We start from the raw sequence: 115343 nt of genomic DNA, 5'->3' as shown, positions 1-115343 counted from the left end.
AGTCGCGTGCGGATCCATCCATGTAGCAGCTGTAGCCAGCAACGTGGCGCAGCGCCTCCTCGCGACGGATGTTTTCGCCGCCTTTGCCGATAATCACCGCCAGTTCGCCTTCGTAGTCAAATTCGCGGGAATGGCGCGGTTTCAACACCGGCGCGTTGTGCGCCGTCTGAGAATCGGCAAAGCGGACAAACAGCGTCGGCGCCGGATTGTGCTGATCGAACTCTTTGCGCTTTTCGGCATAGTTCATACCCACGCAGAGGATCTTTTCCGGCTGTTCAATCACCGGCAAAAAGGTCACGCCCGCCATGGGCACATCCACCGCGTCGTCGAGATAGCGGCTGGCTTCAGCCAGGCCGTTACCCTGCAGCAGCGCCTTGAGGTCGCCGTAGCGATCGCCAAGACGACGACCTAAATCAATCATCCCTTCGGCTTTGACGATGCCGAAGCTGCGAATGTCCTGATAGATAAAGCTTGCGAGTTTCATTGTTGTTTCCTGAAAACTTAAACAAGGAAGTTGCCGAGAATCAGCAGCGAGACCGAGACATTAATTGCGCCGCCGATACGAGTGGCAATCTGGGCGAATGGCATCAGGCTCATACGATTGCCGGCGGTCAGAATCGCCACATCACCGGTGCCGCCCTGTCCGCTCTGGCAGCAGGAGACGATGGCGACATCAATCGGATGCATGCCAATCTTTTTGCCGACGAAGAAACCGGTCGCCACCAGCGCAGAGACGGTGCTGATAATCACCAGCAGGTTGCTGACGGTGAAAGCAGCGACCAGTTCGTGCCACGGGGTGATCGCGACGCCAACGGCAAACAGGATGGGATAGGTCACAGAAGTCTGGAAGAATTTGTAGACCACCTGAGAACCTTCAAGGATGCGCGGGGAGACGCCGTTAAACAGTTTCACCAGCACCGCCATGAACAGCATGCCGACCGGTGCAGGCAGACCAATCAGCTTGTGGCCCAGCATCCCCAGCATATACAGCAGTACCGCCAGCAGCGCGCCGGAAGCGATGGTAGTAACGTCGACTTTTCCAGAGAAGGCCGGCTGGGGGGCCGTTTCATCGGTATTCGCGCGGTTTGGCATCAGCTGGCCTTCACCGGTCAGGTGCGGATAGCGTTTGCCGAGTTGGTTCAGACAGCCGGAGATGATAATGGCGGTGAGGCCGCCCAGCATCACCATCGGCAGGACGCGTCCCAGCGCCACGCCCTGATCCATATGCAGCAACGTCGCATAGCCGATCGACAGCGGGATCGCCCCTTCGCCCACGCCGCCCGCCATGATCGGCAGTATGATAAAGAAGAAGATCTGGAACGGTTCAAGACCGAGCGCCAGGCCCACGCTCATACCGACGATCATGCCGACAATTTCACCGCACAGCATCGGGAAGAAGATGCGCAGGAAGCCCTGGATCAGCACGGTGCGGTTCATACTCATGATACTGCCGACAATAATGCAGCAGATGTAGAGATAGAGAATATTGGTGGATTTGTAGAATTTGGTGGTGGACTCCACCACCACATCCGGCAGCAGGCCGTAGTAGACTAGCGCCGAAGGGATGAACGTCGCGCAAATCGCCGCCGCGCCGAGCTTGCCGACGATCGGCAGACGTTTGCCGAATTCGCCGCAGGCAAAACCAAAAAACGCCAGCGTGGCAACCATCACCACGATATCACTCGGTAACTTCCCCCCCAGACAATCGACGGCAATCAGCAGTCCGGCAAGAACAAACAGCGGTAAAGGAATAATCCCTACTTTCCAGCTATCCATAATATGCCACCAGCGCTCTTTGAGCGAAGGTTTGTGAATATCAATTGGGTCCTGGGTAACAGAGAAAGAATCGTCAGTTGTGCTCATTATTAAGCCCCTTGGTTATTTTGTGCAGGCAGCTTAATGTGCCCAAAGCAGACTTAATGTGAGGATCAGCATATTAAAACCGAAACTTTAATGGATGCTATGGTTTTAATGGTTTCTTTTATTTAATGTGATTCATAGTTTATTTATTGGCGTGGTTTTTATGGTTTATTTTCTAAAACGAACAAACAAATAACATTTATTAACGTAAATTTAAGATCTGCTGCGGCAGCAATATTTTCCTTATGCAGAGCGCTTGTGCAAAGGATCACAAGTTTCCGGCAAAGCAGATGCCAGCCGGAAAAAAGATGATATATTAGCCACTTCCATTGATACCCAGCGTGATAGCGATGAAAGTGTCATTTCAAATAAAGCTGTTCATTTCACTGACGGCCTTTTTCTCAGTACTCTTCGTGCTGTTGGGAGGCTATTATTATATTGATGTCGAAAAACAGCTGTATATGGAAATGAGCACGCGGGCAAAAATACAAGCAGAAGAGATCGCCATCATCCCTGTATTACGGGAAAATGTCGCCAGAAAGGATATTAGCGCAATCACTCATTTCATGCATAAAATAGCGGCACGCAGTGACGCTAGTTTTATTGTCGTCGGCGATAATCAGGGTCGTCATTTGTTTCATTCGGCGTTCGCCGACCGGGTCGGCACTCTGCTCGTGGGTGGTGATAACGAGGAGGTGCTGAAGGGCAAAACCACCACCACCATTCGCCAGGGAGGTCTGGGAATTTCGCTGCGCAGCAAAGCCCCGATATTCAGCGAGGACGGCCAGGTGGTGGGTATTGTCTCCGTGGGCTATCTCACCAGCTATCTCGACACCATTACCGTCAGTAAAGCCGTCAATATTCTGCTCGCTGCCGTTTTGCTGCTCGTGGCCCTGTTCGTGTTTTCATGGTTTTTTACCCGCAGCATTAAGAAGCAGATTTTCTCGCTTGAGCCGCGTGAAATCGGTCTGCTGGTGCGCCAGCAAAAGGCGATGATGGAGTCGATCTACGAAGGGGTGATCGCTATCGATGACCATCTGCGGATCGAGGTGATCAACCAGGCGGCGCGGAAGCTGCTGGGCCTGAATCAGCCCGCCCGACAGCTGCGCGGACAGCCGATCGGCCAGGTGATCGCCCCCGTCCCCTTCTTCTCACCGCAAACAATGCTGCAACGGGACACGCATGATGAGATCTGTCGGTTCAACGATCTGACGGTGATCGCCAGCCGCGTACGGATCATGCTGGAGGACTCGCTGCAGGGCTGGGTGATAACTTTCCGCGATCGCAATGAGATAGACACCCTCAGCGCTCAGCTCAGCCAGGTGAAACGCTACGTCGACAATCTGCGCATCATGCGCCATGAGCAGCTCAACCGCATGACCACGCTCTCCGGCCTGCTGCATATGGGGCGCTATGAGGAAGCCATTCACTATATTCAGGCCCAGTCAGAACACGCCCAGGAGCTGCTGGACTTTATCTCGTCGCGCTTTCATTCGCCAACGCTGTGCGGTCTGCTGTTAGGCAAGGCCTCCCGCGCCCGCGAAAAAGGGGTGCAACTGAGCTTCGATCCGGCCTGCCGGATGGCGAGCCCCTTCGCACCGCTTGCCGAAGCAGAGCTGATTTCGATTATCGGCAACCTGCTGGATAACGCCATTGAAGCGACGCAGCGCGCGCCGTTGCCGCACGAGCCGGTAGAGGTGCTGATCAAGCTGAATGCGCAAGAGCTGATCGTCGAAGTGGCCGATCGGGGGGTTGGCATTACGCCGGCCTTGCGCGAGCGGATATTTGAGCGCGGCATCACCACCAAAACCTGCGGCGACCACGGCATCGGACTGTACCTGATCGACAGCTATGTCAGCCAGGCTGGCGGGACGATCGAGGTCGCCGACAATATACCCCGCGGCGCGATTTTTTCACTGTTTATTCCCGCCACGGGAAGCGCCTGGCGCCCGGAACAGGAACTGGAACTGGAAGAGACCGACTATGCAACATGAACTTATCGATGTACTGATCGTGGAAGACGAGCACGCGTTGGCGCTGCTGCATGCGGAGCTGATTGGCAAACATCCGGGCCTGCGGCTGGTGGGCATTGCGTCATCTCTGGCTGACGCGCAGACGCAAATTGAGAGTAAGCGACCGCAGCTGGTGCTGCTGGATAATTACCTGCCGGACGGGAAAGGGATTACGCTTATCGGCAATGCGATGCTGGCAGGTACCCACTGTTCGGTCATCTTTATCACCGCCGCCAGCGATATGGATACCTGTAGCCTGGCGATCCGCAACGGCGCGTTCGACTACATTCTCAAGCCGGTATCGTGGAAGCGTCTTAACCAGTCACTTGAGCGCTTTATGCAGTTCGCTGAACAACAGCGGGTGTGGAAGATTGTCGATCAGCAAAACGTGGACTCCCTGTATCAACTGCAGGCGAAAAATTACCGTCAGGATAACGGCAGCAAAGGCATAGAGGGGAATACGCTGGCGCGGGTACAAAATCTCTTTAGCCACCATACGCTGCACTGCTTTTCGGTGGACGAAGTCGCGAGCGCGACGGGACTGAGTAAAACCACCGCCCGCCGCTATCTGGAACACTGCGTGGAGAGCGGTTTTCTCAGCGTGGAGATGCAATACGGTAAAATTGGCCATCCGCGCAGAATGTACAGACATAGCGCGGGCTGAGCCACCGCATTCCCTCTCCCGACACACTGCGGGAGAGGGTCCGGTATTAAGAAAGGCGCATAGCCGCCTGGTTCAGGACATAGCCGTACAGCCGCTTGATGCCGTCAGAATCCGTCTCGCTATATACTCCCTGCAGCTCGGGTGAAAAACCGGGCAGCATGTTGACGCCCTCTTCCAGCGCCAGGAAATAGCGCAGCACCGCCCCGCCCCAGACTTCTCCCGGGACCACGCACAGCACGCCCGGCGGATACGGCAGCGCCCCTTCAGCGGCGACCCGGCCTTCGGCCTCGCTTAACCGCACCAGCTCAACGTTGCCGCGAATAAACTCGCGGTTGGCATCCTGGGGGTTCATCACCACGCGCGGGAAGCTGTGCTTACGGAACATCTCTTTTTGCAGATCCTTCACGTCAAAGCTGACATACAGGTCATGCATCTCCTGGCACAGCTCGCGGAGGGTGTAATCGCGATAGCGAACCGGATATTTGTTATAGATAGTCGGCAGTACGTCGGCCAGCGGCGTGTCGGCTTCGATATGCTGTTCAAACTGCGCCAGCATCGCCACCAGGCGGGCCATTTTTTCCGCACTCTCGGCCGGGGTGAGCAGGAACAGGATCGAATTCAGGTCGCATTTCTCCGGCACAATGCCGTTCTCACGCAGGTAGTGCGCCAGAATGGTCGCCGGAATACCAAACCCGGTATATTCGCCGCTTTCGGCATCAATGCCCGGGGTAGTCAGCAGCAATTTACACGGGTCGACAAAGTACTGCTCGCTGGCATAACCGTCAAAACCGTGCCAGCGGGCGCCCGGTTCAAAACTGAAGAAACGCCGCTCGCGGGCAATCGTCTCGGTAGGATAATCCTGCCACCGGCGACCCGCCACAACCGGCGGAATAAACGGCTGAATCATTTTGCAACTGGCGATAATCGCCTTGCGCGCTTCAATCCCCTGCACCACGCACTCCGCCCACAGCCGGCGGCCGCTCTCTCCTTCGTGGATTTTGGCGTTCACGTCCAGCGCCGCAAATAGCGGGTAAAACGGGCTGGTGGAAGCGTGTAGCATAAAGGCATTATTCAGCCGCTTATGCGGGCAGAATCGCGCCTGCCCGCGCAGGTGGTTATCTTTTTTGTGGATCTGCGACGTTTGCGAGAACCCCGCCTGCTGCTTATGCACCGACTGGGTAACAAAAATGCCCGGATCGTTTTCATTCAGATCCAGCAGCAGCGGCGAGCAGTCGGCCATCATCGGAATAAACTGTTCATAGCCGACCCACGCGGAATCAAACAGAATGTAGTCGCACAGGCCGCCAATTTTATCCACCACCTGACGGGCGTTGTAGACCGTCCCGTCGTAGGTGCCCAGCTGAATGACCGCCAGGCGGAACGGCCGTGGCGCATCGGCTTTTTCCGGCGCCACTTCCCGAATCAGATTACGCAGGTAGTGTTCATCAAAGCAGTGGTCATCGATGCCGCCGATAAAGCCAAACGGATTTCGCGATGCTTCGAGATAGACCGGCGTGGCCCCCGCCTGAATCAGCGCGCCGTGGTGGTTGGATTTATGGTTGTTGCGGTCGAACAACACCAGGTCGCCGCGCGTCAGCAGCGCGTTGCTGACCACTTTATTCGCCGCCGAGGTGCCGTTGAGGACAAAATAGGTTTTGTCGGCATTGAAAACCTTCGCCGCGAACTTCTGCGCATGTTTCGCCGAGCCTTCGTGGATCAGCAGGTCCCCAAGCTTCACATCGGCATTGCACATATCGGCGCGGAAAACGTTCTCGCCAAAGAAGTCAAAAAACTGGCGGCCCGCCGGGTGTTTTTTAAAGAAAGCACCGTGCTGATGCCCCGGACAGGCAAAGGTGCTGTTGTCCATCTCGACGTACTGCGTCAGGGTATTGAAGAACGGCGGGAGCAGGTTCTCTTCATAGCTGCAGGCAGCGGCTTCCAGTTCGAGCCACTCCTGCTCCTTCCCGCCGATGATCGCCGTCACGCCGTCTGGCTTTGCCATGTCGCTATCGGTCAGCAGATAGACCGGCAGGTTAAAGCCGCTGCGTTTAAGCAGAGAGAGGATGCCGCTGCGGCTGTCCGCTGCGGTAATGACGACTGCCGCCACATCGGTAAAATCAGTACTGTCCAGCGCCACCACGCGACGGTGGGTAGAGAGATGAGAGACCAGCGCGTGGCTGGCGGCAATGTGCATTGATTTCATTAGCGCGAATACCCGTTTCCGGAGAGTAAAAGGCTTCAGGCAAGGCGCTGATGCCTTGCCCAACGAAATGTCAGGGTCCGACTGGATTCCAGCTCCGACCGCCAGACATCAGTAAAAGCAGACCGGGTCCGATCTTACTGTTGTCCTGCAGTGAGCATGCGCTGCCTTCACCGCATGGGGGGCAGGGAATCAGAATGCAGAGTAGCAAGATGAGACGGCTTACGCATCTGCGCGCAGCGGCAATGCTGATGTACGGATGGGGTGATCATCGGCGGCCTCATCGTTGAAGAGAAGAAAATTCGCGCAATAATGTCACCTTTGACATAGCTGCGCAAGATGAAATCGGTATGCAAACAGGCGACGGATTTGCAGGCCTTTACCCTGCTTTCGGGTCATAATGATGCCGTTGTCAGGGATAATGAACAGGAGCACTGCTAATGGTGACAGGACCTTTTATTAATGCCGGCGCGGTCCTTTTAGGCGGCGTACTGGGCGCGCTGTTAAGCCAACGATTGCCGGAGCGGATTCGGACATCGATGACCTCTATTTTTGGTCTGGCCTCATTGGGGATTGGTATCCTGCTGGTCGTGAAATGCGCCAACCTGCCGGTGATGGTACTCTCCACGCTGGTCGGCACGCTGCTTGGCGAAGCCTGCAATATGGAAAAAGGCACCAATACTCTGGTCAGTAAGCTTCAGCAGTGGCTCACGCCAGCGGGCAAAAAAAAGGCGCAGTTGAATACGTCGTTTATTCAGAGCTATGTCGCCATTATTGTTCTGTTCTGCGCCAGCGGCACCGGGATTTTCGGCGCCATGCGTGAAGGGATGACCGGCGATGCCAGCATACTGATCGCCAAAGCCTTTCTCGACTTTTTCACCGCCACGATTTTCGCCTGCACGCTGGGATTTGCCGTTTCAGCTATCTGCGTACCGATGCTGCTGATCCAGCTCACGCTGGCGGCCTGCGCATCGCTGATCATGCCGCTCACCACGCCGATGATGATGGCCGACTTCAGCGCCGTCGGCGGCATGCTGCTGCTGGCGACCGGGCTGCGCATCTGCGGAATTAAGATGTTTGCGGTGGTTAACATGCTACCAGCCCTGCTTCTGGCGATGCCGATTTCAGCGGCCTGGACGTTTTTTTTCACCTGAAAACGGGTGCTTTTAATTCAAACTGGTGATAGATTGTGCAGTCTGTATCGATTTAAATAAATTTCGTTGACGAAGCGAGGCGAATCGGTTTTAATGCGCCCCGTTGCCCGGATAGCTCAGTCGGTAGAGCAGGGGATTGAAAATCCCCGTGTCCTTGGTTCGATTCCGAGTCCGGGCACCACTTATTTAAAGAAACCAGCCTGAGGGCTGGTTTTTTGCTTTCTGCAATACGGACTCTCCATCGAACTTCGTTCGATTATTCGCGGCACGCCGCTCACCCCTTCGGGGCCAGCGCGACAAGCGCGCTGTTCAACGCCTGCGGCGTTAGTCCGAGTCCGGGCACCACTTATTTAAAGAAACCAGCCTGAGGGCTGGTTTTTTGCTTTCTGCAATACGGACTCTCCATCGAACTTCGTTCGATTATTCGCGGCACGCCGCTCACCCCTTCGGGGCCAGCGCGACAAGCGCGCTGTTCAACGCCTGCGGCGTTAGTCCGGGTCCGGGCACCATTTATTTAAAGAAACCAGCCTGAGGGCTGGTTTTTTGCTTTCTGCAATACGGACTCTCCATCGAACTCCGTTCGATTATTCGCGGCACGCCGCTCACCCCTTCGGGGCCAGCGCCGAATGGAGATATAACTAACATCGCGGTGTATTCATCAACGGAGAGCAAGTCAGGGGGATAGTCAGGCCATACCATACAAACCATCCCCCTCTGCCGGGAAAAGTCCGACAGGGCTGGTGATAGTCACCAACTGTCGGTTATCAGTACAAGTGACCAATATTGACGATTGTACTTACCGTGTCGCCAAAGAAAGTCATTCTGCTCAGTATCATGCCAACAAACAGCAGCACAAACACCGTTTTTGCCGGCCCTTCTCCACGCCAGCTCACCAACAGAGCCACGACAAGGCACAGCAAACCCACAAGATATGCTGGTGATGTCAGCCATGCGTGCGCAGTCATCTGCATCACGGTTCCTCCACTCAGCCAAATCAATGGTGCGGCAATCAACACAGCCAGACAAACCAGAATACCCTGGCGCAACGCAGCCAACGCAGTGCCAGCGGTCAACAAAGGCAGCACCGCGCAGCCCATCACCCAGACGGTAATAAAGAACAGCAGCATGGTTACACCACTGGCGGTCGCGACCATTGCTGGCGCGGCATAAGTCATCCCCTGCACCGCCACCAGTACCACGCCCAGCAGAGATGTGATAACAGCAGAAACCTTATTCCCTTTAGTCAGGAAAGTAACGCCCGTCGCAGCGCCATACAGCGTCGCGCCAAGAATTTCCCGGCTCAGCCACGCATGTTTCAGATTGCGCAATGCGTCATACGCACGATCGGGATGCGCCAGATGTAAGACTGCCGCAATGGACGCCACGGCCAGCACCAACCCTGTCACCAGCCAGTGCATGCGTGTTGTAATCAGCGTACCGCGCAGCGTTCCCCAGGTCAGCAGTAACGCCATACCCACCGACATCTGACTGAGCACCGTAAAAATGACCAACGGGAGTTCATAATGTTCCATTATTTGACCTCCGGCTGCTGAGGCTGACGGGCCAGAATAAAGCGCGTGCCCGGATTGAGTTTCGGCATATGTGGATACCCCGGCGGATACTGAACGGCGTTTTTTGGCAACGGATCGGTATCCAGATCGATAAGCGTCAATGCCCCTACAGGGCAGGCATTGACGCAGGCTGGCTGCATACCGATATCCAGACGTTCGTAACACATACTGCATTTTTCCGCTTTTTGCGTCTCTTCGTTGAAGCGAGGCGCACCGTACGGACAGTTGCGAATACAGTTTTTACAGCCAATGCAGTGCTCGGGATTGTGTACCACAATACCATCTTCACGACGCGTATAGGCCTCTACCGGGCATGCAGTGACGCAAGCCGGATGCTCACAGTGGTTACATGCCAGTGAGTAAAAAGCGCGTTCTTCATGTGGATAAATTTCTCTATCTAACGGATAGACATAGCGCCAGAAACGTTCAGGCTCCAGCTGGTTGAAGCTTTTGCAGGCCATCGCGCAGCCACGGCAGCCGATACACTTATCGCTGTTGACTAAAAATGCACGCCTCATGCTGCTACTCCTTTGTCTGTCGCATGGGAAATATCCACAAACTGGCTATGAATAGCGGCACCTGGCGCGCCGGTTGCCATTTTCCCCATGTCCGCAGGGGTATCCATCACCACGTTTTGTACGTTGTAACTCAGCTTGTTAAACCAGGATTCGTACATCACCAGGAAGTCTTCAGGGACATTGGTGGTAATTTTTGCTCTCAGCTCAACGTCGCCTGCGGCATTAAACACTCTTACTTTGTCACCTTCCGCAATCCCTTTCTTGCTCGCCGCCAGCGGATGCATATAGACAAACGGCTCTGGCCAGAAGGTTTGCATCCAGTCGAGATTAACAAATTGCGAATGCAGGCCGTATTGCAGATGGGGGGTAAACAGATGAAATGGCAACTCGCTTTTCGCGGGTTCTTTATACTCCGGCAGTGCCGCATGACCATTGGCAACACAGCGTTCTGACTTGAACTCATATTTGCCGGACGGGGTTTTGAATTTGCGATCGTACCAGGCTGCCGTGCTCGGCATTTTTGCTTTATGCGGCCCTGCGAGCAGATCTTCCCAGTTACGGATACCAAACTGTGTGGCCAGCTCATCGTTGAACTCTTCGTCCAGCCATTTCTTCGGGTTAAATTCCTGCGGGAAGGTGCAGGAGCCGGATTCGATTTTATTGATGGCGGCAGAGAGTAACGCCGCAATTTCCGGGTCGCTTTTACACTCGTAGAGCGGCTTAATGGCCGGTTCGTTGACCGACAACCAGTAGTGCCAGTACGACGAACAGACATCCCACTGCTCAAAGGTGGTCGTCACGGGTAACACGATATCCGCATGCTGGACGGTTTCATTGAAGAACTGATCCACTACCACCACCATCTCCAGCTTAGCGAACGCTTTTTCCATCTTGTTGCGGTCGAAATCCTGCGCGAATGGGTTCTTTGACGCCACCCACAGCAGGCGAACGGGTGGTTCGGAGGCATCAAGAATGCCCTGCGCCGTCTGGTTGATGTTCAGCGCGCGATCGGAATATTCACTCTCCTCTGCGCTATCGCTGACAAACTCGCCGACCGGGCCGCCAGCACCTTTTATGCCGATAGATCCGGCAGGTGGTTTGTGCGACATCAGCGCATAGTTGAATCCCCAGGTTTGCAGATGACCGTAACGTACGCCGCCTCCTTCCAGACCGATGTTGCCGGTCATCGCCACAAAGGCGTCAATTGCGCGGACATTTACGCCTCCATTCACATGCCGCTGCATCCCGTAGCCAATCCACACTGTCGAAGGCTTAGCCCTTGTAAACTCTTCCGCCAGAGTACGAATCACGTCCGCGGATAGCCCACAAATTTCCGCTGCCCACTCAACGGTCACCTGCTGACGCAGGTACGCTTCAAATTCGGTATAGCCGTGTGAATAGTTATTAACGAAATCCCGATCTACCAGCCCGTTATCAAGCAGATAGCGGCACATGCCGAGCGCCAACGCACCATCTGAGCCAGGGCGTATACGCAGATATAAATCGGCTTTTGCCGCAGTTTGGGTTAACAGTGGGTCGATGACGACCACTTTCGCCCCCTTCTCCCGTGCCTGATAGATGTACTTCATGCTGTGCATAGCGCACCAGGCGGGGTTTGCTCCCCAGATGATGATGTACTTTGCCTTCACAAAATCTTCCGGATCGTTGCACCACATATCGCCCATGTCATAGTTCTGCGCATCAATTCCGGCAGGCCAGCAGGGGGTGCCGGCGAATCGCGTAGTGTATCCAAGTGATGACATCATTCCTTCCACGGCATAGCCCATCACTCCAAGGTTGCCGGAATACTTCGACAGCGCAAGCCCAAGCATTGAGCCGTCTTTCTTTTTGATTTCCAACATTTTGTGAGCGATTTTTTGCATCGCTTCATCCCAGGAAATACGTCGCCAGTTGCCGCTACCACGGCCATCCTGAATCATCGGATATTTGATGCGATCGGGGCTGTATACGCGACGTGGATAGGTCAGTCCTTTCACGCAGGGCGCACCGCTGGTGTAGGTGGATTCCGTCGCGCCGTCCACGAAAGTGATCACCTCGTCCTTGACCCACGTTTTCAGGCTGCAGGTGTCGTAACAGTTGCGCGGGCAGGCATTGCGATAAACATAATACGTTTTCGGATTAAAGGGGATCGGAGGCTGAGCAAACGCGCAGCGTGAAGAGAGAAGCCCTCCTGGTAGAACGGTGAGGGTTCCGGCTGCAATTAATCCTTTAATAAAGGAACGTCGATTTAGATTATTTGGCTCATTGCTCATAGCATACTCTCGTTTTTAATTCGTCAAACCAATGTGATAATTCCAACGCAGACTTACGCATCAGCGCTGTACTGGCGTTATTTGTTATTTTCTCGATAAATACAGGCACCCACAGCGTTAAGTGCTGTGAGAAAAACCGCTGCAGGAAAGGTAAAAATCCAGCATTTCTCCTTACATTCATTAACAGCAGAACAACTAATTCCAGTTCATAAGAAATATGATCGTCAGGAGTATTTTCATCACGATTTACCTTTACTCCCAAAGTCTGCATCAATTCACGAACATCCAGCGTAGTAGCCCTCAGAACCAATGGCTCATCGCCAAGATAAACGGAGGCATATGGAGGAGCCAGAAGGGCCGAAGGGCCGACAAACAAACGGTTGAAATCATACTCAACCTCAAGCCATTGTTTTGCATTCAGCTCCGTTGGCGAAAAAGAGAGTTCAGACCAATTCTGTTTAAGATAGTGACTCTCGCCATAAGCAAAAAAGTTGCGGAACAGCAAACCCGTCTTTTCAAAAGGCATCAGTGATTCATGCATATCAACCATAAAAACCCGCCATTACATTCATTTGAAAAATATAACTACAAAGAGTTAAATTCTAAGAGTTCGAGAATAGTTATTTCTTTGACTCAGAAACGAAAGCCAGAAGATAAAATTCTGATTTTCCTTATTCTGTAATCTGTGTAACAAAATGACGCGAACGTCTGTAACATGCATAATGCAAATGAGATTCAGTTTAATAAGAGTCAGCCTCGCAGACTTTCTGCGCAGAAAGATTAAGCCGGAGCATCGATATCGAATATCAGTTGCAAAACCGGTCATCCCCAGTCCCATACCACTCCCCTGGTCGGCCTGCGCTCCAAAAGTAGCCAGACCCGACGCCAGTACCAGAGCAGAAAAAACGTTATTCAGTTTCATAAAACAATCCTTTTAATTGAACGAAAGACTTAATTGCTATTAATAAATCGCCAGAAACCTCTCACTTCATTCACATTCAATTGTCATAAAATATTCCCTGTCAGTATTTCAGACATACGGCTCCCTGCCCGCAAAATATGCATGCAAATAAATACCCGAAAGATTCGAACAAACCAAAAACCACTGACTCCGATTTACTAATAATACACTACATCTAAAATCACAGCACCAGTCGAGAATCTGGCCCTGGGTTAAAATACAAACCCAGGCTCTCACTTCGCTGACAATTGAAATTATCGTTCAATCTTATGATCCTGGAAGACTAAAAAACCTCCTGTTCAGACACTAAACCCGCTCTATTACGGTATCAGTTCGCTTCTTTTTTCAGCATCAGATGATGGGCTCATCGGTAAAACAAACAGGGACAGGCCAGCCATATTCAGAAACAGTGGCGAGCACAGGAATAAATGGGTTAACGACAGGTTTCTCTCCGTTTATCAATGATGCTGCCCGGTTGTTATCGTCTGACAGAACATCAAGTCGGGATCAGGTCAGAGAAAACAATATCGACACGGCGATACCTGAAATATGCGGAGAAGACAATGAAAGGGCAGAGAGGGTTGACAAACAACAAATACCTGATAATTCGTGCTGACATAACATAGCGGGTGATATGCAGTGACGGTGAATTTCGCAATCGGTTTAAATACCCGGAGCAGTCTAACACCGACGTCTGGTTATTTTAAAATTGGCGCATAAAGATGCCCTGCGCCAGACTGACGCAGGCCTTTTTGTTCTTATTTTTTCTTAAGTCGCTTCTTAAGTAGATTCAGATCGTACAAAAAACAGCCACACTGGTCAGTCAGTCCACGCCTTCAGGTCCGCACATCGCAAATGCCCGTCAGGACAATATAAAACAAATTAAATCAATAAATTGATTTCATACTCTTTTCAATACCGCCCGGTGAAAACCGTCATAAGTGCCGATGTCAGCGGGCGTCCGGCATCAGAAACCAGACTTTCGGACTGCCGCAGACTAACTTTACTCCAGCCCAACACCGTTCAACGTCACACGTTCCGCAGCACAGTATCATTGTCGTGACAGCTAAAAAGTGAGACGGACGCGTTCCATAGAGCACATTGATAGATCAAGACTCATTCATAATTAAAATAAATTAAGATTAATTCAGATTACCTTACTTTCCCTCCGGGTATAGTGACAGTTAAACGAAATCATAAAGCCACGACGAAGGTGATATCAGCCATACCGATACAACGGCACCTCATGATGATCAGTTAAGGAACAACATGGCGAATAAACTTGAATTAAAAAGCAATTATAACATTGCCTTAATAGGAGGTGACCGCTTTGCCCGTTGTGGCATCGTCACATTATTACAAGGTATTACTCCTGATATTCGGATAGAAACGTCCGATAGTGATTATTCGCTACTTGATAACCTCTTAACAACGACCTCGATAGATATTCTCTTTGTCTCCGGCGCTGAAAAATATCATGCCGGATTTGATTGCCTGAGCTACATCAAAAAAATCAAGGCGAATTATCCGGAGGTATTTGTCTGTATGTATTCTACCCCGGCGAACTCTTTGTTGTGGGTACATGGTGAAATTGACGCCTATATCTCGCTACAGGATCCGATTTATCACTGGCGAGCCAACTTATTAAAAATGGTGGATAGCCGCTATCGACCGAAAACCAAACCCGTGGCGTTATCACTGACACCAGGCGAATGGCGAGTATTAAAAAAAATTCGCAATGGCCTGGATATACGTTACATCGCCGAACTCGAGAAGCTTTCATATCGCCGTGTCAGCGCCTTAAAAAACTCAGCGATAAGAAAACTAGGTCTCAGAAATAAGACGGACCTGCTGGTCTTTTTAACCAGCTAACCCCGTCATTTCAGATACCGTCCCTTAATAGCAAACTATGGAATCAAGATAATGAAGACTCGTGTAAATAATAAAATGTTGCTGACATTAGGCGTTGCAGCTTTGCTGCCATTCGGCTCAGCGCTGGCAGCAGGCACCAGCGGGGGCACCGTCAACTTCAACGGCAGCGTCGTCACTTCTGCCTGCGCCATCAGCGCCAACAGTGCCAATATTGACGTCAATCTGGGGGAAGTCCGTACCGCTACGCTCGCCGCTGCCGGTAGCGAAGCCAGCACGGCAAAAGCCTTCTCCATCGTTCTTGAGGATTGCGAAATCGCCGATACCTCCGCCTCAACGGAAGAGAACCCTATCCCGGCCACCACCGTTGCAGTGACCTTTACCGGCACGCCGGACAACGCCGATGCCGATAGCCTGGCCGTCGGTTCTAACGGCAGCAGCGCATCCGCGCAAAATGTCGCCATTCGTCTGTATGACGAACAGGGGAACGTCGTGAGACTGGGTGAAGCCGCAGCGCCTGTCGTCTTGCGTAGTGGCTCAAACACCCTGAACTTCAGCGCGAAATACTATTCGCCGCAGGGTAATGCCACTGCGGGCGATGCCAGCGCCGTTGCGACCTATACCGTGACCTATTCGTAATCTTCTGGCCTGGTCAGAAGGCCAGGCCCGACTCACTATCAGGAGAGGCACTATGCGCTCATTAACATGGATTTGTCTGGCCGCCGCGCTGTGTTCATCGGCAGCGCATGCAGGCGGAGTGGGGTTGGGCGCAACGCGAATGGTTTACTCAGGCGCCACCACCCAGTCGATGCTGCAAATCAGGAATACCCACCCCGATTCGTCCTTCCTTATCCAGTCGTGGATCGAGAATGAACAAGGGAGCCGCTCGAATGATTTTATCATCACACCTCCGCTGTATGTTTTAAAACCCGCGTCCGAAAGCGCGGTGAAAATGATGTTTAACGGCAAATCGCTGCCGCAGGACCGGGAAACGCTGTACTGGATGACGGTCAAAGCGATTCCGCAGCAGAGTCACAATACGTCCGGCAACTCTCTGCAATTTGCTTCGGCAAACCGCATAAAAGTCTTTTACCGCCCGGCAGGCCTCATCGGCGATGTTAACGAGGCGTGGAAAAAAATAACCGCCCACTATCGCGCCGGAAAAGTCACGCTCAATAACACAACGCCGTATTACCTCACCACCATCAATTTAAAAATCGACGGCAAGCCTGTTCAACCGGTAATGGTGCCGCCAAAGGCAAGCGTAACCCTGGCGGAGTCGTTCGCTCGGGCAAGTACAGCAAGCTACCAGACCATCAATGATTATGGCGCCTGGACGCCCATCAACAGCGTGTCGCTAACTCAAAAATAAAGGTATGACCGTGTGAAAGCAAAAACCGTTTGCGCCATGGCCATGGTCCATGCCGTGGTCATACAGCATGTCGCCGCCGCAGAGAGCGATTTGCAGTTTAATCCTGCTTTCCTCAGCGGTGAGAACGAGAACATCGCCGATCTCTCATGGGTCAATGCGCGGAATGCGTTACCGCCCGGCGAGTACAATATTAATGTTTATATTAATAACAATTACGCTTTCACCGGCAACGTGAAGTTCAGCATCGACCGGAGCAAGGGGCAAGACGAAGCCCTGCCCTGCGTCACGCCAGCGCAAATAGCTGCGCTGGGTATCGATAGCCGTCAGGCCAAAGACGAAGCGCTGCCGCTGGCCCGGCCATGCTATTTTTTAGACGCGCTCTTCCCGGGCGCCCGCTTTGATTTCGACCAGAAAACGCTCGCCCTCAGTTTCAGCCTGCCGCAGAGCGTTATGCGTAATCTGCCAAGGGGCTATGTCAGCCAGGAAAGCTGGGAGTACGGTATCCACGCCGCGTGGATGAACTATATCGTCAACGGTTCCAGGAATGAGTTTCGCGGCGACACGCGGATCCGCGATCGCCAGCTCTTCGCCAGCCTGAACAGCGGCGTGAACCTCGGGGCGTGGCGGCTGCGCGATTACACCACGTGGACTAAACAGAGCAATAAGCTTACCCACGTGCAAACCTGGCTCCAACGGGATATCCCCGCTCTGAGCGCTCAGGCCTACGTCGGAGAGACCTACACTTCCGCACAACTTTTTGATGCCGTAGGCCTGCGCGGCGTAACGCTGAAAACAGATGACAATATGCTGCCCGCCAGCCTGAGTGGGTACGCGCCGGAAGTTCGCGGTATCGCACGGAGTAATGCCACCGTAACCGTACGGCAGAACGGTAACATTATTTATCAGACAAACGTCCCCGCCGGGGCCTTCATCCTGAAAGATCTCTACCCCACTTCATCGGGCGGCGATTTATCCGTGACCATTCAGGAGAGCGACGGCAGCAAAACCCAGTACACCGTTCCGTTTGCCAGCGTACCGAACCTGGTACGTTCCGGACAGCTGAAGTATGCCTTCAATGCCGGGAAGTTTCGTCCCGTCGGCAATCAGGACTCCCCGTCGTTCGCCCAAAGCGAACTATTTTACGGCTGGCAGCACGGCCTCACTTTTTACGGCGGCGCGCAGCTGTCTGCAAACTATCGCGGGCTGGCGCTCGGCGTAGGGCAAAATCTCGGGCGCTTTGGCGCCTACTCGCTGGATGTCACTCACGCGAACAGCAGGCTGGCGAACGAGCGTCGCTACAGCGGAGATTCCCTGCGCCTGCGATACGGCAAACGGCTCAACGACTTTGGCACGCGCTTTAATTTCTATTCGCTGCGCTATTCTACTCAGGGGTTCTATACCCTCAGCGATACGGCCTACAAAGGGATGAAGGGCGGTGTAGCAAAACAGGTAGTCGAGGCTGACGGTAGCGTCACTACCCGTTATGAGAATCTTTATAACCTGCATCTGTTGCGCAAAGCGAAAAACCAGCTGCTGCTGTCGCAGCCGATGGGCAGATTCGGCTCGCTCTCGCTGTCATGGGATCAGCAAACCTACTGGCATACCTCTGACAAGACGCAAAGCATACAGTTGGCGTGGAATGCCATGTTCCGTCATGTCGCCGTTGGCGTCAGTTTTCAACGCAGCGGTAACCTGTTCGCTAACCAGAATGAAAATATCTTCGCCCTGTCGCTCTCCGTCCCTTTTGGCACGCCACAGCTGGCGACCCGCGCACGCTTCACCACCACGCATGCCGGCTCAACGGGAGCGAGCAATAGCGCTGGCCTCAGCGGCTACCTGCCCGGTATGGAGAATGTGTTCTATAGCGTCAATCAGCGTTACAGCGCGCAGCAACAGTACGGCGCCGATACCGCCTTACAGTACGCAGGTCCATGGGGAGACTACAACATAGGCTATAGCTACTCCCGCGACTCGCGCAACCTGAGCTACGGCATGAGCGGCGGCGCGGTTCTTCATGAAGATGGTCTGACGCTGAGCCAGCCGCTGGGAAACACCAATATTCTGATCAAAGCGCCAGGGGCCGGCAACGTGTCGGTGCTCAACCATAAAGGCATCAAAACCGATAGCCGAGGCTATGCGGTGATCCCCTATGCCACGCCGTATCGCGTCAATCAGGTGGCGCTGGATGTCACTACCGCCGGAAATGACGTTGAGCTGGAGAACGCCATCGTCAGCAAAACGCCGACCGATGGCGCGCTGGTGCGGGCCACTATGGTCACGCGCCAGGGGGCTAAAGCCCTGTTCGTCATTCGTCGCCACCATGAGGTGCTACCGTTTGGCGCCGTGGTATCGCTTGCCGATGAGCAAACCAGCAGTATCGTTGGCGATGCCGGCAGCCTGTATCTGCCGGGCTTGCCTCTTGAAGGCACGCTGCACGCCGTCTGGGGACAGGAAAGCGGCAAAAGCTGCAGCGTTAAATATCGTCTGCGTCAGCAGGACTATAACCCCCGCACCGGCCTCTATTCACAGGAGGTGATATGCCAGTAACAACCCGCCTGCCCGCTATCGCGCTGTTTGTTGTCCTGACTGTCCCCGCTTACGGCTATGACGTTCTGGTCTCGGTGAGCGGTCATTTAATCGGCAATACCTGCATCGTCTCCGCGGATTCCAAAGAACAGAGCGTTCCGCTGGGCACCATCGGTATTAAGCAGTTTCGCGAAGCGGGTGCGGTGAGCAATATCAAAAGCGCCTTCACATTAAAACTGGAAGAGTGCGGCCCCACCTTTACCGGAGCGAAGATCCGCTTTAGCGGCACGCCGGACGAACTCAACCCGCAGCTGATTAAGGTCGCAGACGGCGGCGCAACCGGAGTCGCGGTACAAATCCTCGATAAAGACGGCATTCAGGTGCCGCTAGAAAGCCAAACCACGGCCTACGGTATCTCGGGAGATGAAAGCGTACAGATGACCTTTTATGCGCGACTGGTGGCCACGGGGGCCGCCGTCAATACCGGAGAAGTGTCAGCCTTCGCCACCTGGACTACGGAGTATCAATGATGCGTTTTTTACTGCTTATCGGCTGGCTGTGCGCCAGTACACACGTTTTTGCCCTGAACTGGAAATCCGATATTACGCTCTCTCCGCAGCCGATGACCTATACCGGCCCTGCCGATTCCGTCGTCCCTGGCAACATCATCGGCTCGACGTGGATCGCCACGGTCAGCGTGCAACAGGTGTTCTGGTGCGGATATATTTTTACCTGTAGCAAAGGCACGCTCGAACCGAGCAGCAGCGCGGTTCTCGCCGGACTCTCGGTCAACGTTGATGGCGCAAACTACACCGTTTTTGCAACCGGGGTTCCCGGAATCGGCTATATTCTTGGCCTGAAAGATTTCAACGGCTCGACCTACATACCGTTACAGAACGGGGTGACCCAAAGTTATCCCGCCGAGGGCACCAGCGGCATGGCGTTTGATTTAGGCTGGTCGGCGAAGCTGACCTACATCAAAACCGATAGTGCGCTGAAAACGGGCGTCTACGCCATCCCGACCATTAATGCCGCCATCCTGACGGCGTATAACAACGAAACCAAAACCGCTCAGGTGATCATTGACCCGACCACCGTGACGGTGACGGCCAGCGGCTGTACGGTCGGCACAGACAGCGCCAGTGTCGAACTGGGTACCCTTGATGTACGTACGCTACCCGACGTGGGCGATACCTCGCCGTCAGGCGCATTTAATGTCAGCCTCACCTGCGACGAACAGGTGGCGCTCTATGCGGTAATGACGGATCAGACGACGCCATCAAACACCTCCTCCACCGTGACCCTGACCGGCGACTCCACCGCCTCCGGGGTGGGGGTTCAGTTCTTTTACAACGGCAGCGGTCCGCTGATGATGGGGCCAGACAGCTCAGCGTCGGGCACCACCAATCAGTTCTTTATCGAGACCACCACGGCAGTGCAGGCGCTCTCTTTGCCCTTTCAGGCGCGCTACGTTCGTACCGGTCCTCTGGTACCAGGCTCCGCCAATGCCCTGGCGAGTATTACCTTTTCCTACCAGTGAGCGGTCCGCCCACTATGCGTGGTGAGTAAAACGATAAGCGTGAACGCAAAGGTCCGGGACATCGCCCGGGCCCGTTTTTGCTCACCTCAGCGCACCTGACAACCGGCACGCTCCCTGCCCTACGCTACCAGCGGTAATAGATATGCTCCGCATGCTCACGGGCCGCCGCCTCATCGCCCTGCAGACGCGCCGCCACCGTCAGGGAAAAATCAAACACCTTCCCGAGCCCCCGGCCGCTAATCAGATTGCCGTCCTCCACCACATCCGCGTCAACATAGACGCCGTCGGTCACCTGCCGCCAGAGCTCGCCGGAACAGACATAGCGGCGGCCTTTCAGCAGGCCGTTGCCCCCCAGCACGCGCGCCGCGGCGGAACAAATCGGGCAGAGATATTTGCCCAGTTCATCGTGGCGGCGCACAAAGGCGATAACCTGCTCGTTTTGGGCCAGAGAGACGCTCCCTTCTGGCCCGCCCGGCAGGATCACCGCGTCAAAAGTCTGGTCTGTGCTTTCCGCCAGCGTACTGTCCGCTATCATCGGAATAGCGTGGTAGCTGACGACCTCCCGCGTCTGCGCGCAGGCGATCGTCTGTACGTGGATATTCAAGCGCCGTAAAACATCGATTGCGACAATCGCTTCCCCTTCTTCGAAGCCCGGGGCCAACAAAACGGCTACCGTTTTCATGTTCTCTCTCTCCATTCCGCCCTTACCACCACGAGTACCAGGTCTGGCGCAGGCGTACCAGTGCTTCAAGATAGAAGTAGTCACCCCAGCTGCAGCACTGATCCACCCCTTTTCCACTGCCCATATGATAAACCGAGTGCTTGAGCAGCCCTTCGGTCGGGTCATCGTCGGTCGCCAGATAGTTATCGGTCAGCGACTGGACGATACGCAACGCCATCTCCTCGTAATGCGCGCGATGCCCATCGAGCGCCGGCAGCGCGTTGACCAGCTCCAGCAGGCCACAGGCGGTAATTGCCGCCGCCGAGCTGTCGCGTACCGCGTCGGTACCGAGCAAGGCCAGATCCCAGTGGCACACATCATCTTCCGGCAGGCGGTTCAGGAAGTAGTGGGCCAGACTGCGCGACAGCTCCACCATATTTTTATCACCGGTATAGCGATAGCTGAGCAGGAAGCCGTAGATGCCCCATGCCTGGCCGCGGGACCAGCAGGAGGTGTCGCTATAGCCCTGATGGGTGTTGCCAAAACGCGGCTCGCCGGTGTTCACGTCAATGTAGTAGGTGTGGTAGGTCGAGGCGTCTTCACGCACGATATAGCGCGCCGCCTGTTGCGCATGAGCCGTGGCCGCCTGCGCATAGCGCGGGTCCCCGGTCTGCTCGCTGGCCCAGTAGAGCAGCGGTAAATTCATATTGCAGTCGATGATCATCCGCCCCTGCTGTTCGGGGTCGTTCAGATCCCCCCAGGCCTGAATGATTCTGGCCGTCGGGTTATAGCGCTCCATCAGCGTTTCCGCGGCCAGCAGCGCGCTCTGGCGGGCGGCTTCGTTGCCGGTGAGTCGCCATGCGCTGACGCAGGAGAGGGTATAGAGAAACCCCAGATCGTGCGTCGCCGTATCGATACGCTCCTCGATGCGCCGGGCAAAAGAGGGCAAGTAGCGCTCGGCAGCCTCGCGATAGGCGGGATTACCGCTCATTTCCCACGCCAGCCACAGCTGGCCCGGCCAGAAGCTGGTCGTCCACTCGACGTTTTCAGAGCGTGGCCAGATCCCGTTCTCACAGGCCTCGCCCGGGAATTTATCGCCAAATGCGACAATATTTCTATCGAGCTTGCGGGTCACTCTGGCCAGCGCATCGTCGAGCTTCTGGCGCAGCGCCAGCCGGTCGACCTGATACAGTTCGACGGGACGGAGGGCTTCGGTAATCACCTTTTTGGTCATAACAACTCCTGAATTAATGTTTGGCCGGTTCAACCGGGTTGGTGTCCAGCGCCGGGGAAAAAGGTCGCGATGCGTCCCATGTAGAGCGGCAGCGCGAAAGCGTAAAAGCGGAGATAAGGGTAAACAGCAGGGCGCAGCTGCCCATCAGCAGATAGGTATGCTCAAAACCGATTTTGTCGTAGAGGTAGCCCGCCGGCGGCGCCACCACAATTGAACCCACGTAGATCATCGCCTGATAACCCAGCAGGTACATCGTGGCGTTGACTCGGCGATCAAAGTGCTCGGCAATGTATTTAAAGACCGAAATCAGCAACAGCGCGATTTCGACGCCATAAAACGGTTTAATAATCGAGATGATCAGCGGATCGCTGGTCAGGCCCGAAGCGATCAGCCTGGCCCCGACAACGCAGCCGCAGAACAGCAGCCCCCGTTTTGCGCCGTAGTGATTCACCAACAGCGGAATGAACATCATCATCACGAACTCCATCCCGGACTGCACGGTACTCAGGTAGCCATACCAGGCATTCCCCTGCTCTTTGGTGGCAAAAAAGGAGACGAAGTAGCGTGGAAACTGCTGTTCAGCAATAAACATCATCCATGCGACACCGGCGACATACAGGCTGAACATCCAGAATTTGCGGCTTTTCAGTAACTGCATCACGTCGCTAAAAACGATTTTGTTCGCTGAAATCACGCTGTTATTACGCAGCTGCTCATCGCCAATTTTCAGGCTGATTAACACCAGCAGCATCAGGAGCGATGTACTGCTGCTCAGCAGAAAGTTAGCCAGCGGCGAGAAGTTGAACAGCAGCCCGGAAACGGAGGCGGCCATCGCCCAGCCGAGCGATCCCCACATACGAATACGGCCGAACTCCAGGCCGTACAGCCGGCTAAAACGATCGGCATAGGATTCCGATGCCGCGACGCCCGCATACCAGCCAAGACTTAAATAGAGCGCGCCAAGGGTGATGCCGATCGTCGTGTGGCTTTGCAGCAGGGGTTGATAGACGAAGACAAAGAACGGCGCCATCAGGGCCGACACGGCACAGACAAAATAGAGCAGCCATTTGCTCATACCGATCTTATCCATGATGTAGCCGTAGACCGGCTTCAGGATCACCGCGAACACGCCGTTGATGGCGAATACGCTGCCGATGGTGATGCTATCGAGGCCGACTTTCTGGCTCAGCCACAGCGCGTAGAGGCCAAAGCTGGAGGACCAGGTAAAAAAGTAGAGAAAGATAAAGGCGCTCATTTTGTACTGTGCGCCACGCACAGAGGATGAAGGGGTCATAGGACGTTCTCCGGGGACAGCGTGAGATGTTTTTCTTCCTGTGCCGTCACGAAGCGTACAGCATCATCGCCAATGAAGGCCTGCGGACAACCCTGCGGTGCAAAGGTGTCGGGATTCCCCGCCCAGACCGCGCTTAACAACAGATGAGTTCCTGGTGCTAAATCACCGCGTAACACCGGAACCGCCGCGCGTTCGGCAAACAACAGATTGCTGTTGGGCGGCGTCAGTATCGCCTCGCCGCAGCGTCTTTGCGGGCTCAGGCAGAGAATGGCCGACGTGTCGGCAGGGGTGATGATCCGGCACCCGCCCTCCCCGTCCAGCACCTGAGGCAGGGGGCGGTTCGGCACGCTGAATCCCCCTTCGGCCGTATCAAGCGCGCGGGCAGTGTGGATACGATGTACGCGCAGCTGCCAGTCGCCCATCGCGATAAGCCAGGTTGCAATCACCACATCGCGCCACGGCCGCCAGCGGCTATAAATCATGCCATCGGCAGTCGTCACCGCGTCACAGTCGCGCCGCCCGCGCCAGTAATCATCTTTCTCACACAGCAGCAGCATGGAGTCAGGCGCAGCGTGACTTAACCCATAGCGCCCGCGCTCAATGGTGAATCCGTAGCGCGTGGAGTAGGCAAACTTGCAGTATTTCGCTTCGGTATTGACGAAGTTATTCAGCTCAAGCTGGCCGGAGGTCAGCATCCACAGGTGATCGGTCTGATGCACCAGCACCTGGTCGGCATGCTTAATGCTGTGCTGCGCGGCGATCGTTGGCAGCGGCAGCTCCGGCTCCAGCCAGAAGGGATCATCCTCACCCATCGCCAGAACCAGCATGGTTTTCAGGGCCCAGTAGGGAGAACCCGGCGCATTGTAATCCTCCGCCATGATCAGATTCGGGTAGCTATAGCCCACGCTCAGCACGCCATCACGATCGAACAGAGGTTGCTTCAGCCACCAGCGAAGATGGCGCAGGACGATGCCCTTGATCACTCCCGGGGAGAACGCCTCCAGCCCGGCAAAAGCCGCCGCGCTCCAGAAAGCCGCCTGAGCAAAGCGATAGGTCAGGCTGCGACCAAACGGCACGGCCGCCCCGTCGTCGGCAAAAAAATGGATAAAGTCTGCGGAAAACAGCAGCGCCCGATGACGCAGTTCAGCGCAGCGCAGCGGGTCGATATCGGCCATCAGCTTCGCGTAAATCAGCCCGTAGAAGTGAAAGCCCATCGAAATGTAATAGTCCCGCGGCCTGTCCGGGCCATCGGAATACCAGCCGTCGCCCAGGTAGTAGCCCTCCATGGCGCTAAAATGCGCTTCCCGCACCTGAGGATTAGTCGGCATCCCGGCGTGATGAAAACCGACCTGTACCAGAATGGGAAAGAAGTGCCAGTTATTGTCCGGGATCGCCTGCGTTTCACTCTGTTTTAACCAGCGCCAGAGATGGGTTTTCTCCTGCTCGTTGAAATGCGCCAGCACGCGATCGCCCGCCAGCGCTAACAGCAGACCATAGGCGGCCATCTCCACGATGCGCTGATCGTAGGGGTTCACTTCTCCCCAGTAATCGGCATGCTGCGGGTTGGTGCCGTTTTTAATGGCCTGCAGGTAGAAAGAAAACTGTGACGGCTCGCTGCCGCCGGCCAGCAGCGGCGTGACGCCCCACAGCAGACGCGAGAAGGTTTCCATACTCGCCACCTGTTGCCCGTAATGGGCGGTGAAATTCGCCAGATCGACACGGCTGGCATCATTTTTAAAATTGGGCGACACGGCATTCAGCAGCTCATTAACCAGCTGCCGGAGGTCGTTGCGGGTTCTTAAAGGGTTGGTCAGATGAATATTTTCAGGTTGCAAAAGGTCCTCCCGTCATGACACGAGAATTAGATAAGTTATTGTTATTTCGATTTTATAAAATTGTTTATACGTCAACAGGAGGAAGAATAGTCGCTTTTATTTGTGCGGCTAAGTGAGCACAATCACAAAATTAAACCGCCATTTCATTTTTGCTGGATATTTCACGCAGACGGGGGGATAAATTGCAAATGATGGCGTAAAAATTTAAATCTATTGTCCTGGAGGAAAAATGAGTGAACCGCAGCGACTGGAACGCATCACACTCGATAGCCGGGCGATCTCTTTTAACCGCTTGCGCTCAACCAGCGCGTCTTACTATCACTGGCACCAGTGCGTGGAATTCCTCTATATCTCCAGCGGCTATGGCATTGTGGTGGTAGATAACCAGCACTACACCGCTCGCCCGGGACGCATGTTTATTTTTCCACCGTTTCGCCTGCACAAAGTCCAGGTCGACCACAGCGAGAAAAATCCCTACCACCGCACCACGATGCATATTGAACAGTCGGTGGTTGAAAGCATTATGCGGGGGTTTGCGCGCCATCAGGCCCAGTTTGCCGCGCTTGCCGCCAGCAATGCGCCGGCACAAATTTACGACCTCAGCGAACACGGCCCTTTCATGGAGAGAATTCTGACGCAATTTGACGGGCTGTATCACGGCGGGCAGATCGCCACCAGCGAGGTTGCCTTTCTGGTGATGCAGATAATGGGTTTTCTCCCCGCGCTGCCCGAGCCATGTATTCCCCGGCAGCAGACGGTCGCGTCGCGGATTATGAGCTGGGTGGAGGCTCACTACGCCCACAAATTTTCGCTCGATGAACTCGCCCAGGCGCTGGGCCTGTCGCGCAGCTACACCTCGCGCATATTCCGCCAGCAAACGGGCGGCAGCATCCACGAGTATCTGCTGACGCGCCGAATAAAGCGCAGTTGCGATCTCCTGCGTAACACCACCGTCAGTATTGATGAGATTGCGGCCGAAGTCGGGTTTAGCGAAGTCACCTACTTTATTACCTGCTTCAGGAAGATGATGGGCCAGACGCCGCTGCAGTACCGCAAGGCGAGTCTGGCCAGAAACAGCGTGCTCACGTAGCCCGCGGGGCTACTTCGAGACGTCCGCGCCGAAATACTGGCTGGAAATTCGCTGGTAGCTGCCGTCGGCGCGAATATCGGCGATGGCGGCATCGATCGCCTGGCGCAGCTCCGGTTCCCCTTTGCGGATTAGCACCGCCTCCTGTTCGGCATCGGTTCTTTCCGCCACGATTTTCACCGGCGCGTCGGGCTTGTGTTTCTTGAAATCGAGGAACGAGAGGTTGCTGTTGATGGTCGCATCCGCGCGCCCCTGTGACACCAGGGCGATTGACTGATCAAAGCCATCCGTTCCCACGACCTCCGCGCCATTTTCACGGGCAATTTGCGCGTAGTTGCTGGTTAACGTATGGGCGGACTTTTTGCCCTTCAAATCTGCAAAGGTGTGAATATCCTGATTATTGTTATTCACGATGAGTACCGCTTTCGGGGTGATATAGGGGACCGAAAAATCATATTTCGCCTGACGCTCCGGGGTGATCGAGACCTGATTAATCACTGCGTCGTAGCGGTGAGCGTCCAGCCCGGCCACCAGACCGTCCCACTTGCCCTCGACAAACTCCGCTTTCACGCCAATCCGGCGGGCAATTTCACGCGCGATGTCGACATCAAACCCCACCAGCTTGCCGGAGGTATCATGATAGGTAAAAGGCGGGAAGGTCCCTTCGGTACCCACTTTAAATACCCCCGCTGATTTTATCTGCGCCAGGTTTTCCCCGGCACAGGCCGCGTGCGTCACGCTCAGCTGAATGGCGGTGGCCAGCAATGCGCTCATCAATACTTTCATCATTCACTCCTTTATCTGAATTGCCGGATTATTTTTTTAAATTTCCCAGGAATCGGGAAACGTCTCGGTCAGCGTGGAAATAAAAAGCTGCGTACGCGTTTTCTTTGCCCGGGTAAAAATGTCCCGCGAAGTCCCGCTCTCCACAATCTGGCCGGATTCGAGGAACACCACCTGGCTGGCAATATTTGCCGCCAGCCGAAGATCGTGGGTCGCCATCAGCATCGTCGTTCCCTCCTGCGCCAGCTGGCGCAAAACGGCAATCACTTCCTGGGATAGCTCAGGATCCAGCGCCGAGGTCGGTTCATCGCAAAGCAGCACTTTCGGCGAGGGGGCCATCGCCCGGGCAATGGCGACCCGCTGCTGCTGGCCGCCGGAGAGCATCGCCGGCCAGGCATGGCGTTTGTGCGCCAGCCCGACTTTGGCCAGCAGCGCTTCCGCCCGCGCCCTCGCCCGCTCACGGGGCCATTTCTGCACCACCACCAGCCCCTGCATAATATTTTCCAGCACCGACAGATGCGGAAATAACTGGAAGTTCTGAAAGACCATGCCGGTTTGCTGGCAAATACGCCGAACGTCTTTTCTTTTTGGCGCCGCGGCGGGAGAAAAAATAATCTCCTCATTACCAATCGTTAATTTCCCGGCCTGCGCGATTTCCAGTAAATTAATGCAGCGTAATAATGTACTTTTGCCGCTGCCAGATGGGCCAATCAGCGCCGTCACGCTGCCCTCAGGAATCGTTAGTGAAATATCATGCAGCACCTTCTGGCGGGAGAAACTCTTTTCAAGTCCGGACAGCGTTATCATGATGTTCTTCCTTTACCAGCGTATTTCTTTCTAAACGTAATTCCAGCCGGGACTGTAAATATGATAAGACCGAACTAATTAATAAATAGAGCAGAGCCGCTTCGCTATACAGAATAAGCGGCTGATAGGTGACGGCGGCAATACGCTGGGCGGCTAAAAACAGCTCCGGCACGGTAATTACCGAGGCCAGCGAGGTATCCTTAACTAAGGAAATAAAGGTGTTCGACAGCGGCGGCACCGCCACTCTCGCCGCCTGCGGCAGAATAATATAACGCAGCGATTGCCCCCAGCTCATGCCAATAGAATGCGCGGCCTCCCACTGCCCTTTGGCGACCGACAGCAGCGTCGCCCTGATCACCTCCGAGGTAAAGGCGCCGACGTTCAGGGTAAAGCCGATAACCGCGGCCGGAAAGGCATCAAGGGTGATCCCGACGCTGGGCAGGGCGTAAAAAATCAGAAACAGCTGCACCAGCAAAGGCGTGCCGCGGATAATCCAGACATAAAAACGCACCACGCTTTTCAACGGCGCCGGGCCATATAAACGAATCAACGCGACGATAAACCCCAGCAGCAGACCGAGGGAAAATGAAATTAACGTAATGGGGATAGTAAAAACCAGCCCAGCATAGAGCATCGGCCAAAACGAGCTTATTGCTAATGAAATAAATTCCGGCACATATCACCTTTTTGCAAACCAGCACTTTTTATTACGGCCGTTTCCGGGGAGCAGCTTATTAAAAGAGCTTATCATGCAGAACATCGCCTCAGCATGTATCAATACCGGCATTAAATAGCCGACTTTGTGCTTTGCGCGGCCCGACCGCGACTTCTTGCTGCCGCACCTGCGGCACGTCGCTGATGCTGCCGGTGAATTAGCGCAGCTGGCGAAAATAATATTAACCAGCCATAACAATGCCTGTCAGCCTATGGAATATTTTCGACAACCCTTTGCCGAAATAAAGATAAGCGCCGCCGGAAAAGCGATAATTCGGTGAAAAATACGGCAAAAAAGGCCTTATCTGGAAATCAACACGCCCAGGCGGCTAACAGGCTTTCCCTCCGGACGGCTAAAAAGCATCTTATATTCCATTTCGCTCTTAATGCCGGACAAATATTCTTTAAAATACCAATTTTGCAGACCTACCATTCAAATATCTCGATACGAATGGGCAAATAGTTATGTCAGTTTTTCACTCCATTAGCGACCTTATTGGGCACACTCCCCTGCTTCAACTGCATAAGCTGGATACCGGCCCCTGCAGCCTGTTTTTAAAGCTGGAAAACCAGAACCCCGGCGGGTCGATCAAAGACCGCGTCGCGCTGTCGATGATCAACGAGGCGGAACGGCTGGGTAAATTAAAACCCGGCGGTACCATTATTGAAGCGACGGCGGGTAACACCGGTCTGGGACTGGCGCTTATCGCCGCACAAAAAAATTACGCCCTGACGCTGGTGGTTCCCGACAAAATGAGCCGGGAGAAAATTTTCCATCTCCGCGCCCTGGGAGCCAAAGTGCTCCTCACCCGCTCGGATGTGAATAAGGGCCACCCCGCCTATTATCAGGATTATGCGCGCCGCCTGGCGGAGGAAACCCCGGGCGCGTTCTATATTGACCAGTTCAATAACGAAGCCAACCCGCTGGCGCACGCCACCACTACCGCGCCCGAAATATACGATCAGCTGGACGGCGATATCGACGCCATCGTCGTCGGCGTCGGCTCCGGGGGAACCCTCGGCGGCCTGCAGGCCTGGTTTGCCAGACATTCACCAAAAACCCAATTTATTCTTGCTGACCCGGCGGGATCGATCCTTGCCGACCAGGTTGAAACCGGGCGCTACGGTGAAACAGGCTCCTGGCTGGTCGAAGGGATTGGCGAAGATTTTATCCCGCCGTTGGCCCATCTGGATGGCGTCCGAACGGCCTATCGCATCAGCGATGGCGAAGCGTTCGCCACCGCCAGACAGCTTTTACAAACCGAGGGGGTGCTTGCCGGTTCGTCAACGGGCACCTTACTGAGCGCCGCGCTGCGCTATTGCCGGGCGCAGACCAGTGCTAAACGCGTGGTCACCTTCGCCTGCGACAGCGGCAACAAATACCTCTCCAAAATGTTTAACGACGACTGGATGCGTCAGCAGGGCCTACTGAGCCGGCCGACCCGCGGCGATTTAACCGATTTTATCGCCCTACGCCACGATGAAGGGGCTACCGTTACCGCCGCTCCGGACGACACCCTCGCCGCCATTCTCGCGCGCATGCGTCTGTATGACATTTCGCAGCTGCCGGTGCTGGAAAACGGCCGCGTCGTCGGCATCGTCGATGAGTGGGATCTGATCAGCCACGTCAAGGGCGACAGCCGACGCTTTTCACTGCCCGTTGGCGAGGCGATGACCCGCAACGTAGAAACGCTGGATAGACACGCGCCGGAAAGCGCACTGAAAGCCATTTTCGATCGCGGCCTGGTGGCCGTTATCGCTGACAACGAACGCTTTTTGGGTCTCATCACCCGCAGCGATGTGCTGACGACCTGGCGCAACCGACTTGAACACTAAGGATGAAAGATGAAAAATTTACATACATTGAGCGTACACAGCGGCGTCTTTAACGATGGGCACGGCGCCGTTATGCCGCCGATTTACGCCACCTCCACCTTTGCCCAACCCGCGCCGGGGCAGCATACCGGCTATGAGTATTCACGCAGCGGCAACCCGACCCGCCACGCGCTGGAGACGGCGATTGCCGAGCTGGAGAGCGGCAGCCGCGGCTACGCGTTTGCTTCAGGGCTGGCGGCGATTTCCACCGTCCTTGAGCTGCTGGATAAAGACAGCCATCTGGTGGCCGTCGATGATGTCTACGGCGGGACCTGGCGCCTGCTTGAGAACGTCCGCCGTCACAGCGCGGGGCTGCGGGTAAGCTGGGTCAAACCCGACGATCTGGTCGCTCTTGAAGCCGCTATCCAGCCGGATACACGCATGATCTGGGTTGAAACCCCGACCAACCCGCTGCTGAAGCTGGCGGATCTCAGCGCTATCGCGGCGATTGCCCGTCGGCACAATATTATCAGCGTCACCGATAACACCTTTGCTTCGCCGGTCATCCACCGCCCCCTCGAGCTGGGCTTCGATATCGTGGTCCATTCGGCGACCAAATACCTGAACGGCCACTCCGACGTTGTCGCCGGGCTGGCGGTCGTCGGTGACAATCGCGAACTGGCGGAGAAGCTGGGCTATCTGCAAAATGCGCTGGGCGGCGTACTTGACCCGTTCAGCAGCTTCCTGACGCTTCGCGGTATCCGGACTCTCGCGCTGCGTATGGAACGTCACAGCAGCAATGCGCTGGCCCTCGCCGAATGGCTTGAACAGCAGCCGCAGGTGGAAAAAGTCTGGTTCCCGTGGCTGGCATCGCATCCCCACCATCAGCTGGCGCGCCGGCAGATGGCGCTGCCGGGCGGGATGATTTCAGTGGTGGTGAAAGGCGATGATATCTATGCGCAGCAGGTCATCAGCAGGTTGAAGCTGTTTACTCTGGCAGAGAGTCTGGGGGGCGTGGAGAGTCTGGTCAGCCAACCGTTCAGCATGACCCATGCTTCAATTCCGCTGGAACAACGGCTGGCCAATGGCATCACGCCTCAGTTGATCCGTCTCTCCGTCGGGATTGAAGATCCGCAGGATCTGATCGCCGACTGGCAGCACGCATTGCGTGACTGAACAAGAAATCCGCCGCCGGAATCATGCTGGTCACTGCAGGCCAGCAGATTTTCATGGCGTAGTGTGGATTTGCCTGATGTATGCCGATGTCTGTCAACGGTGGTTTAGGAGAAGGAACGTTTTGTGGCGCGGGTCTACGGAATCCTGACAGGCCGCACGCGGGTGCGCCAGCGTTCGCTCGAACGACCTTAAAATAGCCGGCCCGCTAACCGTCGTTCATAAATAGCCTTTTCCCTCTTTCAGCACATGCTCTACGAAGCGGGTCAGCTTCGGCAGCGGGCGAAGATCCTGCCGCCAGAGTAAATGTACCGGGCGCGGATGGGGGGTATAGGCCTCCAGCACGCGCACCAGTTTGCCGCTGGCCAGCGCCTCGCTCAGTAAGACCTCAGGCTGGAGCAGCAGCCCGGCGCCGGCTATCGCCGCCATGCGCAGGCCGTAACCATCATTGCAGCGCAGAATCGCATCGCGCTTCCAGCGCACCGCGTCTTGCGCCCCCGGCAATGTCCACTCATTACGCGCCGTCCACACCGTATGGGACAGGCAAAGGTGATCGACCAAATCCGCCGGTACGACTGGCGTGCCGTGACGAGCCAGGTAAGCGGGCGCGGCGCAAATCACCATCCGATATGGACAGAGATATTTCGCCACCAGATCGGTGTGGTGAATATCACCAATACGGATCGCCAGATCGAAGCCCTCATCGACGAGATCGACCATCCGGTTAGTCAGATCCAGTTCGATGCGAACATCCGGCCACGCCTGTAAAAAGGAGGCGGTCAGCGGCGCAATCACGCAGGCGCCAAAAGAGGTCGGCGCGCTGATGCGCAGCGTCCCGGCCGGCGCCAGTCGCAATCGTTCGACCGAGCTTTCGGCAATCGCAACCTGTTCAAGTACCCGTTTGGCCTCTTCATAATAGACGCGCCCGGCATCGGTCAGACTCTGGCGCCGGGTGTTGCGCTCAAGCAGTCGGGTGCCCAGCTCTCGCTCCGTCAGGGCGATATATTTGCCGACCATCACCGCCGACATCTCCAGCCGCGATGCCGCGTCGGTAAAACTGCCGCACTCCACCACGGCAATAAATGTCTCCATTCCGCGTAGCTTATCCATATTACAAACCTCTGGTTAGTAATCATCTAACTTTTAGCCAGTTTATCCGATAACTGTTTCATTAAAGAATAGAGGCTCACAACCGATCAGGAGTCAGCCATGAAAATCGTCGTTATTGGTGCCAGCGGTACCGTCGGGCGCGCCGTCGCCGAAGAACTGAGCCGTCAACATCAAGTCATTCGCGTAGGTCGCACTCAGGGCGATCTTCAGGTGGATATCACCTCTCAGCCGAGCGTCGAAGCCCTGTTTGAAACTGTCGGCCGGGTCGATGCGATTGTCTCGGCCACCGGCAATCTGTTCTTTGGCCCGCTGGCGTCCATGACGGACCGGGATTTCAACCAGGGCCTGCAGGACAAACTGCTGGGGCAAATCCGCCTGGCGCTAACCGGGCAGCATTATCTCAATGAAGGCGGTTCGATTACGCTTATCAGCGGCATTGTGGCCCATGAACCGATTGCCCAGGGCGTCAACGCCACAACGGTGAATGCCGGGCTGGAGGGCTTTGTCCGCGCCGCCGCCTGCGAACTGCCGCGCGGGATCCGTATCAACCTGATAAGCCCCACCGTATTAACGGAGTCGCTCGCCGCGTATGACGGTTTCTTCCCCGGCTTCGCCAGCGTCCCTGCCGCCGCCGTTGCCCAGGCCTATCGCCGCAGCGTGGAAGGGATACAGAGCGGCCGGGTGTACACCGTCGGCTACTGACCGCGAGAGCACCGTCAGCCTCTGCCCGGGCAGAGGCCGTCATCCCCGGCTATTACACCGGGGATGACGGCCGTTTTCAGCAGCGACATTCACGACAAGATAAAGAGAAAAGAGAACACTCCGTGTTGTAAATATTGATCTACTGCACACTCCCGATAAATGCACTTCGTGGTGCAGTGCTGCGCACAATATATTCCGTTTCGCCATCCTTTCAACACCTCAATCATCGCACACCATGGTGTAACAGACTGATTTACAGGGTGTAAGTGGTATTCCCGTATAAATATCATTGCTTAATATTGGCACGATCGCTTTTCCACATATTTATCAGGCCTTTCTCATTCGACGGTACAACCAATCATTCCAGGCAATGGCCACCGCCACGGAGTTTTATCTGCCTGAAAATAGCCTTCCAGCGGGTTAATTATTAAATCCCAATTAAAGCAGCATAAATCGCTAAAAAATAGATTTGACGGTTTATTCAGCGCGTTGATTCAGGATGGCGGATGCAGGTAAAGCATTTTTTTTATATCGACGTTCGACATTTTTAATAATTTCCAAAATGATACGAGATTGTGACAATAGTAAACGAAATGTTATGATGAGTAGATTAGCTGTACTCCTCATTGGAATATCCATCTAACGCTGATTTAGCCCTACAGTGATGAGAGAGCACCATGACTAAACCTCAATCCGTTCACGTTGAAAACCTCGAAAGTAATACTATAAGACCTATTCCTCTTAATATGCGGCACGGTAAACCCGGCGATCTTTTTACCATTTGGTTCGGCTCGAATATCATGTTATTAACCGTGATCACCGGTGCCATGTCGGTGACCATTTTCCACCTTTCTTTTTTCTGGTCCGTTATTGCCCTGCTTATCGGCAGCCTGGTTGGCGGTCTTTTTATGGCATTGCATTCGGCGCAGGGCCCGAGGCTCGGCGTGCCGCAAATGGTGCAAACTAAGGGGCAGTTTGGCTCCTACGGCTCGGTACTGGTAGTATCGATCGTGGTATTAATGTATATCGGATTTACTGCCTCCAGCCTGGTATTAGGCGGGCAGTCAATGCACGCTATCTATAAGCCGATGAACTCCGACGTCGGAATTATTGTCGTCGGGGCACTCAGTTTATTCGCCACCATCTTTGGCTATAAAATCATCCACTCCTACGCCAGAATTATGTCATGGATTTCCGGTATTGTGCTGGCTGCCACATTTCTATGGATCGTGTTTGTGCACGGCCTGCCGGTCGATTTCCTCGATCGCGGCGGCTTCAACAAGGTTGGCTTCCTCGGCGCGGTATCCATTGCGGCGCTGTGGCAGCTGGCCTATGCCCCCTATGTCTCTGACTATTCACGCTATATGCCCTACAGCACCAACGATAAAAGCGTTTTTTATGCCAGCTATTTTGGCTGCATTTTAGGCTCCTACCTGCCGATGGTCCTCGGCGTGCTGGTGGCTGTCTGTATTAGTAATGATGATATTATTCAGGGCATTATCGATCTAACCGGCGGAATGGGCGCCGTAGTCATTGTGGTACTGGCGCTGGGGATCGCCGCCACAAACTCCATGATGTTGTACTGCGGAGTTCTCTGCACCTTGACCCTGGGCCAGACTTTTATTGATGGCTGGTCGCCGATGGCCCGCGCCAGAATAATCACCGCCATCCTCACGATGATTCTCGAAATATCACTGGCGATCTATGGTCAGGAAAACTTTTTATTAATCTACACAAACTTTATTACCGTGCTGTTATATGTGCTGGTGCCGTGGACGGCGATTAATCTGGTGGATTACTACCTGGTCGCCCATGGCGAATATGAGGTTGAGTCCTTCTTTAAACGCGATGGCGGAATCTACGGTTATTTTAATGCCACGGCTATTTTCTGCTATTTACTGGGAATCGCCGTGGAAGTGCCGTTTATGTCGACGGCGATCTATACCGGACCTGTTGCGCTGTCATTTGGCGGGGCAGATTTATCATGGATTATTGGTTTGCTGGTCGTTTCTCCTGTCTATTATTACCTCTCCAGAGCGAAGACGGTCAAAAAGATGGCCTTTGCGAAAGAGAAAATTTAAAGCAATATATTCCCTCAGTCATCATTTAGCTCCGGACAGGTTCCGGAGCTTTTTTATTCCGCCGCGGGCAACAGGAAAAGACCGCGGCGAAATAAAGAACGGCCGCAGAGAAAAGAGATAACGGAAAAAATGCGGGAAAAGAGGATTGCGGAAATGCGCCCGGGTCCGGGCGCAAAAGATTCAGGAGGCCGCCATCCAGTGGCGCAGGTTATCCAGCATCGCCAGACATTGATCCAGCTGGCTCAGAGCAATAAATTCATCCGGCTTGTGTCCCTGCTCCATACTTCCCGGCCCACAAATCAGCGTTGCCACGCCCGCTTCGTCAAACAGCCCACCTTCCGTGCCAAAGGCTACGGTGGAGAAGGTATCATTTCCCGCCCATTGCGCCAGCCAACCGGCAAAGGCCGACTGCGGATCGCTCAGCAGACCGGGATACTGGCTGAGCGGCTGAAAGCGGATCGTTGCCTCCGCCGCCACCGCGCGCATCGCCTGCACCAGTTCATCGTTGGCATACGCCTGCAGCCCGGTGAGCGTCTCGTCGAGCGACACATCCGGCAAATGGCGGATTTCAAAATCGAACTGGCAGCGCTCAGGCACAATATTGAGCGCCGCGCCGCCCGTAATCAGCCCCACCTGAACGGTACTGTACGGCGGGTCGAAACGCGCATCCTGCCTGAGCGCCAGCTTTTCACCCAGTACGCCTAAGCGGGTAATCAGCTTCGCCGCATACTCAATGGCATTCACGCCATCGGGGGCATAGGCCGAATGGCAGGCCTTACCGTGAATATGGCAGCGCATGGCTAGTTTACCTTTATGGCCGTAGACCGGGCGCATCTCCGTCGGCTCACCGATAATGCACAGGGCGGGCTTATCCTTTGAGGCTTTAAGATGGTTCACCAGACTGCGGACGCCGAGACATCCCACCTCCTCATCATAGGAAAAGGCCAGGTGCAGAGGCATGCTTAACGGCTGTGCGAGGAAGGCGGGAACAGAGGCCAGCACGCAGGCGATAAAGCCCTTCATGTCGGTGCTGCCGCGCCCGTAGCACAGGCCATCGCGGAGGGTGAGTGCAAAAGGAGGGACCGTCCAGCGCTGGCCGTCAACCGGAACCACATCGGTATGGCCGGAGAGCATTACGCCCCCCGGCCCCGGCGGCCCCAGGCGGGCGTAAAGATTGGCTTTTTTGCCGTCGTCATCGTAGAACAGCCGGCATTCAATGCCAAAACCGCTCAGAAAGCGGTTTATGTAATCGATCATCTCGAGATTGGATTCGCGACTGGTGGTATCAAAAGCCAGCAGCGTTGCCAGTATCGACTTCACCTCATTATTCATCGCCCGGTACTCCGTAACTGGGGGCCTCCCGCGGGTCGAGCGCGCGCGTGATATAGGCCTGCATCTGCGGCTCATAGGCCTGCCAGAGCGCGGCCAGCTCGCCAATGGGATCCTCCTCGCTCCAGTCAATACGCAAATCCACCAGCGGCCACGAATAGTCATCCACAACCTTCACCGCCGCAGAGTGAACCGGGCCGGCCTCACCGCCGCAGGCCAGACCGGCCTGTAGCGCGGCCAGCAGGCGCAGCGCCATTTCACCTTCGCTCTGCTGAAAACCCGTCACCATTGCCTCAATAACCGCCGTGCTGGCCAGCATATTTCCAGCGGCAATGCAGTTTTCTCCTTCGGCAACATGATAAATACCAAGGGTTTTATCGCCGCTGAAGGCGGCGGTTTGTCCGTTGGCGTCGATGGCGATGATCTGCCGGTAGCGGCTAAAATCGTCCTCCGCCAGCGCCCTGCGCAACGCGGTGTCCGGCGCGAATCCCTGTTCCAGTTGCGCTAACGCCAGCTGACCCAGCGCCGGTAACGTGATGTTCTGACTGGATACCGCCCCCACCCCGGCCTGTAGCCAGGGACAGCGGGCGCCGACGGCAATGCTGGAGGAGCTGAGCGCAATACCAAACTGCCCGCTTTCCGGGCAATATGCTGCGATAGAAAAGGTCATCGTCGCTCCTTACTTCACGAAATCATCGGGAATGACGGCAATCACATCGATCTCCATCAGCCATTGCGGCTGCGCCAGCGCTGAAATCACCAGCCCCGTGGAGATCGGGAACACCCCCTTCAGCCATTTACCCACCTCCTGATACACCGGCTCACGATAACGTGGGTCAATGATATAGGTCGTGGTTTTCACGATGTGCGACAGGTCGCTTCCGGCCTCTTCCAGCAGCTGTTTGACGTTTTTCATCGCCTGCTCGGCCTGAGCCTGCGGGTCGCCCAATCCGACCAGGTTACCGGCAAAATCGGTTCCCACCTGACCGCGCACGTAGACGGTATTCCCGGCGCGAACCGCCTGGCATAAATCGTTATCCAGGCTCTGATTAGGGTAAGTCTCTTTGGTATTAAACATGCGAATACGGGTATGCGTTGGCATCTTGTTTATCCTGTTTAGTGGGCGAACGTTCAGCGCCGATCGGCGGCCTGGTACTGGCTGTACTTACGCTGAGTGGCAATATGGTCAGCAATGTGTTTTGCGTCATGCCAGACGCCCCAGATGAAGGTTGACCCCCGGCGCGACAGCCACGGCAATCCGAGAAAATAGACCCCGGGTTCGCTGGAGACGCCGCGTTGATGCTGCGGACGGCGTTGCTCATTAAAAGCATTCACGTTGAGCCAGCTGTAATCCACCGCGTAGCCGGTCGCCCAGATAATGGTGGCGATCCCCGCCTCCGCGAGATTCAGGGAGAGGATCGGCGAAGTCATGCACGGCGGATCAGGTAAAAACTCGCGGGCGGCAGGTTCTTCCGGTAGATCCAGGCCATTGGCCGCGATGTAGGCATCTGCGGCATCCAGCAGCGCCAGGTAGTTCTCATCCCCGCGACGAATGTTGTCGCACAGATCCGGCTGGAAGGTCGCCATCCCGGATTCAAAGGCTTTCGTCAGCCCGACCAGGGTGATGCCGCGATGCGCCAACTCGCGGAAGTCCACGGTGTGCCCGCCATGGGCGCCGCTGACTGCGATAGTGACATGCTCTTTGCCCGGCGCGCTGGCGGGGGCGTCCCACATGCCCAGCACCCCCAGCCACCAGCAGAAGTCCCGGTTGCGATATGCGCGCGGCGGGCGGTCATGCGCGCCGACGGATAAATAGACCCGGCGGCCGGCACGCTGAAGCTCGTCGGCAATTTGCACGCCGGAAGAGCCCGCGCCAACGACCAGCACGGCGCCCTCAGGAAGCTGCTGCGGGTTGTAGTATCGGGCGGAGTGGATTTGATGAAGGCTGCTCTCTTTTGGCGCAATCGGTGGAATAACCGGTTTTTGAAACGGCCCGGTCGCGGCAACAATACGCTGGGCTTCAATAACGCCCTCCGTGGTCTCAATGGTAAACCCCGGTCGTCCGCTGTTGCGAACCGCGCTTTTAACTTCAACGCCGGTACGCACCGGCAGATTGAAGGCCCTGACGTAATCTTCAAAGTATTCCGCCACATCGTCTTTGGGAATGAAGCTATCGGGATTCCCCCCTTTAAATTCCATCCCCGGGAAACGGTCGTGCCACGCCGGACCATTCGCCACCAGCGAGTCCCAACGCCCGCTTCGCCAGGCTTCAGCGATGCGGTTTTTCTCGATAACCAGATGTGAGATCCCCAGCTTCGTCAGATGCTCACTCATGGCAATACCGGCCTGACCCCCGCCAACAATCAACGTATCAATGTTCGTTTTTTCTACGGTCATAAATGTGTCCTTCGAATGGTGTTCAATCGCCAGGAATAAACCACTGCGCAGGACCGAGGTTAATAAACCGTAACAAGCAGGTAAATTATTATAAATTTAGAACCTGAGAATAAAATAGTGATGCAGAGCGCAGCATCTTGAATCTAATGAATAAAAGTATTATTTGCGGGAGATTAACGGCAAAAGATAATCCGGCGAGCAGCCAATTATTCATAAAAAAGAAATCGCAAGCCATCAAGCCTATAAAAAATATATTCAGAGACTCGTTTTTTTATATTTAATATCACCGTCAGAGAGTGACCCGGCCCGCAATAGTACGAGCCGTCTCTTATTCTTCGCTGAATTTACGCCACCCGCGCATCAATGTCCGCCGGGCTGAGTACCGCATGGCGACAATATTCCATAAACAGTTTAGTCGGTTTGGTCGGCTCGCTACTGCGCAGGTGCGCCATCACCAGCGTGGAGTTCGCCATCTCGTCCTGAATTTCCACGCAGCGCACCTGCTGGCCATCGTAGGTTATGTCGGAAACCGGGCGGGTTACCAGCACGGAAAAACCCAGCCCCTGGCCGACCATGCAGCGCACCATCTCAATAGACGGCGAGCTGTAGGCAACCTGAGGGTTATACCCTTTATCTTTGAAAATACTGATGAAATAGTTTCGACTTGGCACCACGTCCAACAGGACCATCGGCAGGTTATTGAGCTCGGAGAGTTTCACTGTCGCTCGCTGCGCCAGCGGATGATGTGCCGGCAGCAGAGCATAAGGCTTCTGCGGTGCATTGAGGCTTTCGGTGTGAATCGCGGTATCCAGCTCAAGATCGTAGAGAAACGCCAGATCGAAACGCCCGCGGTGCAGACCGTGCGTAATTTCATGCTGCTCACCATCGCAAATTTTGAGGGTGATATCGGGATAGATCTTTTTAAATCCGGCAATCAGCGAAGGTAAATAGAGCGGCGCCGCCGTTTCAAAACAGCCTAGTGAAATAATGCCGGAGACCAGTTCATTATCCGCTTTTGAATTTTGCTCAAACTGATACGAAAGCCGCAGCAGCTCCTTCGCCTTTTCATAAAAGCGTTGCCCGCTGGGGGTCATCGACACCCCTTGCGCGTGGTGGCGAATAAAAAACTGCTGTTCAAACATATCTTCCAGGGTTTTCACCGCAATGGAAATTGACGGCTGGGCGATATGTAACTGTCTGGAGGCTTCCGCAATACTCTCTGCTTCGACAACGGCAACAAAGTATTTGAGCTGCTTCAGGGTGAAATGGGGCATGGGACACCTTATTTTTTATTCTCAGAGAGATAAGCTAAATAGCTTTAAACGATGCTCCCCGTCGCCCGCAACCCCGCCAGCGGAAAAAGATCAACAATCCGACGCGGGTCGTATTTTTACAGAAAATTAACAGACAAAGCGCAGGAAAGCTGCGAGCCAACGACAGGCCCGCGGCCTCAGATCGCAAGGAATAAGGGTCATTCATCTTTTTTTCATTACCTGTTATTAAATCAAACAATATTTAATATATTTAAAAGACAGCAGCAGCTGTGCTCAAAAAACCGAAGCATAAAAATAATATCCTTTTAAATACAAACCATTAAAAAATAACCCGCGTGATTTTTATGAATGCCGTCACAGAAATAACCGCCCCGCGCGCCCCTGAGAATTATCCCCTCCCCGGGACTAGCTACGTTTTTTATAGAGGTTACCTAGATTTTTAGTCCTTTCTCGTCGCTGCCTCCTCCTGCATCATGAATCAATAGCAACAAATCAATAACAAACAAGCAACATATCAAGGGAGAGGCGCATGTCTGGTATGTGTGATAGAAATTTCTGGCAGGACAAACTGCGGGAGCAACGCTTTATCAGCCACGCGATCGTCGATGGTCGTCCCTACCTCGCCATCAGCCGTAAAGTCTGCCCGGCCATCAACCCGGCGACCAATAGCGTGCTCGCCGCGGTGACGGCGCTGCAAGCTGACGATATTGATATTGCAGTAAAATCATCCCGCGCCAGCTTCGCCTCCGGCGTCTGGTCCGGTCTGCCGCCGCAGGAACGTAAAACCGTGCTGCTCAGGCTCTCCGCGCTGATTCTCGAACACCGTGAAGAGCTGGCGCTGCTTGAAAGTGCGAGCATGGGGAAACCGGTCAACGATGCGCTGAATATGGATATTCCCGGCGCGGCGCACGTCATGGCCTGGTACGCCGAAAGCGTCGATAAAATTTACGCCGAGGTCGCCCCCACGCGTAAAGGGTCGCTCGCCACCCTCACTCGTGAAGCGGTCGGCGTGGTGGCGGCAATCGTACCGTGGAACTTTCCGCTCGATCTCGCCTGCTGGAAACTCGGGCCGGCGCTGGCCGCCGGGAACAGCGTGATCCTCAAACCCTCAGAAAATTCGCCTTTTTCGGCGCTGCGTCTGGGTGAACTGGCGCTCGAGGCGGGTCTCCCGCCAGGCGTACTGAACGTCGTCACCGGTCTCGGCACAGAAACGGGCGCCGCGCTTGGGCTGCATAACGATATTGATGTCATCACCTTTACCGGTTCGACCGCGGTCGGCAAGGCCTTCATGACCTACTCCGCGCAGTCAAACCTGAAACAGGTCTGGCTGGAGTGCGGCGGTAAAAGCGCCAACATCGTCTTTGCTGACTGCCAGGATCTCGACCTGGCGGCGGAGAAAGCCGCTTTCGGTATCTGTTTTAACCAGGGCGAAGTGTGCTCCGCCAACTCACGGCTGCTGGTAGAACGCGCGATTTATGCCGACTTTATCACCCGGGTACAGGCCAAAATGGAAGCCTGGGCGCCGTCTCACCCCTTTGATCCGACGGCCAAAATGGGCGCGATGGTCAGCGCAGCGCATGCGCAAAAGGTCATACGCGCGATCCGTTCGGCCCAACAGGAAGGTGCACGCGTGCTGACCGGCGGCCGTGAGGTCGAGATTGAAGGGATCGCCAACTACGTTCAGCCCACGCTGCTGGATGGGGTGAACGAAGAGATGTCGCTGTGGAAAGATGAAATTTTCGGCCCGGTGCTTGCCGCTATCCCCTTTGATGATGAACAGCAGGCCATCCAGCTGGCTAATAACCATATTTATGCCCTCGCCGCGTCGATCTGGACAGACGACCTGCACCGCGCGCACCGGGTTGCCGGACGGCTTAACGCCGGCACGGTGTCGGTCAATACCGTGGATGCGCTGGACGTCACCGTGCCGTTTGGCGGCAATAAACAGTCTGGTTTTGGTCGGGATTTGTCGCTGCATGCCTTCGACAAATTCACCACCCTTAAAACGACCTGGTTCCAGTTTCGCTAGCAGGCAACGGCCTCGCCTTGCACTGATTCCGCTTACAGGAGAGATAACATGACCTACCCTATTCACCCGACGCGATCCACTACCGAGTATCAAAGCGGGGATGCCGCACACCATATCCACGCGTTTCTCGACCAGAAAGCGCTGAACGCTGAAGGACCGCGCGTCATGGTACGCGGCGAAGGCCTGTACCTCTGGGACAATGACGGCAACAAGTATCTGGACGGTATGTCAGGACTGTGGTGTACCCAGCTGGGCTACAGCCGCCAGGATCTGGCCGATGCCGCGGCAGCGCAGTTCGCGAAGCTGCCCTATTACAATATGTTCTTCCACACCACGCACCCGACGGTGATTGAGCTGTCCGAACTGCTTTTCAGCCTGCTGCCCGGGCACTACAGCCACGCCATTTACACCAACTCCGGTTCTGAATCGAATGAAGTGCTGATCCGCACCGTGCGTCGCTACTGGCAGATACTCGGTAAACCGCAGAAAAAGGTGATGATTGGCCGCTGGAACGGCTACCACGGCTCTACCCTCGCCGCCAGCGCGCTCGGGGGCATGAAAGCTATGCACGCCATGGGGGGGATGATCCCCGACGTGGCGCATATTGATGAGCCCTACTGGTATATGCACGGCGGCAACCTGACGCCGCAGGAGTTTGGCCTGCGCTGCGCCCGCCAGCTGGAAGAGAAGATCCTCGAGCTCGGCGCGGAGAACGTCGCGGGCTTTATCGCCGAACCGTTCCAGGGCGCCGGCGGGATGATCTTCCCGCCGGAGAGCTACTGGCCGGAGATTCAGCGTATTTGTCGCCAATACGACGTGCTGCTGTGCGCCGATGAGGTGATTGGCGGCTTTGGCAGAACCGGCGAATGGTTTGCGCACCAGTATTTTGGCTTTGAACCGGATACGCTCTCCATCGCTAAAGGGCTGACCTCCGGCTATGTTCCGATGGGCGGCCTGGTGCTGAGCAAACGGATGGCCGAGGTGCTGGTTGAGAAAGGCGGCGTATTTGCCCACGGTTTGACCTATTCCGGCCACCCCGTCGCTGCGGCCGTTGCCATTGCTAACCTGAAAGCGCTGCGCGATGAAAACCGGGTCACCACCGTACGTGACGACACCGGCCCGTATCTGCAAAAAACGCTGCGTGAGGTGTTTAGCCACCACCCGATGATTGGTGAAATCCAGGGCGCAGGCCTCGTGGCCGCTCTGCAGTTCGCCGAAGATAAGTCGACCCGCAAACGCTTTGCCAATGAAAACGATCTGGCCTGGCGCTGCCGGACTATCGGCTTTGAAGAGGGGGTCATTATCCGCTCAACCCTGGGGCGTATGATTATGGCTCCCGCGCTGATTGCCAGCCACAGCGAACTGGATGAACTGGTCGAGAAGACCAAACGCGCTATCGACCGGACCGCAAAAGAGGTGGGTCTGCTATAGCTCTTTTGCCGTTAGCGAATAACCGCGCTAACGGCACCTGACCCGCTCGCCCGGAGGTAAAAGTGACCTCCGGGATGACATTCCGTTTGTGCAGCAGGTACACTACGCCCCTGTTTCCTCTCCCTGACCACGCCATGCTGAAGAAATTACCTTTTGTCATTCCGCTGCTGGCGCTCATTGCGCTGCTTGTCTGGTGGTTCACGCCCCGCTACTCCGAAGAAGAGATTGCCTGGTACCGCTCGGTTTTCTGTGTCATCGACCACCGGGATAGCCAGGCGTTTCTGCGCGATATGGAAAATATTGTCGAAGGCGGCAATGCCGATTACGCGCTGCACAAAAACCACTATATCCCGGCGCTTGGCGAACGTATGCGTCAGACCTGGCTGCAGCTCAGCCAACAAGAACAAGAGAGCATTGCTCAGGATCAGCAGCGCTGCCGCCAGCTGATGAGCGAAAAACAGCGTTAACGCTTCTTTTGAATTCACCGGCCGCACGGCAATGGCGAGGCCCTGTCCCGCAATGGTATTCTGCCCGCGCTTTTCCCTTTTAAAAATAAGGAAAACAGATCTTACCGGCGGCGATAAAAAAGAGTTGATCTGATATGCACAAGCTCTTACTTTGCTAACCAGTTTTCACACGAGATAAGACGATGCCGACAATAACAGCAAGTAGTATGCAAGAAGCGAAAGAGTTAATTCACTGCGGGAAATACAGGGAAATCGTGCTGAATTTTGATATTGATGCTGATGATTTCTTCACGCTCGCCACCTCCCAGTCCGCGACTAAAGTCACGATGATCAACAGAAACAAGCACTCACCGGTCAAAGCAGAAAAATAATAAAAAACCTCTGAGGTATTCTTTATGTGGCTATTTATTGGCACACTCGGCGTTGCATTTCTCTCTTCACTGATGCTGATTTGGCTCGATGACCGCATCGCCGAAAGCGACTAAACCAGATTAACACTCCGTGCCGCCCGGCGGCGCGGAGTTATTTATATCGCTACAGCGATTTCGCCAGACGCTCCACGGCCGTCATCAGCCCCTCTTCCGAGACCGTAGAGTAGGACAGACGCAGCGTACGGGTATCCGGATTATCGTGATAGAACGCTTCGCCAGGGACAAACACCACGCCGTTTGCCAGCGTTTTCTTCATCCATTCCATGGTATCGAACGAATAGCGGAAGTGAGCCCACAGGAACATCCCGCCTTTTGGTCGGCTGAATGCAATGTGCTCCCCGAGTCGCGACTCCAGCGCATCCGCCAGCGCCACACACTTCTTACGATAATCCTCACGGATCAGCGCGATCTGGTTATCCAGGCGATTCATCGCCAGATATTCCGCCGTGATCACCTGCGACAGCATGTTGGTATGCAGATCCGCCGCCTGCTTAACGATCACCGTCTGCTGCGCCAGCCAGTCCGGCATCACAATCCAGCCGATACGCATCCCCGGCGCAAGAATTTTGGAGAAGGTGGAGGTGTAGACCACCTGATCTTCACAGCCCAGCTCAACCGCGTGCTGATACAGCGGACGGCGAACTTCATCGGTAAAGCTGATTTCGCCATAGGGGTCATCTTCGATGATGACAAAATCATGCTGTTTCGCCAGCGCCACCAGGCGGCGACGGCGATCTTCGCTCAGGGTTTTTCCGCCGGGGTTGCCGAAGGTGGGCACCAGATAAACCGCTTTGACGCGGGTCGTTTCCAGCAGGTCGGCCAGCTGTTCGACCAGCATCCCGTTATCGTCGGTATCCACGCTGAGAATATTGGCCTGCGCCAACTGGAATACCTGCAGCGCCGCCAGGTAGGTCGGGCGCTCAACCACAATCGCATCGCCCGGATCGAGCAGCGTACGGGCTACAATATCTAACGATTGCTGAGAACCGGAGGTGATATAAACATGGCTGGCCTGGCAGTCAACGCCGCGCGCCTGACACAGTTCGCTCACGGCCTGACGCAGCGGCGGGTAGCCTTCGGTCAAACCATACTGAAATGCATCGTTGAAGCGCCCGCTCATCACCTGTTGCACAGCCAGATTCAGACCTTCGGTATCAAACAGCTCCGGAGCCGGGATCCCGCCGCCCAGAGAGATAACGCCGGGCAGTTTACTGTGCTTCAGAAGTTCGCGGACGGCGGAGGGCTTGAGTTCACCCGCGCGGACGGCGAGTCGCCTGTCGTGCATATTATTTTCCTTTTCTGTCTTGTTGTTGTCTTTGTGACTTATCGTGTTTGCAGGATTTGTTGCCCGGACAGGCCGTTTACGGCGCTGCCCGGGCTGCCGGCTACCGGCCGTCGCTGTCTTTCAGCACAATTAACGGTTCGATATCACTCTCTTTTTTGACCACCAGCGAATCATCGCCGCGCAGACAAGTACCGCCGTAGTTGCCGCCGACGGTAAACGTACATACCTGAATGTATTTACCATCCACTTTCGGCAGGCACCAGAGCTGCTGGTAAATATTTTTACGATCGACAAACTGCCCGCTGGTTTTATCCAGCACTTCGTCTTTCGGACCAATCAAATCGATGTTGTTGCCGCAGCGGCCAGAGATAGGTTTCACCGCGTAACCGGTTTTCGCCAGCTCCTCGTTGACCACAAAATCGGTATCCAGCAAATAGCGGTGGTTCGGGAACAGCGACCACAGTACCGGCAGAATGGCCTTGTTACCGGGGATCACCGTCCACAGCGGTTCGAAGACCAGCACTTCCGGACGCAGCAGTACGTCGATCAGCCGCACCTCGTTTTGTGGATGTCCGGTACGGATCGGCACGGCGGCGTACTCATCGGCGCTGACTTCACGCACCTGCTCGATGGCGGTTTCCCAGGCCCAGGTTTTCCAGACGCAGTTCACCAGACGCCCGTCGCCGTCGATCAGCTGCCCGGCGGCATCCCAGTGCAATTCATCAAGGCCAAAGAGGATCTTACTTTCAAACCCCGCCTGCGTGAGCGAGCGCTGGATGAACAGCGCGTGGTAGTTCTCCTCCAGATCCTTGTCCTGCATGATATGCACGAAAGGACGGGCGCGGCTGTGTTTCCAGGCACCCGCCAGCTCATCAAGCAGATTCTCCGCCGGGTTGTGTCCGCTGCCGTAGTAGCCCTGTTTCAACCACTGTTCGAGGATCAGCCCGCCTTCGGTATGACAAGAGGCGGAGTCGGCGTTGTATTCATAGACCTTCAGCCCGCGCTCATCCATACAGAAATCCATGCGACCGGTAATCATATGATGACGGCGTCGCTGCCACGACAGGCGCAGGCGCGGCCAGAGAATTTTAGGGATATCAAACAGCGCCAGCAGATTGTCATCTTTCATCACCTTATCGGTGGCGTGCAGGTACATCAAATGCAGCTCGTTGGTCGCTTTGATCAGCTCCTGCTCGGCGCTTTCGGTAATGGTGAAGTATTGATAGGGATCTTGATTGATGAAGTGACCGTTGGCGGCCACGTAGGCTTTCTGCAGCGAATCTTTCTCGTTCAGCCAGTTACCGCGGAACTGACCTTTATTCGGCAATCTCGCGCCCTGAATCGCCATCGCTTCACCCGGCAGCACCGGCTGCGGCAGGCTGTGCTCGGTATCGGCGGTCTGAATCATCCAGCCTAATATTTCCGTATCGGCAAAGGTATCTTTGATGGTGTAGAAACCGTCTTTCACTTCCAGCGTTAATTCGCGAGTCCATTGCTGGCCCTGCGGCAGCGGAGCGTGAATCACGTTTTGCTCGGCGATGCGAACCTTATTGCCTACCAGCTGCGTAATCACCGCAACATGGCCGGTATGCTTGAACTCACCGCCTTTCTGCCATATCAGCAGCGAGCCGGCCATCGGCGGACGGCGGGCGCCGTTTGCGAAAGCCTGCAGCGGCAGAATATTGTCATTGACCACTTCACGCAGAAAACGCAGGGAGAAGATTTCATAGGCCATGCCGACATCGGTAAAGACAAAGCCGTAGGTGAGAAACAAAAAGCGGCGCGCAAATTCAACGCACTGCCATTTGTGCCCCATATACTCATTGCCGATATAACTGCGGAACGTCGCGTCATCCGGATAGTCGCGCGGATTTAAACTGCTGTAATTCGATGAATAAATTGCTACGCCCCCCGGCGCGTAGCCCAACAATGTACCAAAAGGGGCATCACTACTTGTCGATCCTTTGCTCATTAGCCTGACCTCAAATTAATGCAGCCCGGGCAGTTGGCGGAACAAAACTCCCTCTTCTTATCCTGCCACAGGCACTTACCAGACAGAGGTGAAATGATGATACCACTCATTGGATTCAGCGATCGTGCCCGGCAGGAAAATAACCCGGCGCCTTTGGGTAAAAGTGATATCGTTATTTGTAATATCTCCCCGAAATAGTTCAGGTTGCCTTGCCGTCGACAACAGCCGGGTGATTCAGGGAATCATAACGAAGAATGAGACAACGTCAGGAGTTGATTATGAGCGCACAACCGCATCTGCAGGCTCAACCGCTGGTCTGGGGCCACGGCCCACGCACTTTTGAGGTTTTCCTTGAGCCAACCTGCCCGTTTTCCGTCCGGGCGTTCAATAAGCTCGACGAGCTACTGGACGAAGTCGGCGCGGATAATGTGACCATCAAGATTCGCCTGCAGTCGCAGCCGTGGCATCTTTTCTCCGGCGTCATCGTGCGCTGCATTCTTGCCGCCTCGACGCTTCCGCACGGCAGAGAGCAGGCGCACAGGGTGTTAAAAGCCGTCGCCGACCATCGCGAAGAGTTTGAATTTACCGACCATTGCAGCGGGCCGAATATGGAGACCACGCCGCAGCAGATAATCCAGCGCATTGAGCGCTATAGCCAGGTTCTGCTCTCGACGGCCTTCGCCCGCCCTGAGCTGCAGGCTGAAATTAAATGGCATTGCAAATACGCGCGACAGAACGGTATTCATGTCTCGCCTACCTTTATGGTCAACGGTCTGGTGCAGCCGGACCTTGGCAGCAGCGACGATATCAGCGTATGGGCCGCGCGGATTATGGCCTGAGTCCTCCTCGCCCCGGTTGCGCGACGCTGGCCGGGGCCAATAAGCCTCACACTGTTAAACCTGCTTAGTATCTCCTGCTACACTCCCTCAACGGCTCACTAAAAAGGCAGGTCCTCATGTCAGAGAATAACTACCAACCACCTAAAGTGTGGGAGTGGAAGCAAAACAACGGCGGCGCGTTCGCCAACATCAACCGTCCCGTCTCCGGCGCAACCCATGAAAAAACGCTACCGGTCGGCTCACATCCGCTGCAGCTCTACTCCCTGGGCACGCCCAACGGCCAGAAGGTGACCATCCTGCTGGAAGAGCTGCTGGCGCTCGGCGTGAGCGGCGCGGAATACGATGCCTGGCTGATTCGCATTGGTGAAGGCGATCAGTTCTCCAGCGGTTTTGTTGAGGTAAACCCCAACTCAAAAATTCCCGCACTGAGCGACCACTCCACCACCCCGCCGACGCGCGTATTTGAGTCCGGCAGCATCCTGCTGTACCTCGCTGAGAAGTTTGGTTTCTTCCTGCCTAAAGATCCCGCCGGGCGGACCGAAACCCTTAACTGGCTGTTCTGGTTACAGGGCGCAGCCCCGTTCCTCGGCGGCGGTTTTGGCCACTTCTTTAACTATGCGCCGGTGAAAATCGAGTATGCGATTGACCGCTTCACGATGGAGGCCAAACGTCAGCTCGACGTGCTGGATAAACAGCTCGCCCGCAATCGCTATGTTTCCGGGGAAGAGTACACTATCGCCGATATGGCTATCTGGCCGTGGTACGGCAATGTGGTGCTGGGTGGGGTGTATAACGCCGCGGAATTCCTTGACGCCGGCAGCTATAAAAACGTCCTGCGCTGGGCGCAGGACATCGCCAATCGTCCGGCAGTCAAACGCGGGCGTATCGTCAACCGGACCAACGGCCCGCTTAACGAGCAGCTGCATGAACGCCACAGCGCCAGCGACTTCGATACCCTGACCGAAGACAAACGCCAGGCATAACGCCTCCTCTACCGGAGGCTTCGGCCTTCGGTAGTTAACTTTCCAGCCGGTATCCCGCCATAAAGTAACGCATGGCGGTACAGGAATGCCCTTCCCTGAAGAAATCCATGACCATGTTTCTGTCCAGGCCATAGCGGCGGGTGAGGATCCCGGCCTCCCAGGCGCTAAGCTGACGATCGCCGGTTTTTTCAAACATACGCTGAGAATAACCGAGGACAAACCCACGTTTATAATCCGCGCAAAAACCGGCTGCGTTGCTGGCGCTTTCAGCCTGAGAAGCCTTCAGTCCCGCCATTAAACCTTTGCCAAAATGGTTATCCATCGCTTTCCCCCCTCAATCGTTATATACAAAATTATATAGCGATTTTTTGAGCGAGTGCCAGCGCTATTTCCGCCCTTTTTAGCCGAGATATTTGGCAAACCACGCCAGCGTTCGCTGCCAGGCGAGCTCAGCGGCGGCGCGGTCATAACGCGGCGTGGAGTCGTTGTGAAAACCGTGGTTCACCTGAGGATAGATATAGGCCTCGAACACTTTATGCTGCGCCTTCAGCGCCTGTTCATAGGCGGGCCAGCCGTCCGTGATGGGCTTATCCAGCTCCGCATAGTGCAGCAGCAGCGGCGCATGGATTTTATCGACATCCGCGATCGGCGGCTGGCGGCCATAAAACGGCACTGCGCAGGCCAGTTCCGGGATCGCCACGGCGGCAGCATTACACACACCGCCGCCGTAACAAAAACCGGTTATTCCCACTTTGCCGCTCGCCTGCGGATGTTTTTCCATAAAGGCGACGGCGGCAAAAAAGTCGTTCATCAGTTTCTGCGGATCGACTTTCTGCTGAAGCTCTCTCCCTTCGTCGTCATTGCCGGGATAGCCGCCCACCGAACTCAGGCCATCCGGTGCCAGCGCGATGTAACCGGCTTTGGCCACTCGCCGGGCGACATCTTCGATATAGGGATTCAGCCCGCGATTCTCATGCACGACGATCACCGACGCCGGTTTTACGCTTGATTTCGTCGGCACCACCAGATACCCGCGCACCTCTCCGTGCCCCTCGGGAGAAGGATAGCGAATATATTCCGCATGAATATCCGGGTCGGTAAACGAGACCTGCCCGGCAAGCGCATAGTTGGGTTTCAGCAGATTAAACAGCGCCAGGGCGGTCATGCCACCGACGGCGTACTTCCCGGCCAGTTGTAAAAACTCCCTCTTGCTGATTTTGCCGTGCGCGTAATAGTCGTAGTACTCCAGCAGCTCTTGCGGAAAATCTTTCGCCGTCAGTCGCGTCATCATCTCTTCTCCGGAAATTAACCCCCTTTAAGCAAAGCATAAGCGCGCGGCGACGCCAGCAATCTTACGCATTGTGATCCAGCAAACGCTGCCGGCGTGCCATACCAGTTAAAATGGAAACGACGTTTTAATTTATAAGGAGAGAACATGTCCTGGTTAGCTGACGCCACCCGCTACGATTGCATGCAGTACCGCTACTGCGGTAAAAGCGGCCTGCAGTTGCCCCTTTTGTCGTTGGGACTGTGGCACAACTTTAGTCACGGTCACGCGCTGGATGACCAACGCGCCCTGCTACGCAAGGCCTTTGACCTGGGCATTACCCATTTCGATCTGGCGAATAACTACGGGCCGCCGCCCGGCAGCGCGGAGGAAAACTTTGGCCGCCTGCTGCGCGAGGATTTTGCCGCCTACCGCGACGAGCTGATTGTGGCGACGAAAGCAGGCTATTCCATGTGGCCAGGCCCCTATGGCAACGGTAGTTCGCGAAAATATCTGCTCGCCAGCCTCGACCAGAGCCTGCAGCGGATGGGACTGGATTACGTCGATATTTTCTATTCGCATCGCGTCGATGAAAATACGCCGATGGAAGAGACTGCCGCAGCCCTGGCGCAGGCGGTACAGAGCGGTAAAGCCTTGTATGTCGGTATCTCCTCCTATTCGCCGGAACGAACGCAGCAAATGGCCGCACTTTTGCGCGACTGGAAGATCCCGCTGCTTATTCACCAGCCGTCTTATAACCTGCTCAACCGCTGGGTCGATACCAGCGGACTGCTGGATACGCTGGAGGAGAACGGCGTCGGCTGTATCGCCTTTACGCCGCTGGCGCAGGGCCTGCTGACCGGTAAATATCTACAGCAGATCCCGGAGGGTTCGCGGATGTTCTACGAAGGGAAAAGAGCGCGCGGGCTGACGGAAAATATGCTCAGTGAGTCAAATCTGAACAGCCTGCGCTTACTGCAGGAGATGGCCCACAGCCGCGGGCAGAGTATGGCGCAAATGGCGCTGAGCTGGCTGCTGAAGGATCGTCGGGTCACGTCGGTGCTGATTGGCGCCAGCCGCCCACAGCAGCTGGAGGAGAACGTACAGGCGCTAAAAAATCTGACGTTTAGCGCAGAAGAGCTGGCGCAGATTGACCAGCACGTCGCGGATGGTCAGCTCAATTTATGGCAAACCTCGTCGGATAAATAAGTCACCTGCCCGGCGGCTCTGCGCCGGCGGGCTAGTGTATCAGTGCTTACCCTTGGTCAGACGATCGAGATAGCCCATCACAAACGCCGACAGCACAAAGGTCAGGTGGATAATGACGTACCACATCAGCTTGTTGTCCGGTACGTTTTTCGCGTCCATAAACACCCGCAGCAGATGGATAGAGGAGATTGCAACAATCGACGCCGCCACTTTATTTTTCAGGGAGGTGGCATCCATTTTGCCCAGCCAGCTGAGCTTTTCTTTACCTTCATTGATATCCAGCTGGGAGACAAAATTTTCGTAGCCGGAGAACATCACCATCACCAGCAGACCGCCTACCAGCGTCATATCGACCAGCGACAGCAGCGTCAGAATCAGCTCCGACTCACCCACGCTGAAGATGTGCGGCAGTATGTGGAAAATCTCCTGAAAAAATTTGATCGACAGCGCAATCAGCCCGAGCGAAAGACCAAAATAAACCGGCGCCAACAACCAGCGTGAGGCATACATAGCATTTTCCAGAAAGCGTTCCATAAGATCCTGTGAGTTAACAAAAAAACGTTCGGCATTATATCGCAACCCGCCGTGGCGATTGCAACCTCCCGCCGCTGAGCGTCAGGCATAAAAAAAGGCTGGCGCATGGCCAGCCTGAGAAGCGTCGTCGGGGGGGTTATTTCGCTTTTACGGTTTCTTCACCCACCAGACCAATCTTCAGATAACCCGCCTGGTGCAGGGTATCCATGACCTTCATCATCGTCTCATAATCCACGGTTTTGTCCGCGCGGAAGAAGACGGTGGTATCTTTCTTCCCTTCAGTCAGCGAATCCAGCGCGCCGATCATGCTCTCTTCGGTAATGGGATCGTTGCCGAGGAACATCGTTTTATCCGCTTTCACCGACAGATAAATCGGCTTTTCCGGACGCGGCTGCGGCTGACTTGAGGAGGCCGGAAGGTTGACCTTCACATCCACGGTCGCCAGCGGCGCCGCCACCATAAAGATGATCAACAGCACCAGCATGACGTCGATAAACGGCGTGACGTTGATGTCATGCATTTCGCCGTTATCATCGAGGTTTTCGTTAAAATGCATTGCCATAAAGCATTAACCTACTCGTAATTTTTGCGCGGTACGGACCGGTTTTACGCCGCTGGCGCTCAGATCCAGGTCACGGCTTTGCAGCAGCAGCACCTGCGCGGCAACATCGCCGAGCGACGCTTTGTAGCTACCGATCATGCGGGCAAAAATGTTATAGATAACCACGGCAGGAATCGCCGCAAACAGGCCGATAGCCGTTGCCAGCAGCGCTTCAGCGATGCCCGGTGCAACGACTGCAAGGTTGGTAGTCTGCGTCTGCGCAATGCCGATGAAGCTGTTCATGATACCCCAGACGGTACCAAACAGGCCGACGAACGGGGAAATCGCCCCGATGGTCGCCAGATAACCGTTGCCGCGGCCCATGTAACGGCCGACGAACGCCACGCGACGCTCAAGGCGGAAACCGGTACGCTCTTTAATCCCTTCGTTATCTTCGACGCCTTCAGAGAGCGCCAGCTCGTTCTGTGCTTCGTTGATAAGCTGGGTGCTTAAGCTTTTCGGGTGGAAACTGCTGGCGATATCGCTGGCCTGATCGAGAGAACGAGCCTCGCCGAGCAACTGCTGTTCGCGCTTGAGACGGCGCTTACTGGAGAGCATTTCAGCACCTTTGCCGAAAAAGATAGCCCAAGTGACTATCGACGCCAAAATCAGGCCAATCATCACGACCTTAACGACAATATCGGCATGATGATACATACCCCAAACGGACAGGTCCGCCTGCATCAAATTATTACCCACGCTGAATCTCCAGGACGTCAATCACAAAATCTGAGCACAATAATATCAAAAAAGCATCGAATTGATAGTGGTTCTCATTAGTATTTACACTGTGCAGCAAATCACGTTTAGATTCCTTGCGCTTACGCAGTAAAAAAGTGGCCGACCGCGGATTTCGCAAAATTTTTGCCCGTATCGGCCATTCCCCGGTACAGGTTGGGCCATTCATGTTAGTTTAGACGTCCAGACGTATAAAACCAGGTAAAAAAACATGGCTGATAAACATCTTGATACCGCGCTGGTCAATGCCGGGCGCAGTAAAAAATATACTCAGGGCTCGGTCAACAGCGTGATTCAGCGTGCTTCATCGCTGGTGTTCGAGACTGTCGAAGCCAAAAAGCACGCCACCCGCAACCGGGCAAAAGGCGAGCTGTTTTACGGCCGTCGCGGGACATTGACCCACTTTTCGTTACAGGAAGCCATGTGTGAACTGGAAGGTGGCGCCGGGTGCGCGCTGTTTCCCTGCGGCGCCGCAGCCGTTGCCAATACTATTCTGGCCTTCGTTGAACAGGGCGACCATGTCCTGATGACCAACACCGCGTATGAGCCCAGCCAGGACTTTTGCACTAAAATCCTCGCGAAGCTCGGCGTCACCACCAGCTGGTTCGATCCGCTGATTGGCGCCGATATCGCCCGCCAGATTCAGCCAAACACCCGGGTGGTGTTCCTCGAGTCTCCCGGCTCTATCACCATGGAAGTTCACGACGTTCCGGCAATCGTTGCCGCCGTACGCCGCGTTGCCCCACAGGCGATTATCATGATCGACAACACCTGGGCTGCCGGCGTGCTGTTTAAAGCGCTGGATTTTGGCGTCGATATCTCCATCCAGGCCGGGACGAAATACCTGATAGGCCACTCTGATGCGATGGTCGGTACCGCGGTATCCAACGCACGCTGTTGGGATCAGCTGCGGGAAAACGCCTACCTGATGGGGCAAATGGTCGATGCGGATACCGCCTATATGACCAGCCGCGGCCTGCGCACCCTTGGCGTGCGCCTGCGTCAGCATCATGAAAGCAGCCTGCGTATCGCCGAATGGCTGGCGCAACATCCGCAGGTCGCGCGCGTCAATCACCCTGCGCTACCGGGCAGCAAAGGCCACGAGTTCTGGCAGCGCGATTTTACCGGCAGCAGCGGCCTGTTCTCTTTTGTCCTCAATAAACGTCTGACCGACGCCGAGCTTGCTGCATACCTCGACAACTTCAGCTTGTTCAGCATGGCCTACTCCTGGGGCGGTTTTGAATCGCTGATTCTGGCTAACCAGCCGGAACAAATCGCCTCAATTCGTCCGGAAGCTGAAGTCGATTTCAGCGGCACGCTGATTCGCGTCCATATCGGTTTAGAAAATGTTGACGATCTGCTGGCGGATTTAGCGGCAGGCTTCTCCCGTATCGTGTAAAGTGGCAGCGAGTGGCAACAATAGCGGACGTTCTGCGTAAGGCGGCCGCTTTTGTTGCGCCCGAGATCAAGGTGTTCGGGGCTCTTCAGGAGTACACTAGTCAAAAATACGGTACCACTTAGGAAAGTCCATGGTTGTCATTCAAGAGATTGTCGCCGCCCTGTGGCAACATGATTTTGCCGCGCTGGCAAACCCCCAGGTCGTGGGCGTTGTATATCTGGTCATGTTCATGACATTGTTTCTGGAAAACGGTCTGCTGCCCGCGTCATTTTTACCCGGGGACAGCCTGCTGCTGCTCGCCGGTGCGCTCATAGCCAAAGGCGTCATGGACTTTGTGCCGACTCTTGCCATCCTTACCGCCGCTGCCAGCCTCGGCTGCTGGCTGAGCTATCTGCAGGGACGCTGGCTTGGCAATACCGAAACCGTTAAAGGCTGGCTCGCCCATCTGCCGCAGAAGTACCATCAACGTGCGACCTGTATGTTTGATAAACATGGTCTTCTGGCGCTGCTGGCCGGTCGTTTCCTCGCCTTCGTGCGCACCCTGCTGCCAACGATGGCCGGCATTTCCGGGCTCTCCAACCGCCGCTTTCAGTTCTTCAACTGGCTCAGCGCGCTGCTGTGGGTCGGCGTGGTTACCGGTCTGGGCTATGCGCTCAGCATGATCCCGTTTGTGAAGCGACATGAAGACCAGGTCATGACCTGCCTGATGATTCTGCCAATCGCGCTGCTGGTGGCCGGGCTGGTGGGTACCCTGGTAGTGGTCATTAAGAAAAAGTTCTGCAGCGCGTAATAAAGCATAAATAAGGGAGGGGCCCTCCCTTATTCTCCCCCCTCGCTAACCAGCCTGCCGTTGAGTAACACCAGCCGCCTGTCAGCCAGCGCCGCCGCTTCTTCCGGTTCGTGCGTCACCAGCACTACCGTCACCGCATGGCGTCGCAGAGAACGCACCGCTTCCCATAGCCGGACACGGGTCCCGCGATCGAGGCTTGAGAAAGGCTCGTCCAGCAGCAGCAGCCTGGGGCGGGAGATCAGCGCCCTGGAGAGCGCCGCCCGCTGCTGCTCCCCGCCGGAAATCTGCCGCGGATAGCGCTCCGCCAGGTGAGCGATGCCCATCTCTTCCAGCAGATCCATCTGCTCCTTCTTGACCCGTGGAAGGCCCGCCGCGTACTGCGCCAGCGCGAGGTTGCCGCGAACCGTCAGGTAAGGAAAAAGGTAAAGACGCTGGTTGAGATAGCGGCACGGCCTTTGCCATGGCGGCAGGTCGTCAAGGCGCTGGCCGGCAAGATAAATCGTTCCCTGATAAGGAAGCGCTCCGGCAATCGCGTTCAGCATGGTGGTCTTGCCGCTCCCGGACGGCCCGGCGATCGCCACACAGCGTCCCTCCGGCACGCGGAAGCTTATCCCCTGCAAAATCCGCGTGGTGACATTTTCAACGCGCAGCATACTCTCTCGCTTTATAGAGTCGTTGGATCCGCTGCAGAATCACCAGCAGCAGCCCTGCCAGCGCAATCAGCAGCAGCGAGCAGCCTATCGCCAGTGAAAAATCGCCGCTGGCAATATTCAGGTACACCGCCATGGGCAGGGTTTCCGTTTTAAAGCGGATCGCCCCTGCCAGCATGAGGGTCGCACCAAACTCCCCCAGTGCCCTGGCCAGCGCCAGCACGCCGCCGCTCAGCAGGGAGGGCCAGCACAGCGGGATTTCAACCAGCAGCAGCGTGCGGACTGGCGTCAGCCCAAGGTTATGCGCCGTGGCGATAAATGCCGGGTCGAGCGATGAGAATGCGGCGCTCGCCGCCCGGACCACTATCGCGCTGGCAACGTAGGTCTGGGCGATAATCACGCCCAGCGGAGAGAAGAGCAGCGCGGAGAGCTGCGGAAAGATACCGTTCAGCGGCCCGCGCTGACCCAGCAACAGCAGTAGCCCAATGCCGACGATCAGCGGCGGCGTCACCAGCGGAATATCCAGCAGCGCGTCGATAATACCTTTCCCGCGGAAGGCGGTTCTCGCCATCACCCACGCGGCGGGTATCCCGATCAGCAGCGCCAGCAGAAGCGACAGCAAGGCGGTGCCCACCGACATCGCGATGGCAAAGTGCAGCTCCGGCTCCTGCAAGACCTGCATGAGGGTGGCCAAGTCCAGTTCGAATACCAGCGACAGCAGCGAGCCGACAACCAGCATCAGCAGCAGACAGAGCGGCGCAAACATCAACCCGGCCAGAGAATTTACCTGACGATTAGCCATCTGGGTTTACTTTTCCAGCGGCAGATAGCCGAGGTCGGTAAACGTTTTTATCCCCTGCGCGGAGGTAAAAGCGTTCGCCAGCTGACGGGCCTCCTCGGGGTGCTGACTGGTCCGCAGCACCGCAAGCGTTGCCACCTCATCCGGCGTATTCGCCGGCACCGGCAGCAGAACCAGCTGCTGCCGGTTTTTTAACGCATCCGTTCGGCCGATCACCGCGGCGTCAACGTCGCCGTTCAGCAAATAGAGCACCAGCTGTTTGATCGTCGCGGTGCGAACCACCACCTTCTGACGCAGCGCTTCGCCATATCCCGTGGCCTCCAGCAGCTTCTCACCGCTTTTGCCTAACGCGATGCTTTGGGGATCGCCCATGCCAATTTTCAGCGAGCTATCGGCCAGCGCGGCATAGGAGTCGATACCCGCCGCCTTATCTTTACGCACGGCCATTACCGGGGTGTGGTGCACGAGGGGGAAGGCGGCCGCCACTTTCCCCTGCTGCCGGAGTTTTTCGACGTAATCGGCCGAACCGGGGAGGAAAAGATCGCCCTGCTGCGTAAGCTGATAACGCGTCAGGATCTGGCCGGAGCCGCCATACTCGACGATCACCGTGTTGCCGCTCTCTTTTTCATACCTGGCGACAATTTGATCGACCGGGACACGCAGTCCGGCACCCGCGTACAGATGCAGCTCAGCGGCAAAAGCGAGCGGGCTACCGAGCGCCGCCAGGGCGATAACGATCCACTTTATTATTTTCATATCCCATTTTCCCTGCGTATTGATAGCGTTAATTGAGTAACGATTGCATGGCGTTATCCGCCAAACGCTGGCGCAATACGGCGACGAAGCGCCTGCCGATGATATTCCCCGGCTGGGACGGTCGGCTGGGCAAAAATCATTCGCTATATAATCAGGTATATATCGATAAGGGAGTTGGCCAAAATCAAAAGAGAGGTTAAAAAAAGAGCGCAGGCGTTAAAAAAAGGACGAAATTTGCCTCGCCGGCGGCAGGAAACAAATAAAACCAGCCGCGGTCGGAACCGGCTTCGCGCCCGCGGCAACCAAATCAGGCCCCCTGCATGCTGCGCACTCGCGCCGCATCTTCTCCCGGCGTCATGCCAAAGTAGCGTTTAAACTCACGGCTGAACTGCGACGCGCTCTCGTAACCGACGCGCATCGCCGCGGCGCTGGCTTTCATCCCGTCATGAATCATCAGCATCCGCGCCTTATGTAAGCGATAGCTTTTGAGATACTGCAGCGGCGAGGTGCTGGTCACCGATTTGAAATTATGATGAAACGCCGAGACGCTCATATTGGCTTCCGCCGCCAGCTGATCGACGCTGAGGTTTTCGGTGTACTGGCTTTCAATGCGCTTCAGAACACGGCTAATCAGGCTGAAGTGGGTTTGTCGGCTGACCAGCGCCAGCAGCGCCCCGCCGCATGGCCCGGTAAGCACGTGATAGAGGATCTCGCGGATGATCTGTTTGCCAAGGATACGCGCATCCAGCGGCCGCTCCATCACATCCAGCAGCCTCTCCGCGGCACACAGGATCTCGTCCGATAACGCCGCCGAGTTGATGCCGCTGGAGGCCATCGAGGGCTGAAACAGCGCGTCCTCGCCAATGTCCATCAGCAGCTCCTGCAGCTGAAGAATATCCACATTCAGGCGCAATCCCGCAAGCGGCACCTCTGGCGTTGCGAAGGTCTCGCACTCAAACGGCAGGGGGACCGTCAACAGCAGGTATTCATTGGTGTCATAGCGAAAAGTCCGCTCATTGATGTAGCCAATTTTATGACCTGAAAAGAGAAAAACAATGCCTGGCTGGTACATCACCGGCGTGCGAGTCCCCGGCTGCGTGCCGTACAACAGACGAATATCTGGCAGCAGCAAGCTGAGGTTTTCTTCGTTATCTTTCAGTGCATTAACCTTTTCCGTCAACAGCTGGCATATCTCGGCGCGGTTCATTTTCGGTGCTTCTCCAGACGTTTTCTCACCTCTGCATTGTGCGCATATTTCTGCCTTTTCTCCAGCCCGGTGGAGAAATGGGCAAGACAACGGCAGGAATGTGCATTGAGAGGAACCGGCGACAGGACCACAATGACCGTCATCTGGCCGAGGCATCCTCTCAGTCGGCAGTTTTCTTTTTTTGAGGGCACGAATAATGAACAATTTCGATCTACATACCCCAACCCGCATCCTGTTTGGTAAAGGCGCCATCGCTAACCTGCGCGACCAAATCCCGGCGGATGCCCGGATTCTGGTGACCTACGGCGGCGGCAGCGTGAAAAAAACCGGCGTGCTCGATCAGGTCCTCAACGCTCTGAACGGCTTCGACGTTCTGGAGTTTGGCGGGATTGAACCAAACCCCTCTTACGAAACGCTGATGAACGCGGTGAAAATCGCCCGTGAACAAAACGTCACCTTCCTGCTCGCCGTCGGCGGTGGTTCGGTACTGGATGGCACCAAATTCATCGCCGCGGCGGCGCACTATGACGAGAACGTCGATCCGTGGGAAATTCTCGAAACCTACGGCAGCCACGTGAAAAGTGCGATCCCGATGGGCTCCGTGCTGACGCTGCCGGCAACCGGTTCCGAATCCAATAAAGGCGCCGTGGTTTCACGTAAAACGACCGGCGACAAACGCGCCTTCATGTCTTCTCATGTGCAGCCGGTGTTTGCGATCCTCGATCCGGTTTATACCTATACCCTGCCACCGCGTCAGGTGGCCAACGGCGTGGTTGACGCATTTGTCCATACCGTTGAGCAGTACGTTACCTACCCGGTTGATGGCAAAATTCAGGATCGCTTCGCCGAAGGCATTCTGCTGACCCTGATTGAAGAGGGTCCGAAAGCGCTGAAGGAGCCGGAAAATTACGACGTTCGCGCCAATATTATGTGGGCCGCGACCCAGGCGCTAAACGGCCTGATCGGCGCCGGCGTTCCCCAGGACTGGGCAACGCACATGCTGGGTCATGAGCTGACCGCGATGCATGGCCTCGATCATGCCCAGACGCTGGCCATTGTGCTGCCAGTATTGTGGAATGAAAAACGCGAGACTAAACGCGCGAAACTGCTGCAGTATGCCGCTCGCGTCTGGAATATTACCGAGGGCTCTGAAGACGAACGTATCGATGCCGCTATCGCCGCGACGCGTAACTTCTTCGAACAGCTTGGCGTACCGACCCGTCTTTCCGACTACGGTCTGGACGGTAGCTCCATCCCGGCATTACTGGCTAAACTGGAAGAACACGGCATGACGGCGCTGGGTGAAAATCAGGATATCACCCTTGAGGTCAGCCGCCGGATTTACGAGGCTGCACGCTAAGTTTTCCCTTTCTCCCCCTCCTCTCCTTCCCGTGAACTTGTGGGAAGGAGAAGAGTTTTACTACCGTTTTTAGCTATTTCGTCCAGACTTAATGCTACCCCTTAGCGGAATGTATACCGCTGAGTTTCATTAACAGGAGGAAGGCATGACACATCCAACCGTTATAAAACTGCACGACGGCAACCTGATGCCACAACTGGGTCTCGGCGTGTGGAAAGCAGGCAACGAGGAAGTCGTCTCCGCCATTCATAAGGCGCTGGAAGTCGGTTATCGCTCTTTTGACACCGCCGCCGCATACCAAAATGAGACCGGTGTCGGCAATGCGTTGCGCAGCGCAGGCGTCCCCCGCGATGAGCTGTTTATCACCACGAAACTGTGGAACGACGACCAAAAACGGCCTCGTGAAGCGCTGCAAGAGAGCCTGAGCAAGCTGCAGCTCGATTATGTCGATCTCTATCTTATGCACTGGCCGGTTCCGGCGATTGACCACTATGTTGACGCCTGGAAAGGCATGGTTGAGCTGCAAAAAGAGGGGCTGGTCAAAAGCATCGGCGTTTGTAACTTCCAGGTACACCATCTCCAGCGGCTGCTCGATGAAACCGGCATCGTGCCGGTGATAAACCAGGTAGAGCTTCACCCTTTGCTACAGCAACGTCAGCTTCATGCCTGGAACGCCACGCATAAAATTCAGACGGAATCCTGGAGCCCGCTGGCGCAGGGGGGAGAAGGCGTTTTCGATCGGAAAATTGTTCACCATCTCGCGGATAAATACGGTAAAACGCCCGCGCAGATTGTTATCCGCTGGCACCTGGACAATGGGCTGGTGGTGATTCCGAAATCCGTAACGCCGGCGCGTATTGCGGAGAACTTCAACGTCTGGGATTTCCGTCTCGATAAAGACGAGCTGGGTGAGATGGCAAAACTGGACCAGAACAAACGTCTGGGCCCGGATCCGGATCAGTTCGGCGGATAGAGCGCAAACAGGCCGGATGGCGCTGACGCCGATCCGGCCTGTGATTCACCGTTTACCGGCCCGGAAAGCGCAGCGCCACCGGGCCATACAACAGACTTAACGGCTGGCGACCTTGCCGCGTTTTACGGGCTTCTTCGCCGTCTCCCCACCGTTCGAACGCTGATGCACAATGGGCGTATGTTTGGTTAACGCCGGGCGGGTATTGCGGTTCTGACGACGCGCCTCACGCATCTCATCCAGCGTTGGTGCAGGAACCAGACAGTCGCGGCGCGATCCAATCAGATGCTTCTTGCCCATGCTCTCCAGCGCCTGACGAATCAGCGGCCAGTTCGCCGGATCGTGGTAACGCAACAGCGCTTTATGCAGACGGCGCTGTTTGTCGCCTCTCGGCACCACAACGTCTTCACTCTTATAGCCAATCTTACCCAGCGGGTTCTTGCCGGTGTAATACATGGTGGTCGAGTTGGCCAGCGGCGACGGATAGAAGTTCTGGACCTGGTCGAGACGGAAACGGTGTTTTTTCAGCCACAGGGCCAGGTTCACCATATCTTCATCACGAGTCCCCGGGTGCGCAGAGATAAAGTATGGGATCAGGTACTGCTCTTTGCCCGCCTGCTTCGAATAGGTATCGAACAGCTCTTTAAAGCGGTCATAGCTTCCCATACCCGGCTTCATCATTTTTGACAGCGGGCCTTCTTCCGTATGTTCCGGGGCAATCTTCAGATAGCCGCCAACGTGGTGAGTCGCCAGCTCTTTGATGTAGCGCGGATCCTCGACGGCGATGTCATAGCGCACGCCAGAGGCGATGAGGATTTTTTTAATCCCTTTCAGATCGCGGGCGCGACGATACAGATTGATCGTTGGCTCATGGTTGGTATCCATGTGCGGACAGATATCCGGATAGACGCAGGATAAACGGCGACAGGTTTGTTCCGCACGCGGCGACTTGCAGCGCAGCATATACATGTTGGCTGTCGGGCCGCCAAGATCGGAGATAACACCGGTAAAGCCGGGAACCGTGTCGCGAATCGCTTCGATCTCGTTGATGATCGAATCTTCGGAACGGCTCTGAATGATGCGCCCTTCATGCTCGGTGATGGAGCAGAAAGAACAGCCGCCGAAACAGCCGCGCATAATGTTTATCGAGAAACGAATCATCTCGTAAGCCGGAATACGGCTGTCGCCATATGCCGGGTGCGGGACGCGCTTATACGGCAGCGCAAACACGCTGTCCATCTCTTCCGTCGACAGCGGGATTGCCGGTGGGTTAACCCAGATATAACGCTCGCCGTGCTTTTGCATTAACGCGCGCGCGCAGCCCGGGTTGGTCTCATGATGCAGAATACGTGACGCGTGCGCGTACAGCACCTTGTCCCCTTTCACCTTCTCAAAGGAAGGCAGCAGGACGTAGGTTTTTTCCCACGGCTTCGGACGCGGCGGTTGAACGGTAACACGTTTGGCTTCTTGTTTTGGCGGCGCGACGGTTTTGTTATCCGCGCACGGCAGGTCTTCGCCATACGGGTGCGGGATCGGGTCAATTTTACCCGGCGTATCCAGACGGGTAGAGTCCACACCGCTCCAGCCCGGCAGCGCCTCTTTGACCATAATGGCGGTATTACGCACGTCGCGAATTTGGCCAATCGGCTCACCGGCAGCCAGACGATGCGCCACTTCCACCAGCGGACGCTCGCCGTTGCCGAACATCAGCATATCGGCTTTCGAGTCCACCAGCACCGAACGGCGCACGGTATCAGACCAGTAATCATAATGCGCGGTACGACGCAGGCTGGCCTCGATTCCCCCGAGGATAACCGGGACATCCTTCCACGCTTCTTTACAGCGCTGGGTATAGACCAGCGTGGCGCGGTCAGGACGTTTACCGGCAACATTGCCCGCGGTATAAGCATCATCGTGGCGCAGCTTACGGTCAGCGGTGTAGCGGTTGATCATCGAGTCCATATTGCCGGCGGTGACCCCGAAGAACAGGTTCGGTTTGCCGAGGCGCATAAAGTCATTTTTATTGTTCCAGTCAGGCTGGGAAATAATCCCGACGCGGAATCCCTGCGCTTCCAGCATGCGTCCGCAGATCGCCATTCCGAAGCTCGGATGGTCGACATACGCATCGCCGGTGACCAGGATAATGTCGCAGCTATCCCAGCCAAGTTGATCCATCTCTTCGCGTGACATTGGTAAAAATGGCGCCGGGCCAAAGCAGGCGGCCCAATACTGCGGCCAGGAAAAAAGGTCACGATCCGGTTGGATCAGGGATATTGCGCTCATATTGCTTCCGGAAAAAATGATAAAAAAATAATCAAAGGGCGGCGATTATAAGCCGGATCGATGATGGAAATGAAGGGAGATTTTCTTATACCCTGACCGCGATCCGGTCAGGGTATGAGGCATTACGGTGCGGGATTGACCAGCATCTGGCCAATGGAACCACGGTCGGCAAGCTCCAGCGTCTGGCTCAGGAACTGGAACGGGAAATGCGGCCAGGAAGGCTGCGCGTAGTACACCAGCAGCTCCACCTGCCCGTCGACCCAGACGGTATCTTTCCAGCCGCGATCCTCCGGGAACGGCGCGGACCCGTTCACGTTACGCACCTGGAACATCACCCCTTCTATATGGAACGACTGCGGCCGATCGGCGCGCACGGTCCAGCGCTCCCAGGTGCCCTGCTGGGCGGTGATATCAATGCGCTGCGGATCCCACAGATTACCGTTAATGCCCGGATCGTCGCCCAGAGAGATATCCCGTGAGCGAAGCGGCGTACCGGACAGGAACTCCGTCGGCAGCAAACGCACCGGCAGACTATCGGTAACCAGCGGCAGCAGGCCCGTCGGACGCAACGTTAATAGCAGCGTAGAAATCAGGATGCTCGACGGTTCGAAGAAGCCACGGATACGATCAACGATGCTCGCCGCTTCGCCGCAGGTAATCGACACCTCATCGCCGTTGGTCATATCCACCAGAATTTCTCGCCGTTCGCCGGGGGCCAACGACAGCTGTTTCAGTGACACCGGCGCAGGTAAAAAGCCCTGATCGCCGGAGATAACGTGTATCAGCCGGCCATCGCTCATCTGCAGCTGATAGCGGCGGGAGTTAGAGGCGTTCAGCAGACGCAGGCGCACCCAGCCGCGCGACACTTCGACATACGGACTCTGTACGCCGTTCACCAGCAGCGTATCGCCGACAAAACCGCCGCTGCCGGGTTCGCTGTATTCCGGGGTACCGAAATTATCCAGCCGCTTGTCCTGAATAATCACCGGGAAGTCATCCACGCCATAGTGATTAGGTACCGGGAGATTTTTGCTGATTTCATCTTCCACCAGCCACATGCCCGCCAGACCGTTATAGACCTGTCTGGCCATATGGTTCGGGGTATTCGCCTGATACCACAGCGTGGCGGCACTCTGGCGAATCGGCAGCACCGGCGCCCAGTCGGCGTTCGGCGACATCATTCGCGCCGCGCCGCCAATCAGCGGACCGGGAACCTGCAGGCCCCGAATGGTCATGGCGACGTTTTCCGTCAGGCGGTTGCTGTAAATGAGCTTAACATCATCGCCATTCCACACGCGGATCGTCGGCCCGAGATAGCGACCGTTCACGCCCCATACCGAGGCGCGCGTTCCCGGGGTAAATGACCAGTGCGCCCGCTGCAGAGTTAAAAACAGCGGCTGGCCGCGGCGGGATTCCAGCAGCGGTGGAACCGGCAAGGCTGGCTGCTGGCCGGCGGCATGTGCGTTCAGCGGCACGGCTCCCGCGCACAGCGCTACGCCTGAAGCCTTAATAAACTGACGCCGACTGAGTGACATATTAACTCCATGGAATACTAACTCATCAAAAAGGGAATTCGTTTCCCGCTAGCCCTGTGCTCGCATTATCGCGGCAGTTCCTGGTTTATTTCTTTGCCGCCGCTTCGCGTTCAGCAACCTCGCGATCCAGCTCTTCAATCTTCGCCGCCATCAGCTCGCGGCAGTGCGTTGCCAGCGCACGTACGCCCTCTTTACCAAACTGGCTGGTATCGACCGGCGGCAGCATTTCGACAATCACCAGACCATTGTTCAGGCGATTGAGGTTAATTTTATTCGAAGTATTGGAAACGCACACCGGAATAATCGGTACGCCAGCGGCAATCGCCGCGTGGAAAGCGCCGGTTTTAAAGGGGAGCAAACCGCGACCGCGGCTGCGCGTACCTTCCGGGAACATCCAGAAAGAGATTTTGCGTTTTTTAAACGTATTGACGACCTGCGAGATAGTGCCATGCGCTTTCGCCCGGTTATTACGGTCAATCAGCAGGTTCCCCGTCAACCAGTAGAGCAGACCAAAAAACGGGATCCACACCAGGCTCTTTTTACCCACGGTCACGGTCGGCGGCTGTACGATATTTGATGCCGTCACCATATCATAGTTGTTCTGATGGTTAGCGATGTAGATCGCATTGCCATAGCTCTCTGCATCAGCAGGCTTACGCGTTTCGACCTTCAGGCCGAACAGCGGAGAGAGCCGGCCAAACAGATGCCCGAAGGTGGCCACGTGTTTAGGATTACGCGGGCTGAACAAGCAGTAAATACAGCCAAATATGCACACAAAGAGACAATAAATAACAACAACAATTAGTCGAAAAATAAATAGCATAGCTACCTCTAAAACCCAAACCGCTTAGAATTATACCCGTTAAACTTCAGCTCGTATGCGCGCGAACGGCGATATCGCCCGGTACATCGTGACCGCACGTGCACGACACGCCTGACACGCTCGTCGTTGCATTTCAGCGCAACTCACGTGTAAAGGGTACTGACTCGCTGTTTAGCAGATTGCAGGCGTCGGGTGTCATTTGCTGGCCGCCCCGACGTATCTTGAATGATTTTGCGCCTATTGTTAATCGCAACACCTGAATAAACAACGATTTTGCGGCAAATTTTAGCCTCCCCTACCGGATAGCAGGGGAGGCTCATCTTACTCTTCGCTATCGCCCGCCGACGATGCCCGACGCGGCGAATCGATTTCCACACGATCGATTTTCTGCAGTCCGCGCATCAGCGAGCCGCGACGACCGCGTTCACCGGTGACTTTTTGCAGCTCTTCGGGACGCAGTTTAATTTTGCGTTTCCCGACGTGGATAGTCAGCGTGCTCTGCGGCGGCAGCACGAACAAGTGCGCCAGGCCATCCTGACCGGAAGCCGCTTCCGCCGACGGAATATTGATAATCTTATTCCCCTTACCTTTCGACAGCTGCGGTAAGTCGCTGACCGGGAACATCAGCATGCGTCCGGCAGCGGTGATCGCCAGCAGCATGTCTGAATCATCCTCAATCACCAGCGGCGCCATGACGCGCGCGTTATCCGGCAACGTAATCAGCGCCTTGCCTGCGCGGTTGCGCGCCACCAGATCGTTAAAGGTACAGACGAAACCGTAGCCGGCGTCGGAGGCCATCAGCAGCTTGCGATCGTCGCTTTCCATCAGCATATGTTCAATGCTGGCGCCCGGCGGTAGCGTCAGTTTGCCGGTAATCGGCTCACCCTGACCGCGTGCCGACGGCAGCGTAATGGGATCGATGGCGTAGCTACGCCCGGTGGTATCAATAAACACCACCGGCTGGTTGCTCTTGCCTTTCGACGACGCCTTCCAGCTATCGCCCGCTTTATAACTCAGGCCCTGCGCGTCAATATCGTGGCCTTTGGCGCTCCGCACCCAGCCCATTTGCGACAGCACGATGGTCACCGGTTCAGACGGCAGCATGTCATGCTCGCTCATCGCTTTTGCTTCTTCGCGCTCGCGCAGCGGTGAACGACGATCGTCGCCGAAGGTTTCGGCGTCGGCCTGCAGCTCTTTCTTCAGCAGGTTGTTCATCTTCCGTTCAGAGGCCAGAATCGCCTGCAGCTGATCGCGCTCTTTTTCCAGATCGCTCTGCTCGCCGCGGATCTTCATCTCTTCCAGTCGGGCGAGGTGACGCAGTTTCAGCTCAAGGATCGCTTCCGCCTGGGTTTCGCTGATGCCAAAACGCGACATCAGGACCGGCTTCGGTTCATCCTCGTGGCGGATAATTTCAATCACTTCATCAATGTTGAGGAACGCGACCAGCAAACCTTCGAGGATGTGCAGACGCTTAAGCACTTTCTCCAGCCGGTAGTTCAGACGACGACGCACGGTATCGCGGCGGAAGGTCAGCCATTCCGCGAGGATCTCCAGCAGGTTTTTTACCGCCGGACGATTGTCGAGGCCGATCATGTTCAGGTTGATGCGATAGCTTTTTTCAAGATCGGTGGTCGCAAACAGATGATTCATCACCTGTTCCATATCCACGCGATTCGAACGCGGGACGATCACCAGGCGCGTCGGGTTTTCGTGGTCCGACTCATCGCGCAGATCGTCAACCATCGGCAGCTTTTTGTTGCGCATCTGAGCGGCAATCTGTTCCAGCACGCGGGCGCCGGAAACCTGATGCGGCAACGCCGTAATCACTACCGCGCCGTCCTCTTTTTTCCATACCGCACGCATCCGCACCGAACCGCGACCGTTCTGGTAGATTTTGCGGATCTCCGCGCGTGGAGTAATGATTTCGGCTTCGGTCGGGTAGTCTGGCCCGTGAACGATATCCAGCAGTTCGTCGAGCGAGGTCTGCGGTTTTTCGATCAACGTAATGGCAGCCTGCGCCACTTCACGCAGGTTGTGCGGAGGAATATCGGTTGCCATACCAACGGCGATGCCGGTAGTGCCGTTCAGCAGGATATTCGGCAGACGCGCAGGCAGCATTTTCGGCTCCTGCATCGTCCCGTCGAAGTTCGGCACCCAGTCGACGGTTCCCTGCCCCAGTTCGCCCAGCAGCAGTTCCGCATACTTCGACAAACGGGATTCGGTATAACGCATCGCGGCGAAGGATTTAGGATCGTCCGGCGCCCCCCAGTTCCCCTGCCCATCCACCAGCGGGTAGCGGTAGGAGAATGGCTGCGCCATCAGCACCATAGCTTCATAGCATGCGCTATCGCCGTGCGGGTGATATTTACCCAGCACATCACCCACGGTGCGGGCGGACTTTTTGAACTTCGCGCTGGCGTTCAGCCCCAGCTCAGACATCGCGTAAACGATGCGACGCTGGACCGGCTTCAGACCATCGCCAATAAACGGCAACGCCCTGTCCATGATGACGTACATGGAATAGTTCAGGTAAGCATTTTCCGTAAATTCATGCAGCGCAAGGCGCTCTGCCATATCGCTCATTAATCGTGAATCCTCAATCTGCGTACCGACCGTGCGGGCGGCAAAACTACCCGCGATAATACCCGATCTCACGCCCTGAGTCACAGGCCGTGAGATCGGCTGAGGATTCCGCTGGCGCTAATCAGCGTAACGGCAGATAAATATCGGTCTGTAGCTCGTGTTCGCCGACTTCATGCACGAAGTTGAGGTAACGAAAAAACAGCGGAAAATCGCGTGGCGTTTCGCCCGACGTCGGTAGCCAGTCGCGGTAGAGAGACCAGATACTTTGCGCGAGCGTATCCAGCGAGCCGTGATGGCGCGCCACTGCGCATCGCCCGCCCGGAATGGTGCCATTCACCACGCCAAAGGCGTTTTCCGCGATCGGTTCGCTGACCGACCCGCAGATATCAAAACGGAAATCGTCAGCGGGGGTGGCCGCGGGATCGTCCCACGACACGCCCCAGGTCGCGCTGGTGGCGACCGGCGATAACCCGCTCGCCTTGCGCCAGGCGATAAACTGCGCCGCCGTAGCATTGACCAAATCAGGACTGCCGCGGTGGCGCAACATCGCCACCTGCGTCTCAGGGAACTGGACTATTTTAACCACCATCGGATGTTGCTCCTGTAACGTATGTTTCGGAACGCGTCGATGCCACTCCTGCCAGTCCGGCTGTTGACGGAACTGGCTGGGGCTTTGAGCGAACGCGGCACGGAAGGCACGACTGAACGATTCCGGATTCTGAAACCCGGCATCAAGGGCAATATCGATGATTTTATCCTGCGGCCTGAACGCCAGACGCCAGCAGGCGCGGCGCAGACGCAGCCACTGGATATAGCGATATAGCGGTACGCCGCTACAGGCAGTGAATTGCCGGTGAAAGTGGTACGGCGAGCTGTGCGCGATCGCGCTCAGCGTCTCCAGCGACAGGGGTTCATCCAGATGACGCTCAATGTATAAACACACGCGCTGAAAACGCCCGGCGTACGCCGGGCTGGTTCTGGTCTCGTTCATCGTCTCCTCCTCCGGACATACTCTGGCAGAGCGAGGATAGCGATTCCTGACCGATCTTGCGCGATGTCGCGCTTACGGGGTGACTTTAGTAATCTGCTTCACATCGATTTCGACCGAGTTCCAGTCTTTGTCGACCTCCCCCTGGATCTCAACGGTGTCCTGCGGTGTGACGGTCAGGCCGTTCCAGCGTTTATGGTCAATATCCACATTCACCGTCCCGGAAGCATCCTGGAATTTATACAGATCGTCGGAAATCCGCTGCACGATTTTACCGCGCAGGGTCACCCAGGTGTCATCCCGCAAGGATTTGGCGTTTTCCACCGTCGTTACGCTCCCGCTCGGGCCAATAAAACCGCCTTTTTGCGTAGACGTCTGGCTGGTTTGCGTCGCACCCGGTCCGTTAAAACCACCTTGTTCAGCAGCCAGCACCGGCATCGAAATTAAAGCGACGATCGCGGTCATTGCAGCCATTTTCTTCATAAGATGTTCTCCTTGTCTGGTTATATGACCATGATTACATCAGGCAAAACTTAACGACTTCTTAAGCAGAAAAAAGAAATTTTATTACTGTACAGCGCCTGCCGCAACGCGGTTTACTGCGCGTACTCATGACAGCCACAGGAGCGGCCAATGCGCATTTTACTGGTGGAAGACGACAAGCTCATCGGCGATGGCATTAAAGTCGGGCTGACAAAAATGGGCTTCAGCATCGACTGGTTTACCCGCGGCGAAGAGGGCAAAACCGCGCTCTATACGGCGCCCTATGACGCGGCGATCCTCGACCTGACGCTGCCCGGCATCGACGGGCTGGATATCCTGCGCGAATGGCGTAATCAGGGCCGCCACGAGCCGGTACTGATCCTCACGGCCCGCGATGCGCTCAGCCAGCGGGTTGAAGGGCTGCGCCTCGGCGCCGATGACTATCTGTGTAAACCTTTCGCGCTGATTGAAGTTGCCGCCCGTCTGGAGGCCCTGATTCGTCGCACCCACGGCCAGAGCAGCAGCGAGCTGCGCCATGGCCACGTTGCGCTCGATCCCATTGGTCTGACCGTGACGGTGAACGGCGACAACCTGGCGCTGAAGCCAAAAGAGTTCGCCTTGCTGGAGCTGCTGATGCGCAATGTCGGACGTGTGCTGCCGCGCAAGCTCATTGAAGAGAAACTCTATACCTGGGATGACGATGTCTCCAGCAATGCGGTCGAGGTGCACGTTCATCACCTGCGCCGCAAGCTCGGCAGTGAATTTATTCGTACCGTTCACGGTATCGGCTATACCCTCGGTGATGCATGAAACGACTTAGCCTGCGCGTCCGCCTGACGCTCCTGTTTTTCCTGCTGACCAGCGCGGCCTGGGGCATCGCCTGCTTTTTTGCCTGGCAACAAACCACGGAAAAACTGGATAAGCTCTTTGATACCCAACAGCTGCTGTTTGCCCGCCGACTGAGCGCCATGAATTTCGACGAGCTGCATACGCTCACGGTGCCGGTGCGGACAAAAAAGAAGATCAAGCACGGCCACCTCGATGACGACGCGCTGGCGTTCGTGATTTTCACGGCCGACGGCAAGCGCCTGCTTCACGACGGCGAGAATGGTCAGGACATCCCGTGGCAGAATCGTCGGGAAGGCTTCAGCGATGGCTATCTGAATAACGATGATGATGAATGGCGCTTCCTGCAGCTAACCACCGGCGATGGCCGCTACCGTATTGTCGTGGGTCAGGAGTGGGACTACCGGCGGGAAATGGCGCTGGATATCGTCACCTCCCAGCTGACTCCCTGGCTGGTGGCGCTGCCGCTGATGTTCCTGCTGCTGATTGTGCTATTGAGCCGGGAGCTGGCGCCGTTAAAACAGCTGGCCAGAACGCTGCGTCTGCGCGCGCCGGACTCGGCGGAATCGCTTAACGTCGACAAGGTGCCCAGTGAAGTCCGGCCGCTGGTCGATGCCCTGAATCAGCTGTTTGCTCGTACGCATGACACCATGATACGCGAGCGCCGGTTTACCTCCGATGCCGCACACGAGCTGCGCAGCCCGCTTGCAGCCCTGAAAGTGCAGACTGAAGTCGCTCAGCTATCAATGGACGACCCGCAGGGGCGGGAGAAAGCGCTGGCGCAGCTGCATGAAGGAATTGACCGCGCAACCCGGCTGGTAGACCAGCTTTTAACGTTGTCGCGCCTCGATTCTCTGGCGCAGCTTGATGATGTGCATACGATAGCCATCGATGAGCTGCTGCAATCGTCGGTCATGGAGATGTACCACTCTGCGCAGCAGGCGGGCATTGAGCTTCGCCTGCACCTGAACGCAACTCAGGTCATGCAGCCGGGCCAGCCGCTGCTGCTGAGTCTGCTGGTGCGCAATCTGCTGGATAACGCCGTACGTTACAGCCCGCGCGGCAGCCAGGTCGATATCACTCTTGATGCCCGTGAGTTTTCCGTTCGCGATAATGGCCCGGGCGTCAGCCCCGAGGCGCTGGCGCGTATCGGCGAGCGCTTCTATCGCCCTCCCGGCCAGGATGAGCCCGGTAGCGGGCTGGGATTATCTATCGTCCGCCGCATTGCCGCGCTGCACCGGATGACGGTAGACTTCAGCAACGCGCCCGAAGGCGGTTTCGCGGCGCGCGTGCGCTGGTAGCAATTATTGCAATTAACGCAAAAGACTTTGCACATTTTGCTCATTTTACCGCCCCGCCTCGCGGGGTAAAATCAGTGACAAACTCGAAACCTGAAGGGTAAAAAATGAGCAACATCCTGATTATCAACGGCGCGAAGAAATTCGCCCATTCAAACGGCCAGTTGAATGACACCCTGACCGAGGTCGCGGATGGTTATCTGCGCGACGCCGGGCATGATGTTAAAATCGTTCGTGCGGAAAGCGATTACGACGTCCGGCAAGAAGTACAGAATTTCCTCTGGGCCGACGTGGTTATCTGGCAAATGCCGGGCTGGTGGATGGGCGCGCCGTGGACCGTGAAGAAATATATTGATGACGTCTTCACCGAAGGGCATGGCTCGCTGTATGCCAGCGACGGACGCACCCGCTCCGACGCCAGCAAGAAATATGGTTCCGGCGGCTTGATTCAGGGCAAGCAATACATGCTCTCCCTGACCTGGAACGCACCGATGGATGCCTTCACCGATAAGGATCAGTTCTTCCACGGCGTGGGCGTTGACGGTGTTTATCTGCCGTTCCATAAAGCCAACCAGTTCCTCGGCATGACCCCTCTGCCGACCTTTATCGCCAACGACGTCATTAAAATGCCGGATGTTCCGCGTGACATAGCAGAATATCGCAAGCATCTGGCGCAGATTTTTGGTTAACTAAAGGTCTACATACAGAAGGAGTTGAGTTAATCATGTTGACAGTGATCGCAGAAATTCGTACACGCCCGGGCCAACATCATCGCCAGGCGGTACTTGATCAGTTTGCAAAACTTGTTCCGGTGGTTTTACAGGAAGAGGGCTGCCACGGCTATGCGCCGCTGGTGGACCACGCTGCCGGCGTGAGTTTCCAGAGCACCTCTCCGGATTCGATCGTCATGGTTGAACAGTGGGAAAGCGTTGCCCATCTTGAAGCGCATCTGCAAACTCCGCATATGAAAGCATACGCTGAAGCGGTGAAAGGCGACGTGCTGGAGACCAGTATCCGTATCCTGCAGTCCGGCATTTAAGCCTGCGCACCCTGCGCACAAAGAAAAAACCAGAAGTGAGTCAGAACTGGCGGAGCGCCAGTTCTGCTTAAACAGCAGGTCAGGCTTCCAGATCCGCCATATCCCCTTTCTCCTGCAGCCAGTTACGACGGTCTTCCGAACGTTTCTTGGCTAACAGCATATCCATCATCGCGGTAGTCTGCTGCTCATCCTCATCACTGATAATCAGCTGAACCAGGCGGCGGGTATTCGGGTCAAGCGTGGTTTCACGCAGCTGCATCGGGTTCATCTCACCCAGCCCTTTAAAGCGCTGTACGTTCGGTTTGCCCTTCTTACGTTTGAGCTGCTCCAGCACGCCGGCTTTCTCTTCTTCCGTCAGCGCGTAGTAAACCTCTTTGCCGAGATCGATACGGTACAAAGGCGGCAGCGCAACGTGGACGTGCCCGTGCTTCACCAGCGTGCGGAAGTGCTTCACAAACAGCGCACACAGCAGCGTGGCAATGTGCAGGCCATCGGAGTCCGCATCCGCGAGAATACAAATCTTGCCGTAGCGGAGCTGACTTAAGTCGTCGCTGTCCGGATCGATACCGATCGCCACCGAAATGTCGTGCACCTCTTGCGAGGCCAGCACTTCATCAGATGAGACTTCCCAGGTATTAAGGATTTTACCCTTCAGCGGCATGATCGCCTGATATTCCCGGTCGCGCGCCTGCTTGGCAGAACCGCCTGCCGAGTCCCCTTCCACCAGAAACAGCTCGGTACGGTTCAGATCCTGGGCGGTACAGTCCGCCAGCTTGCCCGGCAGCGCGGGGCCGCTGGTCAGCTTTTTACGAACCACCTTTTTGGCAGCGCGCATCCGGCGCTGAGCGCTGGAGATGGCCATCTCGGCAAGCAGCTCCGCGGCCTGAACGTTCTGGTTCAACCACAGGCTGAAGGCATCTTTCACCACCCCGGAGACAAACGCCGCGCACTGACGCGAAGAGAGGCGCTCTTTGGTCTGACCGGCAAACTGCGGATCCTGCATTTTCACCGACAGCACGTAGGCACAGCGATCCCAGATATCTTCCGCAGACAGCTTCACGCCGCGCGGCAGGATATTGCGATATTCACAGAACTCGCGCATCGCTTCGAGCAGCCCCTGGCGCAGGCCGTTAACATGGGTACCGCCCTGCATGGTCGGGATCAGGTTAACGTAGCTTTCGGTCAGCAGCTCCCCGCCTTCCGGTAGCCACAGCAGCGCCCAGTCGACCGCTTCGGTTTCGCCGGAGAAGTTGCCGACGAACGGTTTTTCCGGCAGCAGCGGCAGGCCGTTCACCGCTTCGCACAGGTAATCAGTCAGGCCGTCCTGGTAACACCAGCGCTGTTCGCTGTTGTTTACCTGGTCACGGAAGACAATCTCGACCCCGGGGCAAAGCACGGCTTTAGCTTTGAGTACATGCGTCAGACGCGAGACGGAAAAACGCGGACTGTCAAAGAAGCTCTCATCCGGCCAGAAATGCACGCTGGTTCCGGTATTGCGTTTACCGCAGGTACCGGTGACATGAAGATCTTCAACTTTATCGCCGTTCTCGAAGGCGATACTGTAGATCTGGCCATCGCGGCGGACGTTCACTTCCACACGCTTCGACAGGGCGTTGACCACCGAAATACCCACCCCGTGCAGGCCACCCGAGAACTGGTAGTTCTTGCTGGAGAATTTGCCGCCCGCATGCAGCCGGCACAGGATCAGCTCAACCGCCGGAACCCCTTCTTCCGGGTGGATATCAACCGGCATCCCGCGTCCATCGTCGATCACTTCCAGCGATTGATCGGCATGAAGAATGACCTCCACGCGTTTTGCATGGCCAGCCAGTGCTTCATCCACACTGTTATCAATAACTTCCTGGCCGAGATGGTTAGGACGTGTTGTGTCAGTGTACATCCCCGGACGGCGGCGAACCGGCTCTAGCCCGGTGAGTACCTCAATGGCATCAGCGTTATATGAAGATTGCGTCATGGTGTGTATTCGTAGGTCATCCAGGGCCGCTTAACGCAGACCCAGAAAATCGATAATCTGAGTGAAATGATCTTCAAAGCCGACAAATGCGTGATTGCCGCCCTCCTCTACCGTCTGCCGGCATGAGGCGTAGTAAGCAACGGCCTGGCGGTAATCAAGCACTTCATCGCCCGTTTGCTGCAGCAGCCAGATTAAATCAGGCGCTTCCAGCGGGTCGATTTGCATGACTTTGAGATCGTAAATATGGCGTGACTCTAGCACATATTGCTGCCCCGTGTACGGATTCTCATTGGGGCCAAGGAAATTGTTCAGCAGTTCAAACGGGCGTACCGCCGGGTTAACCACCACCGTCGGCAGCATAAAACACTGCGATAGCCAGGTGGCATAGTAGCCTCCCAGCGAAGACCCCACCACCCCCAGCGGTTCCCCGCCGCGTTCCAGCACAATGGCTTCCAGCATCTCCGCCGCTTCTGCCGGGTAGGCGGGTAGCTCAGGCACCACCATCGTAATCTCGGGAAAGGTCTGCGTCAGCCAGTCCTTCAACGCCGTCGCTTTTGCCGACCGCGGTGAACTGTTAAAACCATGCAGATAAAGGAGCGTAGCCATCAGTATCCTTCTGAAGCAATATCCGGGTGAAACTTCACGCCGTTAAGGCGGCAAACTTCCGTGGTCAAGGTACCGTCGGCGTGCAGTTCCAGCCAGCGCCAGCCGGGAGAAATGGTATCCAGGGTAAAATTGGCGCAATGCGGCTTAAACTGTACGCAGGTCGAGGGAGTGGCCATCATCCGCCGCCCGTTCCAGTTGAGGTCCAGTTCCTGGTGAATATGGCCGCAGAGTAAATGTTTTACGCGCGGGAAAGCGGCCAGCGCACGATCCAGAGCCCCGGCGTTCCGCAGGCTGTGTTGATCCAACCAGCTACAACCCGAAGGGAGCGGATGATGATGCAACAGCAGCAGCGTATAACGCTCAGGCTCTTCCGCCAGCTTCTGCTCCAGCCACTCAAGCTGAAAGTCGCTCAGCTCGCCGTGGGGAACGCCAAACACCTGGCTGTCCAACAGCAATATTTGCCAACGATCGCCCAGCAAGACCCTTTTGGCCGGGGAAATACCTGATTCCTGCAGCGTGCTGTACATCGCCGGCTGGAAGTCATGATTGCCCGGCAACCAGACGCAGGGCGCGGCAAAACTCGCGATACCTTCAGCAAAGTGCTGATAGGCCGCGGCTGAATGGTCCTGCGCCAGATCGCCTGTTGCTACTATAAGATCGCATGGACGCTGTGAGGCATGGATGGCATCCAGCACGGCCTGGTAGCTTTCCCAGGTATTGATACCTAACAGCGTTTCATGTTTTTCAGCAAACAGGTGAGTATCAGTAATTTGTAATATCCTGACTCTGGTCTCACCAGCCAGAGGCAGATTCAACAGGCTTTCCAAATGGTGTCCTTAGGTTTCACGACGCTAACAAACCGGAATCGCCATCGCTCCATGTGCTAAACAGTATCTCAGCCAGTCCGCCAGGAACTGATTAATTTGATGCTTTTCGTCGCGTTGATGCAACTTTTTATTAGGATAATCATACTTTGCTTTGAAGCGAAAGATCTGCTGAGTCGAACACACTTCAGCGACCATCGCGTCATGATACAGACGTACCGTCATTGACGGTAAACTCCAGTAACTTACCGCCGGAACCGTCTGCTCAATTGACACTAATGTAGTGTAGCGGGTCGACTCGACGATAGTTAATCGATATTGCGCATTGCCCACCTGATAGCCCGCGACATCGCCGGCTGCATCGGTTCGAGGCAACAAGCGGCGCAACTGAGCAAAATTGGTTTCACACAGGCGCATCATTTCCGGGAAGTCAGGTGTATAACGCTTCATTTTGTCCACTCATTACGTAAATTGTGATAATGCAATTGCAGCCATTGCAAGGCGATGACAGAGGCCGCGTTGTCGATTTTCCCCTCTTCAACCCACTGATAAGCCTGCTCCCGGCTTACCACATGCACCCGGATGTCTTCATTTTCATCCGCCAGACCGTGAATCCCTTTTGCCGTTGTGGCATCGACTTCACCGACCAGAATCGACAGTCTTTCGCTGGTGCCGCCTGGGCTGGCCAGGTAGCTCAAGACCGGTTTTGTCCGCCCGACGACCAGCCCGGCTTCTTCTACCGCTTCGCGGCGGGCAACGTCCTCGGGGGTCTCACCGTCTTCAATCATACCGGCGACCATTTCAAGCAGCCACGGGCTCTCGCTGGTATCATACGCGGCGATGCGGATTTGCTCGACCAGCACCACTTCATCACGTACCGGGTCAAAGGGTAGCAAGACTGCGGCATGCCCGCGCTCAAAAATTTCGCGCGTCACCTCGCCGCTCATTCCACCGTTAAACAGGCGATGGCGAAAACGGTATAAATCCAGCGAAAAAAAACCACGATAAAGCGTTTCGCGTGCAATAATTTCTACATCGTTTTTAGAGAAGGTGATTCCTTGCTGATTGGGCTTGCTCATTGTCTCTGTCCTGCGCATCCGAAAGTAAGGATTTATAAGCCGTTTGGCTATCGTTTTACAGCCTGTATGTTAGATTGGTGCAAATTACCGCCGGATGGCACGTAACGCCAACTTTTTACCGCGGCAGACTCGATACAATCAGCAAATATATTTAGAATTTGGGCAGCGCTTTATGCTTCACAACAAGGAATGCAAATGAAGAAACTTTTCCCCATCCTCATCGGTCTGGGCCTGACTGGCTTCAGCGCCATGAGCCAGGCAGAAAACCTGATGCAGGTTTATCAGCAGGCGCGCGTCAGCAACCCTGACCTGCGTAAATCAGCAGCCGATCGTGATGCTGCATTCGAGAAGATCAATGAAGCACGTAGCCCGTTACTGCCTCAGCTTGGTCTGGGCGCAGATTATACTTACACCAATGGCTATCGCGACAGCAACGGCGTGAACTCGAACGTCACCAGCGGCTCGCTGCAGTTAACGCAGACCCTGTTTGATATGTCGAAGTGGCGCGCCCTGACGCTGCAGGAAAAAGCGGCCGGTATTCAGGATGTCACCTATCAGACTGACCAGCAAACGCTGATTCTGAACACCGCGACGGCTTACTTTAACGTCCTCAGCGCGATTGATACGCTTTCCTATACCGAAGCGCAGAAGCAGGCAATTTACCGCCAGTTGGATCAGACCACACAGCGCTTTAACGTAGGCCTGGTGGCGATCACCGACGTGCAGAACGCCCGTTCACAGTACGATTCAGTACTGGCAAACGAAGTGACCGCACGCAATAACCTCGACAACGCGGTAGAAGCGCTGCGCCAGGTAACCGGCAACTACTATCCGGAGCTGGCATCGCTGAACGTTGACGGCTTTAAAACCAACAAACCGCAGACGGTAAATGCGCTGCTGAAGGAAGCGGAAAACCGCAACCTGTCGCTGCTGCAGGCGCGTCTGAACCAGGACCTCGCCCGCGAACAGATTCGCCAGGCGCAGGACGGCCATCTGCCGACCCTGGATTTAACCGCCTCGACCGGGATCTCAAACACCACCTACAACGGTTCAAAAACCAACGATCCAACGCGCTATGGCGACACTGATGCCGGGCAGAACAAAATTGGCCTGAGCTTCTCGCTGCCGCTGTATCAGGGCGGGATGGTGAACTCGCAGGTGAAACAGGCGCAGTACAACTTCGTTGGCGCCAGCGAACAGCTGGAAAGCTCACATCGCAGCGTAGTTCAGACCGTTCGTTCTTCCTTTAATAACATCAACGCCTCTATCAGCAGCATCAACGCCTACAAACAGGCGGTGGTCTCTGCGCAGAGCTCCCTTGATGCGATGGAAGCCGGCTATTCCGTGGGGACGCGTACCATCGTCGACGTCCTGGATGCCACCACCACTCTGTACAACGCGAAGCAGCAGCTCTCCAGCGCACGTTATAACTACCTGATTAACCAGCTGAACATTAAATCTGCGCTCGGTACTCTGAACGAGCAGGATCTGCTGGCGCTGAACAACACGCTGGGCAAACCGGTCTCGACATCACCAGATAGCGTCGCACCGGAAACCCCGCAGCAGGATGCTAACGCTGATGGCTACAGCAGCAATGCAGCCCCGGCGGCAACACCGGCTTCGACCCGCACCACGAAAACCAGCGGCGCGAATCCTTTCCGCCAGTAATCGTCGTTGCGTCATGGCGCTTCGCTTAACGAATTCCGCTAAGCGAAGCGCTAAACGTAAGGCAACGTAAAGATCCCCTCCTTTCCCTCCCTCTTCGCTTCATTTTCCACCACTCATCCTCTATCCTGAGCGTTAACAAACCGCAATACCACTGGGTCCTGGAAGACAAATATGAAACGGACAAAAAATATCAATCATGCCTCGTTCCGTAAAAGCTGGAGCGCGCGCCATCTGACGCCGGTCGCCCTTGCCGTTACGGCCGTATTTATGCTTGCCGGTTGTGAAAAAACCGACGAGACGGTTTCTCTGTACCAAAACGCCGATGACTGCTCTGCAGCCAACCCGGGCAAAAGCGCAGAATGCACCACCGCTTTCAACAACGCGCAGAAGGAAGCGGTGCGTACCGCGCCGAAATACGCCACGCGCGAAGATTGCGTCGCTGAATTCGGCGAAGGCCAGTGCCAGCAAACGCCGGCTCAGGCAGGCGTCGCGCCAGAAAACCAGGCGCAGGCACAAAGCAGCGGCAGCTTCTGGATGCCGTTGATGGCAGGCTACATGATGGGCCGTATGATGGGTGGCGGCATGGGCGCACAGCAGCCGCTGTTCAGCTCGAAAAACCCGGCCAGCCCAGCCTATGGTCAGTACACCGATGCCGGCGGTAAGAGCTACGGCGCCGCACAGCCGGGCCGGACGATGAATGTACCGAAAACGGCGATGGCACCAAAACCCGCCACCACCAGCACCGTCACTCGCGGCGGGTTTGGTGAGTCGGTCGCGAAGCAATCTGCTATGCAGCGCAGCGCTGCAGGCACCAGTTCGACTAAACGCTCAATGGGCGGCTAAATCACATGGAAAGAATCAGCATCACGGAACGCCCGGACTGGCGTGAGAAGGCGACCGAATACGGCTTCAACTTTCATACCATGTATGGCGAGCCGTACTGGAGCGAAGAGGCCTATTACAAACTGACGCTGGCCCAGGTTGAAAAGCTTGAAGAGGTCACCGCCGGGCTACACCAGATGTGCCTGCAGGCAGTGGAAAAAGTCGTCGCCAGCGATGAGCTGATGGCGAAGTTCCGCATTCCGAAACATACCTGGGGCTTCGTGCGCCAGTCGTGGAAAACCAACCAGCCGTCGCTCTACTCGCGTCTCGATCTGGCATGGGACGGCGTGGGCGAACCGAAGCTGCTGGAGAACAACGCCGATACCCCAACCTCGCTGTATGAAGCCGCCTTCTTCCAGTGGATTTGGCTGGAAGATCAGATCAACGCCGGCCAGCTGCCAGCAGGCAGCGACCAGTTCAACAGCCTGCAGGAAAAGCTGATCGAGCGTTTTTCCGAGCTGCGCGAACAGTTTGGCTTCCAGCTGCTGCATATGGCCTGCTGCCGCGATACCGAAGAAGATCGCGGTACCGTGCAGTATCTGCAGGACTGTGCCGCAGAAGCGGGTGTGGCGACCGAGTTTCTGTATATCGAAGATATCGGCCTGGGTGAAAAAGGTCAGTTTACCGACCTGCAGGATCAGGTGATTGGCAACCTGTTCAAGCTCTACCCGTGGGAGTATATGCTGCGCGAGATGTTCTCTACCAAACTGGAAGACGCGGGCGTACGCTGGCTCGAACCGGCGTGGAAGAGCATCATCTCGAACAAAGCTCTGCTTCCGCTGCTGTGGGAGATGTTTCCGAACCACCCTAATCTGCTGGCGGCTTACTTCAGCGAAGATGCGCATCCGGAGATGGAGAAGTACGTCATTAAGCCGATCTTCTCCCGTGAAGGGGCCAACGTGTCGATCGTGGAAAACGGCAAAGTACTGGAAGCGGTAGAGGGTCCATACGGAGAAGAAGGCACTATCGTGCAGGAGTTCTATCCGCTGCCGAAGTTTGGTGACAGCTACACGCTGATCGGCAGCTGGCTCATCAACGATATGCCCGCCGGGATTGGCGTACGCGAGGATCGGGCGCTGATCACCCAGGATCTGTCGCGTTTCTACCCGCACATTTTCGTCGAATAAGATCTGCCCCGGCCGCGCTAACGCCTGCCGGGGTTTTTCCGCTACCTTCTACGCCCCAATCAGCACCGACAGCATGCTCAGCGATCCCATCTCCATCCCTTCCACCGGAATCGTTATCGGCTCTTCGCCGTCCCAGGTACCCAGAACGTAGAGCAGCGGCAGGAAGTGATCCGCCGTCGGATTAGAAAGCGATCCGCCCTCATGCGCCAGATAGTTCACCAGCGGATGCTCTGCAACCGGTCCCTTCCAGCTCAGGTTGGTCTTGACGTAGTCATTAAATGATTCCGCCCACGGGTAAGGCGTGCTCTCGCCATGCCAGCGTGCCGTTCTCAGGTTATGCACCACGTTACCGCTCGCCACCAGCATGATACCTTCATCGCGTAGCGCCGCCAGCTTACGTCCCATTTCCATATGCCAGGCTGCCGGTTTGGTGCTGTCGATGCTCAGCTGCACCATCGGGATATCCGCATCGGGGTACATTTTTATCAGCACGCCCCATGAGCCATGATCGAAGCCCCAGGCTTCTTTATCCAGGGTCACGGGCACCGGCGCCAGCAGCTCAACCAGACGCTGCGCCAGTTCAGGAGAACCGGGAGCCGGGTAATGCGTATCGTACAGCGCCTGCGGGAAGCCGCCAAAATCGTGGATCGTCTTCGGCGTTTCCATAGCCGTGACGCCGGTACCGCGAGTAAACCAGTGCGCAGAAACTACAACGATAGCTTTTGGCCGCGGCAATGTTTCGCCCAGCTGCCGCCAGGCGCGGGTATAGACGTTATCTTCCAGCACGTTCATCGGGCTGCCGTGGCCTAAAAACAACGCTGGCATTCGGGTACGGGACATGGTGATATCCTTAAACAGAGGAATTGTGATGCCTCAACATTACGCTTTTTTGCATCAGGATAAACTCAGATAAGCATGATGATGATCGTCAGAAAATTTGAATGTAATTCGCTGTAAAGGGTCGCATCGCCCTCTCGTCGCGAGCTGATAATCTGGATATCATTAATGATAATCATTATCAAAGGAAATGAATAATGTCGTCACCCTTAATATTGACGCTGCTGGCGGGTAGCGCCACATTCATCGGGGCTATTTTTGGCGTCCTGGGTCAGAAGCCATCCAACCGGCTGCTGGGATTTTCCCTGGGCTTTGCCGCGGGTATCATGCTGCTTATCTCGCTGATGGAGATGCTGCCCGCCGCGCTGAACGCGGAGGGCATGTCGCCGCTGCTCGGTTACGGCATGTTTGTCATCGGCCTGCTGGGCTACTTTGCGCTTGACCGCATGCTGCCCCACGCGCATCCGCAGGATCTAATGTCGCCGGGTATGCCGCGTCCGCGTAACCTCCGCCGAACCGCCATGTTGTTGACTCTGGGCATCAGCCTGCACAACTTTCCGGAAGGGATCGCCACCTTTGTAACGGCCAGTAATAACCTCGAGCTGGGCATGGGCGTCGCGCTGGCGGTCGCTTTACACAATATTCCCGAGGGGCTGGCGGTGGCCGGGCCGGTTTATGCCGCCACCGGTTCACGGTATAAGGCGGTACTCTGGGCAGGGCTTTCCGGTATGGCGGAAATTCTCGGCGGCCTGCTGGCCTGGCTGATCCTCGGAAACCTGGTGTCACCGGTCATGATGGGCGCCATTATGGCCGCCGTCGCCGGGATCATGGTGGCGCTGTCGGTCGATGAGCTGATGCCACTGGCAAAAGAGATCGATCCGCAGAGCAACCCAAGCTATGGCGTACTGTGCGGCATGTCGGTGATGGGATTAAGTCTGGTTGCGCTGCAGGCAATGGGCATTGGCTGATGGCAAAAACAACAAAGCCCACGCTGAGGTGGGCTTTGTCATGAGGCGGGGCCAGAATCAGCTGGCTTTGCGCTCATGTGCGCGGCGATAGGCCACCAGATCTTCAATGGTGACCACGGCCATATTCTGCTTCTGTGCGAACGCAATGCACTCTGGCGCCCGCGCCATAGTGCCATCGTCGTTCGTCAGTTCACACAGCACGCCAGCCGGCTTAAAGCCCGCCAGCGTCACCAGATCGATGGTCGCTTCAGTATGACCACCGCGGGTCAACACGCCGCCCGGCTGCGCACGCAGCGGGAAGACATGGCCTGGACGGTTGAGATCGGAAGGTTTAGCGCCGTCGGCAATGGCCGCGCGCACGGTGGTCACGCGGTCAGCGGCGGAAACGCCGGTGGTGACGCCTGCTGCAGCTTCGATGGTCACGGTAAAACCGGTGCCGTATGCGCTGGTGTTGTTTTCCACCATCATCGGCAGGTCAAGCTGCTTACGGCGTTCATCGGTCAGGCACAGGCAGACAATGCCGCTGCCGTGGCGAATGGTCAGCGCCATCTGCTCAACGGTCATGGTTTCAGCGGCGAAAATCATGTCGCCTTCGTTTTCACGGTCTTCATCATCAAGCACCATCACACCGCGGCCTTCGCGCAGTGCATTTAAAGCGTGTTCCACACGTTCAAAAGCGGTACCAAAAGAGGAAAGGAGCGTCTGATTCATGGTAAATAAACCTCATTAAAATTATGGTTACCAGAATCAGGGCAGTCTTAGGAGCGCCGGTTTAGCGGCAAAAGTCAACGCAAGCGGATCGAAACCCGACTGAGCCGTTACTCTCTCCCATCCGGACTTTAACCGTCGGCCCCGGAATTACACCGGATCTGCTGACCTTTCTGCTGTTGCAGAAAGCGCTCGCGGGCTTTCAACGCCATGGTTGATTTACCGCCGGTGGGGAATTTCGCCCCGCCCTGAGAATAAGCGAGATCACTATAACGCTATTGATTATCATCGGCAATGCATAAGCTTCAAACATTTCTGGTTTATAGGCAGCGTCGATCGCACTACAATGAGCGATAAATCGACCAGAGCAGGAAACCACCATGATTGACCCGAAAAAAATTGAACAAATCGCCCGCCAGGTCCATGAATCGATGCCGAAAGGCCTTCGCGATCTTGGGGAAGATGTCGAGAAAAAGATCCGTCAGGTACTCCAGTCACAGCTGACCCGCCTGGATTTGGTCAGTCGCGAAGAGTTTGATGTGCAGACGCAGGTGCTGCTGCGCACCCGCGAAAAACTGGCGCTGCTGGAGCAGCGAATCAGCGATCTGGAAAGCCGCGCGGCCGCCCCGACCGTCGAAGAGAAGCAGTAAAAAATAACGGGCCCTCAGGCCCGTTGTTGTTTCAGTGTTCTAGCTCTGGTTCCGACGCTGCCTCTTCACTCACCTGACGGCAGTAGAGCTCATACCGTTGGCAAAACCATTCACGATGATCTTCATCCATATTGCCGACTATAGCCTGGAGATCAACGGAGTGTCCTTGTGCATGCATTCTGGCGAAACTCAGGGCCAGAAAATCAAAGTTCTTCATTGAATACAGTTCGTGATGATTCATCCGCATACTCCTTCAGCCGTGTGTGTTCTGATTGGTCATATGCTTTCTACTGACTTCAGTATTTATACTTACGCTAACGCTTTCTGTACGAAAAATGCGCTCGAATCGTCTGTTTATTGCGCTGAATCATCTCTGTCATCAATAAATAAAAAAAAGCCGGCGATCTGACGATCGTCGGCTATTTTTGTCGGACGTTATCCGGGTTTCTTCGGCCTCGCGATACGCAACCCGCTCCCCCAGGACGCCCGCCCGGCGCGACAAATTACTTACCGCTGTCTTTCTGGATCTTCTTAATGATGTTGGTCGTAGAGCAACCATCTTCAAAGTTCAGCACCAGAACGTCGCCGCCGTTCGCCCAGACTTCCTCGCTACCCGCGATATCTTCCGGCTTATAGTCGCCGCCTTTGACCAGCAGGTCCGGCAGAATGCCGGCAATCAGGCGCTGCGGCGTATCCTCTTCAAATGAGACGACCCAGTCGACGGCTTCCAGCGCGCCGAGCACGATCATACGCTGCTCCAGCGGGTTAACCGGACGAGACTCGCCTTTCAGACGTTTGGTCGACGCATCGCTGTTGACCGCAACGATCAGGCGATCGCCGAGCTTGCGCGCATTAGCCAGATAAGAGACGTGGCCCGCGTGCAGAATGTCAAACACGCCGTTGGTCATCACCACTTTCTCGCCGCGCTTACGCGCCGCCGCAACGGCCTGTTTCAGTTCATCTTCGTTCATCACGCCGAACCCGGTCTCCGCGCGCCCGCGCACGGCGTTTTCCAGTTCGATAGGTGAAACGGTGGATGTCCCCAGCTTGCCGACCACGACGCCGGCCGCCGCGTTGGCAAAGTAGCACGCCTCTTCCAGAGTGTTGCCGGAGGCCAGCGTCGCCGCCAGCACGCCAATGACCGTATCGCCGGCACCGGTGACGTCATACACTTCTTGCGCCTGAGTCGGCATATGCAGCGGCGGACGGCCCGGCTGCAACAGCGTCATCCCCTGCTCGGAACGAGTCACCAGCAGCGCAGAGAGTTCGAAATCCGCAATAATTTTCAGGCCGCGTTCGACAATATCCGCTTCGTCTTTGCACTTGCCCGCTACGGCTTCAAATTCGGAGAGGTTCGGCGTCAGCAGCGTGGCGCCGCGATAGCGTTCAAAATCGGTGCCTTTCGGATCGATCAGCACCGGTACGCCGGCATCGCGCGCCAGCTTAATCATGGTCTGCACGCTGGCCAGCGCGCCTTTTGCATAATCGGACAATACCAGCGCCCCGATGGTACCCAGCGCCTGCTGAATGCGGTCGTGCATGGGCTGCGGATCGACGCCGGAGAATCCCTCTTCGAAATCCAGGCGGATCAGCTGCTGGTTGCGCGACAGCACGCGCAGCTTGGTGATAGTCGGGTGAGTCGGCACGGAGACAAAATCGCACTTCACGTTGACATCCGCCAGCGCCTTACTGAGCGCACGCGCTGCGTCATCAATCCCGGTCAGGCCAACCAGGCGAGAGGTCGCACCGAGAGAGGCGATGTTCATCGCCACGTTTGCCGCACCGCCGGGACGCTCTTCGATATTTTCCACCTTGACCACCGGTACCGGGGCTTCGGGGGAAATACGGCTGGTGGGACCATACCAGTAGCGGTCCAGCATGACATCGCCAACCACCAACACTCCTGCACGTTCAAACTCCGGCAGCGTTACTTTCATGACTCTCTCCTGCGAGATACAAACTTTGCGCGCGATAATAGCACACCCGGTTTTTTAGTTAAGCCATCAACCACTTCTGCCAGCTGGCGCTCACCTGCTGACGTTCATGGGTAAAGGCGTCCGGGGCGACGTTCCCCGGCTGTTCCTGCAACGCCAGATGATGCAGCGCATCGCGCAGCGTGGTGTACGCATGGGTCAACGCCTGCGCTTCTTCATCATCCATAATGTCGTTTTGCGCCAGCAGTTCCAGAATACGCACGTTATCAGACCAGCGCGTCAGCTTCGGTTTATCGTGCGCATAGCGTAGGACCAGATACTGGGTAATAAATTCAATGTCGGTAATGCCCCCGGCATCGGCTTTAATATCAAAGCGATCCCGATGCTTATTGCCGAGATGGGCGCGCATTTTCTCCCGCATTTCCCGCACTTCGGTCTGCAGCGTCGCCCCTTCACGCGGCGTGCTGAGGATATCGCGTCGGATGGTATCAAAACGCTCCTGCAGCGCCGGATCGCCATAGACTACGCGGGCACGCACCAGGGCCTGATGTTCCCAGGTCCAGGCCTCATTCTTCTGGTAGTCGGCAAACGCATCGGCAGTGGTGACCAGCATACCCGCCGCACCAGACGGACGTAAGCGAGCATCCACTTCGTAGAGAATCCCTGAAGAGGTGCGGGTGCTGAAGAGGTGCATAATGCGCTGGGCCAGGCGCAGATAGAACTGGCGACCGTCGATTTCGCGCTCCCCGTCGGTCATCACCTCCATCGGACAATCATGCAGGAACACCAGGTCAAGGTCAGAACTGTAGCCCAGCTCCCAGCCCCCCAGTTTCCCGTAACCGACGACCGCAAAACCACGCCCCTGGCGGTCATGCAGGTGCGTCGGCTGGCCATAACGCGCCACCATCTGCATCCACGCCTGCTGGACCACCGCATCAATCATCGCTTCGGCCAGCCAGGTTAAGTGATCGCTCACTTTCATTACCGGCAGCGTACCGGCAATATCGGCGGCGGCAATATGCAGCAGCTGCGCCTGCTTAAACTGGCGCAGCGCCTCCAGCTGCTGCTCTTCGTCCTCTTCCGGCACCCGCAGCAGATACTGACGTAGCTCATCGCGATAGGCATCGGTCGCCGTCGGTTGATACAGCGTATTGGGATCCAGCAGTTCATCCAGCAGCAGCGGATGGCGCGCCAGCTGACTGGCAACCATCGGCGAAGCGGCGCAGAGGCTAATCAGATGTTTCAACGCACCGGGAAACTCGCTGAGCAATTCCAGGTAGGTGGTTCGGGTGACGATACCGGTCAACAGCGGCGTAATCCGCGCCAACGGCACCGGCGCATCGGCCCGCGAACACACTTCGCTGAGCAGATGCGGCATCAGCTGATCCAGCACCTGGCGCCCGCGCGGGCCGATAGTGCGTTTATCCAGCTCTTTACGAAAATCGGCAATCAGCGCCAGCACACTGCGACGGTCGTCATCCGCAAGATGGGCCAGCGCCGGGCTGGCGTCATCCTCTTCCAGCGCATCCTGCCACAACTCACGCCAGTACTCCTCCAGCTGCTCATCCGGTGATTGCGCTTCATCATCGCCAATTAGGTCGTTGAACACTCGCCGTACGCTGGCCATTTTCTCTTCCAGCTGCGCGGTCAGCGCTTCCCAGTCATCAACATGCATCCCCCACGCCAGGCGAGCGCGATTAAGCGCATCCTGCGGCAAAGTTTGCGTCTGCTCGTCATTGATGCTTTGCAGCAGGTTTTCCAGGCGACGTAAGAACAGGTAGGCATCACGCAACCGGGCAGCATCGCCTTCCGGCAGCAGGTGCAGCTCATCGATCGCCGCCAGCGTCGGAAGCAGCGCCCGTAGCTGGAGCGCCGGTTCGCGTCCTCCGCGGATCAGCTGGAAGACCTGTACGATAAATTCGATTTCGCGGATACCGCCCGCACCGAGCTTGATATTGTCCTTCAGCCCGCGACGACGAACTTCACGGGCAATCATCCCCTTCATATTACGCAGCGACTGGATCACGCTGAAGTCGATGTAGCGACGGAAGACGAAGGGCCGCAGCATGGCGCGCAGTTCGTTGGCATAGGTGCCTTCGTTATCGCCCATGATCCGCGCTTTGACCATCGCGTAGCGCTCCCAGTCGCGCCCTTGTTCCTGATAGTAATCTTCGAGCGCGGCAAAGCTCAGCACCAGCGGCCCGCTGTCGCCGAAGGGGCGCAGGCGCATATCAACGCGATAAACAAAGCCATCCTGCGTCGGCTGGTCGAGGACTTTAATCAGCCGCTGCCCGAGGCGGGTAAAGAACTGCCCGTTATCCAGCTCGCGGCGTCCGCCGCGGGTTGCGCCATGTTCAGGCCAGGCAAAAATCAGATCGATGTCCGACGAGAAATTGAGTTCGCCTCCGCCCAGTTTCCCCATCCCGAGGATCAGCAGCGGCTGCGCTTTACCTTCGGCACTGGTAGGGGTTCCCCATTCGTTACAGCAGGCGGTGTAAAGCCAGTCGCGGGCGGCGACAATCAGCGTCTCCGCCAGCGCGCTTAGCTGCTGCAAACTGCTCTCTTCACTGACCAGCGACAGCGCTTGTGCCCAGGCGATGCGCACCATGATCCGGCGGCGAAACAGTCGCAGCTCACGCATCAGCGTCGCTTCGTCGTTGACACCGGCCAGGGCGGCCTGTAGCCAGTCGGCATAGTGACGCCACTCCTGCGCCTCGGGGGGCGAGTTTTCAAGCTCGGTCAGCCACTGCGGCTGCGCCACCAGACTCTGCTGGACGAAATCGCTGAACGCCATCACCGACTGCGCCTGCGGACTTAACGTGGATAATGGAAAATCCGCCGGCAGTCGGTCTACAACCGTCTGCCAGTGCTGCTGTAACTGTGAAGAAAGCGGCATTATAGGGGTCTCCCTGGCCTGAAATTATCGTTTTCCACTATGCAGCCAGAATGGCTCCGCGGCCAGCGCCTGGCGGCGGAAATATTCAATGACGCTGCGATCTTTGTGCTCAATAGCGCGACGGACTTCCAGCCAGTTCTCCAGCCAGGAGGCCGCAGCATCGGCATAGGCGCCGGCGAGCAGCTGAATGCAGTCTATGTCGCGGGCCAGACGCGGCAGCTGGCCGTCGTAATCGTCCCCCAGCGTCTGCTGGAACGCATTTTTTAACTCCGCCGCCGCCCGCGAAAGCTGGATATCGGCGAAACGTTTAAAAGAGCCGGCGATCTTCTTCTGCGCGTTCTCATTTAAAAAGGCGCGCCAGCTACGGCTCACCAGCCATTCGGTCAACGCGAGCTTCGCGCTGACTGCGGCAATGCTGAACAGCGCCGCCGGATCCTTTCCAGCCTCCGTCAGGGCAGCTTCCGCTTCCCCAAGCTGTTCGCGCAGCTGCGCGGTGGCCTTACGCGGCACGATACCGCCAAACAGCACCAGCGCATGACGTATCCGGGCGATGGCGCGAAGGATTTCCCCTTTTGCCATCGGATTACCGCGGCTCCAGACCTCGTCATGATAGAGCCAGTGCGCCAGCGCGTTTTCCAGCGACGCCTCCAGCCCCTGCTCTACGCTGGCTTTGGGCGCCACCTGCAGAACGCCGAATGGCTGCACCGGGCGCGCATCGTTCCCCTGGGCAAGATGGTAGCCGCGCGCCGCTTTGCTGAGACTTCCCTGGCGCAGCACGCCGGTTTCCAGCAGACGACGGGCGAGCGCCAGCACATCCTCCGTCTTACCAGAGAGCAGTTCCAGCTCCAGCTCGCAAATCGCCTCCTGATGCTCGGGGGTTTTCACCTCCCCGCGATCGAGCGCAATTTCAATCTGGCTCTCCCCTTCGCTGACCACCCATTTTTCACGTTCAAAATCGGTACTGAACAGCGGCTGTACGTTTTGCGCCAGATCCGCGGGCAGTTCGCCCTGCGGCCAGACTTCGGCAGGCAGACGTTCCAGCGCCAGTTCCGGGCTTGCCAGCGGGATGTTGAATTCCGGACGCTGATGCAATCCGCCCACCACGCGCCCGGCGATTTTCAGGGTCATTTCATACTGACCGCGATCGCCACGGATGCGCAGTCCCATATCGTGACGGCGCAGCCAGTTATCCGCCGTTTCATAGTAAATATTGAGCAATTGACCCGCAGGCGTGTGCTGGGCATTAAGCGCGTTAAGGTGCTGGCGCAGTGTTTCCACGCCGCTGTCGGAGACGATAAATTTTAATTCGATTTCTTGAGCCATGACTGAATTCTTCCGCTTCTTTGCGCTGCCGGGAAAATACGGCGAACTATCGCCGATATTTTTTGTCAGTAGATAGTATTTTGCGGCGATTCTCCATGCAATGCGCATTTTGCCGGGCCACCTCCCGGATGTTTCCGATTGTGGCAGAAAACTTTGCGTCGCTATGGCGATGCCACTACTATCGTTCAACTTTTTATGATCAAACGATGACCTGATGCCAAAATTACGCCTTATCACTTTTACTTTGCTGGCGCTCAGCGCCGCCACGGCGGTTCATGCAGAAGAAAAACGCTATGTTTCTGATGAACTGAACACCTGGGTTCGCACGGGGCCGGGCGATAATTATCGTCTTCAGGGCACCATTAACGCCGGGGAAGAAGTTTCTCTGCTGCAGACCAATGACAGCACCGGTTATGCCCAGATCCGCGACGGCAACGGCCGTACCGCGTGGATTCCGCTGAAAGAGCTGAGCACCGAGCCCAGCCTGCGCACCCGCGTGCCGGATCTGGAAAATCAGGTGAAAACCCTGACCGACAAACTCAATAACATCGACACCACCTGGAATCAGCGCACCGCCGACATGCAGAAAAAGGTCGCCGGCAGCGATACCGTCATCAACGCGCTGAAAGATGAAAACCAAAAGCTGAAAAATGAGCTGGTTGTCGCCCAGAAGAAGGTGAATGCCGCGAATCTGCAGCTGGATGATAAGCAGCGCACTATTATCATGCAGTGGTTTATGTACGGCGGCGGCGTGCTTGGCGTCGGACTGCTGCTCGGTCTGGTGCTGCCGCATCTGGTCCCGAGCCGTAAACGTAAAGACCGGTGGATGAACTAATTCGTCTTCTCTGCCAGACTTACGTATCATCTTGAGCAAAGTGGATACGGGAGAGTCAGGCGTGAAGATTTATCTGGTCGGTGGTGCAGTTCGGGATGCGTTATTAGGCCTACCGGTCAAAGACAGAGATTGGGTCGTAGTTGGCGCCACGCCTGAGCAGTTGCTTGAGGCGGGCTACCAGCAGGTAGGCCGCGATTTCCCCGTATTTCTGCACCCGAAAAGCCGGGAAGAGTATGCTCTGGCACGTACCGAGCGTAAATCAGGCTCCGGCTACACCGGTTTTACCTGCTATGCCGCCCCGGACGTCACGCTGGAACAGGATCTGCTGCGCCGCGATCTGACGGTTAATGCGCTGGCTCAGGATGCCGATGGCCTGATTATCGATCCCTACGGCGGCCAGGCCGATTTGCGTCTGCGCCTGCTGCGCCACGTCTCACCCGCCTTCAGCGAAGACCCGCTGCGCGTTCTGCGCGTGGCGCGCTTCGCCGCCCGCTATGCCCACCTGGGCTTCCGTATTGCCGACGAAACAATGGCGCTGATGCGCGTCATGGCCGACGCCGGCGAACTGGCGCATCTGACGCCAGAACGGGTCTGGAAGGAGACGGAAAACGCCCTTGGCACCCGTAATCCCCAGGTCTTTTTCCAGACCTTACGCGACTGCCACGCGCTCGGCGTGCTGTTCCCGGAAATTGACGCGCTGTACGGCGTTCCGGCACCGGCTAAATGGCACCCGGAAATCGACACCGGTGTACATACGCTGATGACTCTGACGATGGCGGCAATGCTGTCGCCGGAGATTGACGTTCGCTTTGCAACGCTATGTCACGATCTCGGCAAAGGGCTGACGCCAAAAGCGCTCTGGCCGCGCCATCACGGCCACGGTCCGGCAGGCGTCAGGCTGGTCGAGCAGCTCTGCGCCCGTCTGCGCGTACCGAACGACATTCGCGATCTGGCGAAGCTGGTCGCCGAATTCCACGACCTGATTCATACCCTGCCAATACTGCAGCCCAAAACGCTGGTCAAACTGTTTGATAATATCGACGCCTGGCGTAAGCCGCAGCGGGTCATGCAAATCGCCTTAACCAGCGAAGCCGATGTGCGCGGACGTACCGGATTCGAAGCCCGCGATTATCCGCAGGGACGCCTGCTGCTTGAAGCCTGGGAGGTCGCCCAATCGGTCTCTACGAAAGAGGTGGTTGCTCAGGGCTTTAAAGGGCCGGAGATTCGTGAGGAGCTGACGCGGCGCCGCATACTGGCGGTCGCGAAGTGGAAGGAAGAGCGCTGCCCTCAGCCTTGCGACTGAGGGCCCGGTTTTACCGGCGCTGAAAACTCAGAAGAAGATAACGTAAACCACTGCCGCGACGACAAAACGGTAGATAGCAAACGGGATAAACGAAATACGTTTAATCAGCTGCAGGAAGGTTTTAATCGCGATCAGCGCCACGATGAACGCCATAATAAAGCCGACGGCAAACATCGGAATATCGCTGGCGTTGAGGAAACCGATGCTCTTATACACATCCAGCACGGTCGCCCCCATCATCATCGGCACCGCCAGCAGGAAGGAGAACTCTGACGCCGCATAGCGGCTTACGCCCATCAGCATCCCACCGGAAATGGTCGCACCGGAGCGAGAGAAACCGGGCCACAGCGCCAGGCACTGGAAGCAGCCGATGATAAATGCCTGGCGATAGGTCATATCATCAATACCGACGGCACGCGGCTGTTTTGGCTTCAGCACTTCCGCCGCGATCAGCAGCAGGCCACCCACGATCAGCGCATACATGACGTTGACCGGGTTGAACAACGATTTGATGGTATCGTGGAACAACAGACCCAGCACCACCGCCGGAACCATCCCTAATAAAATATGAATCAGCGATAAACGGCCGCTTCCCTGACCTTCATGTTCCGGTGGTTTACCGAAATGAATACCGATCAGACCAAACAGACGACGCCAGAACATGACGACAACGGCAAGAATAGAACCTAACTGAATGACCACCTCAAAAGTATTTGCCGTCTCGCCTTCAAAGCCCAGCAGATGGCCAACAATAATCATATGGCCAGTACTGGAAACAGGTAAAAATTCCGTTAACCCTTCAACCACACCCAATATTGCCGCCACCAGCAGCGAGTGTATATCGCTCATCCAATAAACCCTTTAAAAGTAAAATGAAAAAACCAGATACGCTGAACCATTCCATCAGGTGATATTGATGCGGCCAGTCTGGAGACGGACGGCGCAGGAAATCGGAGCGTACACGGAGTACGCGTAAATTTCGAGTGCTGTCCTGACCCTGAGCGGCAATTAAATATCCCGATAGCCGGATCCTGTGACCGGTATAAACGCAATTTGTTTAACGAGTATGACCTGAAAAGTTTTGTTTCAGATTAAGGCTACGTCCGACTGCGCTCGATAATCACGCCCACGTTTGCCGCCCGGGCAACGGCGCCCGGTTTGCTGACTTTAATCCGCACCCACGGCGAGGGGAATTTTTCCAGCAGCAGATCGGCAATCTCTTCCGCGACACGTTCCACCAGCGCAAAACGTCCGCCTTCAACGTGACCAATCACCAGCTCGCTGATATCAGCATAGCTGAGGCAATCATTGACATCATCGCTGCTCGCCGCTTTGCGGTTGTCCCACGCCATTTCGATATCGAACACCAGCTTCTGTTCAATGGTTTGTTCCCAGTCGTAAACACCGATAGTGGTGATTACCGAAAGTTGCTCTATAAATACAATATCCATCACGACCTGCCTGCTTTTTGGCTAAACCGGATACCACTTCCGGCGAATTATGCGTATTATCCACAGATGCAAAGACATCCCCTAAATAATTCGCATTGCAGGAAAGCAGCGGCGCAGCAAGCGTTCTGGCTCCATGCACGCTCCGATGACGGCACGAAAGAAGTGCGCCAGCGCATCAGCGACGCGAAGGATAGCGGGGACAAAACGACATTTTCAAAATGGAACAGCTGATGAGTGCAATCGCGCCTGGACTGGTTATCCTTGCCTACCTCTGCGGCTCAATTTCCAGCGCCATTCTGGTGTGTCGTCTCGCTGGCCTGCCCGATCCTCGCGATAGCGGTTCCGGCAATCCTGGGGCGACAAACGTACTACGAATTGGCGGCAAGGGAGCAGCCGTAACGGTTCTTATTTTTGATGTGCTCAAAGGCATGCTGCCCGTCTGGGGTGCCTGGGCGCTCGGCCTGACGCCTTTCTGGCTGGGTCTGGTCGCCATTGCGGCCTGCGTAGGCCATATCTGGCCGGTATTCTTTAACTTCCGCGGTGGTAAGGGCGTGGCGACCGCTTTCGGCGCAATCGCGCCCATCGGCTGGGATTTGACCGGCGTCATGGCGGGTACCTGGCTGCTGACCATCCTGCTCAGCGGCTATTCCTCGCTCGGGGCTATTGTCAGCGCGCTGATTGCCCCTTTCTACGTCTGGTGGTTCAAACCGCAGTATACCTTCCCGGTTTCTATGCTCTCCTGCCTGATTCTGCTGCGCCATCACGACAATATTCAGCGTCTGTGGCGGCGCCAGGAAACCAAAATCTGGGCCCGGCTGAAAAAGAACAAAAAAACGCCTGAGCAGAAATAATCTGGCGCCCGGTGGCGCGCGCCGGGCCCCCTTTATCCCGACATTCTCTCTGAATTACCCTTTTTGGCAGCCAATCCTCCTGAACTCACCGGCCAGAAAAAGATAATCATTTCACAACAATCACTTAGCTATGTCTTATAACCAAAAATAATTTATCCCTGCCTGCCGCGATGTTTACTCTGAATCCTTTATAAGACAGCACAGAACAACATCATGACAGACGTAATCAACGCGGCTCCGGTCGCAGCGGCGGGGTCGCCTGGCGGGGAAGTACAGTGGATACGCGGCGCCGCTGACGTATCGCGTTTAATCAATGAGGGCAGCAGCGGGCGTACCAATGCGCGGATTGTTATGGGTATCGCCCTCGGCGGTATCTTTCTCGATGCCTACGATCTTGGCTCCCTGGCCTTTGGCCTGAAAGACATTACCCGTGAATTCAACCTGACGCCCGCCGGCACCGGCATGGTGGCCTCAGCCATCACCTTCGGCGCCATCGTCGGCGCGCTGCTGGGCGGCTACCTGACGGATAAAATCGGCCGCTACCGCGTCTTCATGGCCGATATGCTGTTTTTTGTGGTGGCAGCGATCGCCTGCGCGCTGGCCCCCAACGAATACGTGCTGACCGGCGCCCGTTTTGTCATGGGCCTCGGCGTCGGTATCGATCTGCCGGTGGCGATGGCCTTCCTGAGTGAGTTCTCAAAGCTTAAGGGGCCGGGCAACAAAGCGGCCAGCGTCGCCATGTGGTGCCCGACGTGGTACGCCGCTATCAGTATTTCATATCTGCTGGTGCTCTTGTTCTATGCCGTACTGCCGGAAAGCCACAGCGACTGGCTGTGGCGGCTGATTCTGGGCTTCGGCGCGGTTCCTGCGCTGGTGATTATCGCCATTCGCAGCCGCTATATGAGCGAGTCGCCGGTGTGGGCCGCCAATCAGGGCAACCTGCGTGAAGCGGCCGCCATTCTGCGCAAGGCCTATAACATCAACGCCCACGTGGCGCAGGACGCGCTGGATAACCCGACGCCGGTGGTGAAAAAAGCGCAGTGGAGCAACTATTTCCGTCTGTTCCAGGGCGTCTATCTGCGGCGGACCACCCTCGCTACGCTGCTGTCGGTCGTCTCTTCCTTTGCCTATAACGCCGTCGCCTTCGGCCTGCCGGTGATTATCTCCAGCTTCTTTGTTCAGTCGATGCTGACCACGATTGTGATCTCCCTGGCGCTGAACCTGCTCTTTGCTTTCGTCGGCGGCCTGCTGGCAGTGCGGCTGGTGCCGCGCTTAGGGGCATGGAAGATGTCGCTGGCGGGCTACAGTTGCCAGCTGGCGGCGCTGCTGGGACTGGCGCTGATCGGCCGCCCGCACGGCGCGGGCGAAGGCATCGCGGCCGTGGCGATGCTGGCGCTGTTCCTGTTCGGCCAGGGGTTTGGCCCCGGCGCCCACACCATGACCTTTGCTTCGCTGAGCTATCCAACTTCGCTGCGCGGTGTCGGTGTCGGCCTGAACCAGACTCTGATGCGCAGCAGCTCAACCCTGTCGCTGTTCCTCTTCCCGCTGCTGGTTGCGGCCCTGGATACCCAGGTCTTTTGGATTATCGCCGCCGCGCCGCTGATTGGCCTGCTGTCGCTGCTCGCGATTCGCTGGGAACCGTCGGGTTATGACATTGACGCCGAAGATTATCAGGCGTAATAATCTTTTCGCTAAACGGCCGCCGCACAGGCGGCTGTTTTCTTGTTTTTAATTCATAAGCTTTTCATATGATCGAGATACTTTCGCGCCGATCAATACTCATCGCTGCTGTTTTATCTTGATTTTGCAGGGGCGTAACAACATTGCACAGCACCGTGTTACCAGAGAATAAAAAAGGCTGGCAGGCTACGCTGGACCTTCATTTTCAACATCGCGGCGGCAAAACGGTACTCACCTCCGCCCGTCATGTCGGTCCGCTCACCGTCCAGCGTCCCTTTTATCCTGAAGACGATACCTGTCATCTCTACTTACTCCACCCGCCGGGCGGGATTGTCGGTGGTGACGAGCTAACGATTCGCGCCGCTCTCGATAGCGGCTGCCACACGTTAATCACCATGCCCGGTGCCAGTAAGTTTTACCGCAGCAGCGGCGCGCAGGCTCATTTACATCAGCGCCTGACGCTGGCGGAACGCTCGACGCTGGAGTGGCTGCCGCAGGACGCGATTTTCTTTCCCGGCGCCCGCGCCCGTCTGCATACCGCCTTTCATCTTTGCCCTTCCAGCACGCTACTGGCCTGGGATCTGCTGTGCCTGGGCCGCCCGGTCATCGGTGAAAGCTTTAGCCATGGCGCCCTCAGCAATCGTCTTGAAGTATGGATGGATGATGCCCCGCTGCTCATTGAACGCCTGCATCTGGCCGACGGACGTCTGGCCAGCGTGGCGCAGTACCCGTGGGTCGGTACTCTGCTGTTCTATCCCGCCAGTGAAGCCCTGCTTGACGGCGTGCGGGAACGACTCACGACGCTGGGCAATTATGCTGGCGCCACGCTGACTGACGGCCTGCTGACGGTGCGCTTTTTAAGTGACGATAACTTACTTTGCCAGCGGGCGATGCGTGATATCTGGCAGTTTATGCGCCCGCATCTGACCGGAAAGTCCCCGGTCCTTCCCCGAATCTGGTTGACCTGAGAGAACGCTATGGAACTGACCCCCAGAGAGAAAGACAAGCTGCTGTTGTTTACCGCCGCACTGGTGGCGGAACGTCGCCTGGCCCGCGGCCTGAAGCTGAACTACCCGGAAGCCGTGGCCTTAATCAGCGCCTTTATTATGGAAGGCGCCCGCGACGGTAAAAGCGTCGCGGCGCTGATGGAAGAAGGCCGCCACGTGTTAAGCCGCGAACAGGTCATGGAGGGCGTACCCGAAATGATCCCCGACATCCAGGTCGAGGCCACCTTCCCGGATGGCTCGAAGCTGGTCACCGTCCACAACCCGATTATCTGAGGTTTCGCGATGATCCCAGGTGAATATAAGGTGCAGCCCGGACAGATAGCTCTGAACGTTGGCCGCGCCACCCGCAGCATTATCGTTGAGAATCATGGCGACCGGCCGATTCAGGTTGGATCGCATTACCATTTTGCCGAGGTCAACCCGGAGCTAAAATTTGATCGGGCGCAGGCCACCGGCTATCGCCTGAACATCGCCGCCGGCACCGCGGTCCGCTTTGAGCCAGGGCAAAAACGTGAAGTAGAGTTGGTGGCGCTCGCCGGTCGTCGCGCGGTATACGGCTTTCGCGGCGACGTGATGGGAAATCTGGAGGCAAACAATGAGTGATATTTCACGTCAGGCCTATGCCGACATGTTTGGCCCCACCACCGGCGATAAAGTGCGCCTGGCGGACACCGAACTGTGGATCGAGGTCGAAGACGATCTGACCACCTACGGCGAAGAGGTCAAGTTCGGCGGCGGGAAGGTCATCCGTGACGGTATGGGCCAGGGACAAATGCTCGCTGACGACTGTGTCGATCTGGTGCTGACCAATGCGCTGATCGTCGATCACTGGGGGATCGTCAAAGCCGACATTGGTGTCAAAGAGGGGCGTATTGTCGCAATCGGCAAAGCGGGTAATCCCGATATCCAGCCTGACGTCACTATCCCCATTGGCGCGGCGACGGAGGTTATTGCCGCCGAAGGTAAGATAGTCACCGCCGGCGGCGTCGATACCCACATCCACTGGATCTGCCCGCAGCAGGCGGAAGAGGCGCTGGTCTCCGGCGTCACCACCATGGTCGGCGGCGGAACGGGCCCCGCCGCGGGGACACACGCCACCACCTGTACACCGGGGCCGTGGTACATCTCGCGGATGCTACAGGCCGCGGACAGTCTGCCGGTGAATATTGGTCTGCTGGGCAAAGGCAACGGCTCAAACCCGGACGCGCTACGCGAACAGGTTGCGGCAGGCGTTATCGGCCTGAAAATTCATGAAGACTGGGGCGCCACGCCGGCCGCCATCAACTGCGCGCTGACGGTCGCCGACGAAATGGATATTCAGGTGGCGCTGCACAGCGACACCCTGAATGAATCGGGTTTTGTTGAAGATACGCTGGCGGCGATTGCCGGACGGACGATCCACACTTTCCATACCGAAGGTGCCGGCGGCGGCCATGCGCCAGATATTATTACCGCCTGCGCACACCCCAATATTTTGCCCTCCTCCACCAACCCGACGCTGCCCTACACCGTCAATACCATTGACGAACATCTCGATATGCTGATGGTCTGCCACCATCTCGATCCGGATATTGCGGAAGACGTGGCGTTTGCCGAATCCCGCATCCGCCGGGAAACCATTGCGGCAGAAGATGTTCTGCACGATCTCGGCGCCTTCTCTCTGACCTCTTCCGATTCGCAGGCGATGGGGCGCGTGGGCGAAGTCGTTCTGCGTACCTGGCAGGTGGCGCATCGGATGAAGGTGCAGCGCGGGCCGCTGGCGGAAGAACGCGGCGATAACGACAACTTCCGCGTGAAGCGCTATATCGCCAAGTACACCATTAACCCGGCGCTGACCCACGGTATCGCCCATGAAGTCGGCTCGATTGAAGTGGGCAAACTGGCGGATCTCGTGCTGTGGTCCCCGGCGTTTTTCGGCGTTAAGCCGGCCACGGTGATCAAGGGCGGTATGATCGCCATTGCCCCGATGGGCGACATCAACGCCTCGATTCCGACGCCACAGCCGGTGCACTACCGCCCGATGTTCGGCGCGCTGGGCAGCGCTCGCCATCACTGTCGCCTCACCTTCCTGCCGCAGGCGGCGGTCGACAGTGGCGTGGCGCAGCGTCTGAATCTGCAGAGCGCCACGGCGGTGGTGAAAGGCTGCCGGACGGTACAAAAGACCGACATGATCCATAACGGCCTGCAGCCCAATATCACCGTCGACGCGCAAACCTATGAAGTGCGCATCGATGGCGAACTGATCACCAGCGAACCGGCAGATGTCCTGCCGATGGCGCAACGTTATTTTCTGTTTTAAGGAGTCCGGATGCTCTATCTGACCCAACGAGTGGATTCACCTGGCAAACTGACCGCCAGCCTTACGCTGCCGATCGATGTGCGGGTGAAAAGTCGTATCAAAGTCACCCTCAACGACGGTCGCGAAGCCGGTTTGTTGTTGCCGCGCGGCCTGCTGCTACGCGGCGGGGATGTGCTCAGCAATGAAGACGGCAGCGAGTTTGTGCAAATTATCGCCGCAGATGAAGGCGTGTCCGTGGTGCATTGCGACGATCCGTTCACCCTGGCGAAAGCCTGCTATCACCTCGGCAACCGCCACGTTCCGCTGCAAATCATGCCCGGAGAGCTGCGCTATCACCACGATCATGTGCTGGACGATATGCTGCGCCAGTTCGGCCTGGAGGTCACTTTCGCGCATCTGCCGTTTGAACCGGAAGCCGGCGCCTACGCCAGCGAAAGCCACGGCCACAGCCACAGCCACAGCCACGGTCATAGTCACGATCATGGCCACGATCATCATCATCACGAGCACAGTCACTAAATGCCAACGCCGGAAAAACGCCTGCGGTTGATGCAGCTGGCCAGCAGCAACCTGCCGGTCGGCGGCTATAGCTGGTCGCAAGGTCTGGAATGGGCAGTCGAAGCAGGCTGGGTACCCGATGCCGCCGCTTTTGAACGCTGGCAGCAGCAGCAGATGGAACAGAGCTTTTTTACCGTCGATCTTCCTCTGTTCGCCCGGCTGTATCGGGCATGCGAAAACGACGATCTGCCGTCAGCACAGCGCTGGACCGCCTGGCTGCTCGCCTGCCGTGAGACCCGCGAACTGCGTGAAGAAGAGCGTAATCGCGGCACGGCATTTGCCCGCCTGCTGGCCGACTGGCAGCCGGACTGCCCGCCGGCGTGGCGCGGTTTGTGCCGGCAAAGCCAGCTCGCCGGCATGGCGTGGCTCGGCGTGCGTTGGCAAATCGCACTTCCCGACCTGGCGCTGAGCCTTGGCTACAGCTGGATCGAAAGCGCGGTCATGGCGGGCGTTAAGCTGGTTCCCTTCGGCCAGCAGGCGGCCCAGCAGCTGATTTTACGCCTGTGCGATCGCTACGCGGCGGATATGGCCTGCGCCCTTGCGGCGCCGGATAGCGCGATAGGTTCCTCCACGCCGCTGGCCGCCATTGCTTCCGCCCGGCATGAAACCCAGTATTCCCGATTATTCCGTTCCTAGGAGAGAGTATGCATAACTACAAACACCCGCTGCGCGTCGGCGTCGGCGGCCCGGTCGGTTCCGGGAAAACGGCCCTGCTGGAAGCGCTGTGTAAAGCCATGCGTGACAGCTGGCAGTTAGCCGTCGTCACCAACGACATCTACACCAAAGAAGATCAGCGTATTCTCACCGAAGCGGGCGCGCTGGCGCCGGAGCGCATCGTCGGCGTCGAAACCGGCGGATGTCCGCATACCGCGATCCGCGAAGACGCGTCGATGAACCTGGCGGCGGTAGAAGCGCTGAGCGAAAAATTCGGCAACCTCGATCTGATCTTCGTGGAAAGCGGCGGCGATAACCTGAGCGCCACCTTCAGTCCGGAGCTGGCGGATCTGACCATCTACGTCATTGACGTTGCGGAAGGGGAAAAGATCCCGCGCAAAGGGGGGCCGGGGATCACGAAGTCGGACTTCCTGGTGATCAACAAAACCGACCTTGCACCGTATGTGGGCGCGTCGCTGGAGGTGATGGAGCGCGATACGATGCGTATGCGCGGCGAGCGCCCGTGGACCTTTACCAACCTGAAAAGCGGCGATGGCCTGAACAACATCATCGCCTTCCTTGTCGACAAAGGTATGCTGCGCTAAAACGTTCCTGCACCATCCGGACGCACCCGCGCCCGGATGGTGCATTCGACGCCCTCTTTTTATCCCCCCCTCCCCCACAGCCCCCTGCGGCGCCTGCTCTACGAAGTGGCATAAGGTTTGCTAATTACAGTCATACCTGACCATTAAGGAATGACTATGTCATCACTGGATATCAAAACTGAGTTACCTGCCCAGACCGGGCCATCAGGCTCCAGAGAAACCCTGGAAGACTATACACTCCGCTATGCTCCGCTGAGCTTCCGCCGCTGGGGGCCTGGCGTCGTCGCCGTGACCGCGCTGGGCGGCATCGCCTATCTGGCGGACTTCTCCATCGGCGCCAGCATCGGCATGGCATGGGGCACCACCAACGCGATTTACGCCATCCTGCTGGCGGCGCTGGTGATCTTCCTCACCGGGATCCCGCTGGCGATTACCGCCGCCCGCTATAACATCGATCTCGACTTAATCACCCGCAGCGCCGGATTCGGCTATTTTGGCTCGGTCATCACCAGCATTATCTTCGCAGGCTTCACCTTTATCTTCTTCGCCCTTGAAGGCTCGATTATGGCCCAGGGGCTGCTGGTTGGATTAGGGATCCCGCTGTGGATGGGCTATCTCATCGCCACCCTGATGGTGCTGCCGCTGGTCGTTTACGGTATGAAAGCCCTGACCCGCCTGCAGGTGTGGACCACGCCGCTGTGGCTGGTGCTGATGGTGGTGCCGGTGGCCTGGCTGATTGCCAAAGACCCGGCGTTGGTGGACGGCTTTATGAACTTCGCCGGCAAGAATAACGCGGCGCAGGTCGATTTAACTGCCATTATGCTCGGCGCCGGCGTCTGTCTGTCGCTGATTATGCAGATCGGCGAGCAGATCGATTACCTGCGCTTTATGCCGCCCAAAACGGCGGAAAATAGCAAAAGCTGGTGGCTGGCGGTCTTTTCCGCAGGCCCTGGCTGGGTGGTATTAGGCGCGATAAAACAGATCATCGGCGCCTTCCTCGGCTTTTATCTGCTGACCCGCTTCCCGGCAGTGCACAACACCGAGCCGGTACAGCAGTTCGTCAGCGTCTTTGATAACCTGGTACCCGGCTGGCTGGCGTTAACCCTGGCCGTGGTGCTGGTGGTCATTTCACAGATTAAAATCAACGTCACCAACGCCTATTCTGGCTCGCTGGCGTGGACCAGCGCCTGGACGCGCACCACCAAACGCTATCCGGGGCGGATTATCTTCGTCATCGTCAACCTCGCCATCGCGCTGGCGCTGATGGAGGGCGATATGTTCAGCGCGCTGTCGTGGATTCTTGGTTTCTATTCTAACTTTGCCATTGCCTGGGTCGTGGTGGTTGCCACCGATATCACCGTCAACAAAGGTCTGCTCAGGCTCGCCCCGGCGCAGCCAGAATATCGTCGCGGGATGATCTACAACGTTAACCCGGTGGGGGTGGTTTCGTTTGCTCTGGCGGCCGGCCTGTCGATCTGCGCCTTCTTCGGCCTGCTCGGTGCCACGCTGGCGCCATTCTCGCCGCTGATTGCGCTGGTCGTGGCGCTGGTGATGACGCCGCTGATGGGTATCCTCACCGGCGGGCGCTACTACATCAAGCAGTATGATGACGGGATTAGCGAGCCGCGCTACGACGCGCTGGGCAATGCGTCCATCACCGTTTACCAGTGCGTCAGCTGCGAAGAAGAGTACGAACGTCCGGACGTCATGCACTCGCACAAACATCAGGGCGCGATTTGCTCGCTGTGTAAAAGTATGGAGTAAAGCAGAAAGGCAGGCCGACGGAATGTCGGCCTGTGATGCAGATTACGCCGCCGGCAGTTCAGCAAGCGGCCAGCGCGGACGGACGGTCACGCCGAGATCCGGTTTAGCGCCGGTACGCAGGCGAACCATCCCGGCATAGGCGATCATCGCGCCGTTATCGGTGCAGAACTCCGGGCGCGCATAGAACACTTCGCCGCCGCGCTTTGCCATCATCTCCGCCAGCTTCGCGCGCAGCGTGCGGTTGGCGCTCACGCCGCCGGCCATCACCAGGCGTTTAAAGCCGGTCTGCTCCAGCGCGCGACGACACTTAATCATCAGCGTATCCACCACCGCATCTTCAAACGCACGGGCGATATCTGCACGGGTCTGCTCGTCGTCATCGTTATTGCGAATAGTGTTAGCCGCAAAGGTTTTCAGGCCGGAGAAGCTGAAATCCAGACCGGGACGGTCAGTCATCGGACGGGGGAAAACAAACCGCCCTTCTTTGCCCTGAGCCGCCATCTTAGACAGCATCGGGCCGCCGGGATAATCGAGCCCCAGCAGCTTAGCGGTTTTATCGAACGCCTCCCCGGCCGCATCATCGATAGACTCGCCGAGCAGCTCGTACTGACCAATACCGGTTACGCTAATCAGCTGGGTATGGCCGCCAGAGACCAGCAGCGCCACAAACGGGAATGCGGGGGGATTATCTTCCAGCATCGGCGCCAGCAGATGCCCTTCCATATGGTGCACCGGAACCGCCGGCACGTTCCAGGCAAAGGCCAGCGAACGCCCTACCGTTGCGCCGACCAGCAGCGCGCCAACCAGGCCGGGACCTGCGGTATAGGCTACAGCATCGATCTCTTTTGCCGTCAGCCCGGCCTCTTTCAACGCCGCCTGAATCAGCGGTACGGTTTTACGCACGTGGTCGCGCGAAGCCAGCTCGGGCACCACGCCGCCGTAGTCAGCATGTAATTTCACCTGACTATACAATTGATTGGCTAGCAGGCCTTTTTCGTCGTCATAAATGGCGATGCCGGTTTCATCGCAGGATGTTTCAATACCCAGTACACGCATGTCTTGTTTTACCTCGCTCTAATACCGCGCAGTTTAGGACCAATGCGGGTTGATGTATACCCTCAGCGTGCCTGGTTGGCGCAGCGAGGCAACCGGCGCGGCGCGAAAACCCGCCCGGCGGCACGTTGCCCGCCATGCAGCGTCAGAAAGGCCTGCAGGCGGCGAAGATAAAACTTTGTTCGCCCCAGGAACAACCCTCGTGTATACTCCTCACCCTTATAAAAGTCCTTTCAAAAAAGGCAGCGGTGCTTTACAAAGCAGCAGCAATTGCAGTAAAATTCCGCACCATTTTGAAATAAGCTGGCGTTGATGCCAGCAGCAAACCGAATTAATCAAAGGTGAGAGGCACATGCCGGTAATTAAAGTACGTGAAAACGAGCCGTTCGACGTAGCTCTGCGTCGCTTCAAGCGTTCCTGTGAGAAAGCAGGTGTTCTGGCGGAAGTTCGTCGTCGTGAGTTCTATGAAAAACCGACTACCGAACGTAAGCGCGCTAAAGCTTCTGCAGTGAAACGTCACGCGAAGAAACTGGCTCGCGAAAACGCACGCCGCACTCGTCTGTACTAATCTGTTGAGGGCCAAAGCCCTCAATTCAGACTGAGTTGTTGTTGTAAGGCCGTGCTTCCGGAAGGAATGCGCGGCTTATTTTCGTTTATGCATTAGCAGATACACCGCATCATGAAAGAACGTGTTCAGCCCACGCTGAGGCCGTCTGGTGATCGTGTGTATAGTTTACGGGGCCTATGGCTGGACGAATCCCACGCGTATTTATCAATGATCTGCTGGCGCGCACCGACATCGTCGATCTGATCGACGCGCGGGTAAAGCTCAAAAAGCAGGGCAAGAACTACCACGCGTGCTGTCCATTCCATAACGAAAAAACCCCCTCTTTTACCGTCAACGGTGAAAAACAGTTTTATCACTGCTTTGGTTGCGGTGCGCACGGCAACGCTGTCGACTTCCTGATGAACTACGACAAACTCGAGTTCGTGGAGACGGTCGAAGAGCTGGCCGCCATGCACAACCTCGAAGTGCCATATGAAGCAGGCAACGGACCGAGTCAAATAGAGCGCCATCAGCGGCAAAGTCTCTATCAATTGATGGACGGTCTGAATGCGTTTTATCAACAGTCTCTGATGCAACCCGCCGCCGACCCTGCGCGCCAGTATCTGGCAAAACGTGGCTTAAGCAGCGAGGTCATTGCGCGCTTCGCGATTGGCTACGCCCCACCCGGTTGGGATAACGTCTTAAAACGTTTTGGCGGCAATCAAGAAAACCGCCAGTCGCTTATCGATGCCGGCATGCTGGTGACGAACGATAAGGGGCGCAGTTACGACCGCTTCCGCGAACGGGTGATGTTCCCTATCCGCGATAAGCGAGGCCGGGTGATTGGTTTTGGTGGTCGCGTGCTGGGCGATGCCCTGCCGAAATACCTTAACTCTCCGGAAACCGATATTTTCCATAAAGGTCGTCAGCTGTACGGCCTGTATGAAGCGCAGCAGGATAACGCCGAACCACCGCGTTTGCTGGTTGTCGAAGGCTATATGGACGTCGTGGCACTGGCGCAGTACGACATAAACTACGCCGTCGCGTCGCTGGGGACCTCGACCACCGCCGACCATATTCAGCTTTTGTTCCGGGCGACCAACCAGGTCATCTGCTGTTACGACGGCGACCGGGCTGGCCGCGATGCCGCCTGGCGGGCGCTGGAAACGGCGCTGCCGTACATGACCGATGGTCGTCAGCTACGCTTTATGTTTCTGCCCGACGGCGAAGACCCGGATACGCTGGTGCGTAAAGAGGGTAAAGCGGCGTTTGAAGCGCGGATGGAGCAGGCTCAGCCGCTCTCCACGTTTTTGTTCAACAGCCTGCTGCCGCAGGTCGACTTGAGCACCCCGGACGGGCGCGCGCAGCTCAGTACCTTAGCGCTGCCGCTCATCACCCAGGTACCGGGTGAAACGCTGCGCATTTATTTGCGTCAGGAGCTGGGCAACAAGCTGGGGATTTTAGATGACGCTCAGCTTGAACGTTTAATGCCAAAACAGACAGAAAGTGGAGCGCCACGCCCCGCGCCGCAGCTAAAACGCACGACCATGCGTATACTGATAGGACTGCTGGTGCAAAACCCGGATTTGGCGCCGCTGGTTCCGCCTTTAGAGGGCCTGGATCAGCGCAAAATGCCCGGGCTTGGCCTGTTCAGCGAACTGGTCAAAACCTGTTTGTCTCAGCCAGGTCTGACCACCGGGCAACTTTTAGAGCAGTATCGCGGTACAAATGAGGCCGCAACCCTTGAAAAACTGTCGATGTGGGACGATATAGCAGATAAAGATATCGCGGAAAAAACCTTCACCGACGCGCTCAACCATATGTTTGATTCACTGCTGGAACTGCGGCAAGAAGAGTTGATAGCTCGCGACCGCACGCACGGTTTAAGCAGTGAAGAACGCCGGGAACTCTGGACCATCAGTCAGGAGCTGGCAAAAAAATGAATTGCACGGCTTAAGTGCCGAATATCGTTCGGGAAGCCCCCGACAGCCGCGCTGAGGCGCAGCGGCAATAATATAAGTACGCCCTCGCTTTAAATGTTGGCAGTTTGTCTGTCGACACCAATCAAACGAATTAAGTGTGGATACCGTCTTATGGAGCAAAACCCGCAGTCACAGCTGAAGCTTCTTGTCCAACGTGGTAAGGAGCAAGGCTATCTGACCTATGCCGAGGTCAATGACCATCTGCCGGAAGATATCGTCGACTCCGATCAGATCGAAGACATCATCCAAATGATCAATGACATGGGCATTCAGGTGATGGAAGAAGCACCGGATGCCGATGATCTGCTGCTGGCTGAAAACAGCAACAACACCGACGAAGATGCAGAAGAAGCTGCTGCACAGGTGTTGTCCAGTGTTGAATCTGAAATCGGACGTACAACCGATCCGGTGCGCATGTACATGCGCGAAATGGGTACCGTAGAACTGCTGACGCGTGAAGGCGAAATCGACATCGCCAAGCGTATTGAAGATGGGATCAACCAGGTTCAGTGCTCCGTTGCTGAATATCCGGAAGCCATTACCTATCTGCTGGAGCAGTACGACCGCGTCGAAGCTGAAGAAGCGCGCCTGTCTGACCTGATCACCGGTTTCGTCGATCCTAACGCCGAAGAAGACCTGGCGCCAACCGCGACGCACGTCGGTTCTGAACTCTCTCAGGAAGAGATGGATGACGACGAAGACGAAGATGAAGACGACGACGACGACAGCAGCGATGACGACAACAGCATCGATCCTGAGCTGGCGCGCGAGAAATTCGCTGAACTGCGCACGCAGTACGAGCTGACCCGCGATACCATCAAAGCGAAAGGTCGTAGCCACGCCGCAGCCCAGGAAGAAATTCTCAAGCTGTCTGAGGTGTTCAAACAGTTCCGCCTGGTACCGAAACAGTTCGATTACCTGGTCGGCAGCATGCGTAGCATGATGGATCGCGTCCGTACTCAGGAACGTATCATCATGAAACTGTGCGTCGAACAGTGCAAAATGCCGAAGAAGAACTTCATCACCCTGTTCACCGGCAATGAAACCAGCGAGACCTGGTTCAACGCTGCGATCGCCATGAACAAGCCGTGGTCTGAAAAACTGCACGACGTCAAAGAAGACGTTCAGCGCGGCCTGCAGAAGCTGCAGCAGATTGAAGAAGAGACCGGCCTGACCATCGAGCAGGTTAAAGATATCAACCGTCGTATGTCCATCGGTGAAGCGAAAGCCCGCCGTGCGAAGAAAGAGATGGTTGAAGCGAACTTACGTCTGGTTATCTCTATCGCCAAGAAATACACCAACCGTGGCCTGCAGTTCCTGGATCTGATTCAGGAAGGTAACATTGGTCTGATGAAAGCGGTTGATAAGTTCGAATATCGTCGCGGCTACAAGTTCTCCACCTATGCAACCTGGTGGATCCGTCAGGCCATCACCCGCTCTATCGCGGATCAGGCGCGCACCATCCGTATTCCGGTGCATATGATTGAGACCATCAACAAGCTCAACCGTATCTCCCGCCAGATGCTGCAGGAAATGGGTCGCGAGCCGACGCCGGAAGAGCTGGCTGAACGTATGCTGATGCCGGAAGATAAAATTCGTAAAGTGCTGAAAATTGCCAAAGAGCCAATCTCCATGGAAACGCCGATCGGCGACGATGAAGATTCGCATCTGGGTGATTTCATCGAGGATACCACCCTCGAGCTGCCGCTGGACTCCGCGACCACGGAAAGCCTGCGTGCCGCCACTCACGACGTGCTGGCAGGCCTGACCGCTCGTGAAGCGAAGGTCCTGCGTATGCGTTTCGGTATCGATATGAATACTGACCACACGCTGGAAGAAGTCGGTAAACAGTTCGACGTTACCCGCGAACGTATCCGTCAGATCGAAGCGAAGGCGCTGCGCAAGCTGCGTCACCCGAGCCGTTCTGAAGTGCTGCGTAGCTTCCTCGACGATTAATCGTTGTCGGAAATAAAAAAGCTCCCTGCGGGGAGCTTTTTTTTGTCTTCCATTCACTCTGTTGCCGTCAGGGAGAGCCAGCGCCGGTCCCCGCCGCAGGCTATCGACCTCGCGATGCCAGCGCATCATCCAGTTCACGATACGCCTCCACTAGCTTATCCAGCGTCGCCCGGTTCAGTCCGCTGGGGTTGGGCAGCACCCACACTTCCGTATCGCCGATGGTCACCTGCTGCTTGCCCCAACGCGCACCGCGTACCTGAAACGCTTTCTCAAAGGCCTGTTTACCGAGAATCGCCAGCGCCCGCGGCTGATACTGTTCAATTTTCAGCACCAGCTCCCGGCCGCCGCTGCGTAGCTCCTGCAGGGCGACTTCGCTGGCCTGAACCGTCGGGCGTTCCACCAGCATAGTGATCCCGCAGCGCGTATCGAGCAGCTGCAGCTCCTCTTCAGGCTTCAGCAGACGGTCGGTAAAACCGGCCTGGTAAATCACCTTCCAGAAGCGATTACCCGGATGCGCGAAATGAAAACCAGTATGGGCAGAGGACTTCCCCGGATTGATGCCACAGAAGACCACCCGCAGGTCCGGCGCCAGAATATCGTTAATCATCTTTCCACCCGCTCAATACCTAAAAGGCGATTATAAAGGATTGAAAATGCATTGTTTATAAAAACAGCAGCCGTGCGTTTTGCGCTGGATTGCGTCTGCCAGTTACTTTATAATCCCTCGCCACGGCCCCTTAGCTCAGTGGTTAGAGCAGGCGACTCATAATCGCTTGGTCGCTGGTTCAAGTCCAGCAGGGGCCACCAAATAAAACAAGGACTTAGATAAGAAATTATCTAAGTCCTTTTTGTTTGCATTGCATTTGGACCAGGTCCCGTTTTAGCTTCAGACTTCAATCTCGGTTTTTACCCTGAAGGTTCACCAGAACACTTTCGTTTCAGATAGCCATCAGTTGCTCCAGCAATTCACCTGGTATGCTAACCCAAAACTGCCGTGACTGGCTTTTATCACAATGTCCACTTTCACCGGATGTGAAATACACGACGGACGCATTTTTGAGTCAGACACTTGTCTATTTATAGCATTTGCCCACAAACTGAAAGCCCAGAGAAAATTGCCGCAGCCTTGCTGGCATCGCTCAATAGAACTAGAATCACGGCATAACTAACGAGATAATGATCACGACGCAAAAAACATCCTCCCCTAAGATCACGAAAACGCAGCTGTTCCGCACCGTTGCCAGTTCTCCCGCGATTGAAACGGGTATTTCTGTGGAAGAAATCGAGCAGCAACTCAAACGCTTCCAGGCACAGGCGAAAGCCGTCGGGCTCGCTCGCTAATCAGGAAGAACTGAATCGCCACCGATAAACCTGAAGCTGATGAAAATCAGCGTTGAATCGAAGCGTTAAAGAAGTCTCATCGCTGAGTTGCTAAAACAGTCAGAATGCTGAGGCGCTCACGGGGCACTCAGTACAAAGTGAAAAAGGCAGCAGCATGTTCAGTCGGGAAGGAAAGGAAAAGAACCGATAAGGGACGATAAACATGATAGTGTTATTGAGCGCCAGACAGGTTCAGAATTTCCTGCCATGCTAAATACGCCAGAGCGCCAGTCTCTTATTCAGCCAGCGGAAAATACATTGCTTAGCGCGGAAATTTCAAATTATCCTGAATATTCATTAGCGGAAAAATATAAGGAGCGACGTTAGCAACGTTGCTCCTTTTTTATACCATCCTGCAGGATACCATCTTCAGAATCATTTTTTAAAAACGAGCCGCTTACACCAGCTCCCGGAGCTGCTCCCGCATATAGGAGGAGAAGTACTCTGGATTTTTAATCACGATACGGTTGCCAGCGGCGATTTTCTCCGCCCATCCGGCCACTTTATGGGTGAACCCGGAATTCCATCCCTCCCGCTCTCCTCGCACGATCACGTCTTCGGCGCTAGCCGGAACGCCTAACTCATGGAGATATTTTAAAATGCCCTTAGCCGTACTTTCATCCATTGAATGCGGAGCCGACGCCGATGTGTTCATTCCACCAATAAAATCTAACGCTTTATCTATCGCTGTTGGCATGCTCTTATCCTTAAAATTAACCACGTGATGAACATGTTTATAATATGGACCCAAGTCTGCGGGGATATCAAAGAGATCGTTGCCTTTCTTTGATTCAGACCTCAGTCAAACGTTTGCATGGCGTTTTTCTGCCCGATAAGTCCGGTGCAGCCCGTATAAACCGCCCCGTCATCCGCGACCGACAGCAAATCGCCGCTTAGATCGCGAAAAACAGCAATTGCGCCCCCAAATCGCGGAGAGTGCAGACAACTAGTCGTGATTTTTGCGCTTAAACTGGCTGGCGTCGATATCGTACTGCTTCATTTTGCGCCACAGCGTCGTGCGCCCGATGTTGAGCAGATGGGACATCTCCTGCACCCGGCCACTGGTGACGCGGGCGGCATGGATAATGGCCTCTTTTTCAATAGCGCTGAAGGTCAGGCTGGCAGGTAGCAGGGGCGAGACGGTATCGCTGCCCGGCCGCTCGGAGAAGAGATATTCCGGCAGGTTGCTCAGGCGGATATGGCCGTTATCGCTGCTGATGGCGATATTTTCAATAATGCTGTTTAACTCAAAATCATTACCCGGCCAGGAGTAGTTCACCAGCTGCGCCAGGGCATCGTCGTCCACTTTCAGGCGCGATGAAAAGCGTTTCTCCAGGCTACGCAGGCGGTTGTGTACCAGCGAGGGAATGCTGTTGCGCCGTGACCTCAGCGGCGGAATGACGATCTCAAACGAATGCAGCGCGTAATAGAGCTGGCGACTAAAGCGGTTCTGCTCCACCAGATTAGCCAGATCAACGGTGGTGGTGGCAATCACCTTAACGTCCACCGGAATCAGGCGCCGGGCATCGAGGCGGGTTAATACCCCCTGTTTAATCACCTGCAGCAGCGCGGACTGCAGCTCCGGCGCCAGGTACTCTATTTTTTCCAGAAACAGGGTGCCGCCGCTGGCCAGTTCCAGGCGGCTCAGGCGCCCGTTTTCGTCATCGGTAGGCGCGCTACCCATAAAATCCTGGCCCAGCGCGCTGTCGGCATACAGCTGACAGTTGACGGCAATATAAGGCCCGCCCGCCCGTTCGCTTTCATTATGAATGGCCTGGGCGACCAGCTCCTTACCCACCCCTTCTTCCCCACAGAGCAGGACCGGAAAACCGCCCCGCGCCGCCTGACGGCCAAAATGAATCAGCCGTCGCGTTTCCGGATCGTCCGAGGACATCTGCGCAAAAGTGTGGCTCACTTTGCCTAACTGGCTGGTCATCAGCTGGCGCATCTGCTCCACCGGGTGCAGCAGTAAAATAAAGCTATTGCCCTGCTCTTCGACGATGGGCTTGAGGGTAATGACGGCATCGATAAACTGATGCTGGCTCTCAAACGTCACTTCCGCATGGTTCAGCGCGCGCGCGTGCTTAATGGCCCGGCGCAGCAGCGCCGGCAGCGTCACCAGTTCGTTAATATTTTTCCCCTGGCTGGTCTGGGCATCAAGATGCAGGAGCGTCGCGGCCTGGACATTAAGAAACTGCAATACCCCCTGCTCATTCCACGCCATCACGCCATCATCCATGCTCTCCAGCAGGCCATACATCTGGTTGAGATGACGGTTAGATTCGGCCAGCAGGCTGTCGGTCAACAGCGAGTTGCCCACTTCCCGGGCGATAGCCAGCGTCAGAGACAAATCAGAGGAGGCCTGCTGTTCGATCAAACAGCACAGCGAGATGGAGCCAAACAGGCGACCGTGGTTATCAAACACCGGCGTGGAGCTAAATGACCACCCGTGCAGCGCCTGTTTAAAGTGTTGCTCGCCGGTGGTTTTCACCGGTTGCCCCAGCATCGAGGCCAGCGAGAGCGCGCAGCTGCCGATAATGCTTTCCGCGCAGTAGCTGCCGTCAAGAAAACCGAGTTCCGCGAGCTGCGCCAGCGTCTGCGGTTCGCCGCAGCGGCTGAGGATACAGGCGGACTCATCGAGGATAAACAACGCGCAGGGTCGGCTATCCATAAACTCCCAGGCATCTTCCAGCGCCGCCTGGCCGATGGTCAGCAGCGCGGTTTTACGCCGGCAGATCGATTCGAAGGTCAGCCCCTGCGCCTGATGCGGCGCCTGCCAGGTCTCCCTCGGCATAAACCGGCTGCAACGCTGCCACGACTGACTGATAACGGAAGATACTGTTTTTCCGGAGTCCTGAGTCTGCGCCGCCATTTCCTTTTCCACTGTTTAAAATAGATAACCCCTCCGGCAGAGACTGTCGGAGGGGAGAATACGCTTCACCCTGCAAAAAGCAGGTCAGCGAGACGTTAACGCGCCAGCCACTGCTGACCGAGCAAATCGGCCGTCAGGATCGCGGCGTAAACGCTGTCTGCCGTCACCGGGAATGGCATGTTATGGATCGTTTCGCCTTCCGCGCAGGTCGCTTTCGCGACCGCCTGAATTTTACCTTCAATGCCCTCTTTGACGCCCATTTGCGCCAGGGTCACCGGCAGACCGACTTTCTGGCAGAAGCCCAGCACCGTTTCAATCTCTTCCATCGGGCTGTTTTGCAGCACCAGCTGCGCCAGAGTGCCAAACGCCACTTTTTCGCCGTGGTACAGATGATGGCACTCTTCCAGAATAGTGAAGCCGTTATGAATGGCGTGCGCCGCGGCCAGCCCGCTGCTTTCAAACCCAATTCCGCTGAGGTAGGTATTGGCTTCGACAATGCGCTCCAGCGCATCCGTCACCACGCCAGCCTGCGCTGCCAGGCGCGCTTTTTCGCCTTCGGCCAGCAGCGTATCATAGCACAGGCGAGCCAGGCTCAACGCCGCCGCCGTGGACTGTCCGCCGGCCATACTGGTCGCTCTGGCATCAAAACAGGCCTTCG

At 56.2% G+C, this 115343-nt stretch carries 105 protein-coding genes, 2 tRNA genes, 3 pseudogenes and 1 riboswitch (2 of these 111 cut by a window edge); of the genes and pseudogenes, 52 read left to right on the top strand and 58 right to left on the bottom strand.

Annotation, left to right across the window (positions count from 1 at the left end; all coding sequences use genetic code 11):
- Nucleotides 1-484, bottom strand: the 5' portion of a protein-coding gene (locus OQV00_RS03815; protein WP_004867566.1) for a fumarylacetoacetate hydrolase family protein. The gene continues 380 nt to the left of window position 1, outside the view; only the first 484 of its 864 coding nucleotides appear in the window; its start codon is at nt 482-484; the stop codon falls past the left edge of the window.
- Between the two features lie 17 nt (nt 485-501).
- Nucleotides 502-1863 carry a 2-hydroxycarboxylate transporter family protein gene (locus tag OQV00_RS03810; protein WP_064359204.1) on the bottom strand — a complete coding sequence of 454 codons (1362 nt, stop codon included), beginning with the start codon at nt 1861-1863 and terminating at the stop codon, nt 502-504.
- Nucleotides 1864-2210: 347 nt separating this feature from the next.
- On the opposite strand from OQV00_RS03810, the gene OQV00_RS03805 reads away from it, so the two are divergent.
- Together OQV00_RS03805 and OQV00_RS03800 are read left to right on the top strand one after the other, a co-directional pair.
- Nucleotides 2211-3854 carry an ATP-binding protein gene (locus tag OQV00_RS03805; protein ID WP_015585739.1) on the top strand — a complete coding sequence of 548 codons (1644 nt, stop codon included), beginning with the start codon at nt 2211-2213 and terminating at the stop codon, nt 3852-3854.
- Nucleotides 3844-4536 (top strand): response regulator, encoded by a 693-nt coding sequence (locus OQV00_RS03800; RefSeq protein WP_015585738.1) that lies wholly within the window; start codon nt 3844-3846, stop codon nt 4534-4536. The genes OQV00_RS03805 and OQV00_RS03800 overlap by 11 nt, the downstream gene beginning before the upstream one ends.
- Nucleotides 4537-4582: 46 nt before the next feature.
- On the opposite strand, the gene OQV00_RS03795 is transcribed toward OQV00_RS03800, so the two are convergent.
- Nucleotides 4583-6739, bottom strand: a complete 2157-nt coding sequence (locus OQV00_RS03795) for an ornithine decarboxylase (RefSeq protein ID WP_044346282.1) — start codon at nt 6737-6739, stop codon at nt 4583-4585.
- 437 nt (nt 6740-7176) lie between these two features.
- On the opposite strand from OQV00_RS03795, the gene OQV00_RS03790 reads away from it, so the two are divergent.
- Both OQV00_RS03790 and OQV00_RS03785 read left to right on the top strand, forming a co-directional pair.
- Entirely contained in the window at nt 7177-7890 is a 714-nt protein-coding gene (locus tag OQV00_RS03790) for a DUF554 domain-containing protein (RefSeq protein ID WP_004867576.1), read from the top strand.
- 105 nt (nt 7891-7995) lie between these two features.
- A tRNA-Phe gene (locus OQV00_RS03785) sits at nt 7996-8071 on the top strand.
- A 583-nt stretch (nt 8072-8654) separates the two neighbouring features.
- Here OQV00_RS03785 and OQV00_RS03780 read toward each other — a convergent pair.
- Genes OQV00_RS03780 through OQV00_RS03760 form a run of 5 tightly spaced genes read right to left on the bottom strand, consistent with a single transcriptional unit; the run spans nt 8655 to nt 13174 of the window.
- On the bottom strand, nt 8655-9422 hold the full coding sequence (locus OQV00_RS03780) for a dimethyl sulfoxide reductase anchor subunit family protein (protein WP_004867579.1): 768 nt from the start codon (nt 9420-9422) through the stop codon (nt 8655-8657).
- Nucleotides 9422-9979, bottom strand: a complete 558-nt coding sequence (locus OQV00_RS03775) for a 4Fe-4S dicluster domain-containing protein (RefSeq protein WP_048023379.1) — start codon at nt 9977-9979, stop codon at nt 9422-9424. Before OQV00_RS03775 ends, OQV00_RS03780 begins: the two co-directional genes overlap by 1 nt.
- Nucleotides 9976-12252, bottom strand: a complete 2277-nt coding sequence (locus OQV00_RS03770) for a molybdopterin-dependent oxidoreductase (protein WP_266279859.1) — start codon at nt 12250-12252, stop codon at nt 9976-9978. The genes OQV00_RS03775 and OQV00_RS03770 overlap by 4 nt, the downstream gene beginning before the upstream one ends.
- Nucleotides 12242-12802, bottom strand: a complete 561-nt coding sequence (locus OQV00_RS03765) for a TorD/DmsD family molecular chaperone (protein ID WP_064367897.1) — start codon at nt 12800-12802, stop codon at nt 12242-12244. Before OQV00_RS03765 ends, OQV00_RS03770 begins: the two co-directional genes overlap by 11 nt.
- Before the next feature lie 45 nt (nt 12803-12847).
- Complete coding sequence (locus OQV00_RS03760) at nt 12848-13174, bottom strand: hypothetical protein (protein WP_064356660.1); 327 nt, start codon at nt 13172-13174, stop codon at nt 12848-12850.
- A gap of 1308 nt (nt 13175-14482) precedes the next feature.
- On the opposite strand from OQV00_RS03760, the gene OQV00_RS03755 reads away from it, so the two are divergent.
- Genes OQV00_RS03755 through OQV00_RS03730 form a run of 6 tightly spaced genes read left to right on the top strand, consistent with a single transcriptional unit; the run spans nt 14483 to nt 20520 of the window.
- Nucleotides 14483-15085, top strand: a complete 603-nt coding sequence (locus tag OQV00_RS03755; protein WP_004867594.1) for a helix-turn-helix domain-containing protein — start codon at nt 14483-14485, stop codon at nt 15083-15085.
- Nucleotides 15086-15136: 51 nt separating this feature from the next.
- Nucleotides 15137-15721, top strand: coding sequence for a fimbrial protein (locus tag OQV00_RS03750; RefSeq protein WP_004867599.1), 585 nt, complete (start codon nt 15137-15139; stop codon nt 15719-15721).
- Between the two features lie 52 nt (nt 15722-15773).
- Nucleotides 15774-16454 (top strand): fimbrial biogenesis chaperone, encoded by a 681-nt coding sequence (locus tag OQV00_RS03745; RefSeq protein WP_015585725.1) that lies wholly within the window; start codon nt 15774-15776, stop codon nt 16452-16454.
- 12 nt (nt 16455-16466) lie between these two features.
- Nucleotides 16467-19001: a fimbria/pilus outer membrane usher protein gene (locus OQV00_RS03740; protein ID WP_163980618.1), complete on the top strand. Its 2535-nt coding sequence runs from the start codon at nt 16467-16469 to the stop codon at nt 18999-19001.
- The gene (locus OQV00_RS03735) at nt 18992-19510 is read left to right on the top strand and encodes a fimbrial protein (protein WP_044349574.1); all 519 of its coding nucleotides are present in this window, start codon (nt 18992-18994) and stop codon (nt 19508-19510) included. The genes OQV00_RS03740 and OQV00_RS03735 overlap by 10 nt, the downstream gene beginning before the upstream one ends.
- A complete protein-coding gene (locus OQV00_RS03730) occupies nt 19510-20520 on the top strand; it encodes a fimbrial protein (RefSeq protein WP_015585723.1) in 1011 nt (336 codons plus the stop codon). The genes OQV00_RS03735 and OQV00_RS03730 overlap by 1 nt, the downstream gene beginning before the upstream one ends.
- Before the next feature lie 124 nt (nt 20521-20644).
- Here OQV00_RS03730 and OQV00_RS03725 read toward each other — a convergent pair whose 3' ends face one another.
- The 4 genes from OQV00_RS03725 to OQV00_RS03710 are packed head-to-tail and all read right to left on the bottom strand — an operon-like array spanning nt 20645 to nt 25544.
- Nucleotides 20645-21202: a DJ-1/PfpI family protein gene (locus OQV00_RS03725; protein WP_015585722.1), complete on the bottom strand. Its 558-nt coding sequence runs from the start codon at nt 21200-21202 to the stop codon at nt 20645-20647.
- Nucleotides 21203-21224: 22 nt separating this feature from the next.
- Nucleotides 21225-22415 carry a glycoside hydrolase family 88 protein gene (locus tag OQV00_RS03720; RefSeq protein WP_004867610.1) on the bottom strand — a complete coding sequence of 397 codons (1191 nt, stop codon included), beginning with the start codon at nt 22413-22415 and terminating at the stop codon, nt 21225-21227.
- A gap of 13 nt (nt 22416-22428) precedes the next feature.
- Nucleotides 22429-23709, bottom strand: coding sequence for an oligosaccharide MFS transporter (locus tag OQV00_RS03715; RefSeq protein ID WP_044349570.1), 1281 nt, complete (start codon nt 23707-23709; stop codon nt 22429-22431).
- A complete protein-coding gene (locus OQV00_RS03710; RefSeq protein WP_088883663.1) occupies nt 23706-25544 on the bottom strand; it encodes a DUF2264 domain-containing protein in 1839 nt (612 codons plus the stop codon). The genes OQV00_RS03715 and OQV00_RS03710 overlap by 4 nt, the downstream gene beginning before the upstream one ends.
- A 229-nt stretch (nt 25545-25773) precedes the next feature.
- Between OQV00_RS03710 and OQV00_RS03705 the strand changes: the two genes are divergently transcribed.
- Nucleotides 25774-26634 (top strand): AraC family transcriptional regulator, encoded by an 861-nt coding sequence (locus OQV00_RS03705; RefSeq protein ID WP_004867619.1) that lies wholly within the window; start codon nt 25774-25776, stop codon nt 26632-26634.
- Nucleotides 26635-26643: 9 nt separating this feature from the next.
- On the opposite strand, the gene OQV00_RS03700 is transcribed toward OQV00_RS03705, so the two are convergent.
- Genes OQV00_RS03700 through OQV00_RS03690 form a run of 3 tightly spaced genes read right to left on the bottom strand, consistent with a single transcriptional unit; the run spans nt 26644 to nt 28855 of the window.
- Complete coding sequence (locus OQV00_RS03700; RefSeq protein WP_004867623.1) at nt 26644-27417, bottom strand: amino acid ABC transporter substrate-binding protein; 774 nt, start codon at nt 27415-27417, stop codon at nt 26644-26646.
- Nucleotides 27418-27453: 36 nt separating this feature from the next.
- On the bottom strand, nt 27454-28221 hold the full coding sequence (locus tag OQV00_RS03695) for an amino acid ABC transporter ATP-binding protein (RefSeq protein WP_004867626.1): 768 nt from the start codon (nt 28219-28221) through the stop codon (nt 27454-27456).
- Nucleotides 28199-28855 carry an amino acid ABC transporter permease gene (locus OQV00_RS03690; RefSeq protein ID WP_004867630.1) on the bottom strand — a complete coding sequence of 219 codons (657 nt, stop codon included), beginning with the start codon at nt 28853-28855 and terminating at the stop codon, nt 28199-28201. The genes OQV00_RS03695 and OQV00_RS03690 overlap by 23 nt, the downstream gene beginning before the upstream one ends.
- 539 nt (nt 28856-29394) lie before the next feature.
- Here OQV00_RS03690 and OQV00_RS03685 point away from each other — a divergent pair.
- Both OQV00_RS03685 and OQV00_RS03680 read left to right on the top strand, forming a co-directional pair.
- Nucleotides 29395-30771 carry a pyridoxal-phosphate dependent enzyme gene (locus tag OQV00_RS03685; protein ID WP_160873388.1) on the top strand — a complete coding sequence of 459 codons (1377 nt, stop codon included), beginning with the start codon at nt 29395-29397 and terminating at the stop codon, nt 30769-30771.
- Between the two features lie 9 nt (nt 30772-30780).
- Complete coding sequence (locus tag OQV00_RS03680) at nt 30781-31926, top strand: trans-sulfuration enzyme family protein (protein ID WP_015585718.1); 1146 nt, start codon at nt 30781-30783, stop codon at nt 31924-31926.
- Nucleotides 31927-32142: 216 nt separating this feature from the next.
- Here the strand turns inward: OQV00_RS03680 and OQV00_RS03675 are convergent, their stop codons facing one another.
- Nucleotides 32143-33033 carry a LysR family transcriptional regulator gene (locus OQV00_RS03675; protein WP_004867642.1) on the bottom strand — a complete coding sequence of 297 codons (891 nt, stop codon included), beginning with the start codon at nt 33031-33033 and terminating at the stop codon, nt 32143-32145.
- Nucleotides 33034-33132: 99 nt separating this feature from the next.
- Between OQV00_RS03675 and OQV00_RS03670 the strand changes: the two genes are divergently transcribed.
- Nucleotides 33133-33735, top strand: coding sequence for a short chain dehydrogenase (locus tag OQV00_RS03670; RefSeq protein WP_004867646.1), 603 nt, complete (start codon nt 33133-33135; stop codon nt 33733-33735).
- A gap of 677 nt (nt 33736-34412) precedes the next feature.
- The gene (locus OQV00_RS03665) at nt 34413-35816 is read left to right on the top strand and encodes a purine-cytosine permease family protein (RefSeq protein WP_004867649.1); all 1404 of its coding nucleotides are present in this window, start codon (nt 34413-34415) and stop codon (nt 35814-35816) included.
- A 180-nt stretch (nt 35817-35996) separates the two neighbouring features.
- Here OQV00_RS03665 and argE read toward each other — a convergent pair whose 3' ends face one another.
- The 5 genes from argE to OQV00_RS03640 form a co-directional block, all read right to left on the bottom strand.
- Nucleotides 35997-37148, bottom strand: coding sequence for an acetylornithine deacetylase (gene argE, locus OQV00_RS03660; protein ID WP_004867651.1), 1152 nt, complete (start codon nt 37146-37148; stop codon nt 35997-35999).
- Nucleotides 37141-37815, bottom strand: coding sequence for a DUF1028 domain-containing protein (locus OQV00_RS03655; RefSeq protein WP_015585714.1), 675 nt, complete (start codon nt 37813-37815; stop codon nt 37141-37143). The genes argE and OQV00_RS03655 overlap by 8 nt, the downstream gene beginning before the upstream one ends.
- Nucleotides 37816-37824: 9 nt before the next feature.
- On the bottom strand, nt 37825-38247 hold the full coding sequence (locus OQV00_RS03650) for a RidA family protein (RefSeq protein WP_004867660.1): 423 nt from the start codon (nt 38245-38247) through the stop codon (nt 37825-37827).
- A gap of 29 nt (nt 38248-38276) precedes the next feature.
- Nucleotides 38277-39542 carry a flavin-containing monooxygenase gene (locus OQV00_RS03645; RefSeq protein ID WP_004867662.1) on the bottom strand — a complete coding sequence of 422 codons (1266 nt, stop codon included), beginning with the start codon at nt 39540-39542 and terminating at the stop codon, nt 38277-38279.
- 344 nt (nt 39543-39886) lie between these two features.
- Nucleotides 39887-40816, bottom strand: coding sequence for a LysR family transcriptional regulator (locus OQV00_RS03640; RefSeq protein ID WP_266279852.1), 930 nt, complete (start codon nt 40814-40816; stop codon nt 39887-39889).
- A 538-nt stretch (nt 40817-41354) separates the two neighbouring features.
- Here OQV00_RS03640 and OQV00_RS03635 point away from each other — a divergent pair.
- From OQV00_RS03635 to OQV00_RS03620, 4 genes are all read left to right on the top strand, one after another.
- Entirely contained in the window at nt 41355-42845 is a 1491-nt protein-coding gene (locus tag OQV00_RS03635) for an aldehyde dehydrogenase (protein ID WP_015585712.1), read from the top strand.
- A 48-nt stretch (nt 42846-42893) separates the two neighbouring features.
- A complete protein-coding gene (locus tag OQV00_RS03630) occupies nt 42894-44276 on the top strand; it encodes an aspartate aminotransferase family protein (RefSeq protein ID WP_004867669.1) in 1383 nt (460 codons plus the stop codon).
- A 134-nt stretch (nt 44277-44410) separates the two neighbouring features.
- Nucleotides 44411-44743 carry a hypothetical protein gene (locus OQV00_RS03625; protein ID WP_004867671.1) on the top strand — a complete coding sequence of 111 codons (333 nt, stop codon included), beginning with the start codon at nt 44411-44413 and terminating at the stop codon, nt 44741-44743.
- 182 nt (nt 44744-44925) lie between these two features.
- Nucleotides 44926-45114 carry a hypothetical protein gene (locus OQV00_RS03620; protein ID WP_004867674.1) on the top strand — a complete coding sequence of 63 codons (189 nt, stop codon included), beginning with the start codon at nt 44926-44928 and terminating at the stop codon, nt 45112-45114.
- Between the two features lie 163 nt (nt 45115-45277).
- Here the strand turns inward: OQV00_RS03620 and OQV00_RS03615 are convergent, their stop codons facing one another.
- From OQV00_RS03615 to OQV00_RS27070, 3 genes are all read right to left on the bottom strand, one after another.
- Nucleotides 45278-46459, bottom strand: a complete 1182-nt coding sequence (locus tag OQV00_RS03615) for an aminotransferase-like domain-containing protein (RefSeq protein WP_015585711.1) — start codon at nt 46457-46459, stop codon at nt 45278-45280.
- Between the two features lie 100 nt (nt 46460-46559).
- Nucleotides 46560-48431, bottom strand: coding sequence for a bifunctional glutathionylspermidine amidase/synthase (gene gss, locus OQV00_RS03610; protein ID WP_004867682.1), 1872 nt, complete (start codon nt 48429-48431; stop codon nt 46560-46562).
- Nucleotides 48432-48506: 75 nt separating this feature from the next.
- Nucleotides 48507-48614: a hypothetical protein gene (locus OQV00_RS27070; RefSeq protein ID WP_308411950.1), complete on the bottom strand. Its 108-nt coding sequence runs from the start codon at nt 48612-48614 to the stop codon at nt 48507-48509.
- A 95-nt stretch (nt 48615-48709) separates the two neighbouring features.
- On the opposite strand from OQV00_RS27070, the gene OQV00_RS03605 reads away from it, so the two are divergent.
- Both OQV00_RS03605 and yghU read left to right on the top strand, forming a co-directional pair.
- Nucleotides 48710-49270 carry a DsbA family protein gene (locus tag OQV00_RS03605; protein WP_004867687.1) on the top strand — a complete coding sequence of 187 codons (561 nt, stop codon included), beginning with the start codon at nt 48710-48712 and terminating at the stop codon, nt 49268-49270.
- A 116-nt stretch (nt 49271-49386) separates the two neighbouring features.
- Entirely contained in the window at nt 49387-50253 is an 867-nt protein-coding gene (gene yghU, locus OQV00_RS03600; protein WP_004867689.1) for a glutathione-dependent disulfide-bond oxidoreductase, read from the top strand.
- Between the two features lie 34 nt (nt 50254-50287).
- On the opposite strand, the gene OQV00_RS03595 is transcribed toward yghU, so the two are convergent.
- A complete protein-coding gene (locus OQV00_RS03595; protein ID WP_004867692.1) occupies nt 50288-50575 on the bottom strand; it encodes a DUF2623 family protein in 288 nt (95 codons plus the stop codon).
- 78 nt (nt 50576-50653) lie between these two features.
- Nucleotides 50654-51541 (bottom strand): YghX family hydrolase, encoded by an 888-nt coding sequence (yghX, locus tag OQV00_RS03590; protein ID WP_032718300.1) that lies wholly within the window; start codon nt 51539-51541, stop codon nt 50654-50656.
- 147 nt (nt 51542-51688) lie between these two features.
- Between yghX and mgrA the strand changes: the two genes are divergently transcribed.
- Nucleotides 51689-52729, top strand: coding sequence for an L-glyceraldehyde 3-phosphate reductase (gene mgrA / locus OQV00_RS03585; protein WP_015585708.1), 1041 nt, complete (start codon nt 51689-51691; stop codon nt 52727-52729).
- 39 nt (nt 52730-52768) lie between these two features.
- Here mgrA and OQV00_RS03580 read toward each other — a convergent pair whose 3' ends face one another.
- The 3 genes from OQV00_RS03580 to exbB form a co-directional block, all read right to left on the bottom strand.
- Nucleotides 52769-53263, bottom strand: a complete 495-nt coding sequence (locus OQV00_RS03580) for a TIGR00645 family protein (RefSeq protein WP_004867699.1) — start codon at nt 53261-53263, stop codon at nt 52769-52771.
- Nucleotides 53264-53399: 136 nt separating this feature from the next.
- Complete coding sequence (gene exbD, locus OQV00_RS03575; RefSeq protein WP_004867700.1) at nt 53400-53825, bottom strand: TonB system transport protein ExbD; 426 nt, start codon at nt 53823-53825, stop codon at nt 53400-53402.
- Between the two features lie 6 nt (nt 53826-53831).
- The gene (gene exbB, locus OQV00_RS03570) at nt 53832-54563 is read right to left on the bottom strand and encodes a tol-pal system-associated acyl-CoA thioesterase (RefSeq protein WP_004867704.1); all 732 of its coding nucleotides are present in this window, start codon (nt 54561-54563) and stop codon (nt 53832-53834) included.
- A 250-nt stretch (nt 54564-54813) separates the two neighbouring features.
- Between exbB and metC the strand changes: the two genes are divergently transcribed.
- Nucleotides 54814-56001, top strand: a complete 1188-nt coding sequence (gene metC, locus OQV00_RS03565) for a cystathionine beta-lyase (RefSeq protein WP_015585707.1) — start codon at nt 54814-54816, stop codon at nt 55999-56001.
- A gap of 130 nt (nt 56002-56131) precedes the next feature.
- Nucleotides 56132-56791 (top strand): DedA family general envelope maintenance protein YghB, encoded by a 660-nt coding sequence (gene yghB / locus OQV00_RS03560; protein ID WP_004867712.1) that lies wholly within the window; start codon nt 56132-56134, stop codon nt 56789-56791.
- A gap of 29 nt (nt 56792-56820) precedes the next feature.
- Here the strand turns inward: yghB and OQV00_RS03555 are convergent, their stop codons facing one another.
- The 4 genes from OQV00_RS03555 to OQV00_RS03540 all read right to left on the bottom strand — a co-directional run bounded on the left by OQV00_RS03555 (nt 56821) and on the right by OQV00_RS03540 (nt 60203).
- The gene (locus OQV00_RS03555) at nt 56821-57444 is read right to left on the bottom strand and encodes an ABC transporter ATP-binding protein (RefSeq protein WP_015585706.1); all 624 of its coding nucleotides are present in this window, start codon (nt 57442-57444) and stop codon (nt 56821-56823) included.
- On the bottom strand, nt 57431-58243 hold the full coding sequence (locus OQV00_RS03550; protein ID WP_081213131.1) for an ABC transporter permease: 813 nt from the start codon (nt 58241-58243) through the stop codon (nt 57431-57433). Before OQV00_RS03550 ends, OQV00_RS03555 begins: the two co-directional genes overlap by 14 nt.
- A 6-nt stretch (nt 58244-58249) precedes the next feature.
- Nucleotides 58250-58996 carry a molybdate ABC transporter substrate-binding protein gene (modA, locus tag OQV00_RS03545; RefSeq protein WP_266279846.1) on the bottom strand — a complete coding sequence of 249 codons (747 nt, stop codon included), beginning with the start codon at nt 58994-58996 and terminating at the stop codon, nt 58250-58252.
- A 307-nt stretch (nt 58997-59303) separates the two neighbouring features.
- A complete protein-coding gene (locus OQV00_RS03540) occupies nt 59304-60203 on the bottom strand; it encodes an AraC family transcriptional regulator (RefSeq protein WP_004867724.1) in 900 nt (299 codons plus the stop codon).
- A gap of 196 nt (nt 60204-60399) precedes the next feature.
- On the opposite strand from OQV00_RS03540, the gene yqhD reads away from it, so the two are divergent.
- Nucleotides 60400-61563, top strand: coding sequence for an alcohol dehydrogenase (gene yqhD / locus OQV00_RS03535; RefSeq protein ID WP_004867729.1), 1164 nt, complete (start codon nt 60400-60402; stop codon nt 61561-61563).
- A gap of 145 nt (nt 61564-61708) precedes the next feature.
- Entirely contained in the window at nt 61709-62536 is an 828-nt protein-coding gene (gene dkgA / locus OQV00_RS03530) for a 2,5-didehydrogluconate reductase DkgA (RefSeq protein ID WP_004867733.1), read from the top strand.
- 129 nt (nt 62537-62665) lie between these two features.
- Here the strand turns inward: dkgA and OQV00_RS03525 are convergent.
- The 6 genes and pseudogenes from OQV00_RS03525 to OQV00_RS03500 form a co-directional block, all read right to left on the bottom strand.
- A pseudogene (locus tag OQV00_RS03525) lies at nt 62666-64905 on the bottom strand (YgiQ family radical SAM protein); the annotation flags it as partial.
- 33 nt (nt 64906-64938) lie between these two features.
- Nucleotides 64939-66351 (bottom strand): cell division protein FtsP, encoded by a 1413-nt coding sequence (gene ftsP, locus OQV00_RS03520; RefSeq protein WP_015585703.1) that lies wholly within the window; start codon nt 66349-66351, stop codon nt 64939-64941.
- A gap of 85 nt (nt 66352-66436) precedes the next feature.
- A complete protein-coding gene (gene plsC, locus OQV00_RS03515; RefSeq protein ID WP_004867743.1) occupies nt 66437-67174 on the bottom strand; it encodes a 1-acylglycerol-3-phosphate O-acyltransferase in 738 nt (245 codons plus the stop codon).
- Between the two features lie 321 nt (nt 67175-67495).
- On the bottom strand, nt 67496-69757 hold the full coding sequence (parC, locus tag OQV00_RS03510; RefSeq protein WP_071359782.1) for a DNA topoisomerase IV subunit A: 2262 nt from the start codon (nt 69755-69757) through the stop codon (nt 67496-67498).
- A 121-nt stretch (nt 69758-69878) separates the two neighbouring features.
- Nucleotides 69879-70748 carry an AraC family transcriptional regulator gene (locus OQV00_RS03505; RefSeq protein ID WP_004867747.1) on the bottom strand — a complete coding sequence of 290 codons (870 nt, stop codon included), beginning with the start codon at nt 70746-70748 and terminating at the stop codon, nt 69879-69881.
- 72 nt (nt 70749-70820) lie between these two features.
- Nucleotides 70821-71228, bottom strand: coding sequence for a YgiW/YdeI family stress tolerance OB fold protein (locus tag OQV00_RS03500; RefSeq protein WP_004867749.1), 408 nt, complete (start codon nt 71226-71228; stop codon nt 70821-70823).
- 150 nt (nt 71229-71378) lie between these two features.
- Between OQV00_RS03500 and qseB the strand changes: the two genes are divergently transcribed.
- The 4 genes from qseB (at nt 71379) to OQV00_RS03480 (ending at nt 74411) form a co-directional block, all read left to right on the top strand.
- Entirely contained in the window at nt 71379-72038 is a 660-nt protein-coding gene (qseB, locus tag OQV00_RS03495) for a quorum sensing response regulator transcription factor QseB (RefSeq protein WP_004867751.1), read from the top strand.
- On the top strand, nt 72035-73375 hold the full coding sequence (qseC, locus tag OQV00_RS03490; RefSeq protein WP_048023352.1) for a quorum sensing histidine kinase QseC: 1341 nt from the start codon (nt 72035-72037) through the stop codon (nt 73373-73375). Before qseB ends, qseC begins: the two co-directional genes overlap by 4 nt.
- Before the next feature lie 104 nt (nt 73376-73479).
- A complete protein-coding gene (locus OQV00_RS03485) occupies nt 73480-74061 on the top strand; it encodes an NAD(P)H-dependent oxidoreductase (RefSeq protein WP_004867755.1) in 582 nt (193 codons plus the stop codon).
- Nucleotides 74062-74096: 35 nt separating this feature from the next.
- The gene (locus tag OQV00_RS03480; RefSeq protein ID WP_004867760.1) at nt 74097-74411 is read left to right on the top strand and encodes a putative quinol monooxygenase; all 315 of its coding nucleotides are present in this window, start codon (nt 74097-74099) and stop codon (nt 74409-74411) included.
- 79 nt (nt 74412-74490) lie between these two features.
- On the opposite strand, the gene parE is transcribed toward OQV00_RS03480, so the two are convergent.
- The 5 genes from parE to nudF are packed head-to-tail and all read right to left on the bottom strand — an operon-like array spanning nt 74491 to nt 78895.
- Nucleotides 74491-76386, bottom strand: coding sequence for a DNA topoisomerase IV subunit B (gene parE, locus OQV00_RS03475; protein WP_004867763.1), 1896 nt, complete (start codon nt 76384-76386; stop codon nt 74491-74493).
- 30 nt (nt 76387-76416) lie between these two features.
- Nucleotides 76417-76992 carry an esterase YqiA gene (yqiA, locus tag OQV00_RS03470; RefSeq protein ID WP_004867764.1) on the bottom strand — a complete coding sequence of 192 codons (576 nt, stop codon included), beginning with the start codon at nt 76990-76992 and terminating at the stop codon, nt 76417-76419.
- On the bottom strand, nt 76992-77819 hold the full coding sequence (gene cpdA / locus OQV00_RS03465) for a 3',5'-cyclic-AMP phosphodiesterase (RefSeq protein WP_004867768.1): 828 nt from the start codon (nt 77817-77819) through the stop codon (nt 76992-76994). Before cpdA ends, yqiA begins: the two co-directional genes overlap by 1 nt.
- Nucleotides 77820-77843: 24 nt before the next feature.
- Nucleotides 77844-78266, bottom strand: a complete 423-nt coding sequence (locus tag OQV00_RS03460) for a DUF1249 family protein (protein WP_004867771.1) — start codon at nt 78264-78266, stop codon at nt 77844-77846.
- A complete protein-coding gene (gene nudF, locus OQV00_RS03455) occupies nt 78263-78895 on the bottom strand; it encodes an ADP-ribose diphosphatase (RefSeq protein WP_004867773.1) in 633 nt (210 codons plus the stop codon). The genes OQV00_RS03460 and nudF overlap by 4 nt, the downstream gene beginning before the upstream one ends.
- Before the next feature lie 195 nt (nt 78896-79090).
- Between nudF and tolC the strand changes: the two genes are divergently transcribed.
- The 3 genes from tolC to OQV00_RS03440 all read left to right on the top strand — a co-directional run bounded on the left by tolC (nt 79091) and on the right by OQV00_RS03440 (nt 82572).
- Nucleotides 79091-80563, top strand: coding sequence for an outer membrane channel protein TolC (gene tolC / locus OQV00_RS03450; RefSeq protein ID WP_004867776.1), 1473 nt, complete (start codon nt 79091-79093; stop codon nt 80561-80563).
- Nucleotides 80564-80734: 171 nt separating this feature from the next.
- The gene (locus OQV00_RS03445) at nt 80735-81406 is read left to right on the top strand and encodes a DUF1190 family protein (RefSeq protein ID WP_004867777.1); all 672 of its coding nucleotides are present in this window, start codon (nt 80735-80737) and stop codon (nt 81404-81406) included.
- Nucleotides 81407-81411: 5 nt separating this feature from the next.
- Nucleotides 81412-82572, top strand: coding sequence for a glutathionylspermidine synthase family protein (locus OQV00_RS03440; protein ID WP_004867780.1), 1161 nt, complete (start codon nt 81412-81414; stop codon nt 82570-82572).
- Between the two features lie 48 nt (nt 82573-82620).
- Here the strand turns inward: OQV00_RS03440 and ygiD are convergent, their stop codons facing one another.
- Nucleotides 82621-83412 (bottom strand): 4,5-DOPA-extradiol-dioxygenase, encoded by a 792-nt coding sequence (ygiD, locus tag OQV00_RS03435; RefSeq protein ID WP_004867783.1) that lies wholly within the window; start codon nt 83410-83412, stop codon nt 82621-82623.
- Between the two features lie 194 nt (nt 83413-83606).
- On the opposite strand from ygiD, the gene zupT reads away from it, so the two are divergent.
- Complete coding sequence (gene zupT, locus OQV00_RS03430; protein ID WP_004867785.1) at nt 83607-84377, top strand: zinc transporter ZupT; 771 nt, start codon at nt 83607-83609, stop codon at nt 84375-84377.
- Between the two features lie 57 nt (nt 84378-84434).
- On the opposite strand, the gene ribB is transcribed toward zupT, so the two are convergent.
- Nucleotides 84435-85088 carry a 3,4-dihydroxy-2-butanone-4-phosphate synthase gene (ribB, locus tag OQV00_RS03425; RefSeq protein ID WP_004867787.1) on the bottom strand — a complete coding sequence of 218 codons (654 nt, stop codon included), beginning with the start codon at nt 85086-85088 and terminating at the stop codon, nt 84435-84437.
- Between the two features lie 105 nt (nt 85089-85193).
- A riboswitch (FMN riboswitch) is annotated at nt 85194-85345 on the bottom strand.
- Between the two features lie 120 nt (nt 85346-85465).
- Between ribB and ubiK the strand changes: the two genes are divergently transcribed.
- Complete coding sequence (ubiK, locus tag OQV00_RS03420; protein ID WP_004867791.1) at nt 85466-85735, top strand: ubiquinone biosynthesis accessory factor UbiK; 270 nt, start codon at nt 85466-85468, stop codon at nt 85733-85735.
- Between the two features lie 31 nt (nt 85736-85766).
- Here ubiK and glgS read toward each other — a convergent pair whose 3' ends face one another.
- From glgS to OQV00_RS03400, 4 genes are all read right to left on the bottom strand, one after another.
- A complete protein-coding gene (gene glgS / locus OQV00_RS03415; RefSeq protein WP_004867793.1) occupies nt 85767-85976 on the bottom strand; it encodes a cell surface composition regulator GlgS in 210 nt (69 codons plus the stop codon).
- Between the two features lie 262 nt (nt 85977-86238).
- Nucleotides 86239-87672, bottom strand: a complete 1434-nt coding sequence (hldE, locus tag OQV00_RS03410) for a bifunctional D-glycero-beta-D-manno-heptose-7-phosphate kinase/D-glycero-beta-D-manno-heptose 1-phosphate adenylyltransferase HldE (RefSeq protein ID WP_015585701.1) — start codon at nt 87670-87672, stop codon at nt 86239-86241.
- A gap of 58 nt (nt 87673-87730) precedes the next feature.
- Complete coding sequence (gene glnE, locus OQV00_RS03405; RefSeq protein ID WP_163980632.1) at nt 87731-90568, bottom strand: bifunctional [glutamate--ammonia ligase]-adenylyl-L-tyrosine phosphorylase/[glutamate--ammonia-ligase] adenylyltransferase; 2838 nt, start codon at nt 90566-90568, stop codon at nt 87731-87733.
- Between the two features lie 21 nt (nt 90569-90589).
- Entirely contained in the window at nt 90590-91888 is a 1299-nt protein-coding gene (locus tag OQV00_RS03400) for a CYTH domain-containing protein (RefSeq protein ID WP_015585699.1), read from the bottom strand.
- A gap of 214 nt (nt 91889-92102) precedes the next feature.
- On the opposite strand from OQV00_RS03400, the gene OQV00_RS03395 reads away from it, so the two are divergent.
- Nucleotides 92103-92723, top strand: a complete 621-nt coding sequence (locus OQV00_RS03395; protein ID WP_004867804.1) for a TIGR04211 family SH3 domain-containing protein — start codon at nt 92103-92105, stop codon at nt 92721-92723.
- Between the two features lie 61 nt (nt 92724-92784).
- Nucleotides 92785-94026 (top strand): multifunctional CCA addition/repair protein, encoded by a 1242-nt coding sequence (locus OQV00_RS03390; RefSeq protein WP_266279840.1) that lies wholly within the window; start codon nt 92785-92787, stop codon nt 94024-94026.
- A gap of 27 nt (nt 94027-94053) precedes the next feature.
- On the opposite strand, the gene bacA is transcribed toward OQV00_RS03390, so the two are convergent.
- Together bacA and folB are read right to left on the bottom strand one after the other, a co-directional pair.
- Nucleotides 94054-94875, bottom strand: coding sequence for an undecaprenyl-diphosphate phosphatase (gene bacA, locus OQV00_RS03385; protein ID WP_004867807.1), 822 nt, complete (start codon nt 94873-94875; stop codon nt 94054-94056).
- A 208-nt stretch (nt 94876-95083) separates the two neighbouring features.
- Nucleotides 95084-95477, bottom strand: a pseudogene (folB, locus tag OQV00_RS03380) (bifunctional dihydroneopterin aldolase/7,8-dihydroneopterin epimerase).
- A gap of 230 nt (nt 95478-95707) precedes the next feature.
- Here folB and plsY point away from each other — a divergent pair.
- Together plsY and OQV00_RS03370 are read left to right on the top strand one after the other, a co-directional pair.
- A complete protein-coding gene (plsY, locus tag OQV00_RS03375) occupies nt 95708-96328 on the top strand; it encodes a glycerol-3-phosphate 1-O-acyltransferase PlsY (protein ID WP_004867810.1) in 621 nt (206 codons plus the stop codon).
- A 213-nt stretch (nt 96329-96541) separates the two neighbouring features.
- On the top strand, nt 96542-98008 hold the full coding sequence (locus OQV00_RS03370; protein WP_015585698.1) for an MFS transporter: 1467 nt from the start codon (nt 96542-96544) through the stop codon (nt 98006-98008).
- 67 nt (nt 98009-98075) lie between these two features.
- Here OQV00_RS03370 and OQV00_RS03365 read toward each other — a convergent pair.
- Nucleotides 98076-98162, bottom strand: a pseudogene (locus OQV00_RS03365) (short-chain dehydrogenase); the annotation flags it as partial.
- On the opposite strand from OQV00_RS03365, the gene OQV00_RS03360 reads away from it, so the two are divergent.
- From OQV00_RS03360 to OQV00_RS03325, 8 genes are all read left to right on the top strand, one after another.
- The gene (locus OQV00_RS03360; protein ID WP_004867813.1) at nt 98152-98976 is read left to right on the top strand and encodes an urease accessory protein UreD; all 825 of its coding nucleotides are present in this window, start codon (nt 98152-98154) and stop codon (nt 98974-98976) included. The pseudogene OQV00_RS03365 and the gene OQV00_RS03360 sit on opposite strands and share 11 nt — an antisense overlap.
- A gap of 9 nt (nt 98977-98985) precedes the next feature.
- Entirely contained in the window at nt 98986-99288 is a 303-nt protein-coding gene (locus tag OQV00_RS03355) for an urease subunit gamma (RefSeq protein ID WP_004867816.1), read from the top strand.
- A gap of 9 nt (nt 99289-99297) precedes the next feature.
- Nucleotides 99298-99618, top strand: a complete 321-nt coding sequence (locus OQV00_RS03350; RefSeq protein ID WP_200382386.1) for an urease subunit beta — start codon at nt 99298-99300, stop codon at nt 99616-99618.
- Entirely contained in the window at nt 99611-101314 is a 1704-nt protein-coding gene (gene ureC / locus OQV00_RS03345; RefSeq protein ID WP_004867822.1) for an urease subunit alpha, read from the top strand. The genes OQV00_RS03350 and ureC overlap by 8 nt, the downstream gene beginning before the upstream one ends.
- A gap of 9 nt (nt 101315-101323) precedes the next feature.
- A complete protein-coding gene (gene ureE, locus OQV00_RS03340) occupies nt 101324-101833 on the top strand; it encodes an urease accessory protein UreE (RefSeq protein WP_097357698.1) in 510 nt (169 codons plus the stop codon).
- Nucleotides 101834-102508, top strand: a complete 675-nt coding sequence (locus OQV00_RS03335) for an urease accessory protein UreF (RefSeq protein ID WP_004867827.1) — start codon at nt 101834-101836, stop codon at nt 102506-102508.
- 8 nt (nt 102509-102516) lie between these two features.
- On the top strand, nt 102517-103131 hold the full coding sequence (ureG, locus tag OQV00_RS03330; protein WP_004867829.1) for an urease accessory protein UreG: 615 nt from the start codon (nt 102517-102519) through the stop codon (nt 103129-103131).
- A gap of 156 nt (nt 103132-103287) precedes the next feature.
- Nucleotides 103288-104895, top strand: a complete 1608-nt coding sequence (locus OQV00_RS03325) for a purine-cytosine permease family protein (RefSeq protein ID WP_088911930.1) — start codon at nt 103288-103290, stop codon at nt 104893-104895.
- 42 nt (nt 104896-104937) lie between these two features.
- On the opposite strand, the gene tsaD is transcribed toward OQV00_RS03325, so the two are convergent.
- Nucleotides 104938-105951, bottom strand: a complete 1014-nt coding sequence (gene tsaD / locus OQV00_RS03320) for a tRNA (adenosine(37)-N6)-threonylcarbamoyltransferase complex transferase subunit TsaD (protein ID WP_004867835.1) — start codon at nt 105949-105951, stop codon at nt 104938-104940.
- A 349-nt stretch (nt 105952-106300) separates the two neighbouring features.
- On the opposite strand from tsaD, the gene rpsU reads away from it, so the two are divergent.
- From rpsU to rpoD, 3 genes are all read left to right on the top strand, one after another.
- A complete protein-coding gene (rpsU, locus tag OQV00_RS03315) occupies nt 106301-106516 on the top strand; it encodes a 30S ribosomal protein S21 (RefSeq protein ID WP_001144069.1) in 216 nt (71 codons plus the stop codon).
- A gap of 176 nt (nt 106517-106692) precedes the next feature.
- Nucleotides 106693-108438, top strand: coding sequence for a DNA primase (dnaG, locus tag OQV00_RS03310; RefSeq protein WP_004867839.1), 1746 nt, complete (start codon nt 106693-106695; stop codon nt 108436-108438).
- 150 nt (nt 108439-108588) lie between these two features.
- Nucleotides 108589-110433: an RNA polymerase sigma factor RpoD gene (gene rpoD, locus OQV00_RS03305; protein WP_004867842.1), complete on the top strand. Its 1845-nt coding sequence runs from the start codon at nt 108589-108591 to the stop codon at nt 110431-110433.
- Between the two features lie 100 nt (nt 110434-110533).
- On the opposite strand, the gene mug is transcribed toward rpoD, so the two are convergent.
- On the bottom strand, nt 110534-111040 hold the full coding sequence (mug, locus tag OQV00_RS03300; protein ID WP_004867844.1) for a G/U mismatch-specific DNA glycosylase: 507 nt from the start codon (nt 111038-111040) through the stop codon (nt 110534-110536).
- A 124-nt stretch (nt 111041-111164) separates the two neighbouring features.
- Here mug and OQV00_RS03295 point away from each other — a divergent pair.
- Both OQV00_RS03295 and OQV00_RS03290 read left to right on the top strand, forming a co-directional pair.
- Nucleotides 111165-111240, top strand: a tRNA-Ile gene (locus tag OQV00_RS03295).
- Between the two features lie 369 nt (nt 111241-111609).
- Nucleotides 111610-111774, top strand: coding sequence for a hypothetical protein (locus tag OQV00_RS03290; protein WP_015585695.1), 165 nt, complete (start codon nt 111610-111612; stop codon nt 111772-111774).
- 436 nt (nt 111775-112210) lie between these two features.
- Here OQV00_RS03290 and OQV00_RS03285 read toward each other — a convergent pair whose 3' ends face one another.
- The 3 genes from OQV00_RS03285 to OQV00_RS03275 all read right to left on the bottom strand — a co-directional run.
- Entirely contained in the window at nt 112211-112534 is a 324-nt protein-coding gene (locus OQV00_RS03285) for a DUF1889 family protein (RefSeq protein ID WP_071824665.1), read from the bottom strand.
- Between the two features lie 225 nt (nt 112535-112759).
- Nucleotides 112760-114685, bottom strand: a complete 1926-nt coding sequence (gene dhaR, locus OQV00_RS03280; RefSeq protein WP_004867848.1) for a dihydroxyacetone kinase operon transcriptional regulator DhaR — start codon at nt 114683-114685, stop codon at nt 112760-112762.
- 95 nt (nt 114686-114780) lie between these two features.
- Nucleotides 114781-115343, bottom strand: the 3' portion of a protein-coding gene (locus OQV00_RS03275) for a glycerol dehydrogenase (RefSeq protein ID WP_004867850.1). The gene runs 535 nt beyond the window's last position; 563 of the gene's 1098 nt are visible here — the last part of the coding sequence; the start codon falls outside the window, past its right edge; it ends in the stop codon at nt 114781-114783.

The sequence above is a fragment of the Klebsiella sp. DY2415 genome, from assembly GCF_026314315.1.
In the GTDB taxonomy this organism is placed as follows: domain Bacteria; phylum Pseudomonadota; class Gammaproteobacteria; order Enterobacterales; family Enterobacteriaceae; genus Klebsiella; species Klebsiella ornithinolytica.
The sequence above is the reverse complement of the archived record's forward strand: the minus strand, read 5'-3'. Positions and strand labels throughout refer to the sequence as shown.

Excerpts from the sequence above, each read along its gene's own strand:
- OQV00_RS03325 (WP_088911930.1), top strand. The coding sequence starts at position 103,288 with ATGTCATCACTGGATATCAAAACTGAGTTACCTGCCCAGACCGGGCCA.
- qseC (WP_048023352.1), top strand. The coding sequence starts at position 72,035 with ATGAAACGACTTAGCCTGCGCGTCCGCCTGACGCTCCTGTTTTTCCTG.
- rpsU (WP_001144069.1), top strand. The coding sequence starts at position 106,301 with ATGCCGGTAATTAAAGTACGTGAAAACGAGCCGTTCGACGTAGCTCTG.
- OQV00_RS03500 (WP_004867749.1), bottom strand. The coding sequence starts at position 71,228 with ATGAAGAAAATGGCTGCAATGACCGCGATCGTCGCTTTAATTTCGATG.
- nudF (WP_004867773.1), bottom strand. The coding sequence starts at position 78,895 with ATGAGCAAGCCCAATCAGCAAGGAATCACCTTCTCTAAAAACGATGTA.
- OQV00_RS03720 (WP_004867610.1), bottom strand. The coding sequence starts at position 22,415 with ATGACCAAAAAGGTGATTACCGAAGCCCTCCGTCCCGTCGAACTGTAT.
- OQV00_RS03395 (WP_004867804.1), top strand. The coding sequence starts at position 92,103 with ATGCCAAAATTACGCCTTATCACTTTTACTTTGCTGGCGCTCAGCGCC.
- parC (WP_071359782.1), bottom strand. The coding sequence starts at position 69,757 with ATGAGCGATATGGCAGAGCGCCTTGCGCTGCATGAATTTACGGAAAAT.
- OQV00_RS03730 (WP_015585723.1), top strand. The coding sequence starts at position 19,510 with ATGCGTTTTTTACTGCTTATCGGCTGGCTGTGCGCCAGTACACACGTT.
- OQV00_RS03805 (WP_015585739.1), top strand. The coding sequence starts at position 2,211 with ATGAAAGTGTCATTTCAAATAAAGCTGTTCATTTCACTGACGGCCTTT.
- OQV00_RS03765 (WP_064367897.1), bottom strand. The coding sequence starts at position 12,802 with ATGGTTGATATGCATGAATCACTGATGCCTTTTGAAAAGACGGGTTTG.
- parE (WP_004867763.1), bottom strand. The coding sequence starts at position 76,386 with ATGACGCAATCTTCATATAACGCTGATGCCATTGAGGTACTCACCGGG.
- OQV00_RS03715 (WP_044349570.1), bottom strand. The coding sequence starts at position 23,709 with ATGACCCCTTCATCCTCTGTGCGTGGCGCACAGTACAAAATGAGCGCC.
- OQV00_RS03640 (WP_266279852.1), bottom strand. The coding sequence starts at position 40,816 with ATGCCCCATTTCACCCTGAAGCAGCTCAAATACTTTGTTGCCGTTGTC.
- OQV00_RS03665 (WP_004867649.1), top strand. The coding sequence starts at position 34,413 with ATGACTAAACCTCAATCCGTTCACGTTGAAAACCTCGAAAGTAATACT.
- mgrA (WP_015585708.1), top strand. The coding sequence starts at position 51,689 with ATGTCCTGGTTAGCTGACGCCACCCGCTACGATTGCATGCAGTACCGC.
- OQV00_RS03650 (WP_004867660.1), bottom strand. The coding sequence starts at position 38,247 with ATGCCAACGCATACCCGTATTCGCATGTTTAATACCAAAGAGACTTAC.
- glgS (WP_004867793.1), bottom strand. The coding sequence starts at position 85,976 with ATGAATCATCACGAACTGTATTCAATGAAGAACTTTGATTTTCTGGCC.
- mug (WP_004867844.1), bottom strand. The coding sequence starts at position 111,040 with ATGATTAACGATATTCTGGCGCCGGACCTGCGGGTGGTCTTCTGTGGC.
- hldE (WP_015585701.1), bottom strand. The coding sequence starts at position 87,672 with ATGAAAGTAACGCTGCCGGAGTTTGAACGTGCAGGAGTGTTGGTGGTT.
- yqhD (WP_004867729.1), top strand. The coding sequence starts at position 60,400 with ATGAACAATTTCGATCTACATACCCCAACCCGCATCCTGTTTGGTAAA.
- OQV00_RS03705 (WP_004867619.1), top strand. The coding sequence starts at position 25,774 with ATGAGTGAACCGCAGCGACTGGAACGCATCACACTCGATAGCCGGGCG.
- ygiD (WP_004867783.1), bottom strand. The coding sequence starts at position 83,412 with ATGTCCCGTACCCGAATGCCAGCGTTGTTTTTAGGCCACGGCAGCCCG.
- plsC (WP_004867743.1), bottom strand. The coding sequence starts at position 67,174 with ATGCTATTTATTTTTCGACTAATTGTTGTTGTTATTTATTGTCTCTTT.
- OQV00_RS03555 (WP_015585706.1), bottom strand. The coding sequence starts at position 57,444 with ATGCTGCGCGTTGAAAATGTCACCACGCGGATTTTGCAGGGGATAAGC.
- OQV00_RS03335 (WP_004867827.1), top strand. The coding sequence starts at position 101,834 with ATGCCAACGCCGGAAAAACGCCTGCGGTTGATGCAGCTGGCCAGCAGC.
- OQV00_RS03550 (WP_081213131.1), bottom strand. The coding sequence starts at position 58,243 with ATGGCTAATCGTCAGGTAAATTCTCTGGCCGGGTTGATGTTTGCGCCG.
- OQV00_RS03750 (WP_004867599.1), top strand. The coding sequence starts at position 15,137 with ATGAAGACTCGTGTAAATAATAAAATGTTGCTGACATTAGGCGTTGCA.
- dhaR (WP_004867848.1), bottom strand. The coding sequence starts at position 114,685 with ATGGCGGCGCAGACTCAGGACTCCGGAAAAACAGTATCTTCCGTTATC.
- OQV00_RS03595 (WP_004867692.1), bottom strand. The coding sequence starts at position 50,575 with ATGGATAACCATTTTGGCAAAGGTTTAATGGCGGGACTGAAGGCTTCT.
- OQV00_RS03695 (WP_004867626.1), bottom strand. The coding sequence starts at position 28,221 with ATGATAACGCTGTCCGGACTTGAAAAGAGTTTCTCCCGCCAGAAGGTG.
- OQV00_RS03625 (WP_004867671.1), top strand. The coding sequence starts at position 44,411 with ATGCTGAAGAAATTACCTTTTGTCATTCCGCTGCTGGCGCTCATTGCG.
- dkgA (WP_004867733.1), top strand. The coding sequence starts at position 61,709 with ATGACACATCCAACCGTTATAAAACTGCACGACGGCAACCTGATGCCA.
- tolC (WP_004867776.1), top strand. The coding sequence starts at position 79,091 with ATGAAGAAACTTTTCCCCATCCTCATCGGTCTGGGCCTGACTGGCTTC.
- plsY (WP_004867810.1), top strand. The coding sequence starts at position 95,708 with ATGAGTGCAATCGCGCCTGGACTGGTTATCCTTGCCTACCTCTGCGGC.
- modA (WP_266279846.1), bottom strand. The coding sequence starts at position 58,996 with ATGAAAATAATAAAGTGGATCGTTATCGCCCTGGCGGCGCTCGGTAGC.
- zupT (WP_004867785.1), top strand. The coding sequence starts at position 83,607 with ATGTCGTCACCCTTAATATTGACGCTGCTGGCGGGTAGCGCCACATTC.
- OQV00_RS03800 (WP_015585738.1), top strand. The coding sequence starts at position 3,844 with ATGCAACATGAACTTATCGATGTACTGATCGTGGAAGACGAGCACGCG.
- yqiA (WP_004867764.1), bottom strand. The coding sequence starts at position 76,992 with ATGGCTACGCTCCTTTATCTGCATGGTTTTAACAGTTCACCGCGGTCG.
- ureE (WP_097357698.1), top strand. The coding sequence starts at position 101,324 with ATGCTCTATCTGACCCAACGAGTGGATTCACCTGGCAAACTGACCGCC.
- OQV00_RS03775 (WP_048023379.1), bottom strand. The coding sequence starts at position 9,979 with ATGAGGCGTGCATTTTTAGTCAACAGCGATAAGTGTATCGGCTGCCGT.
- OQV00_RS03630 (WP_004867669.1), top strand. The coding sequence starts at position 42,894 with ATGACCTACCCTATTCACCCGACGCGATCCACTACCGAGTATCAAAGC.
- exbD (WP_004867700.1), bottom strand. The coding sequence starts at position 53,825 with ATGGCAATGCATTTTAACGAAAACCTCGATGATAACGGCGAAATGCAT.
- OQV00_RS03355 (WP_004867816.1), top strand. The coding sequence starts at position 98,986 with ATGGAACTGACCCCCAGAGAGAAAGACAAGCTGCTGTTGTTTACCGCC.
- OQV00_RS03690 (WP_004867630.1), bottom strand. The coding sequence starts at position 28,855 with ATGCTCTATGCTGGGCTGGTTTTTACTATCCCCATTACGTTAATTTCA.
- OQV00_RS03540 (WP_004867724.1), bottom strand. The coding sequence starts at position 60,203 with ATGAACCGCGCCGAGATATGCCAGCTGTTGACGGAAAAGGTTAATGCA.
- OQV00_RS03770 (WP_266279859.1), bottom strand. The coding sequence starts at position 12,252 with ATGAGCAATGAGCCAAATAATCTAAATCGACGTTCCTTTATTAAAGGA.
- OQV00_RS03675 (WP_004867642.1), bottom strand. The coding sequence starts at position 33,033 with ATGGATAAGCTACGCGGAATGGAGACATTTATTGCCGTGGTGGAGTGC.
- dnaG (WP_004867839.1), top strand. The coding sequence starts at position 106,693 with ATGGCTGGACGAATCCCACGCGTATTTATCAATGATCTGCTGGCGCGC.
- OQV00_RS03400 (WP_015585699.1), bottom strand. The coding sequence starts at position 91,888 with ATGGCTCAAGAAATCGAATTAAAATTTATCGTCTCCGACAGCGGCGTG.
- OQV00_RS03745 (WP_015585725.1), top strand. The coding sequence starts at position 15,774 with ATGCGCTCATTAACATGGATTTGTCTGGCCGCCGCGCTGTGTTCATCG.
- argE (WP_004867651.1), bottom strand. The coding sequence starts at position 37,148 with ATGAATAATGAGGTGAAGTCGATACTGGCAACGCTGCTGGCTTTTGAT.
- OQV00_RS03290 (WP_015585695.1), top strand. The coding sequence starts at position 111,610 with ATGATCACGACGCAAAAAACATCCTCCCCTAAGATCACGAAAACGCAG.
- yghU (WP_004867689.1), top strand. The coding sequence starts at position 49,387 with ATGTCAGAGAATAACTACCAACCACCTAAAGTGTGGGAGTGGAAGCAA.
- OQV00_RS03580 (WP_004867699.1), bottom strand. The coding sequence starts at position 53,263 with ATGGAACGCTTTCTGGAAAATGCTATGTATGCCTCACGCTGGTTGTTG.
- ureG (WP_004867829.1), top strand. The coding sequence starts at position 102,517 with ATGCATAACTACAAACACCCGCTGCGCGTCGGCGTCGGCGGCCCGGTC.
- OQV00_RS03615 (WP_015585711.1), bottom strand. The coding sequence starts at position 46,459 with ATGCACGACAGGCGACTCGCCGTCCGCGCGGGTGAACTCAAGCCCTCC.
- OQV00_RS03680 (WP_015585718.1), top strand. The coding sequence starts at position 30,781 with ATGAAAAATTTACATACATTGAGCGTACACAGCGGCGTCTTTAACGAT.
- OQV00_RS03725 (WP_015585722.1), bottom strand. The coding sequence starts at position 21,202 with ATGAAAACGGTAGCCGTTTTGTTGGCCCCGGGCTTCGAAGAAGGGGAA.
- OQV00_RS03485 (WP_004867755.1), top strand. The coding sequence starts at position 73,480 with ATGAGCAACATCCTGATTATCAACGGCGCGAAGAAATTCGCCCATTCA.
- OQV00_RS03670 (WP_004867646.1), top strand. The coding sequence starts at position 33,133 with ATGAAAATCGTCGTTATTGGTGCCAGCGGTACCGTCGGGCGCGCCGTC.
- OQV00_RS03780 (WP_004867579.1), bottom strand. The coding sequence starts at position 9,422 with ATGGAACATTATGAACTCCCGTTGGTCATTTTTACGGTGCTCAGTCAG.
- gss (WP_004867682.1), bottom strand. The coding sequence starts at position 48,431 with ATGAGCAAAGGATCGACAAGTAGTGATGCCCCTTTTGGTACATTGTTG.
- metC (WP_015585707.1), top strand. The coding sequence starts at position 54,814 with ATGGCTGATAAACATCTTGATACCGCGCTGGTCAATGCCGGGCGCAGT.
- OQV00_RS03635 (WP_015585712.1), top strand. The coding sequence starts at position 41,355 with ATGTGTGATAGAAATTTCTGGCAGGACAAACTGCGGGAGCAACGCTTT.
- OQV00_RS03795 (WP_044346282.1), bottom strand. The coding sequence starts at position 6,739 with ATGAAATCAATGCACATTGCCGCCAGCCACGCGCTGGTCTCTCATCTC.
- OQV00_RS03605 (WP_004867687.1), top strand. The coding sequence starts at position 48,710 with ATGAGCGCACAACCGCATCTGCAGGCTCAACCGCTGGTCTGGGGCCAC.
- OQV00_RS03370 (WP_015585698.1), top strand. The coding sequence starts at position 96,542 with ATGACAGACGTAATCAACGCGGCTCCGGTCGCAGCGGCGGGGTCGCCT.
- OQV00_RS03440 (WP_004867780.1), top strand. The coding sequence starts at position 81,412 with ATGGAAAGAATCAGCATCACGGAACGCCCGGACTGGCGTGAGAAGGCG.
- OQV00_RS03655 (WP_015585714.1), bottom strand. The coding sequence starts at position 37,815 with ATGACCTTTTCTATCGCAGCATATTGCCCGGAAAGCGGGCAGTTTGGT.
- bacA (WP_004867807.1), bottom strand. The coding sequence starts at position 94,875 with ATGAGCGATATACACTCGCTGCTGGTGGCGGCAATATTGGGTGTGGTT.
- OQV00_RS03620 (WP_004867674.1), top strand. The coding sequence starts at position 44,926 with ATGCCGACAATAACAGCAAGTAGTATGCAAGAAGCGAAAGAGTTAATT.
- OQV00_RS03755 (WP_004867594.1), top strand. The coding sequence starts at position 14,483 with ATGGCGAATAAACTTGAATTAAAAAGCAATTATAACATTGCCTTAATA.
- OQV00_RS03735 (WP_044349574.1), top strand. The coding sequence starts at position 18,992 with ATGCCAGTAACAACCCGCCTGCCCGCTATCGCGCTGTTTGTTGTCCTG.
- OQV00_RS03760 (WP_064356660.1), bottom strand. The coding sequence starts at position 13,174 with ATGAAACTGAATAACGTTTTTTCTGCTCTGGTACTGGCGTCGGGTCTG.
- ftsP (WP_015585703.1), bottom strand. The coding sequence starts at position 66,351 with ATGTCACTCAGTCGGCGTCAGTTTATTAAGGCTTCAGGCGTAGCGCTG.
- OQV00_RS03645 (WP_004867662.1), bottom strand. The coding sequence starts at position 39,542 with ATGACCGTAGAAAAAACGAACATTGATACGTTGATTGTTGGCGGGGGT.
- yghB (WP_004867712.1), top strand. The coding sequence starts at position 56,132 with ATGGTTGTCATTCAAGAGATTGTCGCCGCCCTGTGGCAACATGATTTT.
- qseB (WP_004867751.1), top strand. The coding sequence starts at position 71,379 with ATGCGCATTTTACTGGTGGAAGACGACAAGCTCATCGGCGATGGCATT.
- ureC (WP_004867822.1), top strand. The coding sequence starts at position 99,611 with ATGAGTGATATTTCACGTCAGGCCTATGCCGACATGTTTGGCCCCACC.
- OQV00_RS03460 (WP_004867771.1), bottom strand. The coding sequence starts at position 78,266 with ATGAAGCGTTATACACCTGACTTCCCGGAAATGATGCGCCTGTGTGAA.
- rpoD (WP_004867842.1), top strand. The coding sequence starts at position 108,589 with ATGGAGCAAAACCCGCAGTCACAGCTGAAGCTTCTTGTCCAACGTGGT.
- OQV00_RS03700 (WP_004867623.1), bottom strand. The coding sequence starts at position 27,417 with ATGAAAGTATTGATGAGCGCATTGCTGGCCACCGCCATTCAGCTGAGC.
- OQV00_RS03505 (WP_004867747.1), bottom strand. The coding sequence starts at position 70,748 with ATGAACGAGACCAGAACCAGCCCGGCGTACGCCGGGCGTTTTCAGCGC.
- ribB (WP_004867787.1), bottom strand. The coding sequence starts at position 85,088 with ATGAATCAGACGCTCCTTTCCTCTTTTGGTACCGCTTTTGAACGTGTG.
- tsaD (WP_004867835.1), bottom strand. The coding sequence starts at position 105,951 with ATGCGTGTACTGGGTATTGAAACATCCTGCGATGAAACCGGCATCGCC.
- OQV00_RS03480 (WP_004867760.1), top strand. The coding sequence starts at position 74,097 with ATGTTGACAGTGATCGCAGAAATTCGTACACGCCCGGGCCAACATCAT.
- ubiK (WP_004867791.1), top strand. The coding sequence starts at position 85,466 with ATGATTGACCCGAAAAAAATTGAACAAATCGCCCGCCAGGTCCATGAA.
- OQV00_RS03810 (WP_064359204.1), bottom strand. The coding sequence starts at position 1,863 with ATGAGCACAACTGACGATTCTTTCTCTGTTACCCAGGACCCAATTGAT.
- OQV00_RS03445 (WP_004867777.1), top strand. The coding sequence starts at position 80,735 with ATGAAACGGACAAAAAATATCAATCATGCCTCGTTCCGTAAAAGCTGG.
- OQV00_RS03350 (WP_200382386.1), top strand. The coding sequence starts at position 99,298 with ATGATCCCAGGTGAATATAAGGTGCAGCCCGGACAGATAGCTCTGAAC.
- yghX (WP_032718300.1), bottom strand. The coding sequence starts at position 51,541 with ATGACGCGACTGACGGCGAAAGATTTTCCGCAAGAGCTGCTGGAGTAC.
- OQV00_RS03790 (WP_004867576.1), top strand. The coding sequence starts at position 7,177 with ATGGTGACAGGACCTTTTATTAATGCCGGCGCGGTCCTTTTAGGCGGC.